Origin of the sequence: Pseudomonas cavernicola, assembly GCF_003596405.1 — a bacterium.
Taxonomy (GTDB): Bacteria; Pseudomonadota; Gammaproteobacteria; order Pseudomonadales; family Pseudomonadaceae; genus Aquipseudomonas; species Aquipseudomonas cavernicola.
Genome location: NZ_QYUR01000006.1, coordinates 912,968 through 1,027,414 on the forward strand (window position 1 = coordinate 912,968; position 114,447 = coordinate 1,027,414).

General features: G+C 59.7%; 104 protein-coding genes, 4 tRNA genes, 3 rRNA genes, 3 pseudogenes and 1 riboswitch (2 of these 115 only partly in view). Of the genes and pseudogenes, 41 read left to right on the forward strand and 73 right to left on the reverse strand.

Annotated elements, in window-relative coordinates:
• Together trxB and D3879_RS20425 are read right to left on the reverse strand one after the other, a co-directional pair.
• Positions 1–226, reverse strand: partial view of a thioredoxin-disulfide reductase gene (gene trxB / locus D3879_RS20420; RefSeq protein WP_119956062.1) — the 5' portion only. It extends 722 nt beyond the left edge of the window; 226 of the gene's 948 nt are visible here — the first part of the coding sequence; it begins with the start codon at positions 224–226; the stop codon falls past the left edge of the window.
• A 211-nt stretch (positions 227–437) separates the two neighbouring features.
• Positions 438–1,037, reverse strand: coding sequence for a peroxiredoxin (locus D3879_RS20425; protein ID WP_119956063.1), 600 nt, complete (start codon positions 1,035–1,037; stop codon positions 438–440).
• Positions 1,038–1,413: 376 nt separating this feature from the next.
• On the opposite strand from D3879_RS20425, the gene cysZ reads away from it, so the two are divergent.
• Together cysZ and D3879_RS20435 are read left to right on the forward strand one after the other, a co-directional pair.
• Entirely contained in the window at positions 1,414–2,169 is a 756-nt protein-coding gene (gene cysZ / locus D3879_RS20430; protein ID WP_119956064.1) for a sulfate transporter CysZ, read from the forward strand.
• A gap of 39 nt (positions 2,170–2,208) precedes the next feature.
• Entirely contained in the window at positions 2,209–3,375 is a 1,167-nt protein-coding gene (locus D3879_RS20435; protein ID WP_476644160.1) for a glycosyltransferase family 4 protein, read from the forward strand.
• Positions 3,376–3,664: 289 nt separating this feature from the next.
• Here D3879_RS20435 and D3879_RS20440 read toward each other — a convergent pair whose 3' ends face one another.
• From D3879_RS20440 to D3879_RS20460, 5 genes are all read right to left on the reverse strand, one after another.
• On the reverse strand, positions 3,665–4,774 hold the full coding sequence (locus D3879_RS20440; protein ID WP_119956065.1) for an NADH:flavin oxidoreductase: 1,110 nt from the start codon (positions 4,772–4,774) through the stop codon (positions 3,665–3,667).
• Positions 4,775–4,849: 75 nt separating this feature from the next.
• Positions 4,850–5,458: a TetR/AcrR family transcriptional regulator gene (locus tag D3879_RS20445; RefSeq protein WP_119956066.1), complete on the reverse strand. Its 609-nt coding sequence runs from the start codon at positions 5,456–5,458 to the stop codon at positions 4,850–4,852.
• A gap of 165 nt (positions 5,459–5,623) precedes the next feature.
• Complete coding sequence (locus tag D3879_RS20450) at positions 5,624–5,893, reverse strand: hypothetical protein (protein ID WP_119956067.1); 270 nt, start codon at positions 5,891–5,893, stop codon at positions 5,624–5,626.
• A gap of 116 nt (positions 5,894–6,009) precedes the next feature.
• Entirely contained in the window at positions 6,010–6,492 is a 483-nt protein-coding gene (locus tag D3879_RS20455) for a glutathione peroxidase (RefSeq protein WP_119956068.1), read from the reverse strand.
• A 92-nt stretch (positions 6,493–6,584) separates the two neighbouring features.
• On the reverse strand, positions 6,585–7,070 hold the full coding sequence (locus D3879_RS20460) for an FKBP-type peptidyl-prolyl cis-trans isomerase (protein ID WP_119956069.1): 486 nt from the start codon (positions 7,068–7,070) through the stop codon (positions 6,585–6,587).
• A gap of 12 nt (positions 7,071–7,082) precedes the next feature.
• On the opposite strand from D3879_RS20460, the gene D3879_RS20465 reads away from it, so the two are divergent.
• The 4 genes from D3879_RS20465 to D3879_RS20480 all read left to right on the forward strand — a co-directional run bounded on the left by D3879_RS20465 (position 7,083) and on the right by D3879_RS20480 (position 12,060).
• Positions 7,083–7,394, forward strand: a complete 312-nt coding sequence (locus D3879_RS20465; RefSeq protein WP_119956070.1) for a DUF3565 domain-containing protein — start codon at positions 7,083–7,085, stop codon at positions 7,392–7,394.
• 2 nt (positions 7,395–7,396) lie between these two features.
• Positions 7,397–8,584 (forward strand): acetate kinase, encoded by a 1,188-nt coding sequence (locus D3879_RS20470; protein WP_119956071.1) that lies wholly within the window; start codon positions 7,397–7,399, stop codon positions 8,582–8,584.
• A 223-nt stretch (positions 8,585–8,807) separates the two neighbouring features.
• Positions 8,808–10,901 carry a phosphate acetyltransferase gene (gene pta / locus D3879_RS20475; protein WP_119956072.1) on the forward strand — a complete coding sequence of 698 codons (2,094 nt, stop codon included), beginning with the start codon at positions 8,808–8,810 and terminating at the stop codon, positions 10,899–10,901.
• 250 nt (positions 10,902–11,151) lie between these two features.
• Entirely contained in the window at positions 11,152–12,060 is a 909-nt protein-coding gene (locus tag D3879_RS20480) for an acyltransferase (protein ID WP_119956073.1), read from the forward strand.
• Positions 12,061–12,285: 225 nt separating this feature from the next.
• Here the strand turns inward: D3879_RS20480 and D3879_RS20485 are convergent, their stop codons facing one another.
• The 3 genes from D3879_RS20485 to D3879_RS20495 all read right to left on the reverse strand — a co-directional run bounded on the left by D3879_RS20485 (position 12,286) and on the right by D3879_RS20495 (position 14,799).
• Positions 12,286–12,975: a YiaD family glycine zipper/OmpA-like lipoprotein gene (locus D3879_RS20485; RefSeq protein WP_119956074.1), complete on the reverse strand. Its 690-nt coding sequence runs from the start codon at positions 12,973–12,975 to the stop codon at positions 12,286–12,288.
• Positions 12,976–13,062: 87 nt separating this feature from the next.
• Complete coding sequence (locus tag D3879_RS20490) at positions 13,063–13,701, reverse strand: MBL fold metallo-hydrolase (protein WP_119956075.1); 639 nt, start codon at positions 13,699–13,701, stop codon at positions 13,063–13,065.
• Between the two features lie 78 nt (positions 13,702–13,779).
• Positions 13,780–14,799 carry an AraC family transcriptional regulator gene (locus tag D3879_RS20495; protein ID WP_119956076.1) on the reverse strand — a complete coding sequence of 340 codons (1,020 nt, stop codon included), beginning with the start codon at positions 14,797–14,799 and terminating at the stop codon, positions 13,780–13,782.
• Between the two features lie 154 nt (positions 14,800–14,953).
• Between D3879_RS20495 and D3879_RS20500 the strand changes: the two genes are divergently transcribed.
• Together D3879_RS20500 and D3879_RS20505 are read left to right on the forward strand one after the other, a co-directional pair.
• Complete coding sequence (locus D3879_RS20500) at positions 14,954–15,805, forward strand: metal-dependent hydrolase (protein ID WP_119956077.1); 852 nt, start codon at positions 14,954–14,956, stop codon at positions 15,803–15,805.
• Positions 15,806–15,956: 151 nt separating this feature from the next.
• A complete protein-coding gene (locus D3879_RS20505) occupies positions 15,957–16,784 on the forward strand; it encodes a metal-dependent hydrolase (protein ID WP_119956078.1) in 828 nt (275 codons plus the stop codon).
• 158 nt (positions 16,785–16,942) lie between these two features.
• Here the strand turns inward: D3879_RS20505 and D3879_RS20510 are convergent, their stop codons facing one another.
• The gene (locus D3879_RS20510; RefSeq protein ID WP_119956079.1) at positions 16,943–18,217 is read right to left on the reverse strand and encodes a peptidase MATCAP family protein; all 1,275 of its coding nucleotides are present in this window, start codon (positions 18,215–18,217) and stop codon (positions 16,943–16,945) included.
• Positions 18,218–18,535: 318 nt separating this feature from the next.
• On the opposite strand from D3879_RS20510, the gene D3879_RS20515 reads away from it, so the two are divergent.
• Positions 18,536–18,874 carry a carboxymuconolactone decarboxylase family protein gene (locus D3879_RS20515; RefSeq protein WP_119956080.1) on the forward strand — a complete coding sequence of 113 codons (339 nt, stop codon included), beginning with the start codon at positions 18,536–18,538 and terminating at the stop codon, positions 18,872–18,874.
• Between the two features lie 88 nt (positions 18,875–18,962).
• Here D3879_RS20515 and D3879_RS20520 read toward each other — a convergent pair whose 3' ends face one another.
• The 3 genes from D3879_RS20520 to D3879_RS27935 form a co-directional block, all read right to left on the reverse strand.
• Positions 18,963–19,904 (reverse strand): alpha/beta fold hydrolase, encoded by a 942-nt coding sequence (locus D3879_RS20520; protein WP_119956081.1) that lies wholly within the window; start codon positions 19,902–19,904, stop codon positions 18,963–18,965.
• A gap of 79 nt (positions 19,905–19,983) precedes the next feature.
• Positions 19,984–20,505, reverse strand: a complete 522-nt coding sequence (locus D3879_RS20525) for a TetR/AcrR family transcriptional regulator (RefSeq protein ID WP_420800939.1) — start codon at positions 20,503–20,505, stop codon at positions 19,984–19,986.
• On the reverse strand, positions 20,469–20,597 hold the full coding sequence (locus tag D3879_RS27935; RefSeq protein WP_420800940.1) for a hypothetical protein: 129 nt from the start codon (positions 20,595–20,597) through the stop codon (positions 20,469–20,471). Before D3879_RS27935 ends, D3879_RS20525 begins: the two co-directional genes overlap by 37 nt.
• 356 nt (positions 20,598–20,953) lie before the next feature.
• Here D3879_RS27935 and D3879_RS20530 point away from each other — a divergent pair, with 356 nt between their 5' ends.
• Entirely contained in the window at positions 20,954–21,802 is an 849-nt protein-coding gene (locus tag D3879_RS20530) for a hypothetical protein (RefSeq protein ID WP_420800941.1), read from the forward strand.
• 103 nt (positions 21,803–21,905) lie between these two features.
• Here the strand turns inward: D3879_RS20530 and D3879_RS20535 are convergent, their stop codons facing one another.
• The 4 genes from D3879_RS20535 to D3879_RS20550 form a co-directional block, all read right to left on the reverse strand.
• Positions 21,906–24,653, reverse strand: coding sequence for a winged helix-turn-helix domain-containing protein (locus D3879_RS20535; protein WP_119956084.1), 2,748 nt, complete (start codon positions 24,651–24,653; stop codon positions 21,906–21,908).
• A gap of 209 nt (positions 24,654–24,862) precedes the next feature.
• A complete protein-coding gene (locus tag D3879_RS20540) occupies positions 24,863–26,230 on the reverse strand; it encodes a DUF1329 domain-containing protein (protein WP_119956370.1) in 1,368 nt (455 codons plus the stop codon).
• Between the two features lie 31 nt (positions 26,231–26,261).
• Positions 26,262–28,223 (reverse strand): DUF1302 domain-containing protein, encoded by a 1,962-nt coding sequence (locus D3879_RS20545; RefSeq protein ID WP_119956085.1) that lies wholly within the window; start codon positions 28,221–28,223, stop codon positions 26,262–26,264.
• Positions 28,224–28,455: 232 nt separating this feature from the next.
• Entirely contained in the window at positions 28,456–30,138 is a 1,683-nt protein-coding gene (locus tag D3879_RS20550; RefSeq protein ID WP_119956086.1) for a fatty acid--CoA ligase, read from the reverse strand.
• A gap of 195 nt (positions 30,139–30,333) precedes the next feature.
• On the opposite strand from D3879_RS20550, the gene D3879_RS20555 reads away from it, so the two are divergent.
• Positions 30,334–31,509 (forward strand): thiolase family protein, encoded by a 1,176-nt coding sequence (locus tag D3879_RS20555; protein ID WP_119956087.1) that lies wholly within the window; start codon positions 30,334–30,336, stop codon positions 31,507–31,509.
• 236 nt (positions 31,510–31,745) lie between these two features.
• Here D3879_RS20555 and D3879_RS20560 read toward each other — a convergent pair whose 3' ends face one another.
• The gene (locus D3879_RS20560) at positions 31,746–32,375 is read right to left on the reverse strand and encodes a LysE family translocator (protein WP_119956088.1); all 630 of its coding nucleotides are present in this window, start codon (positions 32,373–32,375) and stop codon (positions 31,746–31,748) included.
• A 79-nt stretch (positions 32,376–32,454) separates the two neighbouring features.
• Here D3879_RS20560 and D3879_RS20565 point away from each other — a divergent pair, with 79 nt between their 5' ends.
• The 4 genes from D3879_RS20565 to D3879_RS20580 all read left to right on the forward strand — a co-directional run bounded on the left by D3879_RS20565 (position 32,455) and on the right by D3879_RS20580 (position 35,870).
• Positions 32,455–33,420 carry a 2-hydroxyacid dehydrogenase gene (locus tag D3879_RS20565; RefSeq protein ID WP_119956089.1) on the forward strand — a complete coding sequence of 322 codons (966 nt, stop codon included), beginning with the start codon at positions 32,455–32,457 and terminating at the stop codon, positions 33,418–33,420.
• Positions 33,421–33,462: 42 nt separating this feature from the next.
• Entirely contained in the window at positions 33,463–34,461 is a 999-nt protein-coding gene (locus D3879_RS20570; protein ID WP_119956090.1) for a class I SAM-dependent methyltransferase, read from the forward strand.
• 37 nt (positions 34,462–34,498) lie between these two features.
• Positions 34,499–34,633, forward strand: a riboswitch (yybP-ykoY riboswitch).
• 85 nt (positions 34,634–34,718) lie between these two features.
• Positions 34,719–35,300 (forward strand): TMEM165/GDT1 family protein, encoded by a 582-nt coding sequence (locus D3879_RS20575; protein ID WP_177412463.1) that lies wholly within the window; start codon positions 34,719–34,721, stop codon positions 35,298–35,300.
• Between the two features lie 126 nt (positions 35,301–35,426).
• On the forward strand, positions 35,427–35,870 hold the full coding sequence (locus D3879_RS20580) for a ketosteroid isomerase-related protein (protein ID WP_119956091.1): 444 nt from the start codon (positions 35,427–35,429) through the stop codon (positions 35,868–35,870).
• A 54-nt stretch (positions 35,871–35,924) separates the two neighbouring features.
• On the opposite strand, the gene D3879_RS20585 is transcribed toward D3879_RS20580, so the two are convergent.
• Complete coding sequence (locus tag D3879_RS20585) at positions 35,925–36,908, reverse strand: NAD-dependent epimerase/dehydratase family protein (protein ID WP_119956092.1); 984 nt, start codon at positions 36,906–36,908, stop codon at positions 35,925–35,927.
• 60 nt (positions 36,909–36,968) lie between these two features.
• Positions 36,969–37,790: a M48 family metallopeptidase gene (locus D3879_RS20590; RefSeq protein ID WP_119956093.1), complete on the reverse strand. Its 822-nt coding sequence runs from the start codon at positions 37,788–37,790 to the stop codon at positions 36,969–36,971.
• A gap of 167 nt (positions 37,791–37,957) precedes the next feature.
• Between D3879_RS20590 and D3879_RS20595 the strand changes: the two genes are divergently transcribed.
• Positions 37,958–40,099, forward strand: a complete 2,142-nt coding sequence (locus D3879_RS20595) for a methyl-accepting chemotaxis protein (RefSeq protein ID WP_119956094.1) — start codon at positions 37,958–37,960, stop codon at positions 40,097–40,099.
• A 246-nt stretch (positions 40,100–40,345) separates the two neighbouring features.
• On the opposite strand, the gene D3879_RS20600 is transcribed toward D3879_RS20595, so the two are convergent.
• The 3 genes from D3879_RS20600 to D3879_RS20610 are packed head-to-tail and all read right to left on the reverse strand — an operon-like array spanning position 40,346 to position 41,437.
• A complete protein-coding gene (locus D3879_RS20600; RefSeq protein ID WP_119956095.1) occupies positions 40,346–40,963 on the reverse strand; it encodes an SOS response-associated peptidase in 618 nt (205 codons plus the stop codon).
• Positions 40,964–40,994: 31 nt separating this feature from the next.
• Positions 40,995–41,255, reverse strand: coding sequence for a putative signal transducing protein (locus tag D3879_RS20605; protein ID WP_119956096.1), 261 nt, complete (start codon positions 41,253–41,255; stop codon positions 40,995–40,997).
• Positions 41,255–41,437, reverse strand: a complete 183-nt coding sequence (locus tag D3879_RS20610; RefSeq protein WP_119956372.1) for a CPXCG motif-containing cysteine-rich protein — start codon at positions 41,435–41,437, stop codon at positions 41,255–41,257. Before D3879_RS20610 ends, D3879_RS20605 begins: the two co-directional genes overlap by 1 nt.
• 101 nt (positions 41,438–41,538) lie before the next feature.
• Here D3879_RS20610 and D3879_RS20615 point away from each other — a divergent pair, with 101 nt between their 5' ends.
• Positions 41,539–42,705 carry a 1-acyl-sn-glycerol-3-phosphate acyltransferase gene (locus tag D3879_RS20615; protein ID WP_119956097.1) on the forward strand — a complete coding sequence of 389 codons (1,167 nt, stop codon included), beginning with the start codon at positions 41,539–41,541 and terminating at the stop codon, positions 42,703–42,705.
• A 70-nt stretch (positions 42,706–42,775) separates the two neighbouring features.
• Here D3879_RS20615 and D3879_RS20620 read toward each other — a convergent pair whose 3' ends face one another.
• Positions 42,776–43,063 carry a hypothetical protein gene (locus tag D3879_RS20620; RefSeq protein WP_119956098.1) on the reverse strand — a complete coding sequence of 96 codons (288 nt, stop codon included), beginning with the start codon at positions 43,061–43,063 and terminating at the stop codon, positions 42,776–42,778.
• 260 nt (positions 43,064–43,323) lie between these two features.
• Here D3879_RS20620 and D3879_RS20625 point away from each other — a divergent pair, with 260 nt between their 5' ends.
• Complete coding sequence (locus D3879_RS20625) at positions 43,324–43,530, forward strand: hypothetical protein (protein ID WP_119956099.1); 207 nt, start codon at positions 43,324–43,326, stop codon at positions 43,528–43,530.
• A 69-nt stretch (positions 43,531–43,599) separates the two neighbouring features.
• On the opposite strand, the gene D3879_RS20630 is transcribed toward D3879_RS20625, so the two are convergent.
• Positions 43,600–44,184 (reverse strand): YajG family lipoprotein, encoded by a 585-nt coding sequence (locus tag D3879_RS20630; protein ID WP_119956100.1) that lies wholly within the window; start codon positions 44,182–44,184, stop codon positions 43,600–43,602.
• A gap of 573 nt (positions 44,185–44,757) precedes the next feature.
• Here D3879_RS20630 and mqo point away from each other — a divergent pair.
• Complete coding sequence (gene mqo / locus D3879_RS20635; protein ID WP_420800946.1) at positions 44,758–46,344, forward strand: malate dehydrogenase (quinone); 1,587 nt, start codon at positions 44,758–44,760, stop codon at positions 46,342–46,344.
• An 88-nt stretch (positions 46,345–46,432) separates the two neighbouring features.
• Here the strand turns inward: mqo and D3879_RS20640 are convergent, their stop codons facing one another.
• The 3 genes from D3879_RS20640 to D3879_RS20650 form a co-directional block, all read right to left on the reverse strand.
• Complete coding sequence (locus tag D3879_RS20640; RefSeq protein ID WP_119956102.1) at positions 46,433–46,861, reverse strand: VOC family protein; 429 nt, start codon at positions 46,859–46,861, stop codon at positions 46,433–46,435.
• A 114-nt stretch (positions 46,862–46,975) separates the two neighbouring features.
• Positions 46,976–47,263, reverse strand: a complete 288-nt coding sequence (locus D3879_RS20645; RefSeq protein ID WP_119956103.1) for a PA4642 family protein — start codon at positions 47,261–47,263, stop codon at positions 46,976–46,978.
• Positions 47,264–47,336: 73 nt separating this feature from the next.
• Positions 47,337–47,825, reverse strand: a complete 489-nt coding sequence (locus tag D3879_RS20650; RefSeq protein WP_119956104.1) for a hypothetical protein — start codon at positions 47,823–47,825, stop codon at positions 47,337–47,339.
• A gap of 125 nt (positions 47,826–47,950) precedes the next feature.
• Here D3879_RS20650 and dauA point away from each other — a divergent pair.
• Positions 47,951–49,706: pseudogene (dauA, locus tag D3879_RS20655) on the forward strand (C4-dicarboxylic acid transporter DauA).
• A gap of 93 nt (positions 49,707–49,799) precedes the next feature.
• On the opposite strand, the gene D3879_RS20660 reads toward dauA, so the two are convergent.
• Positions 49,800–50,276 (reverse strand): WbuC family cupin fold metalloprotein, encoded by a 477-nt coding sequence (locus D3879_RS20660; protein WP_119956105.1) that lies wholly within the window; start codon positions 50,274–50,276, stop codon positions 49,800–49,802.
• A gap of 3 nt (positions 50,277–50,279) precedes the next feature.
• Positions 50,280–50,837, reverse strand: a complete 558-nt coding sequence (locus D3879_RS20665) for a hypoxanthine-guanine phosphoribosyltransferase (RefSeq protein WP_119956106.1) — start codon at positions 50,835–50,837, stop codon at positions 50,280–50,282.
• Between the two features lie 162 nt (positions 50,838–50,999).
• Here D3879_RS20665 and upp point away from each other — a divergent pair, with 162 nt between their 5' ends.
• The 3 genes from upp to D3879_RS20680 all read left to right on the forward strand — a co-directional run bounded on the left by upp (position 51,000) and on the right by D3879_RS20680 (position 54,447).
• Entirely contained in the window at positions 51,000–51,638 is a 639-nt protein-coding gene (gene upp, locus D3879_RS20670; protein WP_119956107.1) for a uracil phosphoribosyltransferase, read from the forward strand.
• A 2-nt stretch (positions 51,639–51,640) separates the two neighbouring features.
• Entirely contained in the window at positions 51,641–52,915 is a 1,275-nt protein-coding gene (locus D3879_RS20675) for a uracil-xanthine permease family protein (RefSeq protein WP_119956108.1), read from the forward strand.
• A 107-nt stretch (positions 52,916–53,022) separates the two neighbouring features.
• Positions 53,023–54,447, forward strand: a complete 1,425-nt coding sequence (locus D3879_RS20680) for an IS1182 family transposase (RefSeq protein WP_119952405.1) — start codon at positions 53,023–53,025, stop codon at positions 54,445–54,447.
• A gap of 135 nt (positions 54,448–54,582) precedes the next feature.
• On the opposite strand, the gene D3879_RS20685 is transcribed toward D3879_RS20680, so the two are convergent.
• The 3 genes from D3879_RS20685 to D3879_RS20695 form a co-directional block, all read right to left on the reverse strand.
• Complete coding sequence (locus tag D3879_RS20685; protein WP_119956109.1) at positions 54,583–55,980, reverse strand: spinster family MFS transporter; 1,398 nt, start codon at positions 55,978–55,980, stop codon at positions 54,583–54,585.
• 147 nt (positions 55,981–56,127) lie between these two features.
• A complete protein-coding gene (hemH, locus tag D3879_RS20690; protein ID WP_119956110.1) occupies positions 56,128–57,150 on the reverse strand; it encodes a ferrochelatase in 1,023 nt (340 codons plus the stop codon).
• Between the two features lie 65 nt (positions 57,151–57,215).
• On the reverse strand, positions 57,216–58,118 hold the full coding sequence (locus D3879_RS20695; RefSeq protein ID WP_119956111.1) for a TIGR01777 family oxidoreductase: 903 nt from the start codon (positions 58,116–58,118) through the stop codon (positions 57,216–57,218).
• Positions 58,119–58,312: 194 nt separating this feature from the next.
• On the opposite strand from D3879_RS20695, the gene D3879_RS20700 reads away from it, so the two are divergent.
• Together D3879_RS20700 and D3879_RS20705 are read left to right on the forward strand one after the other, a co-directional pair.
• Positions 58,313–59,299 carry an NAD(P)/FAD-dependent oxidoreductase gene (locus D3879_RS20700; RefSeq protein ID WP_119956112.1) on the forward strand — a complete coding sequence of 329 codons (987 nt, stop codon included), beginning with the start codon at positions 58,313–58,315 and terminating at the stop codon, positions 59,297–59,299.
• Between the two features lie 157 nt (positions 59,300–59,456).
• Positions 59,457–59,777: a YkgJ family cysteine cluster protein gene (locus D3879_RS20705; RefSeq protein ID WP_119956113.1), complete on the forward strand. Its 321-nt coding sequence runs from the start codon at positions 59,457–59,459 to the stop codon at positions 59,775–59,777.
• A 186-nt stretch (positions 59,778–59,963) separates the two neighbouring features.
• On the opposite strand, the gene D3879_RS20710 is transcribed toward D3879_RS20705, so the two are convergent.
• From D3879_RS20710 to hemA, 6 genes are all read right to left on the reverse strand, one after another.
• Positions 59,964–60,476: an acyloxyacyl hydrolase gene (locus D3879_RS20710; RefSeq protein WP_119956114.1), complete on the reverse strand. Its 513-nt coding sequence runs from the start codon at positions 60,474–60,476 to the stop codon at positions 59,964–59,966.
• 111 nt (positions 60,477–60,587) lie between these two features.
• Positions 60,588–61,382, reverse strand: coding sequence for a glutamate racemase (murI, locus tag D3879_RS20715; RefSeq protein WP_119956115.1), 795 nt, complete (start codon positions 61,380–61,382; stop codon positions 60,588–60,590).
• Positions 61,375–62,130: a molybdopterin-synthase adenylyltransferase MoeB gene (locus D3879_RS20720; protein WP_119956373.1), complete on the reverse strand. Its 756-nt coding sequence runs from the start codon at positions 62,128–62,130 to the stop codon at positions 61,375–61,377. Before D3879_RS20720 ends, murI begins: the two co-directional genes overlap by 8 nt.
• A gap of 7 nt (positions 62,131–62,137) precedes the next feature.
• Positions 62,138–62,971, reverse strand: a complete 834-nt coding sequence (prmC, locus tag D3879_RS20725; protein WP_119956116.1) for a peptide chain release factor N(5)-glutamine methyltransferase — start codon at positions 62,969–62,971, stop codon at positions 62,138–62,140.
• 101 nt (positions 62,972–63,072) lie between these two features.
• Positions 63,073–64,155, reverse strand: a complete 1,083-nt coding sequence (prfA, locus tag D3879_RS20730; RefSeq protein ID WP_119956117.1) for a peptide chain release factor 1 — start codon at positions 64,153–64,155, stop codon at positions 63,073–63,075.
• Entirely contained in the window at positions 64,152–65,429 is a 1,278-nt protein-coding gene (gene hemA, locus D3879_RS20735) for a glutamyl-tRNA reductase (protein WP_119956118.1), read from the reverse strand. Before hemA ends, prfA begins: the two co-directional genes overlap by 4 nt.
• 186 nt (positions 65,430–65,615) lie before the next feature.
• Here hemA and D3879_RS20740 point away from each other — a divergent pair, with 186 nt between their 5' ends.
• The 9 genes from D3879_RS20740 (at position 65,616) to D3879_RS20780 (ending at position 72,570) form a co-directional block, all read left to right on the forward strand.
• Positions 65,616–67,346, forward strand: a complete 1,731-nt coding sequence (locus D3879_RS20740; RefSeq protein WP_119956119.1) for a tetratricopeptide repeat protein — start codon at positions 65,616–65,618, stop codon at positions 67,344–67,346.
• A 3-nt stretch (positions 67,347–67,349) separates the two neighbouring features.
• Complete coding sequence (gene lolB / locus D3879_RS20745) at positions 67,350–67,982, forward strand: lipoprotein insertase outer membrane protein LolB (protein WP_119956120.1); 633 nt, start codon at positions 67,350–67,352, stop codon at positions 67,980–67,982.
• Position 67,983: 1 nt separating this feature from the next.
• The gene (gene ispE / locus D3879_RS20750; RefSeq protein WP_119956121.1) at positions 67,984–68,835 is read left to right on the forward strand and encodes a 4-(cytidine 5'-diphospho)-2-C-methyl-D-erythritol kinase; all 852 of its coding nucleotides are present in this window, start codon (positions 67,984–67,986) and stop codon (positions 68,833–68,835) included.
• Positions 68,836–68,869: 34 nt separating this feature from the next.
• Positions 68,870–68,944: transfer RNA gene (locus D3879_RS20755), tRNA-Gln, on the forward strand.
• Positions 68,945–68,990: 46 nt separating this feature from the next.
• Positions 68,991–69,932, forward strand: a complete 942-nt coding sequence (locus tag D3879_RS20760; RefSeq protein WP_119956122.1) for a ribose-phosphate pyrophosphokinase — start codon at positions 68,991–68,993, stop codon at positions 69,930–69,932.
• Between the two features lie 126 nt (positions 69,933–70,058).
• Complete coding sequence (locus D3879_RS20765) at positions 70,059–70,661, forward strand: 50S ribosomal protein L25/general stress protein Ctc (protein WP_119956123.1); 603 nt, start codon at positions 70,059–70,061, stop codon at positions 70,659–70,661.
• A gap of 32 nt (positions 70,662–70,693) precedes the next feature.
• Entirely contained in the window at positions 70,694–71,278 is a 585-nt protein-coding gene (gene pth / locus D3879_RS20770) for an aminoacyl-tRNA hydrolase (RefSeq protein ID WP_119956124.1), read from the forward strand.
• Between the two features lie 40 nt (positions 71,279–71,318).
• A complete protein-coding gene (gene ychF / locus D3879_RS20775) occupies positions 71,319–72,416 on the forward strand; it encodes a redox-regulated ATPase YchF (protein ID WP_119956125.1) in 1,098 nt (365 codons plus the stop codon).
• A 77-nt stretch (positions 72,417–72,493) separates the two neighbouring features.
• A tRNA-Met gene (locus D3879_RS20780) sits at positions 72,494–72,570 on the forward strand.
• A gap of 78 nt (positions 72,571–72,648) precedes the next feature.
• Here the strand turns inward: D3879_RS20780 and D3879_RS20785 are convergent.
• From D3879_RS20785 to D3879_RS20795, 3 genes and pseudogenes are all read right to left on the reverse strand, one after another.
• Positions 72,649–73,140: a hypothetical protein gene (locus tag D3879_RS20785; protein ID WP_119956126.1), complete on the reverse strand. Its 492-nt coding sequence runs from the start codon at positions 73,138–73,140 to the stop codon at positions 72,649–72,651.
• Between the two features lie 28 nt (positions 73,141–73,168).
• Positions 73,169–73,399, reverse strand: a pseudogene (locus D3879_RS20790) (tyrosine-type recombinase/integrase); the annotation flags it as partial.
• Positions 73,396–74,124: pseudogene (locus D3879_RS20795) on the reverse strand (hypothetical protein); the annotation flags it as partial. The pseudogenes D3879_RS20790 and D3879_RS20795, both read right to left, overlap by 4 nt.
• Before the next feature lie 165 nt (positions 74,125–74,289).
• Between D3879_RS20795 and tnpB the strand changes: the two are divergent.
• Entirely contained in the window at positions 74,290–74,649 is a 360-nt protein-coding gene (gene tnpB, locus D3879_RS20800; protein WP_238474286.1) for an IS66 family insertion sequence element accessory protein TnpB, read from the forward strand.
• A gap of 17 nt (positions 74,650–74,666) precedes the next feature.
• On the forward strand, positions 74,667–76,214 hold the full coding sequence (tnpC, locus tag D3879_RS20805) for an IS66 family transposase (protein WP_119956127.1): 1,548 nt from the start codon (positions 74,667–74,669) through the stop codon (positions 76,212–76,214).
• A 276-nt stretch (positions 76,215–76,490) separates the two neighbouring features.
• Here tnpC and D3879_RS20810 read toward each other — a convergent pair whose 3' ends face one another.
• The 3 genes from D3879_RS20810 to D3879_RS20820 all read right to left on the reverse strand — a co-directional run bounded on the left by D3879_RS20810 (position 76,491) and on the right by D3879_RS20820 (position 80,165).
• Positions 76,491–78,233: an ATP-dependent nuclease gene (locus tag D3879_RS20810; RefSeq protein ID WP_177412464.1), complete on the reverse strand. Its 1,743-nt coding sequence runs from the start codon at positions 78,231–78,233 to the stop codon at positions 76,491–76,493.
• Between the two features lie 120 nt (positions 78,234–78,353).
• The gene (locus D3879_RS20815; RefSeq protein WP_119956129.1) at positions 78,354–79,217 is read right to left on the reverse strand and encodes a restriction endonuclease; all 864 of its coding nucleotides are present in this window, start codon (positions 79,215–79,217) and stop codon (positions 78,354–78,356) included.
• Positions 79,218–79,457: 240 nt separating this feature from the next.
• Complete coding sequence (locus tag D3879_RS20820) at positions 79,458–80,165, reverse strand: SOS response-associated peptidase (RefSeq protein ID WP_119956130.1); 708 nt, start codon at positions 80,163–80,165, stop codon at positions 79,458–79,460.
• Positions 80,166–80,781: 616 nt separating this feature from the next.
• Between D3879_RS20820 and D3879_RS26720 the strand changes: the two genes are divergently transcribed.
• A complete protein-coding gene (locus tag D3879_RS26720; RefSeq protein WP_177412465.1) occupies positions 80,782–81,168 on the forward strand; it encodes a hypothetical protein in 387 nt (128 codons plus the stop codon).
• Between the two features lie 141 nt (positions 81,169–81,309).
• Here the strand turns inward: D3879_RS26720 and D3879_RS20830 are convergent, their stop codons facing one another.
• The 10 genes from D3879_RS20830 to D3879_RS20875 form a co-directional block, all read right to left on the reverse strand.
• Positions 81,310–82,305, reverse strand: a complete 996-nt coding sequence (locus D3879_RS20830) for an isocitrate/isopropylmalate dehydrogenase family protein (protein ID WP_119956131.1) — start codon at positions 82,303–82,305, stop codon at positions 81,310–81,312.
• 25 nt (positions 82,306–82,330) lie between these two features.
• Entirely contained in the window at positions 82,331–82,975 is a 645-nt protein-coding gene (can, locus tag D3879_RS20835; protein WP_119956132.1) for a carbonate dehydratase, read from the reverse strand.
• A gap of 110 nt (positions 82,976–83,085) precedes the next feature.
• Positions 83,086–83,529, reverse strand: a complete 444-nt coding sequence (locus D3879_RS20840) for a response regulator (RefSeq protein WP_119956133.1) — start codon at positions 83,527–83,529, stop codon at positions 83,086–83,088.
• A gap of 268 nt (positions 83,530–83,797) precedes the next feature.
• On the reverse strand, positions 83,798–84,250 hold the full coding sequence (gene rimI, locus D3879_RS20845) for a ribosomal protein S18-alanine N-acetyltransferase (protein ID WP_119956134.1): 453 nt from the start codon (positions 84,248–84,250) through the stop codon (positions 83,798–83,800).
• Complete coding sequence (locus tag D3879_RS20850; RefSeq protein ID WP_119956135.1) at positions 84,243–85,067, reverse strand: energy transducer TonB; 825 nt, start codon at positions 85,065–85,067, stop codon at positions 84,243–84,245. The genes rimI and D3879_RS20850 overlap by 8 nt, the downstream gene beginning before the upstream one ends.
• Positions 85,064–86,614 (reverse strand): 2-isopropylmalate synthase, encoded by a 1,551-nt coding sequence (locus tag D3879_RS20855; protein ID WP_119956136.1) that lies wholly within the window; start codon positions 86,612–86,614, stop codon positions 85,064–85,066. Before D3879_RS20855 ends, D3879_RS20850 begins: the two co-directional genes overlap by 4 nt.
• Before the next feature lie 164 nt (positions 86,615–86,778).
• Entirely contained in the window at positions 86,779–87,282 is a 504-nt protein-coding gene (locus D3879_RS20860) for a DUF6160 family protein (protein ID WP_238474288.1), read from the reverse strand.
• Between the two features lie 8 nt (positions 87,283–87,290).
• Complete coding sequence (locus D3879_RS20865) at positions 87,291–88,865, reverse strand: hypothetical protein (RefSeq protein ID WP_119956138.1); 1,575 nt, start codon at positions 88,863–88,865, stop codon at positions 87,291–87,293.
• A 2-nt stretch (positions 88,866–88,867) separates the two neighbouring features.
• Positions 88,868–89,965 (reverse strand): DUF6160 family protein, encoded by a 1,098-nt coding sequence (locus tag D3879_RS20870; protein ID WP_119956139.1) that lies wholly within the window; start codon positions 89,963–89,965, stop codon positions 88,868–88,870.
• A 182-nt stretch (positions 89,966–90,147) separates the two neighbouring features.
• A complete protein-coding gene (locus tag D3879_RS20875; RefSeq protein ID WP_119956140.1) occupies positions 90,148–90,756 on the reverse strand; it encodes a hypothetical protein in 609 nt (202 codons plus the stop codon).
• Positions 90,757–91,008: 252 nt separating this feature from the next.
• Here D3879_RS20875 and mksB point away from each other — a divergent pair, with 252 nt between their 5' ends.
• The 3 genes from mksB (at position 91,009) to mksF (ending at position 95,900) form a co-directional block, all read left to right on the forward strand.
• Entirely contained in the window at positions 91,009–92,250 is a 1,242-nt protein-coding gene (gene mksB / locus D3879_RS20880; RefSeq protein ID WP_119956141.1) for an Mks condensin complex protein MksB, read from the forward strand.
• Positions 92,251–92,367: 117 nt separating this feature from the next.
• On the forward strand, positions 92,368–93,087 hold the full coding sequence (gene mksE / locus D3879_RS20885) for an Mks condensin complex protein MksE (protein ID WP_119956142.1): 720 nt from the start codon (positions 92,368–92,370) through the stop codon (positions 93,085–93,087).
• Positions 93,084–95,900 carry an Mks condensin complex protein MksF gene (gene mksF / locus D3879_RS20890; RefSeq protein ID WP_119956143.1) on the forward strand — a complete coding sequence of 939 codons (2,817 nt, stop codon included), beginning with the start codon at positions 93,084–93,086 and terminating at the stop codon, positions 95,898–95,900. Before mksE ends, mksF begins: the two co-directional genes overlap by 4 nt.
• Positions 95,901–96,054: 154 nt before the next feature.
• Here mksF and D3879_RS20895 read toward each other — a convergent pair whose 3' ends face one another.
• The 14 genes from D3879_RS20895 to D3879_RS20965 form a co-directional block, all read right to left on the reverse strand.
• Complete coding sequence (locus D3879_RS20895; RefSeq protein WP_119956144.1) at positions 96,055–98,355, reverse strand: PqiB family protein; 2,301 nt, start codon at positions 98,353–98,355, stop codon at positions 96,055–96,057.
• Positions 98,348–98,971: a paraquat-inducible protein A gene (locus D3879_RS20900; protein WP_119956145.1), complete on the reverse strand. Its 624-nt coding sequence runs from the start codon at positions 98,969–98,971 to the stop codon at positions 98,348–98,350. The genes D3879_RS20895 and D3879_RS20900 overlap by 8 nt, the downstream gene beginning before the upstream one ends.
• Positions 98,958–99,617, reverse strand: a complete 660-nt coding sequence (locus D3879_RS20905; RefSeq protein ID WP_119956146.1) for a paraquat-inducible protein A — start codon at positions 99,615–99,617, stop codon at positions 98,958–98,960. The genes D3879_RS20900 and D3879_RS20905 overlap by 14 nt, the downstream gene beginning before the upstream one ends.
• 187 nt (positions 99,618–99,804) lie before the next feature.
• Positions 99,805–99,920, reverse strand: a 5S ribosomal RNA gene (gene rrf, locus D3879_RS20910).
• Between the two features lie 135 nt (positions 99,921–100,055).
• Positions 100,056–102,945, reverse strand: a 23S ribosomal RNA gene (locus D3879_RS20915).
• A 241-nt stretch (positions 102,946–103,186) separates the two neighbouring features.
• Positions 103,187–103,262: transfer RNA gene (locus D3879_RS20920), tRNA-Ala, on the reverse strand.
• 30 nt (positions 103,263–103,292) lie between these two features.
• A tRNA-Ile gene (locus D3879_RS20925) sits at positions 103,293–103,369 on the reverse strand.
• 65 nt (positions 103,370–103,434) lie between these two features.
• Positions 103,435–104,973 (reverse strand): 16S ribosomal RNA (locus tag D3879_RS20930).
• The 16S, 23S and 5S rRNA genes sit together here with 2 tRNA genes alongside, the layout of an rRNA operon.
• 549 nt (positions 104,974–105,522) lie before the next feature.
• On the reverse strand, positions 105,523–106,149 hold the full coding sequence (gene msrQ / locus D3879_RS20940) for a protein-methionine-sulfoxide reductase heme-binding subunit MsrQ (RefSeq protein WP_119956147.1): 627 nt from the start codon (positions 106,147–106,149) through the stop codon (positions 105,523–105,525).
• On the reverse strand, positions 106,149–107,156 hold the full coding sequence (gene msrP / locus D3879_RS20945; protein WP_119956148.1) for a protein-methionine-sulfoxide reductase catalytic subunit MsrP: 1,008 nt from the start codon (positions 107,154–107,156) through the stop codon (positions 106,149–106,151). The genes msrQ and msrP overlap by 1 nt, the downstream gene beginning before the upstream one ends.
• A gap of 65 nt (positions 107,157–107,221) precedes the next feature.
• On the reverse strand, positions 107,222–108,037 hold the full coding sequence (pssA, locus tag D3879_RS20950; protein WP_119956149.1) for a CDP-diacylglycerol--serine O-phosphatidyltransferase: 816 nt from the start codon (positions 108,035–108,037) through the stop codon (positions 107,222–107,224).
• A gap of 152 nt (positions 108,038–108,189) precedes the next feature.
• Complete coding sequence (gene ilvC, locus D3879_RS20955; protein ID WP_119956150.1) at positions 108,190–109,206, reverse strand: ketol-acid reductoisomerase; 1,017 nt, start codon at positions 109,204–109,206, stop codon at positions 108,190–108,192.
• A gap of 46 nt (positions 109,207–109,252) precedes the next feature.
• On the reverse strand, positions 109,253–109,744 hold the full coding sequence (gene ilvN / locus D3879_RS20960; protein ID WP_108099957.1) for an acetolactate synthase small subunit: 492 nt from the start codon (positions 109,742–109,744) through the stop codon (positions 109,253–109,255).
• Positions 109,745–109,747: 3 nt separating this feature from the next.
• The gene (locus tag D3879_RS20965; protein ID WP_119956375.1) at positions 109,748–111,472 is read right to left on the reverse strand and encodes an acetolactate synthase 3 large subunit; all 1,725 of its coding nucleotides are present in this window, start codon (positions 111,470–111,472) and stop codon (positions 109,748–109,750) included.
• A 404-nt stretch (positions 111,473–111,876) separates the two neighbouring features.
• Between D3879_RS20965 and D3879_RS20970 the strand changes: the two genes are divergently transcribed.
• On the forward strand, positions 111,877–112,311 hold the full coding sequence (locus tag D3879_RS20970) for a DUF4124 domain-containing protein (RefSeq protein ID WP_119956151.1): 435 nt from the start codon (positions 111,877–111,879) through the stop codon (positions 112,309–112,311).
• 19 nt (positions 112,312–112,330) lie between these two features.
• Here D3879_RS20970 and D3879_RS20975 read toward each other — a convergent pair whose 3' ends face one another.
• The 3 genes in view from D3879_RS20975 to mrcB are tightly spaced (at most 15 nt apart) and all read right to left on the reverse strand, a layout consistent with a single transcriptional unit that may run on beyond the window.
• Positions 112,331–112,660 carry a YqcC family protein gene (locus D3879_RS20975; protein WP_119956152.1) on the reverse strand — a complete coding sequence of 110 codons (330 nt, stop codon included), beginning with the start codon at positions 112,658–112,660 and terminating at the stop codon, positions 112,331–112,333.
• Entirely contained in the window at positions 112,660–113,385 is a 726-nt protein-coding gene (locus D3879_RS20980) for a tetratricopeptide repeat protein (RefSeq protein WP_119956153.1), read from the reverse strand. The genes D3879_RS20975 and D3879_RS20980 overlap by 1 nt, the downstream gene beginning before the upstream one ends.
• Positions 113,386–113,400: 15 nt before the next feature.
• Positions 113,401–114,447 carry the 3' end of a penicillin-binding protein 1B gene (mrcB, locus tag D3879_RS20985; RefSeq protein ID WP_119956154.1) on the reverse strand. 1,281 nt of this gene lie beyond the right edge of the window, so only the last 1,047 of its 2,328 coding nucleotides appear in the window; the start codon falls outside the window, past its right edge; it ends in the stop codon at positions 113,401–113,403.

Genomic DNA, 114,447 nt, shown 5'->3' on the forward strand with positions numbered 1-114,447 from the left:
AACGTTCCGCGTGTTCTTGCATCCGCTGCATCAACGCCGGGCCGGTCAGACCATGGACGTCGCCCGGCCAGTTGTCGACTTCGGTGGTGGTGGTCAACTGACCGCCAGCCTGCATGCCGGTGATCAGCAGCGGCTTGAGGTTGGCGCGCGCTGCGTAGACCGCAGCCGAGTAACCGGCAGGGCCGGAGCCGAGGATGATCACTCGCGAGTGACGAACTTCAGACATAACTGACTCCTCCCGACGGCGAGTCGGAAATAAAAGGGGGCCACCAAAGCACTTGGGGAAGGCTTGGGAGGAGCGGCAGCCCCGGAAAAATCGTAGGGTGGGTTAGCCGCATTAGCGGCGTAACCCACCATCGATGCCGACAGGCATCGAAATTGGCCGGCCCGCTGGGCCGGATGGTGGGTTACGGCCGTTGGCCTAACCCACCCTACACTTAGAGCGCGCCGGCGTTCTCGGCCAGGTAAGCCGCCACACCAGCAGCGTCAGCCTTCATGCCTTTCTGGCCTCTGCGCCAGCCGGCCGGGCAGACTTCGCCGTGCTCTTCGGTGAACTGCAATGCCTCGACCAGACGCAGCACTTCGTCAACTTCACGACCCAGCGGCAGGTTGTTCACGACTTGGTGCTGTACAACGCCGCTCTTGTCGATCAGGAAGGTGGCCCGCAGCGCCACGCCGTCTTCGTGTTCGATGCCGTAGGCGCGAGTGATCTCGTGCTTAACGTCGGCCACCATGGTGAATTCGACTTCGCCGATACCGCCCTTCTCGACCGGGGTGTTACGCCAGGCGTAGTGGGTGAACTGCGAGTCGATCGACACGCCGACCACTTCCACGCCCAACTCGCGGAATTTATCCATGCGATTGTTGTGCGCGATGATTTCCGACGGGCAGACGAAGGTGAAGTCCAGCGGCCAGAAAAACAGCACCACGTATTTGCCGCGCAGGGCAGACAGCTGGAAGTTCTCAACGATGGAACCGTCACCCAATACCGCAGCAGAGGTGAAGTCCGGGGCTTGTTTGTTGACCAATACGCTCATGGAAAAACTCCTTTAGCTTGAAACTTGAGGGCGAGTTGAAGAATTGACGGCAAGGCTACGCAGACTAGGTCAATTGAGGAAGTACCGATTTCTAATCCACTTAATAGATAATCCCTATGCAGGCTAAACGCCTCGCCCCGAGCTTTATTGGCCACATCGTCCTTATCGGTATGCCCCTACGCAAATGCCTACGCAGACTGTCCGCCCCCTCATCGCGCTGACATTGCCGATTGTCTACAGCCTCTTGGAGAGCGCCTGCTGCTCATGCGTTTTGACTATCAGGATCGCAAGCGCCTGCCTCTACCAGCCGCCCAGACTTTCCCCGCACACCCAAAGCCGGTAAGGTCGGCGCGACTTTAACTTTCGGGAGAACCCCATGCCCGCCCCTGTGCTGTCTGGCCCGCAATATCTGCGAGAAGGCCTGAAGCTGGTGCTGAGCCCTGGCTTGCGGCTGTTCGTGCTGTTGCCGCTGGCGATAAACCTGATCCTCTTCGTTGTCTTGATCGGTTTTGCCGTGCAGCAGTTCAATAGCTGGATCACTGCGTTTATGCCTGACCTGCCGGAATGGCTGAGCTTCCTCAGCTATTTGCTCTGGCCGCTGTTCTTTGTGCTGGTGCTACTAATGGTGTTTTTTACCTTCACCATGCTGGCCAACATCATTGCCGCACCGTTTAACGGCTTCCTTGCAGAAAAAGTCGAAGTCGTGCTGCGTGGCGAGGACAACTTCCCGGCGTTTCACTGGAGCGAGTTGGTCGCCATGGTGCCGCGCACCCTTGGTCGTGAACTGCGCAAACTCGGCTACTTCCTGCCACGCGTCATCGCTCTGCTGATCCTGTCGTTTATCCCGGTGGTCAACCTGTTGGCCGCGCCACTGTGGCTGCTGTTTGGCGTATGGATGATGTGCGTTCAATACATCGACTACCCGGCGGACAACCACAAGCTGGGCTGGAACGAGATGCTCGCCTGGCTGCGCGAGAAGCGCTGGCAGAGCCTCGGCTTCGGCGGTTCGGTGTACCTGGCGCTGCTGATTCCGGGGGTCAACGTGCTGATGATGCCCGCCGCCGTGGCCGGCGCCACCTTGTTCTGGGTGCGTGAGCGCGGCGATAGCGCTGTCACGGCTGCGCAACGCTAACGTCACATGGCTTACATGGCGCCAGTCGAAACTGGCGTCATGACTGCCTCTCCCCTGCATATCGCACTGATCAGTGAAACCTTCCCGCCGGAAATCAACGGTGTGGCCAATACCCTCGGCCGCCTGTGTGCCGGCCTGCGTGAGCGTGGCCATCGCCTGCAACTGGTGCGCCCACGACAGGCTGCCGATCAAGGCCAGAAAAGCGATGACGAACTGCTGCTGACTCGCGGCTGGCCACTGCCAGGCTACCCCGGTTTGCAGTGGGGTCAGGCGTCCATGCACAAACTGCTGCGACGTTGGAAACGCCAGCGTCCGGATGTGCTGTATATCGCCACCGAAGGTCCGCTGGGGCTATCTGCCCTGCGCGCCGCACGGCGTTTGGGGATTCCGGTGGTCAGCGGTTTTCACACCAACTTTCAGCAATACAGCGAGCACTACGGTCTCGGTCTGCTGACCCGTGCGCTGACCCATTACCTGCGCTGGTTTCACAACCGCTCACAGCTAACCCTGGTGCCCAGTGCCAGCCAGCGCCTGGAGCTGGAGCGACGTAGCTTCCAGCGGGTGCAACTGCTGGCGCGCGGCGTCGACGGGCAACTGTTTCATCCGGCCAAACGCTCGACCGAACTGCGCGCAAACTGGGGCCTGGAGGCCAACGATCTGGCGGTGCTGCATGTTGGCAGGCTGGCGGTGGAGAAAAACCTCGGTCTACTCGGCCGCAGCTTTAGCGCGTTGCAAGCTGCCCACCCACAACATCGACTGAAGCTGATCCTGGTCGGTGACGGCCCGCAGCGCACCGAACTGCAGAAGGAGTTGCCAGATGCCCTGTTCTGCGGCGTGCAACGCGGCGAAGAGTTGGCCGTGCATTACGCCTCCGGCGACCTGTTCCTGTTTCCCAGCCTCTCCGAAACCTTCGGCAATGTGCTGCTGGAAGCACTCGCCTCCGGGCTTGCTGTGGTGGCGTTCGATCAGGCCGCAGCGGCTCAGCATATCCGTCATGGGCATAACGGCGCGCTGGCTATGCCGGGAGATGACGCGGCCTTTATCGACGGAGCCTGCTGGCTACTTGAGGATGCCGAGACCTTGCGCCGCGTGCGACTGAACGCTCGCCAACATGCCGGCCGGCAGGGCTGGGGAGCCATAGTCCAACACTTTGAGGAGCACCTGCGTGCAGCTCGTGAGCACGGTGAAATACTCCCATCTGAGTAGTCACGTCAGCGGCCCTGAGCAACCAGCGCCCGGTTAAGAACAGGCACTAAGCAAAAAGCGTTGGCCGGGGCGATAAACACCAGACTCAGCGCACTACCAGGCCAATCCGCATGCCGAACTCCTTGTCCGGTGAGCCGGCGCTTGTTGTGATAGTCGCCGCTTGCAGCCTTCACCGAACTCGGTCAGCCCAACCGATCACGGGTTTCGCCAGGCGAAAAAAAGCCCCGATGTGCCGGGGCTTGCAAAGTGGCGCGCTGGCTAAACAGCGCACCGGGGGAAAACGACTAGTTCAGACCAGACTCATCAGCGCTTCGCGGCTGAAGGGCAGGATGTCCTCTTCGCGGCCATCGCGGACTTTCACCGCCCAATCCGGGTCGACCAGCAAGGCACGGCCAACCGCCACCAGGTCGAACTCCTGCTTGTGCAGGCGCTCGAGCAAGCCCTCCAGCTTCGCCGGCTGCGCGACCTTGTCGGTGTTGACCATGAACTGCAGGAACTCGCCGTCCAGCCCCACGCTACCCACGGTGATGGTCGGTTTGCCGGTCAACTGACGCGTCCAGCCCGCCAGGTTCAGCTCGGAACCGTCAAACTCCGGCTCCCAGAAACGCCGTGTCGAGCAATGGAAGATGTCCACACCAGCGTCCGAGAGCGGCTGGAGGAATTCGCCGAGGGCTTCTGGCGTCAGCACCAGACGCGCGCTGTAGTCCTGCTGCTTCCACTGCGAGAAACGGAAAATGATCGGGTAGTCCGGCCCGACCGCGGCACGCACGGCCTGGATCAATTCGATGGCGAAGCGCGAACGGTTCGCAAGGCTGCCACCGTATTCGTCGGTGCGCTGGTTGCTGCCTGCCCAGAAAAACTGGTCGACTAGATAGCCGTGGGCGCCGTGGATTTCCACGCCATCCATGCCGATCGCCTGGGCGTCTTTGGCCGCCTGGGCGAAGGCCGCAATCACTTCGGCAATGTCTTGCTTGGTTATGCCATGCACGACCTCGACGCCGTCCTTGAGTTTCTCGCTCGGGCCATAGCCGGGCACGCTTGCATCCGGCTCAACGCCCAAGCGGCGTACGCTACCGACGTGCCACAGCTGCGGTACGATCTTGCCGCCTTCGGCGTGCACCGCATCGACTACTTTCTTCCAACCGGCAAGCGCGTCTTCACCGTAGAAGCGCGGTACATTCGGGTAACCGTTGGAGGCTTTATGGCCGACTGTGGTGCCCTCGGTGATGATCAGGCCAACGCCAGCGGCAGCGCGGCGACGGTAGTACTCGATCACCTTGGAATTCGGTACGCCACCCGGCGAAAAGGAGCGGGTCATCGGCGCCATGACTACGCGAGTCGGTAGCTCCAGAGCGCCAAGGCGGAAGGGTTCGAACAGGGCTTTTACGAGGGCGGTCATGCAATTCTCCTAACAAGGAACGAGTGGCAGGCGACCGGTCGTCTCGGCGCCAGGTAAAAAAACCAGAGTTTTGGATCAGCGCGGCGTCAGCAGACGCTCCAGCTGGTTCAGAAATACGTTCAGGGGCGCCGCGCTGGCGCCGACTTTCATGCGCATCAGCGCACCTTCCCAGGCATTGCCGATAAATTCGGCCAGGGCTGCGCAGTCGGTTTCCGCGGGCAGCTCACCGGCTTCGCGGGCCGCCGTCAGGCACTGCGCAAGGATCTCTACCGAGCGTTGCAGAATGCTTTCCACTTGGGTGCCGATGGGTTGACAGAGCTCAGCCATCTCAAAACTCAGGCTGCCGATAAAGCAGTGGTACTCGGGCTTTTCCTGCCGGGCGAAGTGCACCATCAATTCGCGGTAATAACCGACGATTCGCTCGCGTGGGCTCAGCGCCGGGTTGCCCAAGGCCTCGGCATAACGCACCAGGCGCGGCGCGTAGAGATGCTCCAGGGCCTGCAAGGCGAAGTCTTCCTTGCTGGCGAAGTAGTGATAGAAGGAGCCCTTGGGAATCCCGGCGGCCTGCACGATTTCCTGCACGCCGGTGCCGTGATAACCGCGGCGGGTCATCACCTGGGCGCCTTTGGCAAGGATCAGGTCACGCTTGTCGAGTCGGATGCTGCTGTTTGTGGCGCTGGTCATAGTGCTGTTCATGGCGCAAGCATATGACCGGTCGTCTCGCTGAGCCCAGCACTATTGATTTGCGTGATTGAGGGCTAGAACTAGAAGCGGGTGTCGAGCGCGAGATCGGAATCAAACTCTCGCTATCCCAAACACCGTCGTTCCCGCGCAGCCGGGAACCCAGCGTCAGCCCTGGCGGTCGGCACGGATCACGCTGTGCTCAGCGTTGAATTCGCCCTGGTTGTCGAACTCTAAACTCTTGCGCTGGGTGCCGAGCAATTGGGCTTTCTGCAATTCGTATGCTTCGAAGGGCAGGCCGCGACGGCTCAGGTCTTCGAGGGCCAGTTGCCGGGTTTCATCGGCGCTGTAGGGATGCAGTTCCAGGGCGGAATGCCCGGCACAGCCGGCGAGAACAGCGGTGGTCAGCAACAGGGCGAGAGCGAGCAAGCGATTCATGGGAGCCTCCTGAAAGTGCATTTGTCTGGAATGCGTTCAGGCTACTCGCCGCCTCCCGGCAGCAGAAATCATCGCTCTCGATACCGTCTATTGACTGCCTTGCTCGGCCGCTTGCCTCAAGCCAGGGCTTTTTCGATAGCCTGAATCACGGCGGGGTCATCCGGCGGGGTGCGTGGCGAAAAGCGCGCCAGCACCCGGCCATCCTGGCCTACCAGAAACTTCTCGAAATTCCAGGTGATATCACCGGGGAATTCGGCGCCCTCGCCCACCAGCAAACGATACAACGGATGGCGGCCAGGGCCATTCACCTCGAGCTTGCTGCCCAGCGGAAAACTCACGCCATAGTTGAGGCTGCAGAATTCGCGGATCTCGTCTTCGCTACCCGGTTCCTGGCCAGCGAACTGGTTGCACGGCAAGCCGAGGACGCTGAAACCCTGGTCGCGGTATTGCTGATAAAGACTTTCCAAACCAGCGTACTGCGGCGTCAACCCGCATTTGGAGGCGACATTAACCACCAGCAACACCTGACCCTTGAAGGGCGCAAGCGGCAACTCCTGGCCATCTAGGGCACGTAAATTGATGTCGTGAAAGGCACTCATGACGAACTCCCAATAAAACACAACGGACAAAAAAGGCGCCCGTAGGCGCCTTCTCAGTATTCCCAGTCTGCCGCCTTAGCAGCTTAGCTGAATCAATGGTGGTGACCACCTTCGCCGTGCACGTGACCATGAGCGATTTCTTCTTCGCTGGCGTCACGCACTGCAACGATTTTGATCTGGAAGTTCAGGCGTTGACCCGCCAGCGGGTGGTTGCCATCGACCGTCACGTCATCGCCATCGAGGTCGCGGATGGTGACGATCTGCATGCTGCCGTCCGGAGCGGAGGCGTGGAACTGCATGCCGACTTCCAACTCGTCGACGCCTTCGAACATGCTACGGCTCAGCGTGCTGACCAGTTCGGCGCTGTACTCGCCGTAGGCTTCTTCTGGCTCAACGGCCACAGTCAGCTCGTCACCGGCTTGTTTGCCGACCAGAGCCTTTTCCAGACCGACGATGATGTTGCCTGCACCTTGCAGGTAGACCAGCGGAGCGCCGCCAGCGGAGCTGTCGATCACCTCACCGGCGTCGTTGGTCAGGGTATAGTCGATGGAGACAGCCTTATTGGCGGCGATCAGCATGGGGCGAGACCTTTGCGAAAGATTGTAGAACGGGCAAGTTTAACCAAGCAGCCGGCCGAAAGCGACCCGAGCACTGACGGACGGCCGAGCGCCAGTGCTTCCCGTATTCTTGGCTTTCGTCAGGACGAGGACGGCCATTGGGTGGCAGTCCTGTCCTGCGGCCATACTCAGCACCTGCGCCACCAACCGCCTTGGCAGGCGCGCAGCTGGGTGCTCGATCCCCTGCAACGGCAAGCACAGATCGGCCAGTTGTTCCCCTGTGGCTGGTGTGCCCAGGATCGAGGCTCCGTTGACGAAAGCGAGCCTAAGCAAACCAAGGAGTAACGATGCCTGCACGCAATATTCTGGTAATCAACTGCGGCAGCTCGTCGATCAAGTTCGCCTTGGTCAACGAGGCCCACTCGCAGTTTACGTTGAGCGGGATCGCGGAACGCCTGGGCAGCCATGATGCCGTGCTGCACTGGCAACGCGGTGGCGAAAGGGACAGCCTGATGATCCCCAATGCCGACCACCGCGCCGCGCTCTCGCAGTTGCTGCCACTGGTGCACGGCGCGGCCGGCGGCAAATTGCACGGCATCGGCCACCGTGTGGTGCACGGCGGCGAACGCTTCACCAGCGCCCGCAAAATCGACGCGCAGGTATTGGCGGCGATCCAGGCCACCGCGCCCCTGGCGCCGCTGCATAACCCGGCCAATTTGTTGGGCATCGAGGCGGCTATCAAGCTCTACCCGAACCTGACCCAGGTCGCGGTATTCGACACCGCCTTCCACCAGACCCTGCCCGAATACGCCTATCGTTATGCCCTGCCGGAGCAGCTGTACCGCGAGCACGGTGTTCGCCGTTATGGCTTCCACGGCACCAGCCACCGCTACGTCAGCCATCGCGCGGCCGAGCTGGCCGGCCTGGCGGTTGGCGATAGCAGTTGGCTGTCGGCGCATCTGGGCAATGGTTGCTCGACCTGCGCCATCGTCAATGGCCAAAGCCGTGACACCAGCATGGGCCTGACCCCGTTGGAAGGCTTGGCGATGGGCACCCGCAGTGGTGATGTCGACCCCAACCTGCACAGCCATCTGGCCCGCACCCTCGGTTGGAGCCTGGAGCAGATCGAACAGATGCTGAACCACGACAGCGGCTTGAAAGGCTTGTCCGGCCTGTCCAATGACATGCGCAGCCTGGAGCAGGCGCGCGAGCAAGGCCATGCGGGGGCGACCCTGGCCATCGAAGTGTTCTGCTATCGCCTGGCAAAGTCCCTGGCAGCGATGAGCTGCGCCCTGTCGCAACTGGACGGGCTGATCTTCACCGGCGGTATCGGCGAGAACTCACCGCTGATCCGTAGCAAAACCGTGGCCCATCTCAAGTTGCTCAACCTCGCGCTCGACCAGCAGGCCAACGCCCGCTGCATCCGTGGCATCGCCGGGCCGATCCAGGCTTATGGTCACCCGCGCGTATTGGTGGTGCCGACCAACGAGGAGCGCCAGATCGCCCTGGACACCTTGGCGTTGCTCACTAACTAATATGATCGGATAGGGGCGAACTCATTGGCTATGTCCGGTTAGATGTTGAGCGGGCTGTTGTTCTCCGCAGGAGCGGGCCATGCCCGCGATGGGCGTTTCGCGGGCATGGCCCGCTCCTACAGGTTTTTTGCTTTTCCAATGTGCCTTAATTCAGACATAGCCAACGAATGTGTCCAGCGTGACCCCAGTGGGCGAATCGATTCGCCCCCACACAGGAAATGACATGCAGACCTTTTTTATCGCCCCGACCGGCTTCGGCGTCGGCCTCACTTCCATCAGCCTCGGTCTGGTCGGCGCCCTTGAACGCGCCGGGCTGAAGGTCGGCTTTTTCAAGCCCATCGCCCAGCCGCACCCAGGCGATCTCGGCCCGGAGCGCTCCAGCGAGCTGATCGCCCGCACCCACGGCCTGCACTCACCGCAACCACTGAACTTGACTCAGGTCGAGCGGATGCTCGGTGACGGCCAACTGGATGAACTGCTGGAACAAATCATCAGCCTGTACCAGCAGGCGGCGACCGATAAAGATGTGGTGATAGTCGAAGGCATGGTTCCGACCCGTTACGCCAGCTATGCGGCACGGGTCAACTTCCACCTGGCCAAGAGTCTGGATGCCGAAGTGATTCTGGTCTCGGCGCCGGAAGATGAACCCCTGAGCGAACTGTCCGACAGCATTGAAATCCAGGCCCAGCTGTTCGGCGGGCCGCAAGACCCAAAAGTGCTCGGCGTGATTCTCAACAAGGTGCGCAGCACGGATGGTATTGACGCCTTCGCTGCGCGCCTCAAGGAACTCTCGCCGCTACTGAAAACCGACGACTTCCGCCTCCTCGGCTGCATCCCCTGGCAGGAACAACTGAACGCCCCGCGCACCCGCGATATCGCCGATCTGCTGGGCGCGCGGGTGATCAACGCCGGCGACTATGAACAACGACGGATGCTGAAGATCGTGCTCTGCGCCCGCGCCGTAGCCAACACCGTGCAGTTGCTCAAGCCCGGCGTGTTGGTGGTCACCCCGGGGGATCGCGACGACATCATCCTCGCGGCCAGCCTGGCGGCGATGAATGGCATGCCGCTGGCCGGGCTGCTGCTGTGCAGCGACTTTGCGCCCGATGCACGGATCATGGAGCTCTGCCGCGGTGCGCTGCAAAGCGGCTTGCCGGTGCTTTCGGTCACCACCGGTTCATACGACACGGCGACCAACCTGAACCGCCTGAACAAGGAAATCCCGGTCGACGACCGCGAGCGCGCGGAACGAGTTACCGACTTCGTCGCCAGCCATATCGACTACGAATGGCTACGCCAACGTTGCGGCGAGCCCCGCGAGCTGCGCATGTCACCACCGGCGTTTCGCTACCAGTTGGTGCAACGCGCGCAAACGGCGAACAAACGCATCGTCCTGCCGGAAGGCAGCGAACCACGCACTGTGCAGGCCGCGGCGATCTGCCAGGCCCGTGGCATCGCCCGCTGTGTGCTGCTGGCCAAGCCTGAAGAGGTGGAGATCGTCGCCCGAGCCCACGGCATCGAGTTGCCGCCGGGCCTGGAGATTCTTGACCCTGACCTGATTCGCAACCGCTATGTGGCACCGATGGTCGAGCTACGCAAAGGCAAAGGCCTGAACGCACCAATGGCCACGCAGCAACTGGAAGACTCGGTGATGCTCGGCACCATGATGCTGGCGTTGGATGAGGTGGACGGCCTGGTCTCCGGCGCTATTCACACCACCGCCAACACCATCCGCCCGGCCTTGCAGCTGATCAAAACTGCGCCTGGCTACAAACTGGTGTCCTCGGTGTTCTTTATGCTGTTGCCCGATCAAGTGGTGGTCTACGGCGACTGTGCGGTAAACCCAGATCCGAGCGCAGCGGAGCTGGCGGAAATCGCCCTGCAAAGTGCCGACTCGGCCACGGCCTTCGGCATCGAGCCACGCGTGGCGATGATCAGCTACTCCACCGGTGATTCCGGCAGTGGCGACGAGGTGGAAAAAGTCCGTGCGGCTACCCGCCTGGCGCGCCTGGCTCGCCCCGAGCTGCTACTGGATGGCCCCTTGCAGTACGATGCGGCGGCGATCGACAGCGTCGGCCGGCAAAAAGCGCCGAACAGCCCGGTGGCTGGCCGCGCCACGGTGTTCGTGTTCCCCGACCTGAACACCGGCAACACCACCTACAAAGCCGTGCAACGCAGCGCCAACTGCATTAGCGTCGGGCCGATGTTGCAGGGCCTGCGTAAACCGGTGAACGACCTGTCACGCGGCGCACTGGTCGATGACATCGTCTACACCATCGCCCTGACAGCTATTCAGGCGGCAAATCTGCCTAGATAAAGGACGAATCGGCTGTCGAGTAAGGCGCCATAGCCGCGCAGGCGGGTATCCAGATGCAGCGTAACTCCTGGGTTCCCGCCTACTTGGATATGAGGAAAAGGACCTCACTCCGAGTTTCCTGAGCAGGGCTTGCAGTTCAGAGAACAATCGTTAACCTCTGCCCGAACCATGCCCGCCAGCAATCCAAACAGCGGGCATTTCCCCGATCCGAGGCGGCCAGATCGCCTCATTGTTGGAGGCGCCTGCCCCCATGCTGTCTTTTCTGCCTGGCCCTGTACGCGGCACTCTTGCGGCTCTGCTGCTGTTGGTTAACACCCTTATCTGGTGCTGGTTTCTGTTTATCGCCGCGCTGGTCAAGCTGTGCTTGCCGTTCAAATCGGTGCGCAAGTTCTGCAATCTGCTGTTGAACTGGGCGGCGGAAGCCTGGATCGCCTGCAACAGCGGCTGGATGTGGCTGACGCAACAAACCGAGTGGAACCTCCAGGGCCGTGAGCAACTGAAGCACGACGGCTGGTACCTGGTAACCAGCAATCACCAGAGCTGGGTCGATATCGTGGTGCTGCAGCACACGCTGAACCGGCGTATGCCGTTCTTCAAATTCTTCCTCAAACAGGAATTAATCTGGGTGCCGGTGATTGGCTTGTGCTGGTGGGCGTTGGATTTTCCCTTTATGAAGCGCTACTCCAAAGCCTATCTGGCCAAATACCCGGAGAAGAAAGGCCAGGACACCGCGACCACGCGCAAAGCCTGCGAGAAATTCCGCGACGTGCCGGTGGCCGTGTTCAACTTCCTCGAAGGCACCCGCTTCACCCAGGCTAAGCATGAGCTGCAGAACTCGCCGTTCCGCTATCTGCTCAAACCCAAAGCCGGCGGCATCGCCTTCGTACTGGACGCCATGGGCGCGCAGCTGAAGTCCATGGTCAACATCACCATCCATTACCCCTCAGGCAACCCGAGCTTTTGGGCCTTCCTCTGCGGTGAAGTGCCTAAGGTGGTGGTGCGTTACCAGCGCTTGGACATCCCCCAGCAGTTCCTCGGCAAGGATTACAACAGCGACGAGGCCTATCGCCTGGCGTTCCAGCAGTGGGTCAACCAGCTCTGGGAAGACAAGGACGCGCAGCTGGCACGGCTGCATCAGGAGTTCCCGTCAGCGCCTTAAGCGTGCTCTAGGGCAAATAGAAAGCAAGCCAAGAAGTAGGTTGGCACTGAGCGCAGCGATGCCCAACCAGGAGTCGCCCCGCGACGCCCTATACCCTGAATCCCGCTTGGCAGCCCGGCCTTGCAGACCGGTTGTTGGGCATCGCCTTCTGCTCAGCACCAACCTACGGCCCTGTAATGACAAGGCCTCCAGAACAGGAGGCCTTGGGTACAGCGGGAGCGCTTATTAATACTGCGGCTGGGACTGTTGCTGTCCCGGTAGCGGTCGCAGATTAACCTCAACGCGACGGTTCTGCGCACGGCCTTCGCTGTTGGCGTTGCTGGCAATCGGCTGATCCGGGCCAGCGCCACGGGTAGACAGACGCGAGCCATCAACCCCTTGCGAGGTCAGATAGTTGGACACGCTCTGCGCACGACGCTGCGACAGATCCATGTTGTGCTGCCGGCTGCCGGTGCTATCGGTGTAACCGACGATCTCGATGCTGTTCTGGTTGTACTGCTTGAACGAGTTCGCCAGGTTGTTCAGTGGCGAATAGAAGTTGCTGGCGATATCGGAAGAGTCAGTGGCGAAGGTGATATTGCCGGGCATGATCAGCTTGATCTGGTCGCCCTCGCGCTGCACCTGGACACCCGTGCCTTGCATGCTACGGCGCAGTTCGGCTTCTTGCTTATCGGCGTAATAACCATAACCACCACCGGCGGCGGCACCGACGGCGGCACCGATCAGCGCACCCTTGCCGCGATCGTCATGACTGATCAACGCCCCTGCCGCAGCACCCGCCAGCGCACCGAGGCCACCGTATTTGGCGGTTTTGTTCGAACTGGGCGGCTGGGTGTCGTAGGGGTTTTGCGAAGCACAGCCGGCCAAAAGGGCCACAGCGGTAGCGGCGATGATCAGGCGACGCGAAATGAACATGAACTCTACTCCTGGATATTTTTTCGGCCCCTGTGGACCGCGAGTTATTAGAACATGGCCGGGACCAGAAATTCCGTGCATAACCCGTCAGGCGCGGATGAAGGGGTTTTCGCGCATTTCATCGCCCAACCGCGTATCCGGGCCGTGTCCGGTAACCACCGTCGCATCCTCATCCAGGCTGTACAGGCGCTGCTTGATCGAACGCTCGATCGTCGGGTAGTCGCCACCCCACAAATCCGTGCGCCCGATGCCACGACGAAACAGCGTATCCCCGGCAATCAACAGCTTGGCCTGGGGGAACCAGAAGCTCATCGAGCCGGGTGTATGGCCAGGCGTATGCAGCGCCACGCCGCAGCCGCAGGCCAGCTCCTCGTCGTCTTGCAGCCACTGATCCGGCGGCGGCACCGGGATGTAAGGCACACCGAACATGCGGCACTGCATCTCCAGGTTATCCCAGAGGAATTGATCTTCCTGATGCAGATGCAGGGTGGCGCCGGTCTTTTCCTTCATCTGCCCGGAAGCCAGGAAATGATCCAGATGCGCGTGGGTATGGATGATGCTGACCACCTGCAAACCATGGGCTTCGAGACGCGCCATGATCAAGTCGGGATTGCCACCCGGATCGACCACGATAGCCTTCTTGCTGAGCGGATCACCAATGATCGTGCAGTTGCACTGCAAAGGCCCCACTGGGAAGGTTTCGCGTATCAAAGTGGGTTGGTTCATCACGGCATCTCCAAAAAAATCATTCCACGTGCAGATCATGCGGGTGCACGAAGGCGGCGCACTTGCTACGGACTTGAATCAGGGTTCGGCACGATAATCGCTCGGTAACTTTCCCGTCCACTTCTTGAACGCCCGGCGAAAGTTCGAAGGGTCGCTGAAACCCAGCAGGTAGGCAATCTCGTACAGCGGCAGATGGGTGGTGGTCAGGTACTGCAAGGCCAGACGCTTGCGCACCTCATCCAACACCTGTTGGTAGCTGGTCCCCATCAGTGACAGGTGCCGCCGCAAGCTACGGCCACTCGTGTGCAAGGCCGCGGCGGCGCTGCCCAGGTCAGGAAAGTCACCCGGCCGTGCCAGCAACAGGCGGCGCACCCGCGTCAGCAGGCCATCCTGAACGTCCAGGCTGGCCAGCAGCGCCTCGCATTGCTGCTCGCACATCTGCACCGTGGCCGGGTTGGCCAGGGCCATCGGTCGCTCGAGGTAAGTCTTCGGCAGACTCATGCGGTGGTAGGGCTGTTCGAACAGCACCGCGGCGCCAAACACCTCCCGATAGCGGGCCGCATAAGCCGGCGCGGGATAGGCAAAACCCACTTCGACCCCGAGCATCTCCTCGCCGACCAAGAAGTGCGCGATGGTGTGCAGGCTGCTCAGCAAACCTTCGGCCGCAAAACGGCTGAGTGCGCCCAGCGGCATCGCCTCGCTGGCGCGCAATTCGACGCGCTCGCCCGCCTCGACCATCTCCAACTCGAACGCCAGGCCGAGCACCCGGTAGTACTTGAGGGCAAACTGAATGGCCTTACCCAGATTGGCGCTGGACAGCACCGCATAGCCGAGAATGCCGTGGGTCGAGACGTTCAACCGCTGCCCCAGCACCAGCCCCAACGCCGGCTCGTTGCAATGCAGCAACGCGGCGCTGGCCAGTAGGTTGAAGTCGATAAAGGACAGGCGGCCATTCGGGTTGTCCAGCACCTGCGGCTTGACCCGCGCCGCCGCCAGTAACTCGGCCCGTGGCAGGCCGAGTTGCTCGGCCAGATCGAGCAGCGCACTGGCATAAGCAATCGGGACCAGTTCGGCGGTGAAATTCAGTGGCTGTTTCATGGTAGCGGCGGCTTCATCGTTATTATTTTTATCGGCTTTGACTAAAGAACCTGGCCGGATATGACTCGAATGTTGGCCAGAAGATACCCTTGTCCGACAAAGGCCGGCAAGCTCATAGTTGCACGATAGTCCTAATGATGTTCCGGGAGTCCGTATGCTCAGTACCACCCCCAAAGGTTTGGAAATCCGCCCACGGCAACTGGACTTCGATTTGCCGAACCCGCTGCCACGCCACTGGCACAGCGGCGATGCCTTCAAAACCCATACCTTCAACGCCATGTCGGTGCTGTTCCCCGATGGCGAACGCTTCTTTATCGACTCGGTGCGCTTGTTCCGCCAGCAGATCGACGACCCATTACTGCAGGAGCAGATTCGCGGCTTCATTGGCCAGGAAGGCCATCACAGCCGCGAGCACGAGGAGTACAGCCAGCGTCTGCGCGAACTGGGTTATGACGTGGACTATCTGGAGCGCGGGCTGAAACGCCGGCTGGGCTTCGTGAAAAAACACCTGCCCGCCAAGTTGCAACTGGCCGCCACCTGCTCCGTCGAACACCTGACTGCGATCATGGCCGACGCCGTGCTGAAAAACCCGCGCTGGTTGGACGGCGCCGACCCAACCATGGCCAAACTGTGGCGCTGGCATGCGCTGGAAGAAACCGAGCACAAAGCGGTGGCATTCGACGTGTATCAAGCCGTTTGTGGCAGCAAATGGCTGCGGCGGCGGGCGATGCTGCAGAGCACGCTGTTCTTCACCATCGACACCTTCAAGGGTTTGGTGCACCTGCTCAAGCGCGATGGCCTGCTGTGGAATTGGCGGGTCTGGCGCGATGGCCTGACCTGGCTATGGGGCAAGGATGGCATCTACCGCCAACTGGTCGGCGTTTACCTGGATTTCTACAGCGGCAATTTCCACCCCTGGCAGCACGACAACCTGCATCTGGTCGAACAGTACCGCCTGGAATTCGAGCCCCAGCCGAAGCCGCCTGAGCGACTCGCGCATGCTTGAGGCCCCAACCGGGGCCTTTTGTTTTTCTGCCATGCACGCGCGCGCAGCCATGGCCACAAATGACCTTAACATTGGCTGCTGATAACCTTTCCCGGCCAGACTGCCCCACCCATAGTGTGACCATGGTTAAGCAACGACTCAGGGAGTCAGCATGGTCAGCACCACCCCCGAAGGACTGCAAATCCGCCCGCGCCACCTGGATTTCGATCTGCCCAATCCATTACCGCGACATTGGCACAGTGGCGATGCCTTCAAGTCCCATCTGTTCGATGCCATGTCGGTGTTATTCCCCGATGGCGAGCGCTTCTTTATCGACTCGGTGCGACAGTTCCGCGACCAGATCAGCGACCCGGCGCTGAAAGAGCAGATTCGTGGCTTCATCGGGCAGGAAGGCCACCACAGCCGTGAACATCTGGAATACAGCAATCGCCTGCGCGAACTCGGTTACGACATCACCCGCATTGAACGCCGCGCCCAGGCCCGTATCCGCTATACCCAGAAGAAGTTCTCAGCCAAACGCCAACTGGCGGCGACCGCGGCGCTGGAACACATCACCGCGATCATGGCCGACGGCCTGCTGCGCGACCCCAAACACCTGCAAGGCGCACACCCGGAACTGATCCGCTTATGGCGCTGGCATGCCCTGGAAGAAACCGAGCATAAGGCCGTGGCCTTCGATGTGTTCAATCAGGTGTGTGGCAATCGCAAACTGCTGCGTCGCGCCATGCTGATGGGCACCTTCTTCTTTGTGCTGGATACCAGCCGCGGCCTGGCGCACATGCTCAAGCGCGACGGGCTGCTGTGGAACTGGCGCGTCTGGCGCGATGGCATCCGGTGGATGTGGGGCAAGGAAGGCGTGTTCCGCCCCTTGATCGGCACCTACCTGGACTTCTTCAAGGCCGGCTTCCACCCCTGGCAGCATGACAACCTGGAACTGCTGTACCGCTCCAGGGCAGAGTTCGAACCGCAACCGGTCTGATTGGCATGTAGGCGGCGCCGAGTGCAGTAACGCGCCGCTCATTCAACGTGGACTCTTCCTTGAGTTGTCGAGGGCGGGTGTAACGGTTGGTGGATAAAAGAGCGATATCCACCGGGCGGGCATCTAGACTACCTCGCTACGCCTCCTCTAATTCAGGCTCAGGCGCTGGCATCGGCCTCATGCTCGTCCGCGAAGGTCATGAGCACCTCCAGATTGAGCACATCCAGCTTGATCTGGGCGATAAAGGCGGAGAAGGCCAGGGCGGCGGCGAGCCGACGCAGATCGGCGGCCCAGGCCGGGATATAGACCGGTCCCTGGAGCCAGCCGGACTCGAAGAGCGGGGCCAGGCGCACGGTGTCACCCAGGCTGAGGCGCCCGGCGAACAGATAGCCCACCAGTTCCGGCCGGTTGTCGCGGATCGCGATGCGCAGCAGGGTATGGACGCCGAGCAAACCGGTCAGGTAGGCGGCATCCTTGGTGAAAGCCGAACCACCGCGCAGGTCGGCGCCGCGGAAAATTCGTTGTGTCGAGCGGAAGGACTCCTCCTCCGACTGACCGGCAGCGAGAAAACCTTCGAACACTTGGATGAAATCGGCGCCTTCCAGCGCCTGTTGGACCGCGAGCACGCGCAGGGCGAGGCGGCGCAGACGGTTGATATCAATGCTACCGGTGAACAGCTCGGCCAGGGTGGCTATGCCCTCCTGGGTCTGGGTCGTGCGTGGCGCGCCCAGGCCCAGGCTCTTCAGGTTGGGTTGGAGCCTGCCGTTTTGCGCCGTGGCGACATGCACGAAGGCCTCATGCTGCAATAGCTGATTCTTGTCCAGCTCAGAGAAGTTGGCGCTGGCGCGCAGGCGTATGCGGCTCGCCCCGGCGATGGCCTTGGCGGCCAAGGTCGGATCGAGCACGACCGTGATCCGGCCTGGGCCGAAGAAGCGATCCAGTTCCGGCTGCATCCAGGCGGCGAAGGCCTCGGCCGGGATCTCGGCCGGGCTCGGCGGAATCTGGGCACCGCCCAGAAGGGCGTCGGTGGTCTCGAGGAAGAAGCGGGCGGCGTCCAGCATGCTCAGTTTCTGGCTCGGGTAGTAGAAGTCCGGGCGCCGGTACAGTGCAGTCGAATACTGAGTGAAAGCGGGTGTGCCAATGGCACCAAGCATGCGCCCAGCCGTGGCGTAGCTGCGCGCCGTCATGGCGAGGTAGCGTCCGGCCGGATGCCCCTCATCGCAGCGGCCCGCAAATGCTTCCAGGGCGGCGATGTCAGCGCTGTGCTCGCGCGGGCGCAGTTCGACCTTGGGCAGTTCTGCACGCCCGGCGCGCCAGCGCGCCAGGAATACGTCCTCGACCCCGTCCGGCCAGGCCAGGGCATCCAGCACGCGGATCTTGCGGGCCAAACCGGGCAGAGCGGCATCGAGTTCGGACAGGGGGGCGGCGCTCACAGAGGCCTCCTTGAGAACCGAGGATCAATTCTCCTAAGCGTAGGCTCTGTCGAAGCATCGCGTTGCGGCTGCCCCCCAACACCAGGCGCAATACCTTCAGCGCAAACGCATATTCCAGCGCTGCATCCAACAGCGCCCGATAGCGCCCTTTTATGCGACTGTGGCTGGGGCCGAAGCCGGTTTTCAGTCATCGGGCGGGTTAGGCCGTCTGGCCGTAACCCGCCCTCTTCTGCGCAAGGCGGATTACGCTGTACTAAGCAGCCCTACCTGAGCTGAAGGTGCAACTCCCCATCACTCTTCCAACACGAGGAGACCAGCATGGAAAGGAAGAGAGAACTCGACACGTATCGGCGCTTCAAGAAGCAGTACCCGGATTACTTTGGCGCCGTAGAGGCGCTTGGTGCAGCGGTGCGTCATGCCGGCCCGCTGGACGAGCAGATCATCCAACTGGTCCAGCTCGGCGCAGCGGCGGCCATCCGCTCCGAGGGCGCCGTGCACAGTCATGTCAGACGGGCAGTCGAAGCGGGCGTTACGCCGGAGCGGATCCATCACGCTCTGCTCTCACTCACGAGCACGATCGGTTTCCCGACCGTCGTTGCGGCCTTGAGCTGGGCGGACGATGTGATGGGGAGAGAAAATAAGTCTGTCCCAGATTGATCGTTAAGCAAAAGGCCCCATTCGGGGCCTTTCCTTTGTGCCGATAGCCCTTGCTTGCACAGCAGAGACTGTCGGTCGTTTTAACGCTTCACCCCTGCAAAAAACGCAAGGCATCCGCCGCGCTCTGTTCGGGAATCTCCTCCATCGGGATATGCCCGACACCCGGGTAGGTTTTCACCTGAATATCCGGCAGATCGCGCTGCCACAACGGCACATGCTTGGGCGAAATCCAGCGGTCACGCTCGCCCCACATCAGCAGCGTCGGCACCTTGATCGCCGCGACCCGCGCTGGCGTGCCATGCAGCTCCTCGCGGTTGACCTTCAGCAGCACGCGGAAGATATCCATCATCGCCCGGCGGTTGCCCGGGCGGCGACTCAGATCGTAATAGCGGTCGATCACCCCTGCCTTGATCCGCCCCGGCTCACCATAGACTTCCTTGATGCCCTGGGCAATTAACGCCCGCGGCATCCACAACGGCATCGCCCAGGTCGCGCCGGGGAGCGCTGCGGCGCCGATCATCAACGGCACCTTCTGCATGTGATAACCGGCCGGGTCGATCAGTATCAGTTGCTCCACCCGCTGCGGTTGGGCCAGGGCAAAGTTCCAGGCGATATAACCACCGAGGGAGTTTCCGGCGACCACCGCTTTGCCGATGCCGAGATAATCGAGCAGCAGGCCGAAAATATTTACCATCCGCTCGGCGGAATACACGCCATCGCGCGCTGGGCCGGTCAGGCCAAAACCCGGCACATCGAAACGGATGATCCGGTAATGCGCGGCGAAGGCGTTGATCCAACCATCCCAGGTGTGCAACGAGGCCACCACACCATGAATCAGCACCAGCACCGGTTTATCACGGCTGCCTTCATCGCGGTAATGCACGTTGAAGCCATCCAGTTCGATAAATCGCGAACCGCTGTCGGCGTTGGCGTAGCGCGCCTTTAGCCGCTCAAGCGGTAAAGCACCGAAACCAAAGCGAGCAAAACCAGCCGCCAGCGGCGGCGTCAGGGGAAGGCTGGAAGCAGACATGCAGGACCTCGGCATTGTTGTTTTAGAGGGTTGTTATTCGGCCCCATCAAACCACGCGAACTTCGGGCTGACGCCTAACCTAGGTTGTGGGCGGACACAGGGAGGCGATCAGCAGATCGCTCAACACCGCCTTGGCATGTTCGATTTCTACCCGTGCGGCTGACCGGCCGAGCAACTCCAAAGAGGCCGCTTCCAGCGCCCAAATCAGCGCGCGATAGGTCAGCGGATCGTGAACACGGTTCGCCCCCTCCAGGCGTTCCACCAGCAAACTGACCATTTCCAGATGCGCGCGCTGACGGTGCGGCGCCAGTGGGGAGTCCGCACGCAGCGCCTCTTCCTGCATCAGGCGGATAATCGGGCCAACCGCCAGGTGATAGTCGAAAAAGCACGTGACCATGCTATGCAACCAGGCTTGCGGGCTGCCGGCGGCGCTTTGCATGTCGCGAAAGCGCGCCAGCAACAGGAGCACGGCGGTCTGATAGATGCCTTCGAGCACCTCCATCTTGTTCGCGAAGTATTTATAGAACGTCCGCCGCGAAACCTTAGCCGCATCGAGCAGGTCATTCACCGTGGTATCCGCCAGCCCCTTGCGGACAAACATCGGGATCGCCGCCAGCTGAATATTGATGCGCTGCAAATGCCCGACCAACGGTCCGTCACCTGTCTCGCCCTGCTGCCGGGCGACCGCCCCATAGCCACCCAGATCTTCGAATACTGCTCGCACCGCCCCTTGCTCGGCTCGTTCCAGCTCCATCGCAGACAACTCCCAACCTAGGTTCTGTACGAAAACTACCTGCACTCGGTGATGCTGCGTTAAAAACAGGCTCGGCCTGCTCATTTACAGCTTGTAAACTGTGCGTCCTCACCTGTTTTGACTCGCTGGCGCTCGCCCTTCGGGCCAGACTGCGGCTGTTACTCCGCTTCGCTGCGTTGCGCCTTGCCTGACCTTCGTTCGGTGACTTTTCGTACTGAACCCTAGGCCTGGGTGACGGCGCAACCTGAGCTGGTTACTCTTGCGCACGTCCTTTCCGTAGGAATCTTCTTTGCCGATGAAGCTAACACGCCGCCTGCTCTGGCCGCTGGCCATCCTTTTGCTGGTTGTGGCGCGATCGCTCCCCGCTGCCGAGCTGTTCTACCTCGGGCAGAAGATCCCGGATATTCAAAAAACCTGGGCCAGTGCCGATTACCTCCAGTTGATCGGGGCGCTGCAGAAGATCGACACCACCCAGGCTAACGCCCTGCCACGGCGCAGTGGCGAATTCACCGGTCCGATTTATCAGCGCATGGTCAGCGAGGAGAATTTTCGCCCGCAGCTGAACATCTATGCGCCGCTGGAGTTGCGGCAAAACGGCGCGCGCGAGGTGCTGTTCCAGCTCAAGGAGTTGATGCGCCTGTACTTTGACTTTCGCGCCGCGCAGCAGCCTTATGGCGCCGAAGCGCTGGGGTTGATGACCTACTCGCTACGTCAACAAGCGGTGCTGTTCACCCTCACCACCGAGTTCTGGATGACCCTCTCGCAACGCGAGCAGAGCAACCCCGTCCGCCTGCAAGGTCTACAGGAAACCAAAGCGGCGGCGGCCATGCTGACCTCCAGCGCGCTGGATTATCTGGGACTGACCAAGCAATTCGGTCGCGAGGATCTGGTGCTATATGCCGCCGAGATCGGTAAGCAATTGCCGGAACTGTTCGTCCATCTGAATGCCGCAGTGCGCCCAGAAATTCTCGCGCGAGTCGCCCAACTGGTCGAGCAGCACCCCTATGCCGAGGTGCGTGCCAGCATGGCCGAACTGCAACCGGTATTGACGGGGATTCAAGCCGATGTGGAAAAGCAGCTGGTCCAGCCTGCCACACCGAACCAGCCAGTCGCCCCTAAGCTCGATCTGTCGGCACCGCAGTGACCGTAGGCTGGGTAGAGCCGTTTTTTGGCGAAATCCAGCTAGTACAGACGCTGGGTTTCGCTGCGCTCTACCCAGCCTACGATTGCATAGCCTTTCCGCCGTTTCAGCGCAATAAGCCAAGCCCCTTGGCCCGCGCCACCGCCTGAGTACGCCGTTCGACGCCGAGTTTGCTGTTGATATGGCGGGCGTGGGTCTTGACCGTATGCAGGGAAATAAACAGCCGCTCGCTGATTTCCTGATTCGAACAACCCTGAGCGATCAGCTTCAACACCGCTAACTCGCGCGTACTCAAGGCCTCTGCCGGCGCGGCAGTGTCGGTGCTCTCTGGCTCGGCATCGAACTCCGGAAAATGCGCCCACAACGCTTCGCGCAGAGCACAGGATGGGCGCGTCGCCAGTTGCTCGCGCAACCACTCGGGTTGCTGCACGAGCAACTCATTGAAGGGTAACAAGCCGCCACCTGTGGCCGCGTCCAAGCAACTGGCCAGCTGTTGCTGGGCCTCACGCTCACGGCCAGCGGCACGTAGCAGCAAAGTCAATTGAACTTGCGCGATGACCCCAAGCAACTGTCCTCCGGCGGTTTGCGCACGCGCACTCAAGGCCCGCAGACGGCGCTCTGCGTCTGGCAATTGCCCCTGAATCCGCTCTAGGGCCGCGCGCTGTAATTCGATATGCAGCGGCAGCTGCGGATGGTATTCCGGCGCCGCAGCCGCCTGCTCACCGCTGTAGGTGTCCGCCAAGCGCACCAACCAACTGCCAGCCAGTTCAGTCTGACCACGCAGCAACCAGAGTTCGCATTTGACCAGGGTGATCATCGCCAGATAGTAAATCGCCGGCACGTCCCAGATGTGCATCAACCGCTCGGCCTCTGCGAGCTGGGCGAAGGCTTCCGGCAAGCGCCCACTACGCCCTTCCAGACTGGCGAGTACACAGTGACCAATCAGCAGGCTGGTATCGCGACAGGCGCGCGCCTCCGCGATCCCGGCCGCGAGACGGACGCGCGCAGCCTCGGGTTGCAGTCGCAAGGTCAGTAGATACCCTTCATATAGGGTCAGCCGGGCGCGCACCGCATACAGGCGTTGCGGCGCCAGGCCACGCAGGCATTCCAGGCCCTGGCGCACTTCCTCCTGCGCCCGCAACACCTCGCCACGCGCCTGCAGCACCCGCGCACGGTCGTAGTGCGCCAACGCTTCGAACAAGGGATTACCGACCCGCTGCGCCAACTCCAGAGCATCGCGGTTGAGGCCGCGGGCGCGCCACAGATCATTGCGCACGATCGCCAGGTTGGCCAAGGTCGACAGGCACATCAAACGCTGCCCAAAACGCTCCTGCGGCAGAGTCGCCAACGCCTCCCCGCAATACAACTCAGCGCGTTCGCTATCGCCACGGCCACGGGCAATCACACCACTTAACGCCAGCCATTGCGCCAGCATTGAACGCTGCGCCCGTGCCGAGGGTGCCGGCAGGAAGCGTGACAACTGGCTCGCCAGCTCTTGCGCAGCGTCAAGCTGGCAGGCCAACGCCAGCGCCCAGGCGTACAGCACAATCAACCTTGGCGTACTGCTGAGCAAGCTCTCGGGTAGATCCATTTTCCAGCGCAGCAGCATCGCCACATTCTGCTCGCCAAGCAGTTGCTCCTCGGAAAGATTCTGCACCAGACTCGCCGCCACATCCGGCTGCCCCGCGCGCAGCGCCTGTTCTATCGCTTCATCGAGCAAGCCCTGGTTACTGAACCAACGACAGGCGCGCAGGTGCAGGCCGGCTGCAGACTGCGACACCGCCGCGGCCGCGGCCGGGCGTGCACGTAACAGGTCGGAAAACAGGTGGTGATAGCGAAACCAGCGGCCCTGCTCATCCAGCGGCACCAGAAACACCTGATGCGCCTGGAGATGCTGGAGAATCGCAGCGCTGTCGTGGCTTTCGCGCACCGCATCGCAGAGTTCGACGCAAAAACGCTCAAGGAAGGCCGTGCCATACAGAAACGCTTGCACCTCGGCGCTCTGACGTTCGATCACTTCTTCCAGTAGATAGTCTCGAATCAAGCCATCGGCACCGTGCAGTGAATGCGCCAACCCCTCTGCACCTCCCGCTTCCGAAGCTGCCAACAGCCACAGACGCAGCCCGGCCACCCACCCCTCGCTACGCAGCAACAGACTGTCGAACGCTTCGCCTTGCAACTCGACGCCCTGACTGGCGAGCAGTTCTGTGGACTCCTCGACAGTCAGGCACAGATCCTGCTCCTGTAGCTCAAGCAATTGCCGTGACAGTCGCAGGCGGGCCAGATGCCAATCCGGTCGTTGCCGGCTGGTCACTAGCAACAGCAAACCTGCCGGCAAGTGATTGAGGAAAAACTGCAGGCAACGATCCAGTACCACGCCCTGCGCCAAGTGATAGTCGTCCAGCACCAGCAGCAGCGGTGTCGCCGGATCAAGGCGCTGGGTCAGCTCATCGAGCAAACCATCCAGCCACTCCTCAAATGCAAACGGCTGGTGCCGCTGGCGCATTTTCAGCAGTCCCAGCGCATCCTCACCCAGGCCTGGAAAAAACCGCTGCAGCCCCGCCAGCAGGCGCTCTAGAAAACGCCCCGGATCGCTATCCCTGTGGCTGAGGCCAAGCCATAGGCTTTGCCACTGAACCGGCAAGCGCTCACAGAATTCGATGGCCAGCGAACTTTTACCAAACCCTGCCGGTGCGCTGATCAGCAGCAGGCGACCGCCCAATCCTGTCGCCAGCCGCTCACACAAACGCGGGCGCAATACGTAACCGACAGGCAGCGGCGGACGAAAAAAACGCCCCTCAACTGCAGGAATGGCGGGACAGGCAAAGCCTTGCGAATTGGATAGGTCAGTCATCACCCGGATCTTGTAATGGTTGCGTCATCGGGAGCGTGAACGTTCAGCAGCCTAGTCGCTTGGCCAACGCATTTGAAGCCCCATGACTGGATTACCTATCAATTTGGATGTCATTGAGCCATGGACATTCGCCGGGGAAATACCGGACAAAAAATCTGGACATTAAAAAACCGGCCCAAGGGCCGGCTTTTATGCTGCAAGACGCCGGATTAACGCACGCCAGCCTGACGCAATGCGGCCGGGGTGTAATCGGTTTCCGAAGCGGCGTAGTTGAAGTCGTAGGATTGTTTCTCCTCGTTCTTCATCCCCAGCGCCAGGTAACGACCGGACAGCAGGTCATAGAGGCTTTCCAGGGTGTACCACGGCACTTGCGTGTTGTAGTAGTACTGGGAGTGAGCCTCAGCCACACGCCAAAGGGTACCGCGGCCGTCGTAATGATCGACTTCAGCTGCCTGCCAGGTGTCTTCATCAAGGTAGAAGTCACGTTTGGCGTAAATGTGGCGCTCGCCAGCCTTCAGCGTACCCACCACATGCCAGACGCGGTGCAGCTCGTAACGGGTCAGATCCTGGTTGATGTGACCAGCCTTGACGATGTCGCTGTATTTCAGCTGTGGCGAATCCAGACGGTAGCTGTTGTAAGGAATGTAGATTTCCTTCTTGCCTTCCAGCTTCCAGTCGTAGCGGTCCGGCGAGCCGTTGTACATGTCGAAGTTATCGGACGTACGCAGGCCGTCTGCTGCAGTCCCTGGGCCGTCATAAGACACCTGCGGCGCACGACGCACCCGACGCTGACCGGCGTTGTAGATCCACGCCAGACGTGGTTCTTTAACCTGGTCGAGGGTTTCATGCACCAACAACACGTTACCTGCCAGACGCGAAGGAGCGGTAACCCGCTGCTTGAAGTAGAACAGGATGTTGCTCGGCTTGCCCGCGTCGTAATCCTTCAGGTTGGCGCGGAAGGTGAACTCATCCTGGAAGTAAACCAGTGAGTACGAGCCATTCGGTTGCGGGGTTGCCTGAGTCACCAGACGACGCACGCTACCGCCACGGTAACGGGTGATATGGTTCCAGATCGCCTCTACACCGTTTTGCGGAATCGGGAAGGGATAGGCTTCTTTGAAGTTCTCCAGGCCGTTACCGCCCTGCACCAACTTGGTAGTCGTCGCGTTGGTCGTGGCGGCCGCCGCTACGTTGGCCGGTACACCCGCCGTGCGGTGGGTGGGGAATACCGGAATCTTGTAGGTTTCCGGATAGCGCTTGAACATCGCGTACTGGCCAGGGGTCAGCTTGTCTTTGTACTGATCGACGTTCTGCGCGGTGATGGTGAACAGCGCCTTCTCGCCTGGGAACGGATCGGCCAGGAAGCCCCTGCTATCAGCCGTGCCGGCATTCTGCGGCAGGCCGCCAGTCCACGCGGGGATCGAGCCATCGGCGTTACCGGCCTTTTCGGCACCCAGTGGAGTCAGGGTGCTGTCCAGCTTTGCAGCTTCGTCAGCAGAAACCGCAGCCGTGACGCCCGTGGCGACCAGAGACAGCGCCAGAGCACCGGTTTGCAACAGACTCTTTGTTATTTTCATTTTCATAGTCTTCCTCAAAGTTCCTGTCCGCTTAGAAGTTCACGCCGAAGCTGAGTGCGACGAAATCACGATCGATCGAGGTGTTGAAGTCGCCACCGAAGAAGTCGGTGTAAGACAGGCTGCTCGTGTAGGTGTTCTGGTATTCAGCATCCAGGCCGAGGCTAACGGCCTTGGCTCCTTCGTTGAAGAGGCCATTGGCGCCATAACCATCGACGTCATGCGACCAGGAGATGCTCGGCTTCAGGTTGATACCGGCGAAGGCATCGTTGTAGTCCCAGACCGCCCGAGCGCGGTAGCCCCAGGAGGTGGTGGTGACGAAACCGTCGTCTTTGCAGTATTTGGTCAAGTTCTCAGCGTTGGGGTTGTTACCCAGGGTGCCCAGGTTGAGGGAGCGGCACTGGTCGGCCGGCAGCGGACCGGGACCGTATACCGGATCACGGCCATAGCGGGCTTCTGAGGTGTGTTCCAGACCTCCGACATGACTCACGCCAATCTCGCCCACCAAGGTCAGACGCGAGGCGCCCATGACCTGGTCGAAGAAATGCGTGAAGGTGGTCTGGAACTGGGTAATTTCCTTGCGGCGATAGCCGTGCAGGTCGGTGCCAGGAGTACCTTGGAGAACCGATATGTTTCGATTCCCCAACGGAGTTATGCCAGCAAACAGAATATCGGTGGTATTCAGCTGGACCGGGGCGTTCGGACGATAGCTAACCTCGCCACTCCAGGCGGTGCCGGTGGGCAGAGTGGTGGAGAAGCTCAAGCCATAGAGCTTGATGTCCTCCGGATACTCGATGAAGTACTGAGAGTTACCGGCAATGACCAAGGGCGCAAGGGCCGGGGTCAGCTGTCCCGCCAGTCCCGCAGCCTGGCCCGCAGGAACCCCCGCACCGATCAGGGCACCTGCCAGTTGCGGACCAAAACCTCGCGGATTGCGCGGGTTGAACAGCCCAAAAACGCTCGGATCGGCTCCAGTAGCACTGAAGAAAGGCGCACGACTGTGGTAGTTCATGAAGTAGGCGCCGAACTCGGTATCCAGCTCCTCGGCGAAATAGCGGAACGCCATACCGTACTGGCCGTCATCGTCCGCATCACGATCAGCGCCGCGTCGAACGATTACACCCTCGTCCGGATTGCCCCAGGTGACGCCATTGTTCCGCAGCACCCCCTGCACGACAGGCGAGACGCGCCCGAGCTGGTTTGCCAGCTGAGCCTGAGTGCGCAGGACTGCCAGGTTCTGATCGCAGCCATCGGCCACCACATCCGGCTGGGCGAAGAAGGTGCCGCAGTTGTCCACCACGGTCTGATCCCACTCTAACTGGTAGAAGGCTTCAGCGGACAAATTCTCGGTGAGGCTCTGCGACACATAGAACATATTGACCGGAATCAGACCTTCCTTGATCTCGGCACCAGGCCGGCGGAAGGCGGACACGTCGACTGGGTTGATCGAGTTGATGCTGTTGCCGATAAAGGTACTTTCGCCCCAGCTCACCACCTGTTTGCCCAGGCGCACAGAGCCCGGCTGATCGGCGATGTCGTAGTTGTGGTAGACGAAGGCGTCGAGAAGCTGCGCACCGGAAGACTTGGCGCCCTCTTTGCGGCCGCTGTCGTCGATGTCCTTGAACAGACGGCTCTCGTCCTTCAGCTCGAAGTCGTACCAGTATTTGCCGCGCACGAACACACCGGTGTCGCCGTACTTCAACTCGAGGTCATGGATACCCTTGAAGATCTTCGAGAAAGTCTCGCCCTTCTTGAAATTCTGGCGAGAGTCATCGGAGGTCTGCGACAGACCATCCCCACCGTTGTTGAAACCGATCAGATCCGGATCGGCCCCGCGCGTCGACCAACTGGCACCAACCGACAACGACGAATCGAACTGCCCTTCGATTTCTCCGACATTGAAAGACACGCCGAATGCAGGTGCGGCGAGTGAGGAAGCGAGGCTGACGGCCAGCGGCAGCTTTGCCAGGCGCCAGAACGTTCTAGTTGTTGTCATCGACGCTACTCCATGTGTGTTTTTTTGTTATGGATGGCACGGACTATAGCTACAAGGTGGTATTCGATGATCCATCTAAAGTGTGATTTGACGCAGCCAACCACTCTGGCTCGCAGGTTGCGACTGATCAGTCAGCTCGGGGAGAGCCCAAGAAGGGAGCAGAAACTGCACTTAATGACCCAAGCGCTTGCTTGGAAGGGCGGCCGCACCGGCTGGGTGCGGCCGAATACGGCTAGAGCGTGGACAGAAAGGCGCTACCGGATGCCTGCCATTGGGCGATATCCAGGCGAATGCGCTTTTTGTCCAACTTACCCACGCTGGTCTTGGGAATTTCAGTAACAAGCGCGATTTGCGTGGGAATCGCCCATTTACTCAGGTGACCTTGCTCGACGAAAGGCTTGAGGTGCTCCTTCAACCCCTTGGCATCCAGCGCCTGCCCATCACGCACGACCAGCAGGGCAAAGGGTCGCTCCCCCCACTGTGGATCAGGCATGCCGACCACAGCCACTTCGCGGACGGCCGCGTGACGGCTGATCAGGTCTTCCAGTTCCAGAGAGGAAATCCACTCGCCACCGGTCTTGATCACGTCTTTGATGCGATCACGAATATCGATAACGCCCATACCATCGATAGTGGCGACATCGCCCGTATGCAACCAGCCACCCGCCCACAACTCGGCACTCTTTTCCGGCTCGCGGAAATAGCCCTGGGTCAACCAGGGCGCACGCAACACCAGCTCGCCCTGGGACTCGCCGTCGGCCGGCAGGAACTGGCCATGGTCATCCATGATCGCCGCCTCGACCAAAGGCACCGGTACGCCGGCCTTGATCCGGTAAGTCGTGCGCTCGTCCTCGCTGCCGGCCAGCAGCTCTTCGTTGAGGTGTGCGCACGAGATCATCGGGCACGTCTCGGACATCCCATAAGCCGCGGTGAGCTGAATCCCGCGGGCCTTGGCCGCCTCGTACTGCGTACGGGTCAGCGCGCTGCCACCGATGATCAACTTCCAACCGCCAAAATCCACACCCTGCGCGGCCTTGGCATTCATCACCATCTGCAGGATGGTCGGTACGCAATGGGAGAAGGTGACTTTCTCCTTCTGCCACAGCTTGACCAACAGTTCCGGGTCGTAACGCCCCGGGTAGACCTGCTTCACCCCAAGCATGGTCGCCACGTAGGGCACGCCCCAGGCGTGCACGTGGAACATCGGGGTGATCGGCATGTAGACGTCGTCGGTGCCCATCAGGCGGATGCTGTCCAGGCTGCCCAGCAAAGTGGCCATGGACAGGGTGTGCAGCACCAGTTGGCGATGGGTGAAATACACCCCTTTGGGATTACCAGTGGTACCGGTGGTGTAGAACGTGGTGGCTACCGAGTTTTCATCGAAATCCGCGAAGTCATACCGCGGATCGGCAGCCGCCAGCAGCTCTTCGTACTCCCCGACCAGGTTTGGCAGTGCTGCGCTCTTTTCTGCCGTGTCGGTCAGCAGCAGGGTTTTCTCAACAGTGGTCAACTGACTGGCGATGCCCTGATAGAGCGGCACGAACTCGCAATTGACCAGCACAAACCTGTCTTCCGCATGATTCATGGTGTAGAGAATCTGCTCGGGCGATAGGCGGATATTGATGGTGTGCAACACCGCGCCAAGCATCGGAATGGCGAACATACACTCGAGGTAACGGTGGCTATCCCAGTCCATCACGGCCACGGTATCACCGGCCTTCACCCCCGCCGCCGTCAGTACATTGGCCAAGCGCGCAACCCGCTCATTGAAGGTCGCATAGCTGTAACGCACGCTGTCGCGGTAGACGATTTCGCGAGTTTTCTCGTACCGGCTACCGGACAGCAGCAGACGTTTGATCAACAGAGGATAAGGGTAGGCATTTTCAGCCGGCGGAATGACACGGGTCTGCAACATAGGAACACCTACTCAAATACGTGTTGTTTTCTGACAGGCCTGCACTGTAGAACCCTTAGTCATCGTAGAAATCAGTCCTAAGAATGATTTCTACGATGACTCTTTGGCCGGTTCCGGTCACGCGGTAGAATCGACCATAACGGTCGGTTGCGGCCCACCATCCATAGAGCCAGTAGAGTCATAGAGGTAACTTCGATGTCCGATATCGTCATTGTCAGCGGCGCCCGTACTCCCATGGGCGGTTTCCAGGGCAGCTTGTCCAGCGTCCCAGCCGTCGAATTAGGTGCTACGGCCATTCGCGAAGCAGTGGCCCGCGCCGGCATCCAAGCGGCTGACGTGGAAGAAGTGATCATGGGTTGCGTATTGCCCGCAGGCCTCAAACAAGGCCCCGCCCGCCAAGCCGCGCTGAATGCGGGCTTACCCAGCGCCACCGGCTGTACCACCATCAACAAACTCTGCGGCTCGGGCATGAAAGCCGTGATGTTGGCCCATGATCTGCTCAAAGCCGGTACTAACAGTGTAATGGTCGCCGGCGGCATGGAAAGCATGTCCAACGCCCCCTACGTCATCGAAAAAGCCCGCACCGGTCTGCGTATGGGCCACGGCGAGATCAAGGACCACATGTTCCTCGATGGCCTGGAAGATGCGCGTACCGGCCGCCTGATGGGCTCCTTCGCCCAGGAAACCGCCGACAAATATGGCATCAGCCGCGAAGAGATGGACGCCTACGCCATCGAATCGCTGAAGCGCGCCCAGGCCGCTATCGCCAATGGCTCGCTGAACGCCGAGATCGTTCCGGTGAGCGTCGTCACCCGTAAGGGTGAAGTGCTGGTCAAGGACGATGAACAACCGCTGAACGCCAACCTGGAAAAGATCCCAAGCCTGAAACCTGCGTTCCGCAAGGACGGCACCATTACCGCCGCCAACGCCAGCTCGATCTCCGACGGTGCCAGCGCACTGGTGCTGATGACTGCCGAAGAAGCCGCCCGCCGCGGCCTCAAGCCGCTGGCCAAGATCGTTGGCCACGCCACCCAGAGCCAGGACCCGAGCGAGTTCACCATCGCCCCCATTGGGGCCATGAGCAACCTGTTCGAGAAAACCGGCTGGCGCAAAGAGGATGTCGATCTGTTTGAGATCAACGAAGCCTTTGCCATGGTCACCATGCTGGCCATTCGTGAGCATGGCCTGGATCACGCCAAGGTCAACATTTACGGCGGCGCCTGTGCTCAGGGTCACCCGGTTGGCTCCACCGGCTCGCGGATCATCCTGACCTTGATCAACGCGCTACGAAACACTGGAGGCAAGCGCGGGGTCGCGTCCCTCTGCATCGGTGGCGGCGAAGCCACTGCCGTGGCGGTGGAACTGCTCTAACGCCGAAACCAGCTTTGGCCTCCAAAGGGCGCGGTGCTTACCGCGCTCTCTTTGTTTCAGGCCGAGGCTGCGGCACACGCAGACAGCACGTAAGCAAAAGGCCGTCTCGTAGGTTGGCGCTGAGCGCAGCGATGCCCAACAAGGAGTCGCCTCGCGACTCCCAGTCCACTGTTTCGCGCCTGGCAGCCCGGCCTTGCAGGCCGGTTGTTGGGCATCGCCTTCGGTTCAGCATCAACCTACGGCAACTCAGCAAACGCCACCTTCACCCCAAGCCCGATCAGCACCACCCCCATCATCCGGTCGAACCAATGCCCCATGCGGGTAAAGCCAGCCCGTACGCGCTGCTGACTGAACAACCAGGCCACCAGGCAGAACCAGCTCGCCGTAGCGGCCGCCAGGTAAACGCCATAGCCCGCCTGCACTAGCAACGGGGTATGCGGATTGATCACCACGGTGAACAGCGAGAGGAAAAACAGCGTCGCCTTGGGATTCAACCCGTTGGTGACGAAGCCCGCGGTGAATGCACCGCGCGGCGTGCGCTCGACCGCAAGCGTGGACATTTCGCCAGCGCAAGGATCAGCCGGTTTGGCGCGCAAGGCCTTGATGCCGATGTACAACAGGTAAGCCGCCGCCAGCCACTTAAGCGCGTTGAACAACACGATCGATTGCGACACGATCAGACCGATGCCCAACAGCGAATACGCCACATGGAGGAAAATTGCGCTGCCGACCCCGAGCGCCGTCCAGGTGCCCGCGCGACGGCCATTGGCCACGCTTTCGCGCACCACCACGGCGAAATCCGGGCCAGGGCTGGCCACGGCAAGCAGGTGAATCAGCGCGACGGTCAAGAGTTCCGTCCAATACATATGGCCTCCGCGGAGCCGCTAGGTGTCTGTTAGGCTCGCAACCATACGCCCTCAACCGACAGCAAAAAAGGTACAGCTGATGAGTAACAACAGCCGCGCCGTGTTCCTCGACCACGCCTCCCTCGATCTCGGCGATCTCAATCTCGCGCCGCTTCAACAGGTGTTCGGCGAACTGACCCTGCATGGGCAAAGCGCGCCCGAGCAGATTGCCGAACGCTTGCAAGGCGCCCAGATCGCCATCAGCAACAAGGCACCACTGACTGCAGAAACCTTTGCCGCCTGCCCGCAGCTCAAGCTGGTGCTGGTCGCCGCCACCGGCACCAACAATATCGACCTGGCTGCGGCCCACGCCCATGGCGTCAGCGTCTGCAACTGCCAGGGTTACGGCACTCCCTCGGTGGCGCAACACACTCTGATGCTGCTGCTCGCCCTGGCCACCCGCCTACCGGACTACCAGGCCGCAGTACGCGCCGGGCGCTGGCAAAAGGCGCAGCAGTTCTGCCTGCTGGACTTCCCGATTGTCGAGCTAGAGGGCAAGACCCTCGGTCTGCTCGGCTATGGCGAGCTGGGTGGCGCCGTTGCCAAACTGGCGGAAGCCTTCGGTATGCGCGTGCTGCTCGGGCAACTGCCCGGCCGGCCGCCGCGCGCCGACCGCATGCCGCTGGACGAGCTGCTGCCACAAGTCGATGCGCTGACCTTGCACTGCCCGCTGAACGAACACACCCAGGACCTGATCGGCGCTTACCAACTGAGCCTGATGAAACCCGGCGCCTTTCTGATCAACAGCGCCCGCGGCGGCCTGGTCAACGAGCAGGCTCTAGCCGACGCCCTGCGCAGCGGCCATCTGGGCGGTGCCGCCACCGACGTGCTGACACAGGAGCCACCAACGGAGGGCAATCCGCTGCTGGCGGCCGATATCCCGCGATTGATCGTCACCCCGCACAACGCCTGGGGCAGTCGGGAAGCGCGACAACGCATCGTCATCCAACTGGCGGAAAACGCCGAGGCGTTTTTCAGCGGTGCGCCACGCAGATTGGTCGGCTAAGCTGCGCCACTTTTTAGAAATACCCAGGTTAAAGGAATGCCTATGGACCCGCGAAGCGAAGTGCTACTGCGCCAGCCCGAACTCTTCACCGGCAACCTGCTGCTCGCCGGTTTGCCGGCCGACGATTTGCTCGGCCAGCTGCCAGCCGCGAACGGCTGGAGTTGGCATGCCGGTGAGCAGGCCACACTGGAGGCACGTTTTGCCGGTCGCAGCCAGTTTGGTGTGACGCCGCCCAGCGCGATGTTCGACGCAGCGGTGCTGTTTTTGCCGAAATCCCGCGAGCTGACGGATTACCTGTTGAATGCCCTGGCGGCTCGCCTGCAAGGCCGCGAGCTGTTTCTGGTCGGCGAAAAGCGCAGCGGTATCGAGCGCGCAGCCAAGCAACTGATGCCTTTCGGTAAGCCGTGCAAACTGGACAGCGCCCGGCACTGTCAGCTCTGGCAAGTCACGGTCGCGCAAGCACCCGCGGCACCCGACCTCGAAGCCCTGGCCCAGCGTTATCAGTTGGAACTGGCTGATGGCCCGCTGACGGTGATCAGCCTGCCAGGGGTATTCAGCCATGGCCGGCTGGATCGCGGCACCGCCCTGCTCCTGCAGCATCTGGACAAGTTGCCCAGCGGCCACGTGCTCGACTTCGGCTGCGGTGCCGGCGTACTTGGCGCCGCGCTGAAGCGGCGCTTCCCGCATAACCAGATCAGCATGCTCGACGTGGATGCCTTCGCCGCCGCCAGCAGTCGCCTGACCCTAGCCGCCAATGGCCTGGAAGCGGAGGTACTGACCGGCGATGGGATTGACGCGGCGCCGAGCGGGCTCAACGCCATCCTCAGCAATCCGCCCTTCCATGAAGGCGTGCATACCGACTACCTAGCCACGGAAAACTTGCTGCGCCAAGCGGTCAAACACCTCAAGCCGGGTGGCGAGTTGCGCCTGGTGGCCAACAGCTTTCTCAAGTACCAACCACTGATCGAGGAACATCTGGGGCCTTGTCGGATCTTGGGCGAAGGCCAGGGCTTTCGGATCTACCAGGCCAAACGCCGCTGAGCGGCGCTTGCCCAATGCGCCACGCTTGGGCAAAATGCGCCCCGTCCTAGGGGAGTAGTCTCCCGCGAGCGCCACGTTCACAACGGCAAGCTCGCCCGGCACGCGTCAACATACTTGGTCAGCAGACCATGGCGCGTGCGACCCAAGGCCTCTCATCCGGGCCACAGGGTTTGACAAGACCTATGACACGTACACCTTACCCGGGGCGGGAAGGCGTTCGTGTCATAGCCGTGTCGACCCGCCCCTTAGGAAGCCTGATGGAATCTCTCTACATACCGACCCTGATCGTTGCCTTGGCCGAAATCGGTGACAAGACGCAGCTGCTTGCCCTATTGCTGGCCGCCCGCTTTCGCCGACCCTGGCCGATCATCTGGGGCATCGTGGTCGCCACCCTGGCCAACCATTTCGCCGCTGGCGCCATCGGTAACTGGGTCGCCAGTTTCTTCGCCCCCACTACCCTGAGCTGGATTCTGGCTGCGTCCTTCGGCGCCGTCGCGCTGTGGACACTGATCCCAGACAAACTCGACGACGATGAAGCCTCGAGCCTGAAGCGCTACGGACCCTTCCTCACTACCTTGATCGCCTTCTTCCTGGCGGAAATGGGCGACAAGACCCAGGTCGCCACGGTGATGCTGGCGGCGCAATACCCGCATTTTATCCTGGTGATCATCGGCACGACGCTGGGCATGCTGATTGCCAACGTGCCGGTGGTGTTAGCGGGTAACTTCGCCGCCGAGCGTCTGCCACTGGCACTCATTCGTCGTCTAGCCGCTACGGCCTTTGGCGCCCTGGCCATCTACGCCGGCTATCACGCGCTGAAACTCAGCGGTCTGAGCTGAAACCCGACCAGCCTGACACTCTCCTGACGCCAGCTCGCTGGCGTTTCGGCCAATGCCAGCCGGGGCGCGCCTGCTGCTAAAGTGCGCAAGCCGTTGCACACTTTACCGCGCCCATGGAGAGCATTTATGTCACTGGATGATATGAAGAGGCTGGTTCGCCAGCATATCGACCTGTCCTGGAACAAAGGGCGCCTGGCCCTGACCGAACAGCTGCACAGCAAGAACTTCCTCTACAAAAGCTCCTTTGCCGGCCGGCCCTTGGGCAGTGCCGGTTTCGCCCAACTGGTGCTCGATATCCGTAGCGCCATGCCGGATTTGGAGGTAGTGATCGAGGAGTGTCTGGCCGAAGGCAATAAGGTCTTCACCTGGAGCACCTTGATCGGCACCATCGAGAAGCCCGCCCTGGGTTACCCGCCGAGCGACAAGGTGCTGAGCATCTCGGCCATGGCCTGCTGGACCCTGACGCCCGCCGGGGAAGTGGAGGAAATCTGCACCATGTTCGACATGGAGAGTTTCCGCTCACAACTAGGCCTGGAAACCCGGCCCTTTGCCGAAACCGCGTTGCCGTGAAGAGGCGCCTGTAGGCACGAGCCCTGCTGGCCCAGCGCGGGCCAGAGCCCGCGTCTACAAATAAGCGTTATCACGGAACCACTGGATAGTCCGCGTCAGCGTCTCATCCACCATCGTTTGCGCAATAAAACCCAGCTCAGCCTGGGCCTTGCGACCATCGAGATACTGCCCGCCAGCCATCACCGCCAGAGCCGTGTCATCCAAGCGCGGCAGCTGACCAGTCAAGCGATAACGCCAGCGGCCCAGCATGGCGATCGCCCTGGCCGCGCCCAAAGGCAATGGCCGCGGTGCTGCAACCCCAAGGCGTGCAGCGATCCGCGCCGTCAGCTCGCCGAGCTCGATGTTCTGCCCGGTCAGCAGGTAGCGCTCGCCCACCCGCCCCTTCTGCAGCGCCAGCACCAGGCCCTGGCCCGCCTCGGCGGCATCGATCAGGTTGCGTTTACCCGGCACATAGTGGCTCATCGCGCCACTGGCGATGGCCGTGATCAGCCGCCCGGTGCTCGGGCCGACATCGAACTCACCGAGAGTCATGGCAGGAATCCCGATCACCACCGGCAAGCCGTTGCGCGCCTGTTCGCGGGCCTGCTCGTCGAGCGCCCATTTGCACAACAGGTAAGGGTTACGCAGGCGCGGCATGCCCTCGTAAAACAGCCCCTCATGCCCCGGCAAGCCTTGCGGATGCCGCGGCAAGGCAATGGCGGCGCCGACATAGACAATCCGCGGCACCCGCGCCGCCAAACAGGCCGCGTAGAAATGATTGGTCTGATTCAGCGCACTGGCCACATCCTCCTGCCAACGACGCGGTCTGCTCGGGTAATAACCCGCGCAGAAAATCACCCCATCCACGCCAGCCAACGCACGACTGAGCGCGGGATGATCGAGTAATTCTGCCGGGCGGCATTCAGGTTCGAGATAGCTCAAACGCTCGACCCGTGAGGACGGCCGGTGGATCAGCACCAACTGATGACCGGCGGCTCGTATGGCACGGGCCGTATGGTGGCCGAGTAAGCCGGTAGCTCCAAGAACGGCAATTTTCACAGCGACTCCTTCGCCAGGCAGGACGGTGGGCGCCGCGGCTTCAGCACGCGGCGCCAAGGCTTAACGCGCGCCTTTCGCCTGTTGATACAGCGGCATCACTTTCGGGATGGCCGCTTGCAGCGCAGCAGTCCGGCTGCCAGAGGACGGGTGGGTGCTCATGAACTCCGGCGGCGCGCCTTCGCTGGCCTGGCTCATCTTGTCCCACAGGCTGATCGCCGCATTCGGGTCGTAACCGGCGCGTGCCGCCAGCTCCAGACCGATCAAGTCCGCCTCATTCTCATTCCCCCGGCTGTTGGGCAGAGTCATGCTGTACTGCACCACGGTATCGGCCAGCGCCAGGCTGTCCTGCCCCAGACCGAGCAACGCGCCGGCGCCCTGTTTGGCCATCTCGATGCCATAGGCCTTGGACATCGCCTCGCGGCCATGTTCGCGCAGTGCGTGGGCGATCTCATGGCCCATCACCGCGGCGATTTCGTCATCAGTCAGATCCAGCTTCTCGATCAAGCCGCTATACATGATGATTTTGCCGCCTGGGCCGCAATTGGCGTTCAGCTCCGGGCTGTCGATCAGGTTGACCTCCCACTGCCACTGCGCGGAATCCGGACGGAACATCGGCGCCTGGGCAATCAACCGCTTAGCGATGGTGTCGATGCGTTTGGCGTTAGCGCTGCTCTTATCCAGCACGCCCTTGCCGGAAGCTTCCGAAAGCGTCTGTTGATAAGACTGTGCATACATCTGATTGACCTGTTGGGTCGACAGCATGCTGAACATGTACTGCTTGCGCTCGACCCCAACGGCGCCGCCGCTGGTGGTGTCGACGGCTTGGCATCCTGCCAGCAGCAAAGCTGTGATCAGACCGGTAACACGAAACAACGAGGCCATGAAGGTTCTCCAGTTAAACAAGGGTCGTATGCTAGGCCGCGCGCCATTGCCGGGCAACTGCGCCGCATGCCCGAACTGCGCGGCTTTTATTTGACCGAGCAATTAAGGATTTTGCTTAACCCGGCCGATAACTTTGGATAGGCATAAATCGAGTGTTCGGAGTCCCGATGAAGTTCAAGTCCATCCAGTTTTCGGTCGTCGCCCTAGCCGGCGCCAGCGTCTTGGCCGTGGTGGTCGCCCTGATGCTCTACGCGTTGTACTCCGGTGCACGCACGCAGCAGTTGGTCCAGGAGCGCACCCAGGCGCAACTCGAAGAGGTCATCCAGCAACGCCTGACCGCTCTGGCGCAGGCCCAAGTTCGGCAGATCCAGCGTGAGCTGGAGTATCCGCTGACCGTGGCGCGCAGCCTGGCACAGACCAACATGTTGCTCGGCGCCAGCGATGCCGCCGGCAACGCCCAGCTCAGCATCAGCCGTGAAGAGCTGTCGAACCTGGTACGCCAGACCGTCGTGCAAAATCCTAAGTTGCTCGACGCCTTCATTGGCTGGGAAAAGAACGCCTTCGACAACAATGACGATCTTTACGCCGGGCAGACGGAAAACGGCTACGACGCCAGCGGCCGTTTTATGCCCTGGTGGTATCGCAAGGCGGACGGCAGCCTGATGGTCGAAGCCCTCGGCCCGAACATTGAAGGCGAGAAACTGCTGCCCACCGGTGTGCGCGAAGGCGAGTACTACCTGTGTACGAAAGAGCGCAAGCAAGCCTGCATCGTCGATCCGGCGCCGTATGAGATGAACGGCAAGATGGTGATGATGTCCTCGTTCAACGCGCCGATCATGGTCAAGGATCAGTTTCGCGGCGTCGTCGGTGTCGACCTGTCACTCGAATTCATCCAGGAGTTCCTGAGCCACGCGGACAAACAGCTCTACGACGGAGCCGGCGAGCTGGCGCTGATCTCCAGCAACGGCCGTCTGGCGGCCTACACCAAAGACTCCAGCAAGCTTGGTGCTGCGGCCGAAACGGTGCTCGGTGCCCGCGACATGAGCGCACTGAAGAACCTACAAGTCGACCAGCCGCTCTACCAGCTAGATGAGGAGCACGGTCAGATCGAACTGTTCCTGCCCTTCAGGGTTTCTGACACCGACACGCGCTGGACGCTGCTGTTGCAACTGCCCCAGCAGGTCGTCTTTGCCGAGCTGCAAAAACTCCAGGAAGATCTCAAAACCCAGCGCGATGAAGACATTCTCGGCATGGCGCTGGTTGGCTTGCTGATCGCCGGCATCGGTCTGCTGGTGATCTGGTTCGTTGGCTATGGTATTGCCCGCCCGCTAAAACAGATGGTTGCCATGCTCGACGACATCGCCAAGGGCGAAGGCGACCTGACCCGCCGCCTGAGCACCGATCGAGTTGACGAACTAGGCTCCATCGCCAGTGGTTTCAACACCTTCCTCAGCAAGCTGCAGTCGATGATCAGCCAGGTCGTCGTCTCAGTGCAGAAGGTCAGCGACTCCTCCGAGCACACCGCCGACATCGCCATCCGCACCAATCAAGGCGTGCAGACCCAACTGACTGAGATCGACTTGGTCGCCACGGCCATGCATGAAATGACCGCCACCGCTCAGGACGTGGCACGCAATGCCACCCTGGCCGCGGAAGCGGCGCATCACGCCGATCAGGCCGCCAATCAGGGCAAGCGCATCGTGCAAAACACCGCAAACTCCATCGCCACGCTGGCCACGGAGATTGGTCGAGCGGTTGGCGTGGTGCAGACCCTGGCCAAGGACAGCGAGAACATCAACGCCATCCTCACCGCCATTCGCGGTATTGCCGAGCAGACCAACCTGCTTGCCCTCAACGCCGCCATCGAAGCCGCACGGGCCGGAGAGCAAGGCCGCGGCTTTGCCGTAGTGGCCGATGAAGTGCGCAACCTGGCGCAGAAAACCCAGCAGGCCACCGAAGAAATTCAGACCATGATCCAGCAACTGCAACACGGCACCCGGGAAGTGGTGAAGGTCATGGAGGACAGCCAGACGAAGACCGATGACAGCGTGCAGCATGCCGCCGAGGCGGCCACGGCACTGGAATCGATCACCCAGGCGGTGTCGGTGATCAACGACATGAACACCCAGATCGCCAGCGCTGCCGAGGAGCAAAGCGCGGTCGCCGAGGACATCAACCGCAACGTCACCAATATCGGCCAGGTCGCCGGCGAAGTAGCCGGTGGCGCCGATGAAGCGAGCCAAGCCAGCGCCGAGCTGACCAAACTGGCCGAGCAGCAACGCAGACTGATCAACCAGTTCAAGGTCTGAACCAGCTCTGTAGGCTGGGTAGAGCGTAGCGACAAACGGCAGGGAAGCCGTTTTGCACAGCTTTAGCTGCCCGCAGGGTGAGGTGCATGGATGCACCTCATGAAACCCAGCGCCTCAACCGGTAGACCAGCCTGCTGGGTTTTGTCCTGTGGACTCTACCCAGCCTACGATCTGCCTTTCATTCCTCTCACCGCCCCGGGGCGAGGGACAGTGGGCGGGTCAATACGGTATTCCGACGCTTGAGCCCTACGCTGGGGTCAGGCACTCCGGCCCATCCAGCTTCGGATCATTCACCAAGTTGGCCAACGCCCGTTCGCGCAGCGCCGGCTGCGCCTGGCACAGCAGCGCCTGTAAGGCCGGCAGCGGTGTATCGGCCGCCAACCAGAGTTCCTGCCCCGCGGCATCGAGAATCAACGGTCGACGTTGACTGGCGGCGGGTTGAGTCACCACAGCGACGCTCAAATAAGTGTGTCCATCGACCGGATAAGCTTCCCAGACGGCCGCGAAGTACAACGGCGACGTCTCGCTGGTGAGCCAGTAGGGCCGTTTACGGGTGGTGCCACGCCATTCGTAAAAGCCATTGGCCGGCAGCAGACCGCGGCGCACGCGAAAAGCCTCACGGAACATCGGTTGCTCGGCCAGGGTTTCCGCCCGTGCCTGTGCGGGTGTCTTCGACAGATCAGTCAACCATGGCGGAGTCAGCCCCCAACGCGCCCGTGCGGCGTGGCGTTCGCCCGCCACATTGCGCAGCAGCAACACCGAAGTGTTCGGCGCAATATTCCAGGCGGCACGCTGATCCGCGGGAAAACCAGGGGTGGCCGCTAACGCAGGCGTCCAGCGGAACAGGGCATAACGTCCACACATCAGGCGGCAAGACTCATCAAATAAGAGGGGCTCAGCAGAGCAGAATGCCGGAGAAGCTGTCCGGCTCATCGCCCGGCAGCGGCTGCGCGGCATTGTACGCGGCGATCAAACCACGTGCGTGCTCGGCCTGGTCATTTTCCACCAGCAGCCCGAGCAAGCCGCTGACCGGCAGCTCACCCACGGCCCCCAGCAGATGGCCGCCGGTGAGATGGGCCGCCACTCCCTCACTGGCCAGCATGCCCAGCAGCATTTCAGCCTCCAGCAGATCCAGCGGCTCGTAAATGCGCTGCATCAGTCGTTCTCCGTGCGCACATCCAGGGTCCAGTCGACCCCATCGGTACGCAAATCGAAAATAATCGGCCGACAACACACCGGGCAGTCCTCGATGTACTCCTGATCGCCGCCCGACAGATCCAGCATCGCCTCTGCCGGCTCACCGCAATATGGGCACTGATAGTCCTGAGTCTCAAGCATCGCGGCCTCCGCTGTGACTTGTAGGTATAATCGCCGGTCTATTGCAGACCCCTCCTGTAGGAGGTATTTCCCAACCGCAGCCGTTTCCATAACAAGAGAGCATGATGGGCGAATTCGATGCCATCCGACCGTACGCCGACGCTGAAGTCCCTGCCGTTCTGGCGCGCCTATTGGCGGATAAGGCTTTTCTCGAGATCCTCACGCACTTTCGCTTCCCGCGTTTGGCCCGCCACTTCGGCTGGCTGCTTAAACCTCTTATAGCTCATCGCCTGCGCCAAGAGTTCGCCGGAGTCGCTTCTGTCGCGGCGCTGCAGGACAAGGTCGCGCACTACGTCGACCGCACCATCGAGCACGCCACCGACGGCGTCACCTATTCCGGTGTCGAGCAACTCAAGAGTGGTAGCGCCTATCTGTTTCTCGCCAACCATCGCGACATCGTCATGGACCCGGCCTTCGTCAATTACGCGGTATACCACGCCGGCCTGCCCACGCCGCGCATCGCAATCGGCGACAACCTGCTGCAAAAACCTTTCGTCAGCGATCTGATGCGTCTGAACAAAAGCTTTATCGTGCACCGTTCATTGAGCGGGCGGCGTGAGAAGCTGGCGGCCTATCAACTGCTCTCGGCATATATCAACCACTCGATCCGCCACGATTGCGAGTCGATCTGGATTGCCCAGGCTGAAGGCCGCGCCAAGGACGGCGATGACCGCACCGATTCGGCGATCCTGAAAATGTTCCACATGAGCCGCAAGAGCGAGCCCTTCGCCGCGGTCATTCAGGAACTGAACCTGACCCCCGTGTCGATCAGCTACGAATACGACCCCTGCGACCAGGCCAAGGCCCGCGAGCTGTATATCCGCGCGACGGCAGGCAGCTACGAGAAAGTTGCCGGCGAGGACGACCAGAGCATCGCCCTCGGCATCACCGGCTACAAAGGCCGTGTCCATGTGAATTTCGGCGCGCCGATCAAAGCAGCGTTCGAAGACACCAAGCAGCTTGCCATGGAGATGGATCGCCAGATTCTCGGCGGTTATCGGCTGTTCCCGGTGCATTACCTGGCCTATGCGCTATGGACCGAACGTGACCCGGCCTTGAGCGTGCCGAGCGCCGCAGAGCTGTTCCCGGCCGCCGAGCTGGCCGCCGCCCAGGCCGAATGGCAGAAACGCCTGGACGCCTGCCCGGTTGAGCAACGGCCTTATCTGGTCCTGCAGTATGCCAATCCCGTGCGCAATCAATACCGCATCAAGGCCGGCCTGCCGCTCTAAGCCTTCAGCCAACAAAAACGGCGGCCCCTGTGACAGGGTGCCGCCGTTTTTGTTTCTGTCATCGACCGACTTAGAACCGAGTACTGAACCAGGACACCCACAACGCAGCCGCCAGACAAGCGAAGCCGAAACCGTTGAAAAACCGATTCAGGCGCAGGGTCGGTTCATCCAGCAACGATGCTTCTTCACCCCGCTCGTCCAGCTCGCTGTCCGCCGCCAGCTGCGCCACGGCCCGCCGCTCACGCAAGCGGGTAGCTATCAACAGCCAACTGCCGGCAACGGCAAAGAACAGCGCCAAACCGTTTATCAATTGGGCTGGATGGGCAAGCCCTAGGGATAACAACGCCTGCAGCGACATCGATTACCTCTGCGTCAGGTGGCACGTGGCGAATAGCGCAATGCCCTAGAAAAACCCGAGCAACCCCGACATGGGTTCGCTACGGCGGCGGATTCTACCTAAGCCATCGAATCCTGCGCGGCGTTTCCGACGAATACCCGAGCGCCTCACCGTCGCGCTGGGGCACAGGCGAGCAAGACGTCGAATTCGATGCTTAGCGTCACGATATCGTCAAACGACTAGGCCAATCTGACACACCCACACCTCATCAGGAGCCCAGCATGCTGCATGCCCAGAATCAGGATCAGCTCTACCACATCAGCCCCAGCGACGAGCAGGAAGCGCTGATCGACGGCCTCGCCTTCAACGTGCAGGATCGCCACTGGTTGGTCTATTGCGCCCTCGGCGGCCACGAACATTACGACCTACCAGAGATTGACCAACACACAGGCCTGAGCCTGCCGCAGCTGTATAGCGAAGCGGCCTGAGCAAGCGACAAACGTTGCACACAACAAAAAGCCCGGTCTAGACCGGGCTTTTTCATTACCGCAAGAGGCTTACTGCGCGAGCATTTGGCCAATCGTCGGATCTTTGAAGGTGCGCGTCAGCGCATCGCTGAGCACATCACTCACCAGCTTGGTGTTGGTCTGCTGGTTCGGCGCCATGCCGAAACGCTGATCCAGCGAAGAGCCATAGCGACCGCTGTAGCGGCGTGTGGCGTTCTGCACATCGGCGCGGAAGGTCGCGCTGATGGTTGCCTCAGTTACGTACAGGCCTTCTTTCGGTGACTGGTACTTCAGCTCAGCCAGGGTAATGGTCAACTGTGGCGCGTTATAGGCGTTCGCCGACGGGGTGAAACCGAGCAACCGCACTGCCGCTTCGGCCTGTGCTTGCAGCTTGGGCACGATATCCGCGGCAGCGACGCTGATTGCGCTAGTTTCCGGATACAAACCACCGCGGGTACCCAACGTCGGCGACGGCCGACCATCGACCACGCGCACCACGACCGGCTGACCTTGGCCAACCGCCGTCAGCGGCGCGATCAGTTTCGGTTGCGGGCTGAGTTGTTGTGGGCTGTGGGCACAGCCGACCAGAGTCAGGCTGGTAACAGCGATCAGACCAAGCAACAGGCGATGCAGCATGCTCATCTCTCCAGAGGGGGGGGTGGAACGCCCGATTGGGCCGCTTAAAGTGGCCGGCAGTATAACCAGCGCCGTCACGCGCTAACAGGGCTGCAAGCTCTGACACGGCGCGGTCTCGGCGGTTCCTGGCCGGCCTGCTCGGGCCGAGGCTCAGAAGAATGCTCGGCAGCGCTACCGCGCTAGGCTACTGGCGGATGCTGAGGCCCTCCTCACCACGACCACCGCCACGCTGCCGCGGCCGCATAAATCCCTGCAAGCCAAGCCCGGAGCTCACCAGTCGTCACGCACTCAGCCCGTCGCTAGCCGTTGGCGGCCTGACCGACGGAAGAAGAAAAGTCACGTTAAAAAAGCGACTTTGCCGATTTCGCCGTTATAATCGCGCCCCGATTATAAGGACGTCTCCTGATCGGGCCTCGCAGTTACTCTGATGTGCTCAGCATCAGCCCGCACCGCCCCAGAGAGTCGCCCCCTTCGTGTTGCCTTTTCCGGCTCCGCCTGTCACGCAAAACGTCTGGCAACTCTGCAGCGTATTGCCCATCAGGTATTAGCAGCGCGCCGGTGGCACATGAGCTTTTGAGGTTCACGACTCCAAAAGAGCGTGAAAAAACGGTTTTCACTACTTCACAAGAGTGTGGCGAGCAAATGGCGCAAAACGATTACGAGGCTGTCGATGTGGTGCTGGTTGGAGCCGGCATCATGAGTGCGACACTGGCCGTGCTGTTGAAAGAGCTCGACCCCAGCATCAAGCTGGAAGTCGTTGAGTTGCAAGATTCGGGGGCTATCGAGAGCTCCAACCCTTGGAACAACGCCGGTACCGGGCATGCCGGGCTGTGCGAGCTGAACTACACGCCGGAAGCCGCGGACGGCTCCATCGACATCAAGAAGGCAGTCAGCATCAACACCCAGTTCGAGGTGTCGAAGCAGTTCTGGACCTATCTGATCGAGCAAGGCACCTTCGGCTCGCCGAAAACCTTCATCAACCCGATACCGCATCTGAGCTTCGTGCAAGGCGACGAGGGCATCGCCTTCCTCAAGACGCGTTTCGCGGCGATGATCAAGCACCATGCCTTCGCCGACATGGAGTACACGGAAGACAAGACCACAATGGCCGAGTGGATGCCGTTGATGATGCCCGGCCGCCCAGCCGATGAGCCGGTTGCGGCCACCCGCGTTCTCGCTGGAACCGACGTCAACTTTGGCGCCCTGACCACGCAACTGCTCAGGTATCTGGCCAACAAGTCGGACTGCCAGGTCAAATACAACAAGAAAGTCACTGGCCTGCAGCGCACCGACAGTGGTTGGCGCGTCAGCATCAAGGACACTCAGAGCGGCAACCTGCGTGAAGTGAATTCGCGCTTCGTCTTCCTCGGCGCAGGCGGCGGTGCCCTGCCGCTGCTGCAGATGTCCGGCATTCCAGAAGGCAAAGGCTTTGGTGGCTTCCCGGTCAGTGGCCAGTGGCTGCGTTGCGATGATCCAGAAGTCGTCAAACAACATGAGGCCAAGGTTTACAGCCAGGCTGCGGTTGGCTCGCCGCCGATGTCGGTACCGCATCTGGATACCCGTGTGGTGGATGGCAAGAAGTCCCTGCTGTTCGGGCCGTATGCCGGTTTCAGCACCAAATTCCTCAAGCACGGCTCTTTCCTCGATCTGCCGCTGTCGATTCGCCCAAGCAATATCGGCCCGATGCTGGCAGTGGCTCGTGACAATTTCGACCTGACCCGTTATCTGGTCGGCGAAGTGATGCAGTCCAACGAGCAACGCCTGGACGCGCTACGGCGCTTCTATCCGCAGGCCAACGCTGCCGACTGGCGCCTGGAAGTCGCCGGGCAACGCGTACAGATCATCAAGAAAGACCCGAAAAAGGGTGGGATCCTGCAGTTCGGCACCGAACTGGTCGCCGCCGAGGACGGCAGCATCGCCGCCCTGCTCGGCGCCTCGCCAGGTGCCTCGGTGACGGTGTCGATCATGCTGGAACTGATCGAACGCTGCTTTCCTGAGCAGGTGCGCTCTGCGGAATGGGCGGGCAAGCTGAAGAAAATGTTCCCGGCCCGGGAGAAGGTGCTGGAAGCCGATGCCGCGCTGTACCGTGAAGTCAGCGCGCGCAGTGATGAGCACCTGGAACTGACGGTGAAGAGCAGCGTTCCAGAGGCTAGCCTCTGAGCTCGCTCAGCACTCTAGCCAGCCTCTCCAGCTAGGCTCTCTAGCTAAATAGAAACCGCCCCTCGGGGCGGTTTTTTTGCGCCTGCGGTTAGGGCAACGAAGTGCCTGGGTCGGCCGCCTCGCAATTAACCATCCAGCCCACGCCGAAGCGATCGGTGAGCATGCCGAAAGCCGATGCCCAAAAGGTTTTCTGCAACGGCATGCTGACCTGGCCGCCCTCAGCCAGGGCAGCAAAAGCCTGCTCGGCCTGCTCCAGGCTATTGGTGCTGATCGACAGATTGAAACCGTTGAACGCCTGGACGCCTGAGCACATTCCGTCCGACGCCATCACCTGGCTGCCGCCAATCTGCAGATTGGCGTGCATCACTTTGTCCGGGTCCACCTGTGGCCCGCCCCCTTGCTCCGGCGCATCCTTGTAGCGCAAGAGTAAAGTGACTTTCGCGCCCAGCGCCTGGGTATAGAACTGCAAGGCCTCATCACACCGGCCGTTGAAGAACAGATAGGGTTCGATTCGCATGCTTGCCTCCGAAGCAAATGGCTGTTGCTGGAAGGCTCAGTGTAGAAAAGCGCAGCACACCGCGAAGACAAAAAAGCCCGCTGTTTGACGAGCGGGCTTTTTGCGCCAGATCGATCAGCCGCGGGCGGCTTTGATCGCCTCGATGTAGGGCTCAGCCTGGCGCTGATCCTGAATCAGCGCGATAAAGTCCTGGCCCTGCGCATTCTTGGCATTCAGGTCGTAGCCGGCCGCCACGAAGAAACCAATAAAACGTTCGAAATCGTCGATACGCAGGCCGCGGTACGCCTTGACCAGCTTGTGCAGGGACGCAGGCGTGTCGTCGCCCGGCTCCACGTCGAGGAACAGCTTGATCGGCTCATCACCAATCTCTTCGCCAATCACCTGCTTCTTGTCTTTACGCATCGTTCACTTCTCTTGACGTAGTGGGGACCAGACATCGCCGGGCCGGCAGTTTACCCCTGCCATGCCCTGGCGCTCAACGCGCGCGCTGCGCGCCGGTATGCAGGTCGGCCCAGACGTGCCCATTCGAATAGCTGAGGAACTGGCAATACACCGTGCCGGTGCGCAACAAATCGAGCAACACGCTGTACTGTGCCAATGGGTAGTTCAGGCTGAGCACGCGGGTTTTCGCGTCGTAACTGGGCTTTTTCAGGCTTTTGCCCTCAGCCTCGAAGTGAATCAGCACCTGGCTGACATTCGCCCCCTGACTGAGGGGCTTGCCTTTCAAACGCAGCAACACCGGTGAGGTAATCGGAATCGGCTGCTGGCTGGACTCCCGCTGGCTGCCGACCACCACGGCGTATTCGGTGATTTGAATCAGCTGTTGTTGCTCGGGCTGCTCCTGACGCAAGGCGAGATCATCCGGTGGCAGGAACTGAGCGTGCAACGGTGGCGCGGCGGTGGCAGACAGTGGCAGGCTGCAGGCCAACAGCAACCACGCAATGCAACGGATACGGACAAGCATCGGTAACTCCGGGAAAAATCAGCGAGCCACTCTAGCATGCGACTTTACAGCTCCGACAGACGACTTAGGTCAGCCCCGTCAAGAGCCTGCGCCCCTATACTCCTGGCAATTCCCGCGGAGCCCATATGGCATTTTCCTTACCCCCGCTGTTCGCTGCCTGGCGTCAGGCCCGGCGCGCCGGTTACTCATGGAAGGCCCTACGCGGCGACCTCAGCGCCGGGGTAACGGTCGGAATCATCGCCATCCCGCTGGCCCATGGCCCTGGCGATTGCCGTCGGCGTGGCGCCGCAGCACGGGCTGTATACGGTGCTGATCGCCGCGCCCTTGATCGCGCTCACCGGCGGCTCGCGCTTCAATGTCTCCGGACCGACAGCTGCCTTCGTGGTGATCCTGCTACCGATCACGCAACAGTTCGGGCTTGGCGGCTTGCTCCTCTGCACGCTACTGGCCGGGCTGATCATGGTTGCCATGGGCTTGGTGCGGGCCGGCCGAGTGATTCAGTACATCCCCTACCCCGTGACGCTGGGTTTTACCGCCGGCATCGGCATCGTCATCGCCACCTTGCAGCTGAAGGATCTATTTGGCCTCAGCCTGAGCAGCCAACCGCAGAACTATGTGGAGCAACTCGGTCTACTGGTGCGGGCGCTACCCAGTATCCAGTTCGGCGATACCCTGGTCGCGCTAGCCTGCTTGGTGGTGCTGATCCTCTGGCCGCGCTGGGTGCCCAAGGTACCCGGGCATCTCGTGGCCTTGGCCGCCGGTGCCTTGCTGGGGGTGGCGCTGGAGCGTTTTGGCGTGCAGGTAGCGACGCTCGGCGAACGCTTCAGCTACCTGCTGGACGGCATCCGGCATCCTGGTATCCCACCGTTTCTGCCGAGTTTGGCCTGGCCCTGGCAACTGCCCGGGGCGGATGGCGCGCCGTTGCCACTGTCGTTCGAGCTGATCCGCCAACTACTCGCCCCGGCGTTTGCCATCGCCATGCTCGGCGCCATCGAATCACTGCTCTGCGCGGTGGTCGCTGACGGCATGACCGGTAGCAAGCACGACCCGAATGCCGAGCTGATCGGCCAGGGCCTGGGCAATCTAGTCGCGCCGCTGTTTGGCGGGATCACCGCCACCGCCGCGATCGCCCGCAGCGCCGCCAATGTACGCGCCGGGGCCTTCTCTCCACTGGCAGCGATCATTCATGCCAGCGTGGTACTTGTCGCCATCCTGCTGCTAGCGCCCTTATTCAGCTACCTGCCGATGGCGGCGCTGGCCGCATTGCTGCTGATCGTCGCGTGGAACATGAGTGAGCCCAGACATGTCTTGCATGTCCTGCGCATTGCCCCGCGCAGCGACGTGCTGGTGCTGCTGACCTGCGTGATTCTCACCGTCTTGTTCGACATGGTGCTGGCGGTGGGTGTCGGTCTGCTGCTCGCGGCCGGGCTATTCATCAAGCGCATGAGCGATCTGACCGACACCGAGCCCTTGCCCAAGCATTTCCATCAAGCACTGCACGATCTGCCAGAGCACATCTTGGCCTACGCCATTCGTGGCCCGTTGTTCTTCGGCGCCGCTGAAAAAGCGCTAAACGTGCTGCGCCGCTTTACCCCTGGGGTGCGGGTGGTGATCGTCGAAATGAGCGCGGTGCCGATGCTGGACATGACCGCCCTGGCCGCGCTGGACAATGTGCTGCGTGATTATCGCCACCAAGGTATCGGCCTGGTGCTGGTCGGCACTTCGCCGCGGGTGCGCTTGAAATTACGCCGCGCGGGGATACACCGCGTCCAGGGGCAGTTGGCGTATGTGCAGGATCTGCAGCAGGCGCGGGAGAAAGCGCTGCGTTGGTTGGCAGAAGGGTCATCTGACGGAGCGCGCCCTGCTCGCGATCAGGTTTAAGCTCGGCACACAATCATTCGCGAACAGAGCCCGCGCCTACAGGTCAGCAGTGGCCCACCGATAAGGGCATCGGCAGTGCCACAGGAAACTGACTTAATCGTCGAACTGCGCACGCATCCAGGCCTGGTAGTCGGCAACCCCGACCTCGCCCTCGCGTGGTGCCCATTCTGCCTGCTCCCCGGCGCCAACCGCCTTATACGGGCCGGCCTTGCATTCAAACAGCAGGCTGTCGTCCTCGAGCACCACCAAGGCATGGAACACCCCGGGCGGCAGGTCCACGCCCACGCAGTCGCCCCCCGCCTCCAGCACACGCTTGGCCAGCACCTCGCCGCTGTCGCTGAAGATCAACAGCCCCAGACGCCCCTTGAGCACCAGCAAGGCTTCGGCTTTATCGGCCGAGAGATGGCGATGCGGCGGAATATAGGTGTGTGACTGCAAGCCGATCGCCATGCGATGGCAGGGTTCTTCCATCTGATGGAAGTTATGGTGCTGACGGCCACGGGGGTTGGCCGCGGCTTTCTCCGCCAGTTCGGTGAACAGCTCCCGGTCGATAAAGCGTGGCTCAGTCATGCTTTACAGGCCTTTTACTGCATAGATGCCTGGGGCATTGCGCCAGTAGCCCTTGTAGTCCATGCCGTAACCGAAGATGTAACGGTCGACACAAGGCAGACCGACATAGTTGGCTTTCAGGTCCGGGCGCGCTTTGCGGTCGTGGGTTTTGTCGATCAGCACGGCAATATGCACGCTGGAGGCACCGGCGTGGCGGCAAAAATCGACGATCGCGCCGAGGGTGTGCCCTTCATCGAGAATGTCGTCGATGATCAGTACATCGCGGTCGATAAAGGAGACTTCCGGCTTGGCCTTCCAGAACAGATCGCCGCCGCGGGTTTCATTGTGATAACGAGTCGCGTGCAGGTAGGACAGTTCCAGCGGGAAATTCAGCTTCGGCAACAGTTTGCCGGAGAAGATCAGGCCTCCGTTCATCACGCAGAACACCACCGGATTGCGCTCAGCCAGTTCAGCGTTGATCGACACGGCCACGCTATCGATCGCGGCTTCTACTTCAGTTTCGTTGTACAGGCAGTCGGCTTGCGCCATGACTTGACGAATGTGCGCGAGATCGACGGACATGTGCGCTCCAAGTAGGGAGGTTCGAAGAAAAGCCGGCAAAGGTACGCATCCGTCCCGATCTGAGCAAGCCTTTATGGACGAATGCCAAGCATCGATAACCGCAGCCAGGCGGGATGGATTATTCTAAACCGGTTTTTTGCCCGCCGCCGGAGCCTATCCCCCATGCCCATCCGTGAAATCCGCCACCCGCTGATCCGCCACAAACTCGGCCTGATGCGCCGCGCCGATATCAGCACGAAGAATTTCCGCGAACTGGCTCAGGAAGTGGGCGCCCTGCTCACCTACGAGGCCACGCAAGACCTGCCCCTGGAAAGCTATGCCATCGAAGGGTGGTGCGGCAGCGTGCAGGTGGAAAAGATCGCCGGCAAGAAGATCACCGTGGTACCGATCCTGCGCGCCGGCATCGGCATGCTGGATGGCGTGCTCAGCCTGATTCCCGGTGCCAAGGTCAGCGCCGTGGGCGTCGCGCGCAATGAAGAAACCCTGGAAGCGCACACCTATCTGGAAAAACTGGTTCCCGAGATCGACGAGCGCCTGGCGCTGATCGTCGACCCGATGCTGGCCACCGGCGGCTCGATGGTTGCCACCATCAACCTGCTGAAGAAGGCCGGCTGCAAGGAGATCCGCGCGATGGTGCTGGTCGCCGCACCCGAGGGCATCAAGGCGGTCGAAGACGCCCACCCGGATGTGATGATCTTCACCGCCTCCATCGACCAGCGTCTGAACGAACACGGCTACATCATTCCCGGTCTGGGCGATGCCGGCGACAAGATTTTCGGCACCAAGCAAAAGGACGCGTAAGCATGCAGGATGAATTCCACGACCCGCTCTGGCGGCAGGTCCTGTCGGGTGCGCAGATGCTCTTCGTCGCCTTCGGCGCGCTGGTCTTGATGCCGCTGATCATCGGCCTCGACCCGAATGTCGCACTGTTCACGGCGGGCCTTGGGACAATCCTGTTCCAAGTCGTCACCGGGCGGCAGGTGCCGGTCTTCCTAGCCTCCAGCTTCGCCTTCATCACCCCGATCATTCTCGCCAAGGGCCAGTTCGGCCTGGCCGAGACCATGGGCGGCATCGTCGCGGCGGGCTTCGTCTATACCTTCCTCGGCCTCGCGGTGAAGATCAAAGGCACCGGCTTTATCGACCGCCTGCTGCCACCGGTCGTCATCGGCCCAGTGATCATCTCCATCGGCCTGGCCATGGCGCCGATCGCCGCCAATATGGCGATGGGTAAAAGTGGTGACGGCACCGAGCTGATCCCTTACCGCACCGCCATGCTGATCTCGATGCCGGCGTTGCTGACCACGCTGATCGTCGCGGTGTTCGGCCGTGGCATCTTCCGCCTGGTGCCGATCATCTCCGGCGTACTGGTCGGTTTCGCGCTGTCGTTCTTCTTCGGCGTGGTCGATAGCGTCGCCATCATCGCGGCGCCCTGGCTGGAGCTGCCGAAGTTCACCGCGCCGGCGTTCAACTGGCAGGCGATTCTATTTATCGTGCCGGTCGCTCTGGCGCCGGCCATCGAACACATCGGCGGGGTGATCGCGGTCGGCAGCGTGACCGGCCGTGATTACCTGAAAAAACCCGGCCTGCACCGCACCCTGCTCGGCGACGGTATCGCCACCTCGGTCGCCGGCCTGTTCGGCGGTCCACCGAACACCACCTACGCCGAGGTGACCGGCGCAGTGATGCTGACCAAGAACTACAACCCGAAAATCATGACCTGGGCGGCGATCTTCGCTATCACCCTGGCCTTTATCGGCAAGTTCGGTGCGCTGCTGCAAAGCATCCCGGTGCCGGTGATGGGCGGCATTCTCTGCCTGCTGTTCGGCTCCATCGCCGCAGTCGGGATGAACACCCTGATCCGCCATAAGGTCGACCTGGCCGAAGCGCGCAATCTGGTGATCGTCTCCGTGACGCTGGTGTTCGGCATTGGCGGTGTATTGATCGGCACCGGCACCGGGCCGGACGACTTCGGCCTGAAAGGCATCGCCCTCTGCGCCATCGTCGCCATCGGCCTCAACCTGCTGTTGCCGGGCAATGACAGCTGGAAGAACAAGGCTCTCGACGAGCACAAGCTCTGATCTTCCAAGCATTAAAAAGCCCCGCAATTCAGATTGTGTGAAAACCTAGCGTTCTGATTGGTAGTTGAAGAAAATGCCCGCATCGAAAGATACGGGCATTTTTCGTTATGGCGTACATCCAAGGAGAGGCGCGAGACCAGACCAGTCTGTTTCCGGTTTCGCTGGAAGAGTTGATTCCCGACGACCATCTGGTCCGTGTGATCGATGCCTACGTGGCTCGACTGGACCTCAAGCTACTCGGGTTTGCCAAAGCCACTCCCAAGAGTACGGGGCGTCCTGCCTACGATCCGGCGGACCTGCTCAAGCTGTACCTGTATGGCTATTTCCACCGCATCCGCTCCTCCCGACGCCTCGAAGCTGAATGCCTGCGCAACGTCGAAGTCATGTGGTTGCTCAATCGGCTCAAGCCGGACTTCAAGACCATCGCCGATTACCGCAAGGACAACGGACAAGCGTTCAGCGCGACCTGTCGGGCCTTCGTGCAGTTTTGCCGTCAAGCCGGGCTGATCGCCGGAGAGTTGGTGGCCATCGATGGCAGCAAATTCAAGGCCGTGGCCTCAGCGCGTCGGCATGTGGATCTGAAGAAGCTCAAGCGTCAGCAAGAGAAGCTGGATAAGCGTATCGCCCAGTACCTGGCGGAGCTGGATGAGGCGGACAAGTCCGAAGCCAATGAGGCCGTTGACCGTAGTGCGGTAAAAACGGCGCTGGAGCGACTGCAAGCCAAACAGGCCGACAACCTGACTTGCCAAGCACTGATGCAGGCCCTGGAGCTTGAGCAATTCATCACCACCGAGAGCGATGCCCGGATGATGCGTACCCCTCGGGGTGGGCGCGTCGCTTACAACGTGCAAACAGCTGTGGACGCCGAGCATTGCCTGATCCTGCATCACGAGGTCACACAGGACGGCAACGATACCCAGCAGCTCGAGCCGATGGCTAAAGCCGCCCAGTCCGAGTTGCAGCAGGACGTGCTGACGGTCACTGCCGATGCCGGTTACTCCAACGGCGAGCAGTTCCAGGCATGCGAAGATGCCGGCATTACCGCCTATGTGCCGCCCAACCGGGCAGTTAACAACCGGGGTGGTGATACGCAGCTGTTCGAGCGAAGTGATTTCACTTACGACGCAGAGAGCGACCAGTACCGCTGTCCGGCAGGCAAGTTGCTGACGCTCAAGCAACTGAATCGCGGGGAGCGTATCTACCACGCGGCGATCAGCGACTGCAGCGCTTGCCCGCTCAAGGCACAGTGCACCAACGCCCAGCGTCGCTACCTGAGACGCCATGCCCACGAGGCGGCCTTTGAGCGAATGGAGCAGCGGCTGCAGGCGCAGCCCGAGATGATGGCGAGTAGGCGATCCATCGTCGAGCATCCATTTGGCAACCTCAAACAATGGCTATTTGGTAATGGTCGCTTCCTGCTTCGCCAATTGAAGGGAGCACGAACCGAAATGGCCTTAGCGGTACAGGCCTATAACCTCAAAAGAGCGATCAACGTGCTCGGCGCACGCCACCTCATCGGATTGATGGGCTGATACAGCCTTTTTCTCCCCTGGGTCCGCACACAGCAAAACGCCCCGAACCAGTCGGGGCGTTTGCTTGGTCAACCATTAGTACGTTTTCGCACAGCCTGAATTGCGGGGCTTTTTAATGCTCAAAATCCTTTGATCCTAGATTTCTGCCTGAGCGGAAGTGACGACCGAGGATGACGTAGCATTCTTCACCGGCCTGTCGCCAACGGGTTCGGCCGCCCACTGCTGCAAGCGCACCACGCTCTCACGGTAGGGCTGCAGCCCCTTGCTCAGCAGGTACACCGAGCTCAGCACTGCCAGGGTGGTAACGAGCAGAAGCGAATACCGCAGCGCGTTATCGTCGGCGAACACATAGTCGGTCACCAACGCCACCGCTGTCGGGCCAATGCCCAGGCCGATCAGGGTGATGACGAACAGGTAAATCGCCGAAGCCTGACCGCGCATGGAGTTCGGCATGATGTCCTGAATTGCCGCCGGCGCCACGCCGAACGGCATGCTCAGGAAGAACACCGTCGGTGCCATCAGCAACGCCGCCAGATTGGCACTGTCCACTAGCGGGAAGATCATCACGAAGGGCAGCGCACCCAGCGCCGCATACAGGCCGACGCGCATATTGGCATCAGTTCGCCCTCGCTTGGCCATCCAATCCGCCAGACGTCCGCCGAGGACGATGCCCAGGCAACCAAAGACCGCGACGATGCTGCCGTAGACCACGCCAACGTGCCCGGCATCCCAGCCGTAGGTGCGAATGAAGAAAGTCGGGATCCACGCGGCGCTGCCGTAACCGGCGAAAGCCAGCCCGGCAAAACCGAAGTTGTGGCAGAGCACGGTGCGGCGGTTGGCGCGAATGTAACGACCGACCTCGGCCAGCGGCACCGCCACCCCGGCGCCCACACCGCGCCGAGCAGGTTCGTGCACGGCCAGCATCAGCAAGGTGAAGAGCAAGCCCGCGGCCCCCAGCAGCAAGAAGATCAACTGCCACGGGCGCACTTCACCGAGCACCGGCAACAGCACATCGCCCTGCGCCGAGGCGAACTTGATCACCAAGCCACCGAGCAGGAAGGCCAGCCCGGAGCCGAGGTAAACCCCCATCGAATAGACGCTGATGGCGGTGGCGCGGCGCTCGGCGGGGAAGCTGTCGGCAATTAACGAATAGGCCGCAGGCGACAATGCCGCCTCACCGACACCGACACCAATCCGGCAGAGCAGAAATTGCCAGTACAGCCTGGCCATGCCGCAGGCCGCGGTCATCGCGCTCCAGAACAGTACGCCGACCGCGATCAAGCCGCGTCGGCTTTTAGTATCGGCGAGACGACCAAGGGGAATGCCGCAAACGGTGTAGAACAGCGCAAAGGACAAACCCATCAGCAGGCTCATCTGGGTGTCGCTGATCATCAGATCGCGGCGGATTGGCGCGACCAGCAGGTTGAGAATCTGCCGGTCGATAAAGGACAGGACGTACGCCACCATCAGGATGGCGACGGTGCTCCAGGCGCGAAAGCTGGAGGGATAACCGACATTATTGTTGTTATGCACTAGCGGTCTCCTCGGCGCCGCTTGCGCGACGCGCGACGGTTGGAAGTGAGCGCAGCTTAGCCTCATCAACAACCGTACTTATACCGCTAGAGGAGCTTTATCCATCAGGCGAATGCAGTTAGCGCCCTTGCGCGAATGACTTGCTGGTCACAGCCCCTGCGGCGCGCGCTCGCACAAGGTTTTCAGCGCCGCTACCCAGCGCGGGTGATCATTCAGACAGGGCACCAGCACCAGTTCCTCGCCACCGGCTTGCTGAAATTGCTCGAGGCCACGGATACCGATTTCCTCCAGAGTCTCGATGCAATCGGCGACGAACGCAGGACACATCACCAACAACTTCTTCACCCCCTGCCTGGCCAACTCCTCAAGCCTGGCTTCGGTGTAAGGCTCGATCCACTTGGCCCGGCCCAGGCGCGACTGGAACGACACCGACCACTGCCCGGATTGCAAACCCATGCGCTCGGCGAACGCCTCTGCACTGCGCAGGCATTGGCTGCGGTAACAGACGGCCAGTACCTCATCGCTGACTCGGCGGCTGTCCGTGGCTTGCAAGTCGTGCTTGGGATCGCGCACCAGCTTGCGGATATGCCGCTCGGGCAACCCATGGAAGCTCAGCACCAGGTGATCGAAGCCCTGCGCCAGATACGGCTTGGCGCTTTCAACCAAGGCATCGAGGTATTCCGGCTGATCGTAGAACGGCTGCAGGATGGAGAAATGCAGGTTCAACTTCTGCTCGCGCACCACCCGCTTGGCCTCTTCCACCACCGTGGTCACGGTGCTGTCGGCGAACTGCGGATACAGTGGCGCCAGCGTCACCTGCTTAATGCCTTGCGCGGCCAGGCGGGTCAGTACGCGGTGGATCGACGGCTCACCGTAGCGCATCGCCAGCTCCACGGGGCCATGGGTCCAGCTCGCCTTCATCGCTTCCTGCAAGCGCCGGCTGAGCACCACCAAGGGCGAACCCTGCTCCCACCAAATCGAGGCATAGGCATGGGCCGAAGCCGCCGGACGCTTGATCAGGATCAGCGACACCAGCAAACGCCGCACCGGCCACGGCAGATCGATCACATAGGGGTCCATCAGGAACTGCTCGAGGTAACGACGCACATCGGGCACTTCGGTAGAAGCCGGCGAACCCAGGTTGACCAGTAGCAATGCGTGATCGGTCATGCAAAATCCCTAGGAGGCCATCTTGAAATTCGTCGCTGCGCAGACAATTTCAAAACAGCCTCAAATCAATGACGGCCCAACAGATCGTTCAGGGCCGAATCCAAAGTGCTAAAGCGAAAACTGAAACCCGCCTCGCTCAGACGGGCTGGCAACACACGCTGTCCGCCCAGCAATAGGCCGGACAATTCCCCCAGGGCCAAGCGCAACACAACCGCCGGCACCGGCAAGAATGCCGGCCGCCGCAGCACACGACCTAGCGCGCGGGTGAACTCGGCATTGCGTACCGGCTGCGGAGCGCAGGCATTATAAGGACCCTGAGCGCTCTCCTGCTTCAAGAGAAAATCGATCAGGGCGATTTGATCGGCCAGATGAACCCACGACATCCACTGCCGCCCATTGCCGATCGGCCCACCCAGGCCAAGCTTGAACGGCGGCAGCAAGCGCTTTAAAAAGCCGCCATCGTTGGCCAGCACTAACCCAGTACGCACAAGCACCACGCGCATCCCCAGCGTTGCAGCGCGCTGCGCCGTCTCCTCCCAGGCGGCACACAACTGACTGGCAAAATCCTCACTCACCGGCGTGGCGGATTCGCGCAACTCACGCTCACCACCATCGCCATACCAGCCCACGGCCGAACCGGAGAGCAGCACCCGTGGCTTTTGCGTACGGCCTTCCAGCCAGCTCAATAGTTGCTCGGTCAAAGTGATCCGACTAGCCCAGAGCAGCGCCTTGCGCTTGCTGGTCCAGGGCCGATCCGCAATCGGTGCGCCAGCCAGATTGACCAGCGCATCCAGCGGCTCTTCGGCCAGCTCGTCGAGGCGACCAATCCCGCGCACCTGGGCACCGCAGAGGCTGGCGACGCGCTCGGGCGTGCGACTCCAGACCGTCAACTGCTGCCCCTGTGCCACCCAATGACGGCACAACGCACGTCCGATCAAACCCGTGCCGCCGGTCAGCAATATGTGCATGACATCCTCCTCGCCTGGTGCTAAATGGAGATATCAGCCTAGTTTTGTTTATGCCTGCGAACAGGTGCCTTTTTTCGAACCGCGCGCCGTCTTAAATCAAAGGAGGCAGCTGAACCCGAACCGTTCTATACATAACAACAGCGTACAGGTTCTGTCTAAAGCGTAGCCTGCAGCCCTAGGTAACGAGGTAGACCATGAGTGCACCTATCGCCATTATCGGTACCGGTATCGCCGGACTCTCCGCCGCTCAAACCCTGCATGCGGCGGGGCAGGCGGTACAGTTGTTCGATAAAAGCCACAGCAGCGGCGGACGCATGGCCAGCAAGCGCAGCGACGCCGGCGCCCTCGACTTGGGTGCGCAGTACTTTACTGCTCGCGACCGGCGTTTCATCGATGCCGTCCAGCAATGGCAAACGCGGGGCTGGGTCGCTGAGTGGACGCCGAGCCTCTACAACTTCAGCGAGGGACGCCTCAGCGCCTCACCAGATGAGCAAGTCCGTTGGGTCGGCACCCCACGCATGAGCGCCATCACCCGTGCCATGCTCGGTGCCCTGCCCGTCAATTTCTCCTGCCGAATCACCGAAGTGTTCCGCGGCAAGCAACACTGGGGCCTGCAAGATGCCGAGGGGCAGAGTCATGGCCCCTTTAGTCACGTCATAATTGCCACACCCGCGCCACAAGCCAGCGCTCTGCTGGCCGCCGCCCCGAAGCTGGCCGGCGCCGCCGCCAGCGTCGCCATGGAGCCCACCTGGGCCGTCGCACTGGCGTTCGCCAGTCCCCTGGAAACCGTGGTCGAAGGCTGCTTTGTCCAGGACAACCCGCTCAGTTGGCTGGCGCGCAACCGCAGCAAACCGGGGCGCGACACCCACATGGATACCTGGGTGCTGCACGCCAGCAGCAGTTGGAGCAAACAGCACCTGGACCAGCCCAAGGAAACGGTGATCGAACAACTGCACGGTGCCTTCGCTGAGCTGATTGGCTGCGCCGTGCCCGCACCCGCCTTCAGCCTTGCGCATCGCTGGCTCTACGCACGCCCCGTTAGCAGCCATGAATGGGGCTCCCTCGCCGACGCCGACCTGGGCCTGTATGCCTGCGGCGACTGGTGCCTGTCCGGTCGGGTAGAAGGTGCCTGGTTGAGCGGCCAGGAAGCGGCGAAACGCTTGCTCGAACACCTGCAATGAAGCGCCTCTAGCCAGCACTGGCGAAGCTTGCGCCGGTATGCTGACTCGCCTTCAGCCAAAGCTGCACGGCGAGCAATAGCGGTGATCTACGCCAACCCGGCAAGCGCTGGTCAGTTGGACAACACCGTGGCATGCGGCTGGCTTACACTGCCGACCTATGACTACCGACCCCAACCAGATCCCGCTGACCACGCTTGAGCCCGAGCCGGCCGTGACCTGCTCCACCTGCGCGGCCTGCTGTTGTCAGCTGGAAGTGATTTTGCTCACCGATACCGGCGTGCCCGACCGCTACATCGACACCGATGAGTGGGGTGGCGACGTGATGGCCCGGCTCGATGATGGCTGGTGCATTGCTCTCGACCGCGACACCATGCTCTGCAGCATTTATGAAAATCGCCCCTGGGTCTGCCGCGAGTTCGAAATGGGCTCGGCCGAGTGCCTGGAAGAGCGCAACGGCCTGTCGACGATTTATCGCTAAGCACAGCCGCACTCACGCATAAAAAACCGGGCCGTGGCCCTAATGCCGATCAGGTAAGCGGAAGTCTGCGTTTTCATCCCCTCGCCCCTTTGGGGAGAGGGTTAGGGAGAAGGGTGCCAGACAGTCAGCTCACTCCTTAAATGACTGGCATTAGGCCGTGGCCCGGTTTTTTTGTTTCCCTGCGCCTTAGAACGAGAGACGGTAATGCAGGGTATAAGTCTCCACCCCATCGTTCGGGCTCTGCAAGCCGGCGTTGGAGTAGTGCATCGCCCGAACCCCCACTTCCTGGCCGGCGAAGCGCAGACCGGCGCCAATCCGATCCTCAAACTGGAAGGAGGAGCCCAGGTGGTGATCTTCCACCTCGGTATCGGCGAACAAGGCCACCCCGATGCCTGCCTCAACATAAGGCTTCACGGTTTCGCCAGCGAACTCGTAGACGAATACCGGCGCAAACGACAGGCTGTGGTTACTCGCGGTCCTATCGCCATCCCAATAGGTGTATGCGGCATCCCAATACCCCGTCAGGCGGCCCACATCGCTCTGAAACCAATTGCTGGCAAAATCGAATTGCGTACCCAGGCGATACACCATGGTCGACTCATCCGTCCGACCAATAGCCACAGTGACATCAGCCGCCTGCGCCGACACAACGCCCCCCAGGGAAAGGGCTGCAACCGCAACCAAAGAAATCAACTTCATGGCACTTCCTTTTGTATGGTTGGCAAACAAGAATCCGCGTTTTACACCAGATTATAGAAATGTTTGCTCTAAACAAAAGCCGGCTAACGCATAAAGCCCATTAAGCGCTGCTTAGCGCAGCAACGCGTCTACCGGCGCCGGCTCGCCCCACAAGACCGGCAATACCCGCGACAGTTGTGACGGCTCGCCGCTCGACCAGAAACGCCCAGCCTGCGCCGGCCCCTGCGCCAGCAACTCACGCTCAGCGAGTAGGCGCTGTAGATGCCGCGCCACCGCCGCACCGGTGTCGATCAGGCTGACCGACTCCGGCACCAATTGGCGCAACAACGGCTTGATGAAGGGGTAGTGGGTGCAGCCGAGAATCAGCGTATCGCAGCCCTCGGCCAACAACGGTTCGACAAAGGCCTGGAGCAGTTCATGGGTTGCACGGCCGTCCAGCTCACCGGCTTCGATACGCTCGACCAGACCCGGACAGGGCTGGGTGATCACCCGTACATCGCTGGCGAAGCGATCGAGCAAAGCGGCGAACTTGGCGCTCTGCAAGGTGCCGGTGGTCGCCAGCACGCCGACCACACCGCTCTGGGTCGCAGCCGCGGCCGGCTTGACCGCGGGCTCCATGCCGATGATCGGCAATTGCGGGTAACGCGCACGCAATTCGGCGACAGCCGCCGCAGTCGCAGTATTGCAGGCCAACACCAAGGCCTTTGCGCCCTGCTCCAGGAGGAACTCGGCGATGACCCCACTGCGTTCGCAGATAAACTCCGGGCTCTTCTCGCCGTAGGGCACATGGCCGCTATCGGCGACATACAGCAAGGACTCATCAGGCAAACGCGCGCGGATCTCACGCAACACGGAAAGGCCACCGACCCCGGAATCGAAAACGCCAATCGGCGCGGACTTAAGCATGTCCAGCGCCACACACCGCGCAGGCCGGATCGCGCTTGACCCGCAATTCGCGGAAATGCGTGCCCAGGGCGTCGATCAGCAGCAAGCGGCCGACCAGCGGCTCACCAAAACCGGCGAGTAATTTCATCGCCTCCAGCGCTTGCAAAGAGCCGACCAGGCCCACCAAAGGCCCGACTACACCGGCCTCACTGCAGGTCAACTCGGCTTCGCTGCCGTGACCATACAGGCAGTGGTAACAGGGGCTATCGGCACGCCGCGGATCAAACACCGAAAGCTGGCCTTCCAGACGAATCGCCGCACCGCTGACCAGTGGTTTTTTCGCCGCGACGCAGCTGGCATTGACCGCCTCGCGGGTACCGAAGTTGTCCGAGCAATCCAGCACCAGATCCACCGCTGCCACGGCCGCTGCCAGGGAGTCTTGGTCCAGCGCAACACGATGCGCAAACAGCTGGACCTCTGGATTGATCGCCGCCAGCCGGCCCATCATCGAGTCGACCTTGCTCTGGCCGATACTCGGGGTGTCATGGGCAATTTGCCGCTGCAGGTTGGTCAGGTCGACCGTATCGAAATCCGCCAGGTGCAGCTCACCGACACCCGCCGCCGCCAGATACAGCGCGACCGGCGAACCAAGACCGCCCAGACCGACGATCAATACCCGGCTCTGTTTCAGCCGCAGCTGACCGTCGATATCGATTTGCGCCAATAGAATCTGCCGGCTGTAGCGCAGCAGTTCCTGGTCGCTGAGCAGGATTCCATCATTCATTGAAATAACGCCCCAGGCTAATCCGTTCGTGGCCGCCGAGATCTCGGCGACTCTCTACTGCGCTGAAACCTTGCGCCGTCAGCAGCGCGCGAACTGCGGCCGCCTGCTCGAAACCGTGCTCCAGTAGCAACCAGCCGCCCACCGCAAGATAGTCGGGAGCCTGCTGAATGATCACGCGGATATCGTCCAACCCGTCGACGCCGGCCACCAGCGCACTGGCCGGCTCGAAACGCACATCGCCGGCGGCCAAATGCTGATCACCCACGGCAATATACGGTGGGTTGCTGACGATCAGTTGATAGCGCTGACCGGCCAGGGCGCTAAACCACTGGCTCTCACGGAACGTCGCGTTGCGTAGCTGCAGCCGTGCGCGATTGCGTTCGGCCAGGCTGACCGCCTCGGGCACCCGATCGACCCCGGTGATGTTCCAGCCCGGCCGCTCATGGGCCAACGCCAGCGCGATGGCCCCAGTGCCTGTACCCAAATCCAAGGCGCGAACAGGCGTCTGCGGCAACAACGCCAGTGCAGTCTCCACCAGCAGTTCGGTATCCGGGCGGGGAATCAAGGTGTGTGCCGCAACTTCCAGATCCAGGCTCCAGAAGCCCTGCTGGCCAAGGATATACGCCACCGGCTCGCCGCTGCGGCGGCGCTGCAGGTCCGCACCGAAACGCTCAGCCAGTTCGCTTGGTACTTCGCGGTCCGGCCAGGTATGCAGGTAGCTGCGCGACTTGCCGAGCACCGCGGCGAGCAGCAACTCGGCATCCAGCCGCGCGCTCGGCGAGTCCGGCAGGTCGGCGTTATCGAGCAGGAATTGGATAGTAGCCATGCACTGCATTTCCGTAGGAGCCAGCTTGCTGGCGATCAGGACACGAGGTCTGGACAAAGTACATCGCCAGCAAGCTGGCTCCTGCAGGCTCGCATCACGCCTCAATCGCCCAATGCGGCCAACTGATCGGCCTGGTATTCGCTGAGCAGTGGCTCGATCACCGCATCGACACCGCCGGCCAGCACTTCGTCCAGGCAATAGAGGGTCAGGTTGATACGGTGATCGGTGACCCGCCCTTGCGGGAAGTTGTAGGTCCGGATGCGCTCGGAGCGATCACCGGAGCCGACCAGCAGTCGCCGTGTATCGGAAATCTCCTTGTGCGCCGCGGCCTCTTGCTGGTCATTCAGCTTGGCCGACAGCCAGGACATGGCCTTGGCGCGGTTCTTGTGCTGCGAGCGCTCTTCCTGGCATTCGACGACGATGCCGGAGGGAATGTGGGTGATGCGGATGGCCGAGTCGGTCTTGTTTACGTGCTGACCACCAGCGCCTGAAGAGCGGTAGGTGTCCACGCGCAGATCGGCGGGGTTGATCTCGATCGCCTGTTGCTCATCCGGCTCGGGCAGCACCGCGACGGTGCAGGCCGAGGTGTGGATGCGGCCCTGGGACTCGGTCTCTGGCACCCGCTGCACGCGGTGGGCGCCGGACTCGAACTTCAATTTGGCATAGACGTTGTCGCCTTCGACACGGGCGATGACTTCTTTATAGCCGCCGTGCTCACCAAGATTCTCCGAAAGAATCTCGACCCGCCAGCCACGCCGCTCGGCATAGCGCGAATACATGCGAAACAGGTCACCGGAGAAGATCGCCGCTTCGTCGCCACCTGTTCCGGCGCGCACTTCGAGGAAAACGTTACGGCCGTCATTCGGATCTTTCGGCAACAGCATGCGCTGCAGACGGGCTTCCAGTTCAAGCAGTTGCTCTTTGCTCTGGGCAACCTCTTCCTCGGCCATCTCGCGCAGGTCTGGGTCGCTGTCTTTGAGCAGCGCCTGAGCGCCTTCCATGTCGGCCTGCACCTTACGGAACTCTTGAAAGGCACGAACCACCGGCTCAACTTCTGCGTACTCCTTGGAATACGCACGGAACTTGTTCTGATCGCCGATGACCTCAGCATCCCCGAGCAGGGCGGTGAGCTCCTCGAAACGGTCGTGAAGAATGTCTAGTTTGTTCAGCAGTGAAGCTTTCATTGCAGGGGTTTATCCGTCGTACCCTCGTCGAGGGCAAAGAGTTCCTGGGCCACGGCCAGCGCGTCGACGCGGCCATCAGCGGAAAGTTTTTTCAGTTGCACACTCGGCGCATGCAGCAGCTTATTGGTCAAGCCACGCGCCAGTTGGGCCATGGCCTCCTCTGCCGAGCTGCCGTTGGCCAGCAGGCGCTGCGCCTTGGCCAGCTCCTCGTCGCGCAGGCGCTCGGCCTGTTGGCGATAAGCCTTGAGCACATCCACAGCGGCCAGCGCGCGCAGGCGCGACATGAAGTCTTCGGTGCCCGCCGCTACCAGTTCTTCTGCGGCCTGCGCGGCGCCCTGGCGACTCTTTAGATTTTCCGCGATGACTTCGTGCAGATCATCGACACTATACAAATAGATGTCATCCAGCTCGCCGACTTCCGGTTCGATATCGCGCGGGACGGCGATGTCGACCATAAAGATCGGTTTGTGCTTGCGCAGCTTAAGCGCGCTCTCGACCGCGCCCTTGCCGAGAATCGGCAACTGGCTGGCGGTGGAGCTGATGACAATATCGCTGTTGACCAGCTCGTGGGGTATCTCCGAAAGCAGCACCGCATGGGCGCCGAACTGTTCCGCCAACTGACTGGCGCGCTCCAGGGTGCGGTTGGCCACGACAATCCGCTTGACGCCCTGCTCGTGCAAGTGCCGCGCGACCAAGGTGATGGTCTCACCGGCGCCGATCAGCAGCGCCTGGCTGCGATGCAAATCACTGAAGATCTGCTTAGCCAGGCTGACCGCGGCGAAAGCCACCGACACCGGGTTCTCGCCAATCGCGGTATCGGTCCGCACCAGCTTGGCGGTACTGAAGGTCGCCTGGAATAGCCGCCCAAGCAATGGGCCAACGGTGCCGGCCTCACGCGCCACGGCGTAAGCGGACTTCATCTGCCCGAGGATCTGCGGCTCGCCGAGCACCATGGAATCGAGGCCAGAGGCCACGCGCATCATGTGCCGTACCGCCGAATCGTCCTGGTGCACGTAGGCGCAAGCGCGCAACTCCTCCAGGTTGAGCTGGTGGTACTCGGCCAGCCAAGCCAACACCGCATCAGCCGTCAGGCTGTCCTGTTCGATATAAAGCTCACTGCGGTTGCAGGTCGACAGGATCGCCGCCTCGCGACTTTCGGTGCGCTGGCAAAGCTGCTGCAAGGCCTCAACCAACTGCTCGGGAGTGAAAGCCACGCGTTCGCGGACGTCCACCGAGGCGGTTTTGTGATTGATACCGAGGGCAAGAAAGGCCATGCAGGGTCGCTGACGGGAACGGGAAGCCGGCAATTGTCCTACTTCACTAGATTGAGAACAACCACTGCTCACTATTGTCCTAATAGCCAGTACCCACTGCAAACCATAGATAGGCCCTTGCCCCATGGGTTTGCCCAACGGCTTGTGTCATGATGATCCGACCGCAGGTAAGTCGCCCTTTCCTCTATGAATAAATCTTTCCCGTTGCTCGCCGCCCTCCTGTTCTTAAGCGGCTGTCAAACATTGAGCCCCTCCGCACCGGATGGCACCCCACCTGTGGAGGATGTCACGCCAGCGCCTGCTCCAGCCAAGCCGCAAGTGTATGGCTCGTTCAGCCAGGAAACGCTGTTCTCCCTGCTCACCGCCGAGCTGGCCGGACAACGCAATCGCTTCGATATCGCCCTCGGCAACTATGTGCAACAGGCCAACGCGACCCAGGATGCCGGTGTCGCCGAGCGCGGTTTTCGCATCGCCGAATATCTCGGCGCCGACCAGGCCGCGCTGGATACCTCGCTGATCTGGGCGAAAAATGCCCCAAGCAGCCTAGACGCACAGCGCGCTGCGGCTATACAACTGGCCCGCGCGGGGCGCTACGACGACTCCATGACCTACATGGAGAAGGTGCTGCAGGCTCAAGGCGATACGCACTTCGACTTCCTCGCCCTCTCCGCCGCCGAGACCGATCCCGATACGCGTGCCGGCCTGCTGCAGAGCTTCGATCGCTTGCTGGTGAAATATCCGGATAACGGCCAGTTGCTGTTTGGTAAAGCCCTGCTGCTGCAACAAGACGGCCACCCGGATACCGCACTCAAACTGCTGGAGGATCAGCCAGCCGGAACACATGACGTCGCGCCACTGCTGCTCCGCGCACGCCTGCTGCAAGGCCTGAAACGCGGCGACGAGGCCGTGCCGCTGCTGGAAAAAGGCATCAAACAGCACCCGGACGACAAGCGCCTGCGCCTAGCCTACGCCCGCCTACTGGTCGAACAGGATCGCCTGGACGATGCCAAGAGCGAGTTCGCAACCTTGGTGCAGCAGTTCCCGGATGACGACGACCTGCGCTTCTCCTTGGCCCTGGTCTGCCTGGAGGCCGAAGCCTGGCAGGAAGCCATCACCTATCTGGAACAATTGGTGGAGCGTAACAGCCATGTCGACGCCGCCCACTTCAACCTCGGCCGTGCCTACGAGGAACTGGGTGACAAAGACAGCGCCCTCATCGAATTCGGCCTGGTCGGCCCCGGTAGCGACTACCTACCGGCACAACTACGCCAGAGCGAGATTCTGTTCGACAGTGGCCGCAGCGCCCAAGCTTCCCAGCACCTGGCCAAGGCCCGCGACAGCCAGCCTGACTACGCCATCCAGCTCTACCTGATCGAAACCGAAGCGCTATCCAACCGCGAGCAATACGATGCAGCCTGGCGAGTCATCCAGCAGGCTCTGGAACAGTTTCCAGACGACCTCAACCTGCTCTACACCCGCTCCATGCTGGCGGAAAAGCGCAATGATCTAGGCCAACTGGAGAAGGATCTGCGCTTTATCCTGGCGCGCGAGCCGGACAACGCCATGGCCCTCAACGCCCTCGGCTACACCCTGGCCGACCGCACCACGCGCTACGCCGAAGGCAAAGCCCTGATCGAAAAAGCGCATCAACTGAGCCCGGATGATCCTGCGATTCTCGACAGCCTCGGCTGGGCGAACTTTCGCCTGGGCAATCTCGATGAGGCTGAACGCTTGCTGCGACAAGCTCTGGAGCGCTACCCCGACGCAGAAGTCGCCGCCCACCTGGGCGAAGTGCTGTGGGCCAATGGCAAACAGCGTGAGGCGCGGCAAGTCTGGACTAACGCCCTGAAAGGACAACCCGACAACAGCATCCTGCGCGGCACCCTGCTGCGTCTGACTGGCTCCGAGAAACTTTAATCCATGCGTTTGCGCCTCCTCATCGTTATCAGCCTGATCACCCTACTCAGCGGCTGCGCCGGTCTCACCCCCCACGAATCACTGGAAGGCCAGGGTGATCCCGCCCGCTGGCAAGCCCACAAACAGCGGATCAGCACGCTGGATGCGTGGCAGATCAGCGGCAAGGTTGGCATCCGTGCTCCACGTGGCGCCGGCAAAACAGAAAGCGGTAGCGCCACCTTGTTCTGGCTGCAACGCCAGGACTACTACGACATCCGCCTGTCCGGCCCGCTGGGCCGTGGCGCCGCGCGCCTGACCGGTCATCCAGGTGCGGTGACGCTGGAAGTGGCCAACCAGGGTCGTTATCAAGCAGACTCACCCGAAGCGCTACTGGAAGAACAGTTGGGCTGGAATCTGCCGGTATCCCACTTGATCTGGTGGGTGCGCGGCTTACCGGCACCGGCCAGCAAGAGCATCCTGACACTGGACAGCACAAGCCATCTCGCCCGCATGGAGCAGGACGGCTGGCAGGTCGAATACCTTAGCTACGCCGAGCAGAACGGCTACTGGCTGCCCGATCGCCTCAAGCTGCACGGCCGCAACCTCGACGTCACTCTGGTGGTCAAGGACTGGCAACCGCGCCAGCTCGGCCTGTGACATGCCCGCGATACGCCTGACACTGCCAGCTCCGGCAAAGCTCAACTTGATGCTGCATATCCTCGGCCGCCGCGCCGACGGCTATCACCAACTGCAGACACTGTTTCAGTTCCTCGACTACGGCGACGAACTCAGCTTCGCCCTGCGCGAAGACGGCGGAATCCATCTGCACAGCGAAATCGCCGGCGTCCCCCATGACAGCAACCTGATCGTCCGAGCTGCGCGCCAACTGCAACAGCAAAGCGGCTGCCAACTCGGCGCAGATATCTGGCTGAACAAGCGCCTACCCATGGGGGGCGGCATCGGTGGTGGCAGTTCGGATGCGGCGACCACCCTGCTCGGCCTCAACCACCTATGGGACCTGGGCTGGGATGGAAATCGCCTAGCCGCAGTGGGTCTCGGCTTGGGCGCTGACGTGCCAGTTTTCGTCCACGGCCACGCCGCCTTCGCCGAGGGCGTTGGTGAATGTTTGACCCCGGTTGAGCTAACCGAACCGTGGTTTCTCGTGGCCGTACCGCAAGTATCTGTCAGCACAGCAGAAATTTTCTCAGACCCGGAGTTGACACGTGATACTCCGGCGATTACATTGTCGGCCGTTCTCGAGCGGGGCGGTCGAAATGACTGTCAGTCGGTGGTCGAGAAGCGTTACCCAGAAGTTCGTAACGCTTTGATCTTGCTAAACAAATTTGTTTCAGTTAGATTAACCGGCACTGGTGGTTGTGTTTTTGGGAGCTTCCCTAACAAAGCCGAAGCTGATAAAGTCGCGGCCCAACTTCCAGCCTCCCTGCCAGGGTTTGTTGCCAAAGGTAGTAACATTTCGATGTTGCACCGCAAGCTACAAAGCCTGTCCTGAGAAACGGATGCTCGGCATCCAGTTGCAACATTACAGGGGCGTCGCCAAGCGGTAAGGCAGCAGGTTTTGATCCTGCCATGCGTTGGTTCGAATCCAGCCGCCCCTGCCATTTTCTATACTCATCCAGGTATACCCTCAGCCGGCAGGTACTGCGCGTGTCCAAGATGATGGTCTTTACGGGGAATGCTAACCCCGATCTGGCGCGACGTATCGTACGTCAGCTGCATATCCCCCTCGGCGATGCCTCTGTTGGAAAGTTTTCCGACGGCGAAATCAGCATTGAGATCAACGAAAACGTCCGCGGCAAAGACGTCTTCCTGATCCAGCCGACATGCGCGCCAACCAACGACAACCTGATGGAACTGGTGGTGATGGCCGACGCCTTCCGCCGCTCCTCGGCTTCTCGAATCACAGCGGTAATCCCCTACTTCGGTTATGCACGCCAAGACCGCCGCCCGCGCTCTGCACGTGTAGCCATCAGCGCCAAAGTGGTGGCTGATATGTTGACCGTCGTTGGCATTGACCGGGTTCTCACTGTCGATTTGCACGCCGATCAGATTCAAGGCTTCTTCGATATTCCCGTGGATAACATCTACGGCTCCCCGGTCCTCGTGGATGACATCGAAGATCAGCGCTTTGAAAACCTGATGATCGTCTCCCCGGATATTGGCGGCGTGGTGCGCGCGCGCGCCGTCGCGAAATCCCTTGGGGTTGATCTGGCGATCATCGACAAGCGTCGCGAGAAAGCCAACCACTCCGAAGTGATGCACATCATCGGCGATGTCGAAGGCCGTACCTGCATCCTGGTCGACGACATGGTCGACACCGCTGGCACACTTTGCCACGCGGCAAAAGCCTTGAAAGAACACGGCGCAGCCAAGGTATTCGCCTACTGCACCCACCCTGTTCTCTCCGGCCGCGCCATCGAAAACATTGAAAACTCCATGCTCGATGAGCTGGTGGTGACCAACACCATTCCGCTATCTGCAGCCGGGCAAGCCTGCAAGCGTATCCGTCAACTGGATATCGCGCCGGTAGTCGCTGAAGCGGTTCGCCGTATCAGCAATGAAGAATCGATCAGCGCGATGTTCCGCTAAGGGCTAACCCCCTGGCCACATAGCGCAGAACGAAAAGCGCCCCGCCTCGTGCGGGGCTTTTTGCCGAATCGCCCGAGCGCCGGTCGCAAGCGCTACGGGCGTTGTCGTTTATATTGGAGATACACCATGAATGAATTTACTCTGAATGCCGAAGCGCGTTCCGACCTGGGGAAAGGTGCGAGCCGCCGCCTGCGTCGTCTCGCCAGCCAAGTTCCTGCCGTGATTTACGGTGGCGAGCAAGCTCCGCAATCCATCAGCCTGCTGGCCAAAGAAGTGGCCAAACTGCTGGAAAACGAAGCAGCTTTCAGCCACGTGATCAGCCTGACCGTTGACGGCAAAGCCGAAAACGTTCTGATCAAGGCCCTGCAACGTCACCCGGCCAAAGGCCACGTGCTGCACGCTGACTTCCTGCGCGTTGTCGCCGGCCAGAAGCTGACTGCTCACGTACCGCTGCACTTCATCAACCAGGAAACCAGCGTTGCCGTTAAGCAACAAGGTGCTGAAGTTTCCCACACCGTTGCTGAAGTCGAAGTTTCCTGCCTGCCGAAAGACCTGCCGGAATTCATCGAAGTCGACATGGCTAAAGTCGAAATCGGTCAAATCGTTCACCTGTCCGACCTCAAAGCACCAAAAGGCGTTGAGTTCGTTGCACTGGCTCACGGTAACGACCTGGCTGTTGCCAACGTCCACGCTTCCCGCGTAGCTAAAGAAGAAGGCGCAGCCGAGTAATTACTCGCTTCGTCTGAGGAAGGGCTCCTGTCGTGACTGCCGTGCAACTGATCGTCGGCCTGGGTAATCCAGGCGCTGAATACGAACAGACCCGGCATAACGCAGGGGCCCTTTTTGTTGAGCGCCTGGCAGCGGCCCACCGGGTCAATCTAGCTGTAGAGCGCAAGTTTTTTGGCCTGACGGCAAGGTTCAGCCACCAAGGCCACGACATTCGTCTGCTTATCCCGACTACCTTCATGAATCGCAGCGGCCAAGCCGTAGCGGCGCTGGCGAGTTTTTACCGGATTCCGGTAGAGGCCATTCTGGTAGCGCACGACGAACTCGATTTGCCGCCCGGTGTCGCCAGGTTCAAACAAGGCGGCGGCCACGGTGGGCACAACGGGTTGCGCGACATCATCGCCCAATTCGGCAATCAGAATACCTTTCACCGCCTGCGGCTCGGCATCGGCCACCCGGGCGACAGTAGCAAGGTAACTGGCTTCGTCCTCGGCCGTGCACCACGTGCCGAACAGGAAAAGCTGGATGCCAGCATCGACTTTGCCCTCGGCGTGCTGCCGGAGGTTTACGCCGGGCATTGGAACCGTGCGATGAAACTCCTGCACAGCCAGAAGGCCTGAATACTCTTTTTAAGCGATTCATCTCCGCGAGGGATACACCATGGGATTCAACTGCGGCATCGTCGGCCTGCCCAACGTCGGCAAGTCCACCCTGTTCAATGCCCTGACCAAGGCCGGCATCAGCGCGGAGAACTTTCCCTTCTGCACCATCGAGCCGAACAGCGGCATCGTTCCGATGCCTGACCTGCGTCTCGACGCCCTAGCAGCCATCGTCAAGCCTGAGCGCGTCCTGGCAACGACCATGGAGTTCGTCGACATCGCCGGCCTAGTGGAAGGCGCTTCGAAAGGTGAAGGCCTGGGCAACAAATTCCTCGCCAACATCCGCGAAACCGACGCCATTGCCCACGTGGTGCGCTGCTTCGAAGACGAGAACGTGATCCACGTGTCGAACAGTGTCGACCCCAAGCGCGACATCGAGATCATTGATCTCGAACTGATCTTCGCCGACCTCGATAGCGTCGAAAAACAGATCCAGAAGGCTCAGCGCAACGCCAAAAGCGGCGATAAAGAAGCCGTCGCCCTGAAAGACCTGCTGGAAAAACTGCAAAACCATTTCACCGATGGCAAGCCAGCCCGCACCCTCCTGAAAGACCTCAGCGATGACGAAAAGCAGCGCATCAAGTCCCTGCACCTACTGACCGTAAAACCGGTGATGTACATCGCCAATGTTGCCGAAGACGGCTTCGAGAACAACCCGTTGCTGGACGTGGTTAACGCCATTGCCGCCGCAGAAGGCGCGGTCGTGGTACCGATCTGCAACAAACTGGAAGCTGAAATCGGCGAACTGGAAGAGGAAGAGAAAGCTGAGTTTCTCGCTGACCTTGGCATGGAAGAGCCAGGCTTGAACCGCGTTATTCGCGCCGGTTACCAGTTGCTCAATCTGCAAACCTACTTTACCGCCGGCGTGAAGGAAGTTCGCGCCTGGACCGTACGCATCGGCGCCACGGCACCGCAAGCCGCCGCAGTGATTCACACCGACTTCGAGAAAGGTTTTATCCGCGCCGAAGTGATCGCCTACGACGATTTCATCCAGTTCAAGGGTGAGGCCGGGGCGAAAGAGGCCGGTAAGTGGCGTTTGGAAGGCAAGGACTACATCGTCAAAGACGGCGACGTCATGCACTTCCGCTTTAACGTCTAAGCGCTTGATCGCGCGCATAAAATTTCAGAAGTTAAGCTTGACAGCCAAGCCTTACCAAAGAATAATGCGCGCCACTCGGCTACGTAGCTCAGCTGGTTAGAGCATAGCATTCATAATGCTGGGGTCCGGGGTTCAAGTCCCTGCGTAGCCACCAAACAAAACAAGGGTTTACCGAAAGGTAAGCCCTTTTTTGTTTGGGCGACAGACTACAAACAGACTACAGGCCGACCACCTAGCATCTTTTGCGGCTATCCCGTTCCCTAGCAACGGAACGGCAGCTTGGCCGGCAATGCGAGTCCTCACCCCCTACCACTTCATTGACTTGCTTTCCTTCCCGAAGCCAGTTAACGATCGCTTCTGCCTCCAGTTGTTCTTCTTCCGTATAGTCGTTCAGCAAGTACCGGACCTTTCCCTCGTACATTCGTCTTGCTAAATGTGGGGCTTCAACCTGTAAGCTCGGCCCCTTGGCCTCAAGAAGGACAAACTGCTCAAATTCAACCAGGGTCCCCTCTGCATAGGGATTCGCCCGCTTCTTCGGGTTGAGTCCGATCCAAGTGATCTTCCCGGCAATGCCATTGCTGCACGCTTCACTGCCAATCCCACCGATCCCGATTACGGCATCAAAATGGAGGTCACGAACCCTCCCCATGCAATCACGTACACCAAAGCGCCCCAGTTTATCGGGGTCGCCAGTATGAGTTCGCTTGTAGGTGAGTATGCGCATTAGAGCTCTCTAACCCTTAGGTGTGGTTTCAAGAGAGAACTATAGAATGGCCGCTCTGCGCCAAAGGGGAAAACTTGAGCGCGGATTCCAGGTGATCCGGTGACAGGTGCGCATAGCGCATGGTCATGGTGATCGAGGAATGGCCGAGGATTCGTTGCAGCCCGAGAATGTCCCCTCCCCCCATCATGTAGTGACTGGCGAAGGTATGCCGCAGGATATGGGTTAGCTGCCCTGGCGTATCGAAGCCACAGCGCTCATAACCGGCCAGCACTCCCACTGGCGCAGCCGCTCAAACGCCTTTTTTGCGCCCACCCGCTCCCCTGCCAGTAGGCTGACGAAGTTTCCCAAGAACAGTTCCACGTTCTTGCCGGAGAAGCCGCGAGACGTCTTGTAATAGCGCTTGTACTCAGTCTGACCCAGCAGGGAATCAACCGGCAGATCGACCCGCACGTCATCACGGATCAGCGTCCAGATCGGGGAAAAGTAGCCGGGGCGGGCCAGCAACTTGAATTGACTCAGGCCGTAGCGCCACAGGCCATCCAAATGGGCCGAGAAGGCGGCAAACGACTGGGTATCAATCATTTCACCGGAGGTCAGATCGACGGAGCCACTGGCGAATTGCTGGATGATTGAGCGGTGATAACGCAGCTCGACACGCCAGACGTCAGCCTTGGGATCGTAGTTGTTCGAGTCGCCTTCATCGAACGAATCACGCCGACGCCAGACGCTTTCCCAATAGTCGAGCTTGTCAGTGGGACGGGCCTGTTCGGTCTTGTTGTAGATGCAGAGCTGGACGCCACTGGCTGAGCCAAACATCGAGGTTTCGCCACGACCATAGACGCTGGATTTGGTGTGCCAATGCAGTTCGTTGATGCCGGAAATGTCCCGGTGCGTCCTGGCTTTGCAGTGCATGTGTGCCACCAGATCGGCAGGCGGTTGCCAGCCTTGCAGGTCTAACGCGAGGTGAACGGCGCACTGGTTGATATCCAGATGGGACAGTACCGCACGGGCGAACCTCAAACGGCAGGACAAGCTTGAAAGGGAAGCCAATCGAGGCGTCCGCAAGGTAAGCGCTCCATAAACCCCACCTACAAAAAGTAGGCGCCACTGACGAAGCTATGCTCCCGATTATTTTCAGGAGTAGCCGTCATGATGCGTCCCGACGCCAAGGTCGAAAAAGTCTACCTCTACCCCAAGCCGGTGGATTTCCGAAAGTCCATCGACGGACTGGCTGCTCTGGTTGAGTTGGATATCAAGGTGGCGGTGTTCGACCCGGTGCTATTTGTCTTCCTCAACAAAACTCGCAACCGAGTGAAGATATTGTATTGGGAACGCAACGGTTTCTGCCTGTGGCTCAAGCGCCTCGAGTCCGAACGCTTCAAAACTTCGCCCGAGCCCAGTGACGAAGCTATCGTGCTGACGGCTCAGGAGTTGAATTGGTTGCTGGACGGTTTTGATCTCTGGCGCAACCGTCCGCATCAGGTTCTGACGCCTAGATTTGTCGCGTAGTTGGGTATAATCCGGGCATGAATTTGATGCCCGAAAACCTCCCTGATGACCCCGTGCTGCTCAAGCAAATGCTGCTTGAAGCGCTTGGCCGTCAGGCAGAAGTTGCTCAGGCTTTTCAAGTTCAGATAGTCGATCTGAAAGAGCAGATCAAGTTGCTTCGCCAACGCTTGTTCGGACGTAAATCCGAGCAGTCAGTTGACTCAGCCACTCCACAGTTGGCCCTTTTCAACGAAGCGGAAAGTGTCGCCATGCCGGTCACCGACGAGACTGGTGAAGAGGAAGTCGTTACTCCAGCCACACGCCGTGGCAAGCGCAAGCCGTTACCTGCCGATCTGCCGCGCGTCGAAGTCGTCCACGAACTGCCCGAGCATGAACTGACCTGTGCCTGCGGTTGCCGCAAGCACAGCATCGGCGAAGAAGTCAGCGAACAGCTGGAGATCGTGCCGATGCAGATCCGCGTGATCAAACACATCCGCAAGGTTTACGCTTGCCGCGACTGCGAAGCTGCACCGGTCACCGCTGACAAACCGGCACAGCTGATCGAAAAAAGCCTGGCCAGCCCCAGCGTGTTGGCGATGCTGCTGACCACCAAATACGTCGACGGCTTGCCGCTGCACCGGTTCGAAAAAGTCCTGGGCCGTCACGGTGTCGATATCCCGCGGCACACCCTGGCGCGCTGGGTTATCCAGTGCGGTGAGCACCTGCAACCGCTGCTCAACCTGATGCGCGATCGGTTGCTGGCAAGCCCTGTCATCCACTGCGATGAAACGCGGGTGCAGGTGCTGAAAGAACCTGATCGAGACCCGACTAGCCAATCCTGGATGTGGGTGCAAACCGGTGGACCGCCAGATAAACCGGTGATCCTGTTTGACTACTCGACCAGCCGAGCGCAGGAGGTGCCGTCGCGCCTGCTCGAAGGTTATCGCGGCTACCTGATGAGCGATGACTACGCCGGGTATAACGCTTTGGGTGCGCAACCGGGTGTCGAGCGTTTGGGCTGCTGGGCCCATGCACGGCGCAAGTTCGTCGAGGCGCAAAAAGTACAACCCAAAGGCAAGACCGGTCGGGCCGATATCGCGCTGAACCTGATCAACCAGCTGTACAGCATCGAACGCGACCTCAAAGAGGTCGGTGATGACCAGCGACTGGCTGGTCGTCAGCAACACAGCCTGCCAGTACTGGAGCAACTCAAAAGCTGGCTGGAGAAAACCCAGCCGCAGGTCACCGCGCACAATGCCTTGGGCAAAGCGGTCAACTACTTGGCCAGCAACTGGAGCAAGCTCGAACGCTACGTCGAAGCCGGACATCTGCCCATCGATAATAACGCCGCCGAGCGCGCCATCCGGCCCTTCGTCATCGGCCGCAAGAACTGGTTATTCAGTGACACCCCCAGGGGTGCGACCGCCAGCGCCCAACTCTACAGCCTGGTGGAAACCGCCAAAGCCAACGGCCAAGAGCCTTATACGTGGCTGCGCCACGTACTCGAGCGCTTGCCACAGGCCACCTCGGTAGAGCATTACGAAACCTTACTCCCGTGGAACTGCACGCCAGAAATGCCACGGTAAATAGAAAGCCCATCCCTTAAAAGGTGGGGTTTATGGATCGCTTACTCCGCAAGACCATGAAGGAATGCATTAAACCGGAAAACGTCATTGATGATGACGTAAAGGAGTGTACAGAGGGGCTACGCGAAAAAACTTGGTAACCCCTACATCTTGAGAAACCGTGGTCTGCCCCCTAATACTGCGGTGGTCTGTCCCCTAATACTGCGAATATTCCTCTTGCCCCCGTAACGTAATAGCATTAAGCGGCAATGGAGCAGATAGTGAAATAACAATATTTTAGCTAACCCGGAACTCCTCAAGTTTCTTTATCAAAAAAACAAGATCAGCGGGCACTTCTTCGGGCTTGAATTCATCAATTATTTGCACATCAGTCAAACTAACGCCATACAAGCCTTGAACTTTGTCACGGAGCAATCGCAAAGTAGTTTTCCCTGGCACCACGTACATCCTCCGATTCAAGTCAGCCCAAATATCTTCAAATTCTTCTATTGCCACTTGACTAACCGTGCTTGAGTCAACACTCTTTCCTTTGCAATGATCTAAACGGCGAGCTATGTATTGAGACTGAGCAGGGACTTTTAGTGCCTTAGTTATTTCTTCAACCAATTCAGAAGCTGATGTAGCTTTGACCACCTCCGAATCTGCGCGCCTATTTCTCAGAACTATTTGTTTATCCAAAACCCTGTCTAGCACCTCAAGGTTCAAAAAGTAGTTTTCCATTTCTTTTCTATCATGAATATGCGCATGACTTAATTCCGCAACAAGATCAGACAATATTCCGTCCAGTTGCTCCTGACAGTAATAATCCCTGTCATAGATGGCGAATAATTTCATATTGACATCAATAGTATTTTTCACACCCCAAGCAAATGATTTAATTCTCTCCCAAGAAGAGAACCCTCCAGACTCGAAGGCCGTTAAGTCATTACCAGAAGATAGCTCTTGAAACCCTAGATTCTTAGCGAACCTCCTTATTGTTTTGTAATCACTCATTCCTTCTACAAATACGATTTTTTTAGTCCTTGCCAAGTGAGTAAGGGTTATGTTTTGCGCCGACCCTAGCGACTCAAGTGCAAGCTGAACACCCTCGATATCCTTAAGTCTTTTAGCTGATCGTTTACCCTTGTTGACTAGCAATATTTCAGATGGATCTGCCTCACCCATTATCTCAACGGAGTGCGTAGCCAAAATAACATCTGAAGACAGATTTCGAAGAATATTTAGAAGCTGCCTCTGAACGTCTGGATGGAGATATATTTCAGGCTCATCGATCACAACCAAGGTAGCAGAGCCAGCTCTAAATAAATGAGTAAGCAACTGACACCAAATTTGGAAACCAAAACCAGACCAGTAAATCTCTCTATCAATGCGGTTTTCAGAAACAAACATACTGAGCTTTCTATTAGAGGTATCCAACTCAGGCTTGCTGATGCTCATGCCAGGCCAAGTAGTAGAAACCATTTCTGAAAACTCAATCCACCCCTCATCAAAATAATGCCAATAATTCCTAAAATGCCTACATGCACGATGAGTATTTAACGAATGCTTTACTGTATCCTCATTTACGTAGGCCTCTTCATGCTCAAGAGGACCAAGCACTGGCACGACCTGTACACTAATAGGAAATTCAATTTTAAATTTTAAAGGTGTAGTTACATTTGACCCGCCTGTCTCCCAATGAAGAATACACCCACCCTCACTGGGGAAAAATAGGAAAAGTTTATTTCTATTAGTGAGTCTGAACTCGATCCTGCTATCGTCACCGTTATAATCAGTAGCAACATTTTCTAGAGATACACTTATCTGTTGCTCGGGAATTCTATGACCATACCCCGACCGGCCTTCTGGGAGAGGAACCCGCTCAGCTTTCAAACGTCTGGCTTTTTTCATCGCAACATCAAGAATGCGAAAAGCACTTATCACTGTCGACTTTCCAGCATTATTTGGACCAACTAAAATATTGGTCTCCTGAAAACTCACAGAGTAGTTCTCAAGCGCTTTAAAATTTGTGAATTTCACGGAGCTAATTCGAACTTGTGACAAGGGGCTTCTCCACTTCAATTAAAGATAACAGCTTTGCTTTCCGTGAAACGTCCTTAGCCCCATCTTCACGGAGAGTTTTTAAGGCGGCATAACTCTTCAACTCGGCAACGTCCCACGACACTTTGGATACAGCGAACATCCCCAAAACTCATTCCCAACATTCACACCACGCTTGGCAGTTCGCTTTTCCATTACGGAACTGCAAACTGGGCAAACCGGCTTAGTAGACTGTTGAATCGGAGCAGAAGGTTGTTGGATGGGCGCTGAAACGTTGGGCTTAGCAAGAGTGCTGCGGGTTGCTGCAATCCAACGCTTAAGCTCAGTGTTTTCCACAAGGCGAATATTGCGGCCACTGGCAAATGCCTTGGCATCGTCGGTAAAGGTGCCCGAGGTCACGACAAAGCCCCCTGCTGCCCCTTCTGCGGCTATCAGACCGAAGAACTCACGCACAACCGCGACACCGACCTTGGTGGCCTTCCATTGTTTGCACTGAACTAGGTGCTTCTCGGTGCCCTTGCGCAGAACTAGGTCAATACCGCCATCAGGGCCATTGCCACCGGTTTCCATAACGGTGAAGCCCTGACGACGGAAGGCTTCGCCCACGAGCTGTTCAAACTGCTGCCAACTAATGCCGTCAACGGTCTTGCCGGGCTTAGTGGCGGTTGCGACGTCTTCCATCAGCTTGCGGCGTTTTGCCCGGCCAAACACGGAGCCGATGGCACCAAAAACAAAGGCGGTAGGCACAACGTATTGAAGGAACATGGCGAGAGTTCGCCAAGCCTGCCCCGTTATTGCTGAGGCAAACTGCTTAGGATCTGTGACTGTCGGTGGTGGGCTTGTTGCAACCGAATGAAAGAACATCCAAGCCGCTAACGCGATCAGCAGGCTTACCCACCAGGGCAAACGGGAGGCTACAAAGATGAGGTCTTCGAAGGGCGAAGTTTTATTGCGGCGGGCCATCCCTGACTCCAACTGTTGCACGGGCACAAAGCCACTAGCGATACCGGATGATGCCGTAAAGGCAGGGACAGGGAAACCAAGGGGTGACTACATCAGGCCGTTTTTCTGGAAAGCTGTGTTTTGATGAGGATGGAGGTCGGCTGAAAGCCCCGTTTCATTGGCTTTCCTGGCTCACTGTGTAGCTGCACAGGTGATTCATAAATCCGAGCCGGTAAAGTGCCACCAGACCAACAAGAGACTCTAGCCACTTATACCAAGCCTCATCTCCTGCAGAAGCTCTGGGTAGTCGTTGCGGGTGTTGTTAACCTCGGTACTCACCGGGTATCCAACAAAGTCTTGCCGAGAGTTCGCCACCGCCTCACTGACGTCCTGAGCAGATGCGTTGGCCGAAAGCCATAGGTCGAACTGTTCGGGGGCCAGAACAACAGGCATGCGGTGGTGGATAGGATGGATAGTCGGGGCAGCGTCCTTAGTCAGTAACGCGCAAGAAAGCACATCCTGACCATCTGGCCCCTGCCAACTGGACCACAAAGCGGCGATGGCTAGCATCGAATCATCAGTGGGATGGATGTAGTACGGCTGATTAACCTTGCGCCCGGTCGGGCTGTGCGCGGGTTCGTGCTCGTTCCATTCGTACCAGCCCTGGGCGGGCATCAGGCAACGGTGGGAGCGGTAACTTTGCCGCCACATCGGTTTGCCGGCTGCTTCTTCACTGCGGGCATTGAAGGTCATGCTTGGCGGACGTTCACTCTTCCACCACCCAGGAATCAGCCCCCAACGCGCCGGTACAACCTCAACCGCTCCGTCCTCATCGCTCAGCACGATAGGAACCGTCATGGTCGGCGCCACATTGAAAACCCGCCGAATCCACCGCCCCGAGTTGCGCGCCCCGATATGCCAGTAGCGCTCCATCGCCGCTTCATCGGGAGCCACATATCGACCGCACATGAGTACCTCTAACGATTTACCTAGGGGTGACTATATCGACCTGTTTTTCTGGAAAGCTCTGTTTTGATGAGATTGAAGGCAGGCTGAAAGCCTCGTTTTATGGTAATGCCGTTCACTTAAGGTCTGTGCGCCTGACTCCCCTCTCCCGTTTTACGGGAGAGGGGCTGGGGGAGAGGGTGAATCGCGGCCAAAAGTGAATTCGATTGACCATGCTCCCCCCTCCCTAACCCTCTCCCCTGAGGGGCGAGGGGATAGAAAGCGCAGACGCATGCTTAAGTGAACAGCATTGCGTTTTATGGGCCTTTCTGGCTCAGAGTGTAGCCGCTCAGGTGATTCATAATTCTGGAGCCCTGGGTTCAAGTCCCTGCATACCACCAAACATAGAAAGGCTTGCCGCAAGGCAAGCCTTTCTATGTTTGGTGCTGTAATTACACTGCGGCTGCAGCCCCCTCCCCCACATTTAGCTTAACCCCTCCAGCCCCGCGCTGAGTGTTCTCTCGACAGAGGCATATCACCGAGACTCAGACGCGCCCTGCCTGGCTGGCTACGCCGAACTAAAGCGAAACGCGAGCAGTCCGCGCTTGGCGTTACAATCACCAATAAAGTGACTGAGCGCGTGTATACCGAGGGCCAAATCAAGGTGATGAAGATGGATAAGCGAACACGTCTCGAAAGCTTTAGTGCACGTGAAGATGACCTTCGAGAGCCGGATGAGCTGTATGGCATCGACCAGACCAGCAGGCATCAGCCACGCCAACGCAATCTTGCGCTGCAGATCGCCTTGGGTATCTGGCTCGGCGGCACGGCCTTGATGATCACGTGGTTCATCTTGAGCCTGCTCTTTGCCAACCTGGCTACGAATGTGCTGAACGGCAGCCTCACACCAAAATTTGGCAGCACCAGCCCGGCAAGCTTCCAGCCTGAGAGCGCTGCCCGCCCGCAGTTAGCGCAACTCGTCGAAATGCACCTGACCAGCTCAACCGGCGAGGCAGGAGCGGTATGAAAGAGCCCGCCTGAGTCGGATCAGAAGAGCCTCAGTGATCTGGAACGGCGGGGTTAACTGCCAGCGCATCAGACGTGAGTCAAAAAGGGTTTGGCGTAAGCCAAGCCTTTTTTCTTTAGCTGCGAGCCCTTTGCCTATGAGTCACAACGCAGCCAATACGCCGCTAGCGATGGTCACAGTCGTCTGCGTGCCGAAGTCGACGCGCCCCGCATCGCGCAGAAAAGCCTCTACCGCCGCCTCCAGCCGCTGTGCAGCAGACTCTTCGCCCCAACGGTGCCTGAGCAGCAGCGCGACGCTGAGAATCGCCGCCAGCGGATTAGCCCGGCCCGTGCCGGCGATATCCGGGGCACTGCCATGCACCGGCTCGGCTAGGGCGATACCCTCGCCCCAGTTCAACGATGGCGCCAACCCCAGGCCGCCGCTCCAGTGACAGGCAAGGTCGGAAAGAATGTCGCCGAACAGGTTGCTGGTGACGATCAGGTCGAAGTCTTCTGGGCGCTCGACCAATTGCAGCGCAGCCACATCCACCAGCCGTTCATCCACTAGCGCGCCCAGCCCCGCCGCTTCGAGCACGGCTCGGCAGCGATCACGGAATAGCCCGCAGGTCAGTGGCAGTACGTTAGCTTTGTGTACCAGGGTAATCCGGCTGGCCTGGCGCGCGCGTGCGACTTCAGCCGCACGCATGGCCAAACGCTCACTGGCGGCGGCGCTGATCACTCGTTCGGCGATAGCTACGCCTTCGGCCTCCCAATGCTCACGGCCGCTATACAACCCCTCACTGTTCTCACGCAGGATCAGCAAGTCGACAGCGGTTTTCGGCGAAACCACTGGCCAGCTGCGCACTGGTCGAAGATTGACGTTCAGAGCCAAGCGCTGACGCAGGGTGAGGATGGCGCTGCGATAGCCTGTCACCTGATAACTCGGTGAGGACACCGCACCGAACAGGCCCGCGCCGCACTCGCGCATAGTCGCCAAAGTCGACTCCGGCACCGAGACGCCGTGGAGCTGAAAACAGCCCCAGCCGGCTTCTGCCTCAACTATCTGCAAATTCGCTAGCAGCTTCTCCAGCACTTCAACGGCTACCGGCACCACTTCCTGGCCGATGCCGTCGCCAGGGATCACACAGAGTTTGCGCACCCGCTCACCTCAGCAACCGTAAGCCTTAACTCTGACCAAGGGGACGCAGGCGATATTGTGGCGGCAGTTGTTCCATGCCACTGACGGTAACGTTGAGGTTCTTCCACCGACCGTCCTTGATGCCGTAGATACAGCCATGCACCGAGAGTGCCTGACCACGGTGCCAGGCGTTCTGCACGATGGTGGTATGGCTGACGTTGGCGACCTGCTGGATCACGTTCAGCTCGCACAGCCGGTCGACCTGTTCCTCTTCCGTAGGGAATTGCGCCAGGTGCTCGCGGTGTTCGTAGTAGAGGTCACGGATCGTGCGGATCCAGCCATCAATCAACCCCAACTGTACGTCGCGCATCGAGGCGCGTACGCCACCGCAGCCGTAGTGGCCGGTGACCAGGATATGTTTGACCTTGAGTACGTCGACCGCGTACTGGATCACTGACATGCAGTTTAGGTCGGTATGTAGCACTACGTTGGCGACGTTACGGTGGACGAACAGATCGCCTGGCAACATGCCGACGATTTCGTTGGCCGGCACGCGGGCATCCGAGCAGCCGATCCACAGGTATTCCGGGGCCTGTTGCTTGGCCAACTTCTCGAAGAACTCCGGGTCTTCTTGCTTGATCGCCTCGGCCCAGCGCGCGTTGTTGTCGAACAGCTCTTGCAGGTCGCTCATCGGTTCCCCTCCTCTTCTGGCAGGCGCACCTTACGAAGGGTGCATGGCTTTGACAAGCCGTATGAGCCCGTGGGTCACAACAGCCCGGACATTGGTTGGCTGAAACCGCACTAAATCCCTAACTCGGCCCGCATTACCGCCAAGAGCTGGGGCAGGTCGAGGGGCGCGAGGAAAAAATCCACCACGTGCAGGCGCATTGCTTCAATCGCGTCCTCCACCCCGGCCTCACCCGACACCAGGATCACCGGCATCAGCGCCATTCCGGAATCACGCACCTGGCGAATCAGATCGAGGCCACTGCCCTCATTGCAGATGCGCAGATCGGTGATCATCAAGTCGATGTCCTTGTTCGCCCGCAGGGCCTCCCGTGCCTTCTGCAGGTTTTCGGCAATGAGATAGGCGATGCCCTCCTGGCGCAGCAACTCTACCAACTCACCCAAGGTCTTCTGAGCCCCCTCCACCAGCAGCACTTTGGGCGCTCGTGGGCTCTGCCCATCCATAGTCTCAGCCAGTGCGTCGATTTCATCCTGATTAAGGACAGCGTCCTGCAACATCCTTGTATCTCCTTCGCAACCTTTACGTCACTTCGTGCGACTTATCATTCTCCTCATCAAACTAAGCCTGTGCAGACGTATCGGCAACTGGCAGATCAACGCCGCTAGCGCCGCCGCAGCGGCCTGCTCAGTAACCAGAGAGTCAGCAGTATGCGCAGCAACAGCACACTGCTGACGCCCCATTGCAGCGGACCGGCGTTGCGATACAGATCGCCCGGGCGGTTGCTGCTTTTGTGTAAAGACTGAGGCCCGGCGCGAAAGGCGCCCTTCAATCGAACAGGGTGCAGGCCATGACCAGCGCATCCTCGCGCCCACCCGCTGCGGGGTAGTAGTCGCGGCGGCGGCCGATTTCGTTGAAGCCGTAGCGTTCATACAGGCGATAGGCAGATTGATTACTGGCGCGCACTTCGAGGAAGCACTCGCCCGCTTTCAGCTCGCAGGCCCGCCGCATCAAGTGCTCCAGCAGCAGCAGGCCAAGGCCGCGGCCCTGGCTTTGCGGTGCGATGGTGATGTTCAGCAGGTGCGCCTCATCGATGATCACATTGATCACGCCGTGACCGACTTGCTGCTCGCCTTCGAACATCAGCCAGCAGTCGTAGGACTTCAGGCCATCCAGGAAGATGCCACGGGTCCAAGGGTGGCTGAAGGCGGCGCACTCGACCCTCAGTACAGCGTCCAAATCCGCCTCAGTCATCGGGCGGAACGATATGGCATCATTCATTCGTAGACTCTACTTGCGACTGTTGCCAACGGCGCATCACTCGACGCATGGCTTGCCATAGCTCGGCCTTGCGGGCCGGTTCGTCCATTAACAGTTCCAGCCCCGGCAAGGCCCAGGCGCTGCCGAGCTCATCAATCTGCAGTTCGCGGTTATAGGCCTCGGCACCCGCTTCGCCGGCAAAGCGCACGGCAGGCAGGCCGACTAGCCAGAGGCAGGCGCACGCGCTCTCCTCTTCCAGACGAGCCGAGATGAAGCCCTGCACATACTCCAAGGCGGCTTGCGGACCCTGATCCAGATTGCCGCGCACCAGCAGCGGCCAGCGCACCGGCTCACCGATCAGTTGCGGGCTGTCCGGCAGACCAGCCGCGCGCAGCAGGTCTTTGAGCAGCAGGTAGGCAGGATCACGGGAGGTAAAAGGCTCTCCAGTGGGCAGCTCGACCAGTAGCACACACTGCCCGGCACGCAGCAGTTGCAGGGCAAAGCGCGGTGGCGGCTGGGGTACTGGCTTGGCAGGCGACGGCTCGGGGGCAGCCTCGTCAGGCACTTCCGGCTTGACGCTGACTCGAGGCACAGCGCTAGGTCGCGGCACCTCGACCTTCGGCCGCTCTAGCGCGAGCGGGTGCTCAATCGTCGTCGCAGGAGCAACTGCGGGCGCTACCGGCGCTACCTCCTCAAGCTCGAGCACTTCCCGCGCTGGCTCAAGCGGGGTCAGCAGCTCCGGGCGTGACGCAGCCGCAAAAGGCAACGCCACACGCGGCAGCCAGTTGGCGACCTGCATGGCACTCAGATAGGCACGACGACGCAGTTCAGGAATCAAACGCCAGCCACCTGTGGATGCGCCTTCGAGCCGCCGGCCTGCATCAGGTTCAGGGCGTTGATGTAGGCCTTGGCCGAAGCCACCAGAATGTCGGTGTCGGCACCGTTGCCGTTGACGATCCGCCCGCCCTTCTCCAGGCGTACGGTAACCTCGCCCTGCGAGTCGGTGCCCTCGGTGATGGCGTTGACCGAATACAGCTGCAAGTTGGCCTCGGAGTTAGCGATGGATTCGATGGCCTTGAAAGTCGCATCGACCGGGCCTGAACCCTCGGCACTGACGCTCTGCTCCTGGCCAGCGACACTGACCACCAGCGTGGCGTGCGGCACCTCGCCGGTTTTACTCGCCACTTCCAGATAGACCAGTTTGAAGTGCTCCGGCGCCTCGTCGGCCAGGGTGTCGGAGACCAGCGCCTGCAAGTCTTCGTCGAAGATTTCGTGCTTCTTGTCCGCCAGTTCTTTGAAACGCGCGAAGGCGGCGTTCAGTTCGGCCTCGCCGGCCAACTGGATGCCCAACTCTTCCAGACGAGTGCGGAACGCATTGCGCCCGGAGTGCTTGCCCAAGACCATCTTGTTGGTGTGCCAGCCGACTGACTGGGCAGACATGATTTCGTAAGTTTCGCGGTGTTTGAGCACGCCGTCCTGGTGGATGCCGGATTCGTGGGCAAAGGCGTTAGCGCCGACGATGGCCTTGTTCGGCTGCACCGGGAAACCGGTAATGCCGGAGACCAGCCGCGAGGTGCTGAGAATGTGCGGCGTGTCGATATTGGTGTAGACATTCAGCAGGTCGGCACGGGTCTTGATTGCCATGACGATCTCTTCCAGCGCAGCGTTACCGGCACGCTCGCCGAGACCGTTGATGGTGCATTCGACCTGCCGCGCACCAGCAACCACGGCCGCCAACGAGTTGGCCACGGCCAGACCGAGGTCGTTATGGCAGTGCACCGAGAACACCGCTTTGTCGGCATTGGGAACGCGATTGAGCAACTGGCGGATGGTTTCCGCGTACTGGTGCGGAATCGCATAACCGACGGTGTCCGGAATATTGATGGTGCGCGCGCCGGCGTCGATGGTGGCTTCGATGATGCGGCAGAGGAAGTCGATATCCGAACGACCGGCGTCCTCGCAGGAGAACTCGACATCGGCGCAGAGGTTACGCGCGCGCTTGACCGCTTTAACCGCCTGCTCGACCACTTGATCCGGCTGCATGCGCAGCTTGTACTGCATATGGATCGGACTGGTGGCCAGAAAGGTGTGGATACGCCCGGAATTGGCGCCGGCCAGCGCTTCGGCGGCGCGGTCGATATCGCCATCCACAGCACGCGACAGACTGCACACGGTGCTGTCCTTGATCGTGTCGGCAATCGCTTTGACTGCCTCGAAGTCGCCTGGGCTGGCAATCGCGAAGCCTGCCTCGATCACATCGACCCGCATCCGTTCCAGCGCCTTGGCAATCCGTAGCTTCTCTTCCTTGGTCATGGAAGCGCCAGGGCTCTGCTCACCGTCACGCAGGGTGGTGTCGAAAATGATGACGCGGTCGTTGCTGCTCATGCTCGGCTCCTCACTGCCCCACCATGCGTGTGACGGGGCTCAGGCAGATAGCGCCCGCTGACGGGGCACTCAATAGGGGAATTGTGGCGTGAAACGCAGCATACGGAAAGCCTGCAACGGCTTTCCGGCAGAACGCTCGCAGGGCGTGGCGACCCGGAGCAGGCTCAGGGGGCGGCGAAAATGTAGAGATTACCGTGCAAACGGACATCGCCATTGGTCTGATAGGTCAGCAGATCCGTCTGTTTGAAGCCCGCACCACCCGACGCGGCGCTGTTTGAGCCAGCCAAGGTGAAGCGGGCATTGGCGAAGTTCGCATCGGTCAAGCCCAGACGCATGGCGGGGGCATTGAAGGCCGCACCATCGCCGCCGTAGCCGCTGTCGATGGTGACGATGTCGAAGCTTAACCCCTCGAAACTGAAGGTGCCGCGGATATTGTCCAGCACGATGAAACTTGCGCTTTTGGCCGGTTTTATCGCCAGCCGCGTGCCGCAACCGCCCGGGCAGCGAGTCTGCCCTGGGTTCGCGGCAAAATTCAAGCTGGCGCTCATGCTCAGCCCCGCCTGCCCGCTAACACCTTGCAGCTCCTCTTCGCCCAGCGGGCGCAATTCGGCCGATGCCAGCGAAGCCCAGGCCACCAGCGCAACCACCGTCACTTTACCGAGCATCATGGATCTCCTCATCGCGGCAGGTTCACCGTGCGCATATTCAGGTAATCCACCCGCATGCCGCGGACGACTTGCGAGCCGAGGTCGACGCCACCAATATTCAGGTTGCCGATGCTGACATTGCTTTTCGGCACCTGCTGGTAGAACGCCTGGTGGTTGGCCCAAGTAACGCCGGGCAGGGATAGGCCCAGGTCGCCCTCGGCCAGCACCGACAGGTTCAGCGGCTGCAAGCTGGCCTGGCCAAGATTGATGTCGAAGTAGAGATTCTTGGCCACCGCGCGATTGGCATCGGTGCAATTGCGACAGACGCCGATGACCAGCTTGTCGGCATACATCTGCAGACTGGCCTCGCCTTGCAGCCCGGCGCTGTCGCCCCACAGATTGAGGTAGGCGCCGTTGAGGGTGAAACCTTCCAGATTGATCGAAAGGAAATCGGTACGGCTGGTGGTGGCGCCTTTGACGATATTGCCGTTGCCATCCGCGCTGTAGGCGACGCTGGGCAGGTTGAAGGTGGCCTCTACACCGATATCCAAGCCTTTGACCCGAGTGCCGCCAGATTGCAGGGCCGAAGCAACCAACACCACCACCTGTTTGCCATTCTCGGTCTTCTTGATGCTGCCACCCGCGCAGATAGGCGACTGGGCGGTGGGCACTCCGCACAAGGTGCTGAATTCGTTGTAATCGCTGACCCGCTGGGACAAGGTCAAGCTACCGTCATAGCGCTTGACGTTCCAGGCTTCACCCAGCTGCTTCTGGGCATCGAACAGCTCAGTACTGGCCGTGTTGTAAGGATCAATTGAGTTGTTGTAATTCTTGACGGCCTGAGGGCAACCGAAAACCGAGCAATAATAAGTCTCGCCTTGTGCTGGCTTGTTGTACCAGATCAACCCACCCCGATAGCTGCTAGGAGCCGCAGCATAGGTCGAATTGAAGGTATCTCTTGCTGCTTGATAAGTGACCGTGCGCGTCTCGACCAGCTGTTTTTTCTGGTTTACCAGCACCATGTCCGCATCGATATCCTGCTTCAGCGTCATGAAGCCGACCGCCTGATACTTCGCCAGCAATGCCGAGCTAGTGGCTTGCAGAAGATCCAGTTGGGCCTGCACTGCAGCGACCGCCTTATTCGCATCGGTACAGCCGGGCTCGCCATAGAGGCAGCCCTGGTAATAGGCCCACATGCCGTATTGCTGGGTATCGTTGAGCGGGTCGGTGTAGGTCGGCGTGTGCAATTGCAGTGCTTGGGTTCCCGCCGGCAGAGTAGGTGCCGCGGCACCGCTGACCACTTTCAAGGTGAAAGGGTGCCGCGGCGTACCGATGGTGGCCTCGGCATCCACAGCGCCGCGCTGGCTGCCCACTCCCTTGATATAGGCACGCTCGAAGTCGATTTGCAGCGGATTGCCCTGGCCGTCCTTGAGGCCGCTCACGCGCGCGGTGGCCGAGCCCTGGTCGTAATAGAACTGGTCGAGGAAGAAACCCACGCCCGCACCGCTAACCTTGCCCATCTGCTCGTCACTGAGCACCTCCATGGCCGAAGCACCGGCGAGCCACACACTCAAGCCCAGCCCCAACACAGCACGCAGGCTCATGCTCAGCACCCCGAGGCCTGGGCGCCGACGCAAGTCGGCAAACGGGGAGTACCGCGTAAGGCTTCATACAGGTTGATCATGAACGGGTAGAGCGCGGCGGCGCCCTCCCCGGTCTTGGCGAAGTTAGCGAAGGCGCCGGATTGGGTGTTGACGAACTTGCCGGCATTGGCCAGATCCTGCCAGGGCACATTCTGATTCTGCATGGAGAAAAAGATGCCCTGGGCGCCGCCTTGGGTGATGTCGGTCTTGGTGGGGTCACCGACAAAAATGCTCTTGTAGTTGAGTAGTGCGAAACAGGTGGTCAAGCCCAACGCCTGGCAGTTTTCGGACTTCGACAAGCTCGGAATCAGAGCGGCTATCAGACCCGTCTCATCGGTCTGCAGCGACTGCCCTTTGGGTATGCCGATATGGGTCGCGCGGTTGATCGGCTGACCATTAATGGTGGTTTCACCGGTTCCCTCCTGCAACAGTTCCACGTCGGCATACACCTCCGTGTCACCAGCCAAGGATAGGGCGATACAGTCACCCCAGTTAGCAATGCCACAACCTTTGGTCTCCTTGTAATACTCGTAAGCGATCGAGGCCGGCCCATAAATTCTGCCCTGCATCACCCCGCTCAGCGAACGGATATCGCCAGACAGGTCGCCCCGCGCGCGACCGAAACCGACCCGCACACCGGCCACCTCACGTACGCCCTGGGCATTCACTTTGAAGGCGAACTCAAGGTAAGGGTCGCGTATCTGAAAAGGCACGATAGTGGCATTGGACGAATTAGCGTTGTCCACCCGGCCGAGGGCGAAGTTGTCGATCAAGATATCCGCTGGCTGGGTGGACGCGGTTCCACCACCGCTGCGCGAGTAATTGCCCAGGCGCAACTCATCGATATTGGTCAACAGATCGATATCGGAACCCAGATTCACCCGGGTGTACTCAAAACCGCCGTAGGTCAGGCCGTCCATGGTGATCAGCGCCTGCCCGGTGATTGCCGACAACTCGCTATCTTCCAGCGCTTCCAGCCTGGCCTGGGCCTGAGTGGTAGTTAGCAGACCGGCGCAGAGCAGCGCGAGGGCCTGCGTGGCGAAGCGGGGGGTCGGGCGCATGGCGAGTTCCTTATTCTTATAACGGCCGAGCGCCGAAGGCTCGAACCCTTGTCGCCACTATAAGAAGCTCAGGGGCGGAAAGGCCCGACCCATAGTCGAGAAAAGTACACCAACTACTTACCCAGCCCACGAGCGACTGCCGATGACTGTTACCCAAGGTCACACTGCCGTAACGCCAGTCGTCAGCGCTGGCGAAACAGACCGAGCAGGTGATCGGCGATGGCGCCTTTGATCGCATTGATGCTGAACTGGGAGCTGTGCGCCAGCTTGCTGGGATTGATCCGGTGCAGGTGCAACGATGGCATGCGCACCTCGTACTCGCGCAGGTCACCCTTGATCAGCACCGGCAAAAAGCACTCGCCCCTGGCCTGATATCGCTGGATCAGCAGCTTGAGCCCGTCCTGGAACGGCAGCTCCTTGGAGGCGACCAGCCGGTGCTCGCCCGGCACCTTCATATACAACCCGGTATAACCCATGGTCTCCCCCGGCAGGATGTAAACCCCGGTCGGCTCCACGGCATCCGCCGGAATGTCATTGAAGGTGTCGTGCCAGGCCTGCTCGTCCGGCAGGATGGTGATGCTGCCATGATCCGCCTCAGGCACCACAAAGCTGTAGTTGCTGTAGAGCTTTTCAACATGGCCGGAGTAGATGCACAGGCGTTTTTCGAAACGCAGCAAAAAGGCGATCGCCTCACGGCGGTCGGTAATCGCGTCCAGATCCCAGTCAAGCTCGCTCTGACGTTGCAATTCGGCCCAACGGGCCTCGGCATAAGCGGCGGTAGTGGCTGACATAGGCTCGCTCTAAATCCGGTTTGTTTTCTCCATCGCAGAAAACATGCCAAGCGATTCAGTCACTTGAATCAGCGCAGTAACGTGCTCAAGTTCACCTGAAAGCCGCTTAGCAAGTCGCAAACTGCCGCGTTTGGTCACATTGACACCGCAACCTCTTCAGAACCTGAATGGCGTCCTTTGATCAGTTGAGAATGAATCGACCCAAGGCTCATGCAGTACAATCGCGACTTTTGCGAAAAAGCCTAGATTCCGATGATCGAACCCAAGCGCGTATTGCGTGCCCTCGCCGAACACTGGACGTTGCTTGAGCCGCTGTGCGAGCGCTTCGACCAAGGCACCATGAGCCTGATCGAGTTGCGCGGCCAACTCGGCGTGCAACTACCGGAAAGCATCCCGGCAGATATCACCAGCCTGCTCGACACCTGGATTCGCCTGGACATCCTGGTGCCGGTGGCGAAAAGCCCGAACCGTTTCGAACTGAACGCGCAGATCCACGACTTCCTCGCCTACCTGCGGCGTGAACACCGCCTGGGTTTGTGCCTGGAAATCGAAGCCTACCTGCGCCATCTGGAGCGCTTGGCCGGTTATATCCAGGATGCCTTCGAGATCCGCGACGCCAACGACCTGGCCCGCCAGCTGCGCCTGCTGGATATGCGCGTGCGCGACGTGCTGAAGAAGCTGGCCAACGACGAACAGGCACTGGTCGGCGTGGCCGAGCGGGCCAAGACCAGCGACCGGCAGATCCCGCTGCGCCAGCGTTATGCCGAAGTGCTGGCGACCTGGGACGAGTACGTCGAACCGATGATCCAACTGGTCAACGCCGACGGCGCCTTCGAGCAAGGCGTGCGGCGGGTCGAGCATGTGTTGCTGAAACTGCTCGGTGACCAGCAGCGCTTGGGGCAACTGGTCGATGACGACCTGCTGCTGCGCACCCACGCGCGCATCCTGGAAATGCAGACCACCGCCCAACTGACCCTACGCCGCGCCCGCGAACTGCTGTTGCCACTACGCGAGGAAGCACGGCGGCACAACGCCGTCACCCGTGGCGCTGCCCTGGCCCTGGCGGCGATCCGCCGTAAAGGTCTGGATGGCGTACCGCAGGCCGCGTTGCCGCTGTTTACCCGGCCACAAAGTACCTTCCTCGGCAGTGCCAGCCAGGTCGAAGCCTATGTCTACGCCCTGGCTCGCTTCGAGCCGAAACCGACACAGTTTCCGAAAGCCTCTGGCACCCGCAAAGGCGAACCGCCACAGGCGCCACGCACCGCCCGGGAAATGCTCGAACGCTGCCAGCACGCCCTGCCGCTGCCGGACCTCATGATCTGGCTGCTGGAGCAAGAACCGGAAGGCGCGACCGATGAGTTGCTCTACTGGTTCTCGCGACTGTCGCGCGACAGCCGCTTCCAACGCGAGCGCCTGCAGCGCCGCGACTACCTCACCGCCGAGCACCAGGTCAGCCTGTGCTCCTTCGCCCTGGTGGCCTCGAATCATGCGTAGGCTGGGTAGAGCCAACAGGGCGAAACCCAGCTGTTTCGCTATAGAGTGCTGGGTTTCGCTGCGCTCTACCCAGCCTATGGGCCGCCCCGTTCAAATTTCTTTTGAAGAATGCACAGCATGAATATTGATCTCTCCGAACTGAGCCAACTGGCGCCGATCTTCCGCGAGCTGTTCAAGGGCTACCATGTCAGCCGCCGCGACGCCGAGCTCTACAGCCAGTTGTCGAACCTGCAGGACCAATACCGCGCGCTGTTCAAGGCCCTTGGCTTCGAGCTGGTCTGCGACAGCCGCGGCTTCTACTACTTCGTCCCCGAACAGATGGGCGCGCAGGTCAACAAAACGGCCCAGCGCCTGGCGTTGTTCACCTTCATTCTGGTCGAACACCTCGCCGATCAGGGCCGCGATCCGCTGGCCGTACTGGATGGCGGCAGCCTCGGTCGCGATGAACTACCGCCGCTGCTGGAGAAATACCGCGACCTGTTCCTCCAGGCCGAAGTGCAGACCCAGGAAGAGTTGGAAGAAAAAGTCATGCGCCGCATGACGCAGCTGGGTTTTGCCGGCGAGGAAAATGGCATCTATCGCTTCCTGCCGCCGATGCACCGTTTCCTCGACGTTTGCCTGTCCGTGCAGCAAGACCGCGACCTCGCCGCCAGCCTGCACAGCGTGCTGCCACTGCCGACCCCGGTGTTGCTGGATGACGACAGTGGCGACGAAATTATGCTGATCGAAACAGACGCGGCCGAAACCGCTGCCCCCGGCGCCGTCTACGAGTCAGAAGAGCAGGCCCTGGCCCGAGCCATGGCCGAAGAGCGCGCCCTCCAGGAGGTTGAAGCATGAGCCAGGAACGCTACGGCATCCGCCGCTTCGCCCTGCTGAATACCGCGGGTTACAGCCTCGGGCTGTTCCCGCTGGAACAACCGTTGTCGGTGTATGGCGCCAACAACCTGGGCAAAAGCGCCTCGATCAACGCCCTGCAATTCCCAATTCTGGCGCGCATGTCGGATATGAGCTTCGGCAAATACAGCCTGGAGCAGTCACGCAAGTTCTACTTCGCCAGCGACACCAGCTACATCCTGGTGGAAGTCGCCCTGCCCCATGGGCCGCATGTGATCGGCGTGGCCGGGCGCGGCCCGGGTGGCGGTTTCGGCCACCAGTTCTTTGCCTATGCCGGCGAACTGGAGCTGGCGCACTACCAGAAAAACGGCACCTGCCTACGCCAACGCGAGCTGTTCGCCAACCTCGAACGGGAAAACATCAAAGCTTACGAGCTGAAACCGGAAGAGCTGCGGCGCCTACTGGTCGGCGGGCATACCTCGATTCCACTGGACCTGACCCTGATCCCGCTGCGCTCCACCAGCGAGCAGAGCCTGAAGACCTTCCGCGCGCTGTTCATCAACCTGCTGCACATGCGCGAGATCACCGCAGCCAAGCTCAAGCAGCTGTTCCTCGATGCCTTCGAACACAGCCTGCGCTCCGGTAGCGTCGATTACATCGCCGCCTGCGAAGAAGCCTTCCGCGATGTCCGGCGGATGGAGCAGGACTACCAGTCGCTGGTCGCCGCCGGGCCGCTGGTCGAGGCCTTGGCCGCCGGCGTAGCCCAGCGCGAACTGCTACGCGGCAAGCTGCACCGCATCTCGCCGCTGCTCGATTCATTGCTCGGCACCTGGCAGGACTATGCCGGCGCTCGCCGCGAGGAGCTGTTGATCCAGGCCGAACACTACCGCGCCGAACAGGATGGCCTGCAGCACGAACAACGCGGCGGCACTCAGGAGCTAATGCGTCTGGAGCGCGAAATCAGCGAGATCCAGCGCTGGCTCGGCGAGCTGTCAGTGCTGAAAAACCGCTTCGCCCTGGTGGAAAGTCCGCAGGTGCTGGAACAGCAACTGCTGGCCGCTAAGGACGCCCACGACGAACTGGCCGGCGCCCTGGCGCAATCCCGGCAGTTCTCCGCCGAAGACCTCGATGAACGCCTGCGCGACCTGGAAAAACGTCTGAAGTCGGTGAAACAGCAGCTCGAACACGCCGACAACAACAGCTACGCCCGCCTGCGCGAAGAATTCACCCAGCAGGATGTGGAGCGCCTGATGCGCCTGTTCAACGGCGCGCTGTTCAGCCTGCCGCTCGGCGAACACGGAATTACCCTGGACGACAACAGCGCCTGGGTGAAATCCCTCGAAGCGGTGCTGGATGGCTTCAAGGGTGAGCGCTTCGAAGTGCCTGGGCTGTCCATCGACCTCTCGCACATCGAGCCACCTGCCTTGCAAGCATTGGCCGATCGGGCTGCGCTGCGCGACCAGAAAGAGCGTCTGGAAAAAGAGCTGAAACAACTGAAGACTCAACAAGCCGTCGCCGCCGACCGCGCTGCCAGCAAAGCCCAGACCGAAACGCTGTATCAGCAGGTGTTGGACGCGCAGAAAGCCCTGGAAGACTTCCGCCGCAGCCAGACCCTGACGGTCGAGGAGCCGGCTAAGCTCGAACAGCTAGCCCAGCTGGAAGCCGCGCAGGACGAACTCAAGCGCTCCAGTGATGCCTTCACCGAACGCGTCCAGCAGATTTCCGCCAAGCTGCAACTGGTCGGTCGACAACTGGCCGACCTGGAAGCCAAGGAGCGCACCCTGGAAGACTCCCTGCGCCGCCGTCAGTTGCTACCGGCAGATCTGCCATTCGGCACGCCATTCATGGAACCGGTCGACGACTCGCTGGATAACCTGCTGCCGCTGCTCAACGATTATCAGGATGCCTGGCAAAGCCTGCAGCGCATCGACGGTCAGATCGATGCGCTGTACGCGCAGATCCGCCTCAAGGGCGTGGCCAAGTTCGATAGCGAGGACGATGTCGAACGCCGCCTGCACCTGCTTATCAACGCCTACGCGCATCGCCAGGACGAAGCACTGACCCTCGGCAAGGCGCGCCGCGCCGCAGTCACCGATATCGCCCGGACCCTGCGCAATATCCGCAGCGACTACGACAACCTGGAACACCAGTTGGCGTTGTTCAACCGCGAAATCAACCGCCGCCAGGTCTCCAACCTGGAAAGCTTTCGCATCGTCCTCGCGCCGAACAAGGACGCCCTCAAGCACATCGACCAGATCATCCACAGTGCCGGCCAGTACGAGGAAGGCGAAACGCTCTCGGTGTTCGACCTCAATCAGTCGGCCGATCAGGATGTGAAGAACGAAGAAGCCAAGGAATACCTAGCTCGGCTAGTGGCGGCCAACAACAACCAGTTGGGCTTGAAGGACCTGTTCGAACTGGCCTTCGAGATCACCAAAGTCGGCGGCCAGCCGGTGGTGCACACCGATATCGACGGTGCCGCCTCCAACGGCACGACCATGACCATCAAGGCGCTAACCAACATGTACCTGTTGCTGCACCTGATGGATCGCGAGCAGGCAGGGCGGATTCGCTTACCCTATTACCTCGACGAAGCCGCGGATATCGATGAGCGCAACCAGCAGGCACTGATCGAAACCAGCCTGCAACTGGGCTTCGTGCCGATCCTCGCCAGCGTCAAACCGCAAGTTTGCGCCCATGTGGCGATTGACCTGGAAGGCGGTAGCGGGCCGAACGGCATCTATATCGATGAGGCCGACTGGAAATATATCCGGCGCCATGAGATCAAGCACGAGCAGGTCGCCGAACCGGCCTAAGCCCATGACGCGGTAGAGAGGCCGGCGACCACACTTTCTCACCGAGAAAATCTCGCGGTCTCCCCCCAAACCACTTAATGCAACAGCACTAGTTACGAAAACGCCAAGGGCCGCTGATTGCGGCCCTTGGCGTTTAAGGAGCGGTCACTTGGGCTTACTTGCCCAGCGCTATCTTCGGTGCCCACTTCAACCACTCTTCATTCGCCTCATCGAAGAGTGCGAAGGTTTGCTCCGGCTTCGCCTGGCTGCCCATCTGCTCACCCTCCGGGGTAGCGAAGGCGACACCGCCCTCGATCAGCGTCTCCAGGGACTCGGTGCGCACCTTCACGCCCTTGAACAGCCCGGCGTCCACCCCTATGCCACTGGAGTTCCAGAAGCGGCTGCCGGTGCGAACCAGCGCGGCGTAGCGCGGCTCGATCAGGATGTGGATCAACACCCGATCCGCTGTCGCCCCTAACTCGAAGCCAGTCACCTTGCCGACCGTAACCTCGCGGTAGGTCACCGGTACACCCGGTTTGATCGAGCCACGGCGTGGCGCGCTGAGAACCAGTCGCAGTCCGCTGTCACGCGCCGAGGCTGTCGGCGGCTGCTCCAGAGCGATAAAGCGGGTTTGCGGCGCACCGGCCTTGGCGGCTGGTTGCACTTGCAGGTATTGGCCACTGACCAGGGTTTCCAGATTTGCCGTACGCACCAAGCCGAGCTCCGGTTTGACCACCCAGAACTGCGTGCCTGCGCGCGCCACCCGCTCGGCGCCATCGGTAATGCGCGCATTCAGCAACACCGCCTGCAGGTCATCGGTCAGCTCGACGGTTTCCACCTTGCCTATATCCAAGCCTTTGTAGCGGATCGGCGCGCCCGGACGCAGGCCATCGCCGCTGTCGACGCGAATCTGCACGCTAACGCCCTGCTGCAGCGCGCTCTCCCGGTCAGGATGCAGACTGAAGCGTTGCACCCGCTTAGTGACCACGGCCTTGGGATCAGGGGTCTCGAAAGTAATGCCGCCAGCCAGCAGGCTCTGTAGCGATTCGCTTTTTACCGTGATGCCGGACAGCCCGCCCGTCAGGGTGATGCCGCTGGCATTCCAGAAACGCGTCGAGCTGTTCACCAGATTGGTGTACTCCGGCTCGATGTGCACACCCAAGGCCACCTGCTTGCGATCACGTGAGAGCTGGTAGCTCTGCACCGAGCCGACCTTGATCTGCTTGTAGAGAACCGGGCTGCCGACTTCCAGCGAGCCAAGGGTATCGCTGACCAGCACCAGGTGCAGCCCCGCTGCGCTCAGATCCAGCGGCGGTGCCTTGGCCCGCGCGGTGAACTCCCGTGCAGGCGCTGCGCCCTTGTCGCCGGGGCGCACGGCGATGTAGTTGCCTTTGACCAGCGCTTCCAGCCCAGTGATTCCAGCCAATGAGATGGAGGGCTTGACCAGCCAGAACTCAGTGCCCTCGACCAGATAATCTTCCGTACGCGGATCGAGCGCTAGTTCCGCCGAGGCGCTGCTCAGATCGTCATTGACCGCAAGGGCCTTCAGGGTGCCTACCTGAGTACCCTTGTACATCACTGGCGTGCGGCCGGCCTGCAAGCCCTCGAAATCCGTTAGTTTGACCTGCACCTTGATGCCCACTTGCGCGGCATCGAAGTCTTCGTAAAGGCGGAACGGTAGAGTCGGGTCGGTCGGAGGGCTGTCCTTGCGGTGCTCCGGCGTGGCAAAGGCGATCCCTCCCGCAACGACACTGGCCAACGACTCACTGTGCACTTTGACGCCAGACAGATCGGCGTTGACGGTAATCCCGCTGGCGTTCCAGAAGCGCGTATGTTTGCGCACCAATGGCGCATACAGCGGTTCGATAAACACCTTGACTTCGACGGTGCTCTGATCCGCTGCGAGGACATAGCTCTTTACCCGACCAACCTGGATCTGCTTGTAGAACACAGGGCTGTCGCGGTTCAGCGAGCCCAGGCGATCGGCCTTCAGGACCAGATGCAATCCGGGCTCGGTGTCGGAAAGCGGCGGTGGTTCCGTGAGAGCCGTGTATTTTCGAGTCGGCTCGCCATCGCCTGGGCTGGCAGCGATATAGTTACCTGACACCAGGGTTTCCAGACCGGTAACACCGGCCAGGGTCACGCTCGGTTTGATCAGCCAGAAGCGCGTGTTACTGCGCAAATACTGCCCGACCTCCTTGTTCATCTCGACCGTAGCGATCACCCCACGCTTCTCTCCGCTTTCATCCAGCGCCAGGGCCTTGACCTTGCCGACTGGCATGCCCTTGAAGATCACCTCGGTCTTGCCGGCCTGAATGCCATCGCCGGTGGCGAAAATAATTTGAATATCGATCCCGGCCTGATCATAGGCGCGCCATGCCAGCCAGCCTCCTATCAGCAAGGCAATCAATGGCAAGACCCAGATCGCCGACCAGTTGGAGGCCGGTCGGGTTTTCGCCGTTGGCAGGTCATTCATTGTCATCATCCGATTCCGTGTTATCCCAGATCAAGCGGGGGTCGAAAGTGAGGGCAGCCAGCATGGTCAACACCACCACACTGGCAAAAGCCGCAGCACCATGGCCCGGCTCAATAGTGGCCAAGTTTCCAAAATTCACCAACGCCACCAAGATCGCGATGACAAAGACGTCCAGCATCGACCAACGGCCAATCCATTCGATAAAGCGGTACATGAGAATACGCTGGCGCGGCGACATCGGCAGGTGCCGTTGTACCGAATAGAGCAGTAAGGAAATTCCCACCAGCTTGAAGGTCGGCACCAGAATGCTCGCGACGAAGACCACCGCGGCGATAGGGAACATGTCCGCCTGGATCAGCTCGATCACCCCCTCCATGATGGTCGAGGGCTCGCCCTTGCCGAGGAAGTTGATCGTCATGATCGGTAGCAGATTGGCCGGGATGTACAGAATCGCGGAAGTAACTAGTAGCGCCCACGTCCGTACCAGACTGTTTGGCCGACGCGCATGCACCAAGCCACCACAGCGGGTGCAAAACTGCTTGTCGCAATGCTGCTCTTGCTTATTTAGCTGATGGCATTCCGGGCAAATCAAGATGCCCGCATCAATGGCCCGCATGGGCGTCCTCTCCCGACAAAGCTTCCCATATCTGGTGCGGCGACATGGTCACCTCCAGCCAGACCTGCAGCAAAAGTAAGCCAATAAAACATGCCAAGCCGAATCCCAGACTCAGATCTGCCAGGCCGATCAGTTTGACGATCGACACTAGGGTTCCCATCAGGTACACCTCGAGCATTCCCCACTCCCGCAGATGCTGGTAGATACGATAAAGCAGCAAGCCATAACTACGCCCGATACCCCAACGAATGCTAAGCAGTACGGCAAGCTGACACAGCAGCTTTAACAGAGGGACCCCCATGCTGCAGAGAAACACCACCACCGCGATGCCTTGCATGCCGGTGCCATACAGCCCCAGCACACCACTCCAAACCGTGTCCTGAGAGCTCTGCCCGAGCAGATTGAGCTGCATGATCGGTAGGAAATTCGCCGGGACATAGAGCAGTAAAGCCGCGGTGACTAGAGCTAGACTGCGTCGCACCACCTGATGGCGATGCCTATACAACTCATACCCACAGCGCGGGCATTCAGCGCTCTCGCCACTCTGCAACTGCGGCTTAAGCATCAGCAGGTCGCATTCGTGGCAGGCCACCATAGTTTCCAAGGGCAATTCAGACAATCCATGGGAATCGGCCGGATCAGGCATAAACGAAGGCTCTGGGCGGTTTCCGCCTATTTTAGACGAGTGGGCTTTAAATCTGTCTATTTTGCCGTTCACAGCAAAACACATAGCACAACGGCACTACAGACAATGCAGCGACCTTCCAGTAATTTTCCGGCGCACAAAGACAAACCCCCCACTCGCTTGCGCGACTGGGGGGTTTGGAATTTAAGCTTGACGATGACCTACTCTCACATGGGGAGACCCCACACTACCATCGGCGATGCGTCGTTTCACTACTGAGTTCGGGATGGGATCAGGTGGTTCCAACGCTCTATGGTCGTCAAGCAATTCGGCTGGAGTGTCGCTGACGCGCTACTCCTAATTGGGTCTGTGATAGACAGTCTTGCGCGAGTTTGACGAACTTTCGGTCTCGTCTTCACACTCATCAATTCGCCGTTAAGCAAATTGCTTGGGTGTTATATGGTCAAGCCTCACGGGCAATTAGTATGGGTTAGCTCAACGCCTCACAGCGCTTACACACCCCACCTATCAACGTCGTAGTCTTCGACGGCCCTTTAGGGAACTCAAGGTTCCAGTGAGATCTCATCTTGAGGCTAGTTTCCCGCTTAGATGCTTTCAGCGGTTATCTATTCCGAACATAGCTACCCGGCGATGCCACTGGCGTGACAACCGGAACACCAGAGGTTCGTCCACTCCGGTCCTCTCGTACTAGGAGCAGCCCCTCTCAAATCTCAAACGTCCACGGCAGATAGGGACCGAACTGTCTCACGACGTTCTAAACCCAGCTCGCGTACCACTTTAAATGGCGAACAGCCATACCCTTGGGACCGGCTTCAGCCCCAGGATGTGATGAGCCGACATCGAGGTGCCAAACACCGCCGTCGATATGAACTCTTGGGCGGTATCAGCCTGTTATCCCCGGAGTACCTTTTATCCGTTGAGCGATGGCCCTTCCATACAGAACCACCGGATCACTAAGACCTACTTTCGTACCTGCTCGACGTGTCTGTCTCGCAGTCAAGCGCGCTTTTGCCTTTATACTCTACGACCGATTTCCGACCGGTCTGAGCGCACCTTCGTACTCCTCCGTTACTCTTTAGGAGGAGACCGCCCCAGTCAAACTACCCACCATACACTGTCCTCGATCCGGATAACGGACCTGAGTTAGAACCTCAAAGTTGCCAGGGTGGTATTTCAAGATTGGCTCCACGCAAACTGGCGTTCACGCTTCAAAGCCTCCCACCTATCCTACACAAGCAAATTCAAAGTCCAGTGCAAAGCTATAGTAAAGGTTCACGGGGTCTTTCCGTCTAGCCGCGGATACACTGCATCTTCACAGCGATTTCAATTTCACTGAGTCTCGGGTGGAGACAGCGCCGCCATCGTTACGCCATTCGTGCAGGTCGGAACTTACCCGACAAGGAATTTCGCTACCTTAGGACCGTTATAGTTACGGCCGCCGTTTACCGGGGCTTCGATCAAGAGCTTCGCGTTAGCTAACCCCATCAATTAACCTTCCGGCACCGGGCAGGCGTCACACCCTATACGTCCACTTTCGTGTTTGCAGAGTGCTGTGTTTTTAATAAACAGTCGCAGCGGCCTGGTATCTTCGACCGGCATGGGCTTACCGAGTAAATCGTTCACCCTCACCGGCGCACCTTCTCCCGAAGTTACGGTGCCATTTTGCCTAGTTCCTTCACCCGAGTTCTCTCAAGCGCCTTGGTATTCTCTACCCAACCACCTGTGTCGGTTTGGGGTACGGTTCCTAGTTATCTGAAGCTTAGAGGCTTTTCTTGGAAGCATGGCATCAACCACTTCGCGCTCTAATGAGCACTCGTCATCAGTTCTCAGCCTTAGGCGCCCGGATTTACCTAAGCACCCAGCCTACAACCTTAAACTTGGACAACCAACGCCAAGCTGGCCTAGCCTTCTCCGTCCCCCCATCGCAATAACTAGAAGTACAGGAATATTAACCTGTTTTCCATCGACTACGCTTTTCAGCCTCGCCTTAGGGACCGACTAACCCTGCGTCGATTAACGTTGCGCAGGAAACCTTGGTCTTTCGGCGTGGGTGTTTTTCACACCCATTGTCGTTACTCATGTCAGCATTCGCACTTCTGATACCTCCAGCAAGCTTCTCAACTCACCTTCACAGGCTTACAGAACGCTCCTCTACCGCATCACCTAAGTGATACCCGTAGCTTCGGTGTATGGTTTGAGCCCCGTTACATCTTCCGCGCAGGCCGACTCGACTAGTGAGCTATTACGCTTTCTTTAAAGGGTGGCTGCTTCTAAGCCAACCTCCTAGCTGTCTAAGCCTTCCCACATCGTTTCCCACTTAACCATAACTTTGGGACCTTAGCTGACGGTCTGGGTTGTTTCCCTTTTCACGACGGACGTTAGCACCCGCCGTGTGTCTCCCGTGCTCGCACTTGCTGGTATTCGGAGTTTGCATCGGTTTGGTAAGTCGGGATGACCCCCTAGCCGAAACAGTGCTCTACCCCCAGCAGTGATACACGAGGCGCTACCTAAATAGCTTTCGAGGAGAACCAGCTATCTCCGAGCTTGATTAGCCTTTCACTCCGATCCACAGGTCATCCGCTAACTTTTCAACGGTAGTCGGTTCGGTCCTCCAGTTAGTGTTACCCAACCTTCAACCTGCCCATGGATAGATCGCCCGGTTTCGGGTCTATTCCCAGCGACTAAACGCCCTATTAAGACTCGCTTTCGCTACGCCTCCCCTATTCGGTTAAGCTCGCCACTGAAAATAAGTCGCTGACCCATTATACAAAAGGTACGCAGTCACCCAACAAAGTGGGCTCCCACTGCTTGTACGCATACGGTTTCAGGATCTATTTCACTCCCCTCTCCGGGGTTCTTTTCGCCTTTCCCTCACGGTACTAGTTCACTATCGGTCAGTCAGTAGTATTTAGCCTTGGAGGATGGTCCCCCCATATTCAGACAAAGTTTCTCGTGCTCCGTCCTACTCGATTTCACTTCTAAGATCTTTTCGCGTACAGGGCTATCACCCACTATGGCCGCACTTTCCAGAGCGTTCCGCTAAAATCAAAGAAGCTTAAGGGCTAGTCCCCGTTCGCTCGCCACTACTAAGGGAATCTCGGTTGATTTCTTTTCCTCCGGGTACTTAGATGTTTCAGTTCCCCGGGTTCGCTTCTTACACCTATGTATTCAGTGCAAGATACCTAACTTATGTTAGGTGGGTTCCCCCATTCAGATATCTCCGGATCACAGTCTGTTTGCCGACTCCCCGAAGCTTTTCGCAGGCTACCACGTCTTTCATCGCCTCTGACTGCCAAGGCATCCACCGTATGCGCTTCTTCACTTGACCATATAACCCCAAGCAATCTGGTTATACTATGAAGACGACATTCGCCGAAAATTCGCAATTAAACTCGCAAATTTTACCTTAGCCTGATCACACCCCAGTGAAAAGGGTGACCAGTCTATTCTTTCTATCACATACCCAAATTTTTAAAGAACGATTGTTACTTACTAGTCAAAGACCAGAAGTCAATATTCAACCAGGTCACCCCAGGAATATTCAATTCTGAACTCTCGCGGCGTCTGTATGGTGGAGCCAAGCGGGATCGAACCGCTGACCTCCTGCGTGCAAGGCAGGCGCTCTCCCAGCTGAGCTATGGCCCCATATTCGTACAAGGCCAACCCCACAACAATTGGTGGGTCTGGGCAGATTCGAACTGCCGACCTCACCCTTATCAGGGGTGCGCTCTAACCAACTGAGCTACAGACCCAATCGTCTTTCGCAATGAATCAAGCAATTCGTGTGGGAGCTTATAAGGAAGCTGATGTCGTCGATTAAGGAGGTGATCCAGCCGCAGGTTCCCCTACGGCTACCTTGTTACGACTTCACCCCAGTCATGAATCACACCGTGGTAACCGTCCCCCTTGCGGTTAGACTAGCTACTTCTGGTGCAACCCACTCCCATGGTGTGACGGGCGGTGTGTACAAGGCCCGGGAACGTATTCACCGTGACATTCTGATTCACGATTACTAGCGATTCCGACTTCACGCAGTCGAGTTGCAGACTGCGATCCGGACTACGATCGGTTTTATGGGATTAGCTCCACCTCGCGGCTTGGCAACCCTTTGTACCGACCATTGTAGCACGTGTGTAGCCCTGGCCGTAAGGGCCATGATGACTTGACGTCATCCCCACCTTCCTCCGGTTTGTCACCGGCAGTCTCCTTAGAGTGCCCACCATAACGTGCTGGTAACTAAGGACAAGGGTTGCGCTCGTTACGGGACTTAACCCAACATCTCACGACACGAGCTGACGACAGCCATGCAGCACCTGTGTTCGAGTTCCCGAAGGCACATCCGCATCTCTGCAGACTTCTCGACATGTCAAGGCCAGGTAAGGTTCTTCGCGTTGCTTCGAATTAAACCACATGCTCCACCGCTTGTGCGGGCCCCCGTCAATTCATTTGAGTTTTAACCTTGCGGCCGTACTCCCCAGGCGGTCGACTTAATGCGTTAGCTGCGCCACTAAGATCTCAAGGATCCCAACGGCTAGTCGACATCGTTTACGGCGTGGACTACCAGGGTATCTAATCCTGTTTGCTCCCCACGCTTTCGCACCTCAGTGTCAGTATCAGTCCAGGTGGTCGCCTTCGCCACTGGTGTTCCTTCCTATATCTACGCATTTCACCGCTACACAGGAAATTCCACCACCCTCTACCATACTCTAGCTCGGCAGTTTTGGATGCAGTTCCCAGGTTGAGCCCGGGGATTTCACATCCAACTTACCGAACCACCTACGCGCGCTTTACGCCCAGTAATTCCGATTAACGCTTGCACCCTCTGTATTACCGCGGCTGCTGGCACAGAGTTAGCCGGTGCTTATTCTGTCGGTAACGTCAAAACACTAACGTATTAGGTTAATGCCCTTCCTCCCAACTTAAAGTGCTTTACAATCCGAAGACCTTCTTCACACACGCGGCATGGCTGGATCAGGCTTTCGCCCATTGTCCAATATTCCCCACTGCTGCCTCCCGTAGGAGTCTGGACCGTGTCTCAGTTCCAGTGTGACTGATCATCCTCTCAGACCAGTTACGGATCGTCGCCTTGGTAGGCCTTTACCCTACCAACTAGCTAATCCGACCTAGGCTCATCTAATAGCGTGAGGTCCGAAGATCCCCCACTTTCTCCCGTAGGACGTATGCGGTATTAGCGTCCGTTTCCGAACGTTATCCCCCACTACTAGGCAGATTCCTAGGCATTACTCACCCGTCCGCCGCTCGCCACCAGGTACAAGTACCCGTGCTGCCGCTCGACTTGCATGTGTTAGGCCTGCCGCCAGCGTTCAATCTGAGCCATGATCAAACTCTTCAGTTCAAACATCTTTGGGTTTTGAGAAAACCCTAAACTTGGCTCAGCAATCGCAAATAAACTCTTTGAATTCACGAAGAGTTACTTGTGACGCTGATAATCAGTTGACTATCAGTCTTACCTCACAAGCACCCACACGAATTGCTTGATTCAGTTGTTAAAGAACAGTTGGTTAAGTCTTTCGTCTCAACCGAGGCGCGCATTTTACAGCAGCCTCACATCCTGTCAAGCGGTTATTTCAACGAAGTTTCAAATTTTCTTGATTAACTTCAACCACTTGCGCTTCCGATCAAGCCAGGCTTCTCGTCAGCGGGAGGCGAATTCTACAGCGTTTCAAACCGCTGTCAACCACCTCATTCAACCGCTTTCGATCCCTCCAGCAGACCGACCAACACGGCTCAACCACCACCCTGTCAGCCCGGCGCATTCTACACAGCTTTCGCTGCTTTGCAACCCCTCTTTTAAAGCTAACTTCTTGTTATCTAAGAAGTTTTCCGAGAGGTCTGCGCCGGAAGTGGTGCGCATTATAGGCCCAGCAAATCAACCGTCAAGCACTTATTGAAAGCTTTTTGTCATTCTTTCCGAAGTTCTCAGTGAAAGCCTGTGAATACGTATCGCAATGGCCGGTATCCGCAGCATTAGCAGAAGCACACCAGCAGTCGCATACCAAACCCACTCCTCAAGATCGGCTCGTACTACCCAGAGCATGTGCAGTAGAACTAGCCCCAAGATCAGGTAAACCGCACGATGGAGAGATTTCCAGCGCTTACCAAGCTTACGGACACTAAAGCGATTAGAGGTTATGGCCAGTGCTAGAAGCCCAATGAAGGCCAGAGCCCCCACAAAGATGTAAGGGCGCTTGCGCAGATCAATCAGCAATTGCGCACCATCCAGCCCCAGGACAAACACCGCATAGGCTGAAAGGTGAAGCGCGACATAGCTGAAGCACCACAAACCTAGCTGACGACGAACAGCAATCCAGCCACTCCAACCCGTTAAGCGCTGCAGCGGCGTCATAGCAAGCGTGATCAACAGAAGCGTCAACGCCCCCAGCCCCAAACGATCGACCAAAACCTTGCCAGGATCCGCACCAAGGGCGAAAGTCCAGCCCTGATATAACCAGAATAGCGGCGGCAATAACGCCGCAATGAAGACCACTATTCGCCAGAGTCGATAACGCATCAGTAGTTCTTCCGAAGATCGAGCTCACTATAGAGACTTGCCACTTCGTCATAACCATTGAATAAGCGCGTCGGGATGACATTGGGGCTAAACAGACTACTTGGCAGGCGTCGCTCATGCGCCTGAGTCCAACGCGGGTGATCCACAGCCGGATTGACGTTGGCATAAAAACCATACTCATTCGGCGCCAATGCCTGCCACGTGTTCTTCGGCTGTTCCCGGGTCAAGCTGATACGGACAATCGACTTGATGCTCTTAAACCCATACTTCCACGGCACCACCAAGCGTAACGGCGCACCGTTCTGATTGGGCAGCACCCGCCCATACATCCCCACGGCGAGGATGGCCAGCGGATGCATCGCCTCATCCAAACGCAACCCTTCCACATAAGGCCAGTCGATCAGAGAAAAGCTCGAACTCTGTCCGACCATGCGCTCCCGATCGACGATTGTTTCGAAACGAACGAACTTGGCCTGGCCAGTCGGCTCGACCCGACTGAGAAAATCACCCAACGAAAAGCCTAACCAAGGAATCACCATGGACCAGGCCTCAACGCAACGAAGTCGATAAATGCGCTCTTCGAGCTGCTGCGGTTTGAATAAATCATCTAGAGAGTAACGGCCCGGCTTCGCGACTTCGCCATCCACCAACACACTCCACGGCTCCACCTTGTATTGCGAAGCGTTGCGCGCGGGGTCGCCTTTATCAGGCCCGAACTCATAGAAGTTATTGTAGTGACTGGCATCTTCGAACGGTGTCAGCACCTCATCCCCCGCGGTTACTGCTTGCCAGCGAGTGCCGGCCAGTTTTTCACCGAACCAGGTCGGAGCAGCTACAGACTCAACATCGGCATAGCGCGACACCTCAGCCCGAGCAACCCTAGGCAGGGCAGCCGTAGCCGCCAGGCCACCGGCAACGGCCAACAGACTACGACGCGACAAATAAACAGATTCGGGAGTGACGTCAGATTCGCGAGACGATGAAGCGGGTGGGATCTGGATCAGCATTGAAACTCCGCGGCTATTCAGGTGACTGATGCGCCAATAGACCGCGGAGCCAGGAGGAAATTACATCACTCGGCTTTTTTGCGGCGACGCAGTTGCAACAGATATTGCACCGGTCCGGAAGCCGCATAGGCGAGGAAGATCAGCAGCAGGATACGCGGCGGGTCACTGAAGACTACCGCGAACACCAACACCACTACGAGAATCGCCACAAAAGGCACGCGCCCCTTGAGGTCGAGATCCTTGAAGCTGTGGTATTTGATATTGCTGACCATCAGCATGCCTGCGCCCGCTACCAGCAAGGCAACCACAATGGACATGTTGGAGCCCTGGATACCGAAATCACTGAAAGCCCACACAGTCCCCGCTACCACACCCGCAGCAGCCGGACTCGCCAAACCAATAAAGAAGCGCTTATCCGCCGTACCCACCTGGGTATTGAAGCGCGCAAGCCGCAAGGCAGCGCCCGCGACGTAAATGAAGGCCACCATCCAGCCGACCTTACCCATACTGCCCAGCGCCCACTCGAACGCGAGCAATGCCGGCGCCACGCCGAACGCGACCATATCGGACAGCGAATCGTATTCGGCGCCAAAGGCACTCTGGGTATTGGTCAAGCGCGCCACCCGACCATCCAGGCTATCCAGCACCATGGCGACGAAGACCGCAGCCGCAGCAACGTAGAAGTTGCCGTTCATGGCATTGATGATGGCGTAGAAGCCGGCGAACAGATTTGCCGTGGTAAAGAGGTTGGGCAGCAGGTAAATGCCACGGTGCCGGACTTTGCGCCCTTCGGCGTCATGCCCTTCTTCAACATGCTCATCAACTGGCAGCAGGCTTTCTGCGTCGGAGGCCGGTTTCGGCTCCTCGGGACGTTCGTTCATGAACAACACCTTGCAACGGTTCGGAAAGTTTTCGACAAAAATGGCGATTCAGGGTTCACAACCCCGCCACAGCACCCTGGCTTTATACCAGAAGCCTCAGTCTAGAATGAAAAAACGCGGCCATGGCCGCGTTTTTTCTCACATCGCAGACCTTAGTTCTTGGTCTTGTCGACGATCTTGTTAGCAGCAATCCACGGCATCATGGAACGCAGCTTCTCACCAATCACCTCGATACCGTGGGCGGCGTTGTTACGGCGCTTGGCGGTCATCGATGGGTAGTTGGTAGCGCCTTCGCTGATGAACATCTTGGCGTATTCGCCGTCCTGAATGCGCTTCAGAGCGTTGCGCATGGCCTGACGGGATTCGGCGTTGATGATTTCCGGGCCGGTCACGTACTCGCCGTACTCGGCGTTATTGGAGATCGAGTAGTTCATGTTGGCGATACCGCCTTCGTACATGAGGTCGACGATCAGCTTCAATTCGTGCAGGCACTCGAAGTAGGCCATTTCCGGCGCATAGCCAGCTTCAACCAAGGTTTCGAAACCGGCTTTGACCAGTTCGACAGTACCGCCACACAGAACCGCCTGCTCACCGAACAGATCGGTTTCAGTTTCGTCTTTGAAAGTGGTTTCGATGATGCCGGTACGGCCACCACCGACGCCACTGGCGTAGGACAGCGCAACATTTTTGGCATTGCCGGAAGCATCTTGATAGATCGCGATCAGATCCGGGATACCGCCGCCTTTGACGAACTCGGAACGCACGGTGTGACCCGGAGCCTTAGGCGCGATCATGATCACGTCGAGGTCGGCACGCGGTACGACTTGGTTGTAATGAATCGCAAAACCGTGAGAGAAGGCCAGGGTGGCGCCTTTTTTCAGGTTCGGCTCGACTTCGTTCTTGTACAGCTGCGACTGGAACTCGTCCGGGGTCAGGATCATGACCAGGTCGGCAGCAGCAACTGCGGACGGCACGTCAGTTACTTTCAGGCCATGCGCTTGGGCCTTGGCAACGGTGGCAGAACCAGGACGCAGACCAACGGTTACATCGACACCGGAATCTTTCAGGTTGCAGGCCTGAGCGTGACCCTGGGAACCGTAACCGATGATGGCGACTTTTTTGCCCTGGATGATCGAAAGGTCGCAATCTTTATCGTAATAAACTTTCATGAATTTCCCCTATTTACTGAGGCCACTCGGGCCGCTCGCTAAATGTTTAGATGCTCAGCACTTTGTCGCCACGGGCGATGCCGGTGACGCCACTGCGTACGGTTTCCAGGATTGAGCTAGTGCCCACGGCCTGGATAAAACTGTCCAGCTTGTCGCTGGTTCCCGCGAGTTGGATGGTGTAGACGCTACTGGTCACGTCGACAATCTGCCCGCGGAAGATGTCGGTAGTGCGCTTGATCTCAGCACGCTGAGCACCGGTAGCCTTGACCTTGACCAGCATCAACTCACGCTCGATGTGCGCGCTTTCCGACAGATTCACCAGCTTGACCACTTCGATCAGCTTGTTGAGGTTCTTGGTGATCTGCTCGATCACCTCATCGTGCCCGACGGTGGTCAACGTCAGACGCGACAAAGTCGGGTCTTCGGTCGGTGCCACGGTCAAACTTTCGATGTTGTAGTTACGTTGCGAGAACAGACCGACCACACGGGACAATGCGCCAGGCTCGTTTTCCAGCAGCAGGGAGATGATGTGTCGCATGGTTTAAGTCCGCTCCGTCTTGCTCAGCCACATGTCACGCATGGCGCCATCTTTGATCTGCATCGGGTAGACGTGTTCGCTGGTGTCTACCTGAATGTCGAGGAATACCAGGCGATCTTTCATCGCGAAGGCTTCTTCCATCTTCGGTTTCAGATCTTTCAGCTCGGTGATGCGCATGCCGACATGGCCATACGCCTCGGCCAGCTTGACGAAATCTGGCAGCGAGTCCATGTAGGAGTGCGAGTGACGGCTGTTGTACATCATGTCCTGCCACTGGCGCACCATACCCAGCGCACCGTTGTTCAGGTTGACGATTTTCACCGGCAGGTCGTACTGCAGACAGGTCGACAACTCCTGGATGTTCATCTGGATGCTGCCTTCGCCCGTCACGCAGGCGACGTCGGCATCCGGGAAGTTCAACTTGACGCCCATCGCCGCCGGGAGACCAAAGCCCATGGTGCCGAGGCCGCCGGAGTTGATCCAGCGATTGGGTTTGTTGAAACGGTAGTACTGCGCCGCGAACATCTGGTGCTGGCCCACGTCGGAAGTGACGAAGGCATCGCCATGGGTCACTTCGCTGAGGGTTTCAATCACCGTCTGCGGCTTGATTATGCTGCCGTCGCCCTTGTCATAAGGGAAGGTGCCATGACTGGCACGCCATTCATCAACCTGCTTCCACCAACTGGCCACCGCTTCTTTATTCGGGGTTTCGCCGATTTCCTTGAGGATCGCGACCATCTCGGTCAACACGCTATCCACCGGACCAACGATCGGCACGTCGGCCTTGATGGTCTTGGAGATCGAAGCCGGGTCGATATCGATGTGGATGATCTTGGCGTTCGGGCAGAACTTGGATGGACCATTGATGACCCGGTCATCGAAGCGCGCGCCAACGGCGAGAATCACATCGGCATGATGCATCGCCAGGTTGGCGGTGTAGCTGCCGTGCATACCGAGCATGCCGAGGAACTGACGATCGGTGCCCGGATAGCCGCCAAGCCCCATCAGGGTGTTGGTGACTGGCAGGTTAAGCATCTGCGCCAGCTCGGTCAGCGGTGCCGCAGCGCCGCCCATAATCACGCCGCCACCCGAATACAGAATCGGTCGCTTGGCCGCCAGCAGCATCTCGGCCGCCTTGCGTATCTGCCCTGAGTGACCGCGCACGGCCGGGGTGTAGGAGCGCAGCTTGGCTTTCTTCGGGTAGACGTACTCGAACTTCTCGGCTGGGTTGGTCATGTCCTTCGGAATATCGACTACCACCGGACCCGGGCGGCCAGACTGAGCGATATAGAAGGCCTTCTTCATGACCTCCGGGATTTCCGACGGATGCTTGATCATAAAGCTGTGCTTCACGATCGGCCGGGAGATACCGATCATATCGGTTTCCTGGAACGCATCAGTACCGACCATGTTGCTTGGCACCTGGCCCGACAGCACCACCATCGGAATGGAGTCCATGTAGGCGGTAGCAATCCCGGTAATGGCGTTGGTCGCACCAGGACCGGAGGTCACCAGTACCACGCCGGCCTTACCGGTAGCACGGGCGTAGCCGTCAGCCATATGGGTAGCCGCTTGTTCGTGACGAACCAGGATGTGGGTCACTTCCGGTTCTTTGAACAGGGCGTCGTAAATATGCAGGAGGGCACCACCCGGGTACCCGTAGATATGCTTAACGCCTTCGTCACGCAAAAAGCGGACGACCATTTCAGCGCCAGATAAAAGCTCCACGTTGTTCACCTCTAAAACGCCAGAGAACCGCTCACAACTGAACGGTCTGAATAGGTTTACTGCCAAGCAGAGCATGAGCGACGGTGGTCGCCGACTACGTCAGCTACTACTGAGCAAGTATTGGGAACTCCCCAAAGTGTTGCGGGGCTTTCCCACCCAGCGCGAGGTAACGCGTTGCGGGTGTAACAGGTCGGCGCGGGTGTGCGCCTCATGTCTACTGAGCTAAAGCCTGCTTGCGGCGGACTCCACTACAGCGAACGTTGAATTGTTCGGATTAGGTCGTAGCAAGTCAAGTCATCCGTAGCGGATTCTTCAATCTGCGGCTGTGACCTGGCGCAGGATGACGATTCACGACTTTTGGTTATAGTAGGTGCCAGGTTCCGCAGCTAACAAAAGGACACAGCATGCGACGCATGATTCTCACGGGCAGTTTGCTGCTCGCCTTGAGCGCCACGGCCATGGCGAGCCAGGTCTACAAATGGGTCGACGCACAAGGCATTACCCACTTCGGGGCGCAACCACCGCAAGGCCAGGATGCAACCGCGATCAACACCATCGCAGCGCAACCCAAACTACCTGTCCCGGCCGCCACGCCTGCGCCAGCCAGCACAACCGACACGGCGCAAAAGGCCATTGATGACAAAGTCAAAAAGGATGTGGCAACCCAGGAGGCTGAGCGCAAGAAATACTGCGAAATCGTGCGTACGAACTTGGCCCAGCTACAGAACAATCCGCGGTTACGCGCCGAGGTCGATGGCGAAACGCGCCGACTGACCGAAGAGGAGCGCCAGACGCGTATCACGGAAAGCGAAAAAGCTATCGCCGAAAACTGCAAGTAATCCGGACAGCGGTGCGGCTCTACGCCGCACTGCCGATCAAACGATCGAACTCGCCAAGCAACTCCAACAAGGTCTTGGCCTGCGTAACGCGCTCGCGAAAGACCACCTCTGCCATCGGCCGGATGCCTGAAGTACTGGGCAGTGGCTTGCCACTCTCCACAATCACCTTCATGCGCGGCAGAAACACCCACTGCAGCCACTCCTCGAAAGCCAGGCTATCGACGCAAAATGGCTGCTCGCTAGCCAGTGCTTCAGCGCTAGGTGGCGTCGCTGCCCACCAGCCCTGTAGGCGCAGCTCACGCTCAATCAGGAGCAACTGTTCGGCCAGCAGCGGCAGGCGAGCATCCATCAGAGATTGACTCGAGCACGCTCGCGGGCTTGTGTCGCACCCGCCACATTACCCTGCCGCTCACGGGCTTGCGCGATCAGACCCCACAGGCTCGCCTGCAAGGCTGGACGACCATTGGCATAGGTCAGGCCACGCTGTGCGAATTGCTCCGCTTGGGCCGCATCCCCTTGAGCCAGGCGTACCTGAGCCAAGCGGTAGAGCACCTGCGGCTCACGCGGAGCTATACGCTGGGCGCGCTCCAGGCTGGACGAGGCGCCGTTCAAATCGCCATTGCTCTGCTGTTGCTGAGCGGTGGTCAGCAGTGCCAGCACCGGCCCATCGAGCTGCTCATCCGCCGCCAAGCCACCGGCAGAAGGAATCCCGCTCGGCACCACAGGCGCCGGCACCGTATAGCCACCGCTGCTCATCGGCGCAGTGCTGATAGGTCCGGGGCTAATCGGCGCACTAGCGCTCGAGCCGCCCTGCGGCGCACTCGCCGCCGGGAAGGTCTGGATCGGTGCCGAACTACCACCCGCCCCTGGCACCATCACCACGACCCCAGAGTCCTGCGCAACCGCCTGCGGCTGTGCAGGACTTGGGCGATAAGCACCGCCACCACCCGCCGCTGGCCTGTCAGCAGACAGCGGTGCACCGGAGTCCACGACCGGAATAGCGCCGCGCGGCACACTGGCACAACCAGTCAGCAGGGTTGTAGCCACTAACGCTGGAATCAACCACTTATTCACTGAGCACCTCTTCACTTAATTCATCCAGCCGCGCACCCAGTCCATGACTTCGTCCACTGGCGCCTGTAGACCGCAGGCAGCTCCAGGAGGCGGCTCACTGCCACGAATATACGGCATCTGCACGGCATTCGGGCAGCTCGAGTCGGAGCCCTGACCGCTGTTGGCGTCGACCCAAGCCTGAACGACATTATCCGGCAACGGCATATTCAGCGGCAGCGGATCGGCCTTACGCATGAAGCCGGTCCAGACCTGCAACGCACCGGTAGCCCCCGTCAGTGGCGTCGAGCCGTTATCGTCACGCCCGAGCCAGACCACCGCGAGCAGATCCTGGCTGAACCCGGCGAACCAGCTATCTCGCGAATCGTTACTGGTGCCGGTTTTACCGGCCAGAGTCAACGAGCCGGGTAACTGGCTGTACACCGAGCGCCCAGTGCCCTCGCGCATCACGCGCTGCATGGCATTTTGCACCAGATAAATCGCGCCCGGGTCGAACCGCTGCTGAATCTGGAAAGGATAACGCCTCAGAGGTTCCCCTTCGGCAGTCAAGACACTGCGAATGCCACGCAGCGGGGTGTTGAAACCGCCGTTGGCCAGGGTCTGATACATGGTCGCCACCTCAATCGGGCTCAACGCCCCGGCACCGAGAAGCATCGAGGGATAGGCTGGCCAATCGCGCGAGACGCCAAGCCGCTCCAGCGTTTTCAGCACCTTCGGCACACCTAATTCCAGGCCGAGCTTGGCCGTGGAGAGGTTGTAGGAGTTGGCTAGGCCCTGATACAGATAAACAGTGCCATGCGCCTTGCGATCGTAGTTTTGCGGGCGCCAAACCTGGCCATCCTGGCCTTTCACCGAGAACGGCTCATCGACCAGCCAACTGGTCAGGGTGTACTGGCTCGGGCGCTCCAGCGCAGTCAGGTAAACCGCCGGCTTGATCAGCGAGCCAATCGGCCGCACCGCATCCAGTGCCCGATTAAAACCGGCGAACCGTGGTTGGCGGCTGCCAATCATGGCTTGGATTTCACCACTTTCAGGATTGGTCACGACCATCGCCGCTTCCACCTG

Excerpts from the sequence above, each read along its gene's own strand:
- D3879_RS20425 (WP_119956063.1), bottom strand. The coding sequence starts at position 1,037 with ATGAGCGTATTGGTCAACAAACAAGCCCCGGACTTCACCTCTGCTGCG.
- cysZ (WP_119956064.1), top strand. The coding sequence starts at position 1,414 with ATGCCCGCCCCTGTGCTGTCTGGCCCGCAATATCTGCGAGAAGGCCTG.
- D3879_RS20435 (WP_476644160.1), top strand. The coding sequence starts at position 2,209 with ATGACTGCCTCTCCCCTGCATATCGCACTGATCAGTGAAACCTTCCCG.
- D3879_RS20440 (WP_119956065.1), bottom strand. The coding sequence starts at position 4,774 with ATGACCGCCCTCGTAAAAGCCCTGTTCGAACCCTTCCGCCTTGGCGCT.
- D3879_RS20445 (WP_119956066.1), bottom strand. The coding sequence starts at position 5,458 with ATGACCAGCGCCACAAACAGCAGCATCCGACTCGACAAGCGTGACCTG.
- D3879_RS20450 (WP_119956067.1), bottom strand. The coding sequence starts at position 5,893 with ATGAATCGCTTGCTCGCTCTCGCCCTGTTGCTGACCACCGCTGTTCTC.
- D3879_RS20455 (WP_119956068.1), bottom strand. The coding sequence starts at position 6,492 with ATGAGTGCCTTTCACGACATCAATTTACGTGCCCTAGATGGCCAGGAG.
- D3879_RS20460 (WP_119956069.1), bottom strand. The coding sequence starts at position 7,070 with ATGCTGATCGCCGCCAATAAGGCTGTCTCCATCGACTATACCCTGACC.
- D3879_RS20470 (WP_119956071.1), top strand. The coding sequence starts at position 7,397 with ATGCCTGCACGCAATATTCTGGTAATCAACTGCGGCAGCTCGTCGATC.
- pta (WP_119956072.1), top strand. The coding sequence starts at position 8,808 with ATGCAGACCTTTTTTATCGCCCCGACCGGCTTCGGCGTCGGCCTCACT.
- D3879_RS20480 (WP_119956073.1), top strand. The coding sequence starts at position 11,152 with ATGCTGTCTTTTCTGCCTGGCCCTGTACGCGGCACTCTTGCGGCTCTG.
- D3879_RS20485 (WP_119956074.1), bottom strand. The coding sequence starts at position 12,975 with ATGTTCATTTCGCGTCGCCTGATCATCGCCGCTACCGCTGTGGCCCTT.
- D3879_RS20490 (WP_119956075.1), bottom strand. The coding sequence starts at position 13,701 with ATGAACCAACCCACTTTGATACGCGAAACCTTCCCAGTGGGGCCTTTG.
- D3879_RS20495 (WP_119956076.1), bottom strand. The coding sequence starts at position 14,799 with ATGAAACAGCCACTGAATTTCACCGCCGAACTGGTCCCGATTGCTTAT.
- D3879_RS20500 (WP_119956077.1), top strand. The coding sequence starts at position 14,954 with ATGCTCAGTACCACCCCCAAAGGTTTGGAAATCCGCCCACGGCAACTG.
- D3879_RS20505 (WP_119956078.1), top strand. The coding sequence starts at position 15,957 with ATGGTCAGCACCACCCCCGAAGGACTGCAAATCCGCCCGCGCCACCTG.
- D3879_RS20515 (WP_119956080.1), top strand. The coding sequence starts at position 18,536 with ATGGAAAGGAAGAGAGAACTCGACACGTATCGGCGCTTCAAGAAGCAG.
- D3879_RS20520 (WP_119956081.1), bottom strand. The coding sequence starts at position 19,904 with ATGTCTGCTTCCAGCCTTCCCCTGACGCCGCCGCTGGCGGCTGGTTTT.
- D3879_RS20525 (WP_420800939.1), bottom strand. The coding sequence starts at position 20,505 with ATGTTTGTCCGCAAGGGGCTGGCGGATACCACGGTGAATGACCTGCTC.
- D3879_RS27935 (WP_420800940.1), bottom strand. The coding sequence starts at position 20,597 with ATGGGGCGGTCGCCCGGCAGCAGGGCGAGACAGGTGACGGACCGTTGG.
- D3879_RS20530 (WP_420800941.1), top strand. The coding sequence starts at position 20,954 with ATGAAGCTAACACGCCGCCTGCTCTGGCCGCTGGCCATCCTTTTGCTG.
- D3879_RS20535 (WP_119956084.1), bottom strand. The coding sequence starts at position 24,653 with ATGACTGACCTATCCAATTCGCAAGGCTTTGCCTGTCCCGCCATTCCT.
- D3879_RS20540 (WP_119956370.1), bottom strand. The coding sequence starts at position 26,230 with ATGAAAATAACAAAGAGTCTGTTGCAAACCGGTGCTCTGGCGCTGTCT.
- D3879_RS20545 (WP_119956085.1), bottom strand. The coding sequence starts at position 28,223 with ATGACAACAACTAGAACGTTCTGGCGCCTGGCAAAGCTGCCGCTGGCC.
- D3879_RS20550 (WP_119956086.1), bottom strand. The coding sequence starts at position 30,138 with ATGTTGCAGACCCGTGTCATTCCGCCGGCTGAAAATGCCTACCCTTAT.
- D3879_RS20555 (WP_119956087.1), top strand. The coding sequence starts at position 30,334 with ATGTCCGATATCGTCATTGTCAGCGGCGCCCGTACTCCCATGGGCGGT.
- D3879_RS20560 (WP_119956088.1), bottom strand. The coding sequence starts at position 32,375 with ATGTATTGGACGGAACTCTTGACCGTCGCGCTGATTCACCTGCTTGCC.
- D3879_RS20565 (WP_119956089.1), top strand. The coding sequence starts at position 32,455 with ATGAGTAACAACAGCCGCGCCGTGTTCCTCGACCACGCCTCCCTCGAT.
- D3879_RS20570 (WP_119956090.1), top strand. The coding sequence starts at position 33,463 with ATGGACCCGCGAAGCGAAGTGCTACTGCGCCAGCCCGAACTCTTCACC.
- D3879_RS20575 (WP_177412463.1), top strand. The coding sequence starts at position 34,719 with ATGGAATCTCTCTACATACCGACCCTGATCGTTGCCTTGGCCGAAATC.
- D3879_RS20580 (WP_119956091.1), top strand. The coding sequence starts at position 35,427 with ATGTCACTGGATGATATGAAGAGGCTGGTTCGCCAGCATATCGACCTG.
- D3879_RS20590 (WP_119956093.1), bottom strand. The coding sequence starts at position 37,790 with ATGGCCTCGTTGTTTCGTGTTACCGGTCTGATCACAGCTTTGCTGCTG.
- D3879_RS20595 (WP_119956094.1), top strand. The coding sequence starts at position 37,958 with ATGAAGTTCAAGTCCATCCAGTTTTCGGTCGTCGCCCTAGCCGGCGCC.
- D3879_RS20600 (WP_119956095.1), bottom strand. The coding sequence starts at position 40,963 with ATGTGTGGACGTTATGCCCTGTTCCGCTGGACGCCTGCGTTAGCGGCC.
- D3879_RS20605 (WP_119956096.1), bottom strand. The coding sequence starts at position 41,255 with ATGCAGCGCATTTACGAGCCGCTGGATCTGCTGGAGGCTGAAATGCTG.
- D3879_RS20610 (WP_119956372.1), bottom strand. The coding sequence starts at position 41,437 with ATGCTTGAGACTCAGGACTATCAGTGCCCATATTGCGGTGAGCCGGCA.
- D3879_RS20615 (WP_119956097.1), top strand. The coding sequence starts at position 41,539 with ATGATGGGCGAATTCGATGCCATCCGACCGTACGCCGACGCTGAAGTC.
- D3879_RS20620 (WP_119956098.1), bottom strand. The coding sequence starts at position 43,063 with ATGTCGCTGCAGGCGTTGTTATCCCTAGGGCTTGCCCATCCAGCCCAA.
- D3879_RS20625 (WP_119956099.1), top strand. The coding sequence starts at position 43,324 with ATGCTGCATGCCCAGAATCAGGATCAGCTCTACCACATCAGCCCCAGC.
- D3879_RS20630 (WP_119956100.1), bottom strand. The coding sequence starts at position 44,184 with ATGCTGCATCGCCTGTTGCTTGGTCTGATCGCTGTTACCAGCCTGACT.
- D3879_RS20640 (WP_119956102.1), bottom strand. The coding sequence starts at position 46,861 with ATGCGAATCGAACCCTATCTGTTCTTCAACGGCCGGTGTGATGAGGCC.
- D3879_RS20645 (WP_119956103.1), bottom strand. The coding sequence starts at position 47,263 with ATGCGTAAAGACAAGAAGCAGGTGATTGGCGAAGAGATTGGTGATGAG.
- D3879_RS20650 (WP_119956104.1), bottom strand. The coding sequence starts at position 47,825 with ATGCTTGTCCGTATCCGTTGCATTGCGTGGTTGCTGTTGGCCTGCAGC.
- D3879_RS20660 (WP_119956105.1), bottom strand. The coding sequence starts at position 50,276 with ATGACTGAGCCACGCTTTATCGACCGGGAGCTGTTCACCGAACTGGCG.
- D3879_RS20665 (WP_119956106.1), bottom strand. The coding sequence starts at position 50,837 with ATGTCCGTCGATCTCGCGCACATTCGTCAAGTCATGGCGCAAGCCGAC.
- upp (WP_119956107.1), top strand. The coding sequence starts at position 51,000 with ATGCCCATCCGTGAAATCCGCCACCCGCTGATCCGCCACAAACTCGGC.
- D3879_RS20675 (WP_119956108.1), top strand. The coding sequence starts at position 51,641 with ATGCAGGATGAATTCCACGACCCGCTCTGGCGGCAGGTCCTGTCGGGT.
- D3879_RS20680 (WP_119952405.1), top strand. The coding sequence starts at position 53,023 with ATGGCGTACATCCAAGGAGAGGCGCGAGACCAGACCAGTCTGTTTCCG.
- hemH (WP_119956110.1), bottom strand. The coding sequence starts at position 57,150 with ATGACCGATCACGCATTGCTACTGGTCAACCTGGGTTCGCCGGCTTCT.
- D3879_RS20695 (WP_119956111.1), bottom strand. The coding sequence starts at position 58,118 with ATGCACATATTGCTGACCGGCGGCACGGGTTTGATCGGACGTGCGTTG.
- D3879_RS20700 (WP_119956112.1), top strand. The coding sequence starts at position 58,313 with ATGAGTGCACCTATCGCCATTATCGGTACCGGTATCGCCGGACTCTCC.
- D3879_RS20705 (WP_119956113.1), top strand. The coding sequence starts at position 59,457 with ATGACTACCGACCCCAACCAGATCCCGCTGACCACGCTTGAGCCCGAG.
- D3879_RS20710 (WP_119956114.1), bottom strand. The coding sequence starts at position 60,476 with ATGAAGTTGATTTCTTTGGTTGCGGTTGCAGCCCTTTCCCTGGGGGGC.
- murI (WP_119956115.1), bottom strand. The coding sequence starts at position 61,382 with ATGCTTAAGTCCGCGCCGATTGGCGTTTTCGATTCCGGGGTCGGTGGC.
- prmC (WP_119956116.1), bottom strand. The coding sequence starts at position 62,971 with ATGGCTACTATCCAATTCCTGCTCGATAACGCCGACCTGCCGGACTCG.
- prfA (WP_119956117.1), bottom strand. The coding sequence starts at position 64,155 with ATGAAAGCTTCACTGCTGAACAAACTAGACATTCTTCACGACCGTTTC.
- hemA (WP_119956118.1), bottom strand. The coding sequence starts at position 65,429 with ATGGCCTTTCTTGCCCTCGGTATCAATCACAAAACCGCCTCGGTGGAC.
- D3879_RS20740 (WP_119956119.1), top strand. The coding sequence starts at position 65,616 with ATGAATAAATCTTTCCCGTTGCTCGCCGCCCTCCTGTTCTTAAGCGGC.
- lolB (WP_119956120.1), top strand. The coding sequence starts at position 67,350 with ATGCGTTTGCGCCTCCTCATCGTTATCAGCCTGATCACCCTACTCAGC.
- ispE (WP_119956121.1), top strand. The coding sequence starts at position 67,984 with ATGCCCGCGATACGCCTGACACTGCCAGCTCCGGCAAAGCTCAACTTG.
- D3879_RS20765 (WP_119956123.1), top strand. The coding sequence starts at position 70,059 with ATGAATGAATTTACTCTGAATGCCGAAGCGCGTTCCGACCTGGGGAAA.
- ychF (WP_119956125.1), top strand. The coding sequence starts at position 71,319 with ATGGGATTCAACTGCGGCATCGTCGGCCTGCCCAACGTCGGCAAGTCC.
- D3879_RS20785 (WP_119956126.1), bottom strand. The coding sequence starts at position 73,140 with ATGCGCATACTCACCTACAAGCGAACTCATACTGGCGACCCCGATAAA.
- tnpB (WP_238474286.1), top strand. The coding sequence starts at position 74,290 with ATGATGCGTCCCGACGCCAAGGTCGAAAAAGTCTACCTCTACCCCAAG.
- tnpC (WP_119956127.1), top strand. The coding sequence starts at position 74,667 with ATGAATTTGATGCCCGAAAACCTCCCTGATGACCCCGTGCTGCTCAAG.
- D3879_RS20815 (WP_119956129.1), bottom strand. The coding sequence starts at position 79,217 with ATGGCCCGCCGCAATAAAACTTCGCCCTTCGAAGACCTCATCTTTGTA.
- D3879_RS20820 (WP_119956130.1), bottom strand. The coding sequence starts at position 80,165 with ATGTGCGGTCGATATGTGGCTCCCGATGAAGCGGCGATGGAGCGCTAC.
- can (WP_119956132.1), bottom strand. The coding sequence starts at position 82,975 with ATGAGCGACCTGCAAGAGCTGTTCGACAACAACGCGCGCTGGGCCGAG.
- D3879_RS20840 (WP_119956133.1), bottom strand. The coding sequence starts at position 83,529 with ATGTTGCAGGACGCTGTCCTTAATCAGGATGAAATCGACGCACTGGCT.
- rimI (WP_119956134.1), bottom strand. The coding sequence starts at position 84,250 with ATGAATGATGCCATATCGTTCCGCCCGATGACTGAGGCGGATTTGGAC.
- D3879_RS20855 (WP_119956136.1), bottom strand. The coding sequence starts at position 86,614 with ATGAGCAGCAACGACCGCGTCATCATTTTCGACACCACCCTGCGTGAC.
- D3879_RS20860 (WP_238474288.1), bottom strand. The coding sequence starts at position 87,282 with ATGATGCTCGGTAAAGTGACGGTGGTTGCGCTGGTGGCCTGGGCTTCG.
- D3879_RS20865 (WP_119956138.1), bottom strand. The coding sequence starts at position 88,865 with ATGAGCCTGCGTGCTGTGTTGGGGCTGGGCTTGAGTGTGTGGCTCGCC.
- D3879_RS20870 (WP_119956139.1), bottom strand. The coding sequence starts at position 89,965 with ATGCGCCCGACCCCCCGCTTCGCCACGCAGGCCCTCGCGCTGCTCTGC.
- D3879_RS20875 (WP_119956140.1), bottom strand. The coding sequence starts at position 90,756 with ATGTCAGCCACTACCGCCGCTTATGCCGAGGCCCGTTGGGCCGAATTG.
- mksB (WP_119956141.1), top strand. The coding sequence starts at position 91,009 with ATGATCGAACCCAAGCGCGTATTGCGTGCCCTCGCCGAACACTGGACG.
- mksE (WP_119956142.1), top strand. The coding sequence starts at position 92,368 with ATGAATATTGATCTCTCCGAACTGAGCCAACTGGCGCCGATCTTCCGC.
- mksF (WP_119956143.1), top strand. The coding sequence starts at position 93,084 with ATGAGCCAGGAACGCTACGGCATCCGCCGCTTCGCCCTGCTGAATACC.
- D3879_RS20895 (WP_119956144.1), bottom strand. The coding sequence starts at position 98,355 with ATGAATGACCTGCCAACGGCGAAAACCCGACCGGCCTCCAACTGGTCG.
- D3879_RS20900 (WP_119956145.1), bottom strand. The coding sequence starts at position 98,971 with ATGCGGGCCATTGATGCGGGCATCTTGATTTGCCCGGAATGCCATCAG.
- D3879_RS20905 (WP_119956146.1), bottom strand. The coding sequence starts at position 99,617 with ATGCCTGATCCGGCCGATTCCCATGGATTGTCTGAATTGCCCTTGGAA.
- msrQ (WP_119956147.1), bottom strand. The coding sequence starts at position 106,149 with ATGCGTTATCGACTCTGGCGAATAGTGGTCTTCATTGCGGCGTTATTG.
- msrP (WP_119956148.1), bottom strand. The coding sequence starts at position 107,156 with ATGCTGATCCAGATCCCACCCGCTTCATCGTCTCGCGAATCTGACGTC.
- pssA (WP_119956149.1), bottom strand. The coding sequence starts at position 108,037 with ATGAACGAACGTCCCGAGGAGCCGAAACCGGCCTCCGACGCAGAAAGC.
- ilvC (WP_119956150.1), bottom strand. The coding sequence starts at position 109,206 with ATGAAAGTTTATTACGATAAAGATTGCGACCTTTCGATCATCCAGGGC.
- ilvN (WP_108099957.1), bottom strand. The coding sequence starts at position 109,744 with ATGCGACACATCATCTCCCTGCTGCTGGAAAACGAGCCTGGCGCATTG.
- D3879_RS20970 (WP_119956151.1), top strand. The coding sequence starts at position 111,877 with ATGCGACGCATGATTCTCACGGGCAGTTTGCTGCTCGCCTTGAGCGCC.
- D3879_RS20975 (WP_119956152.1), bottom strand. The coding sequence starts at position 112,660 with ATGGATGCTCGCCTGCCGCTGCTGGCCGAACAGTTGCTCCTGATTGAG.